Annotated in this window: 120 protein-coding genes, 1 tRNA gene and 1 pseudogene (2 of these 122 only partly in view); 29 read left to right on the top strand and 93 right to left on the bottom strand. The window is 69.2% G+C overall.

The window, feature by feature from the left end; translation table 11 throughout:
• Positions 1–1,302, bottom strand: the 5' portion of a protein-coding gene (locus Q9R19_RS12430) for a sugar ABC transporter permease (protein WP_311256712.1). 39 nt of this gene lie to the left of the window's left edge; the window shows 1,302 of its 1,341 coding nt (coding positions 1–1,302); it begins with the start codon at positions 1,300–1,302; its stop codon lies beyond the left edge, outside the window.
• Between the two features lie 146 nt (positions 1,303–1,448).
• On the bottom strand, positions 1,449–2,780 hold the full coding sequence (locus tag Q9R19_RS12425) for an extracellular solute-binding protein (RefSeq protein ID WP_311256711.1): 1,332 nt from the start codon (positions 2,778–2,780) through the stop codon (positions 1,449–1,451).
• A 273-nt stretch (positions 2,781–3,053) separates the two neighbouring features.
• Between Q9R19_RS12425 and Q9R19_RS12420 the strand changes: the two genes are divergently transcribed.
• A complete protein-coding gene (locus Q9R19_RS12420) occupies positions 3,054–4,058 on the top strand; it encodes a LacI family DNA-binding transcriptional regulator (protein WP_311256710.1) in 1,005 nt (334 codons plus the stop codon).
• A gap of 117 nt (positions 4,059–4,175) precedes the next feature.
• On the opposite strand, the gene rplL is transcribed toward Q9R19_RS12420, so the two are convergent.
• Together rplL and rplJ are read right to left on the bottom strand one after the other, a co-directional pair.
• Complete coding sequence (rplL, locus tag Q9R19_RS12415) at positions 4,176–4,559, bottom strand: 50S ribosomal protein L7/L12 (RefSeq protein ID WP_311256709.1); 384 nt, start codon at positions 4,557–4,559, stop codon at positions 4,176–4,178.
• 48 nt (positions 4,560–4,607) lie between these two features.
• A complete protein-coding gene (rplJ, locus tag Q9R19_RS12410; RefSeq protein WP_311256708.1) occupies positions 4,608–5,096 on the bottom strand; it encodes a 50S ribosomal protein L10 in 489 nt (162 codons plus the stop codon).
• 289 nt (positions 5,097–5,385) lie between these two features.
• On the opposite strand from rplJ, the gene Q9R19_RS12405 reads away from it, so the two are divergent.
• The gene (locus Q9R19_RS12405; protein WP_311256707.1) at positions 5,386–6,063 is read left to right on the top strand and encodes a YqaJ viral recombinase family protein; all 678 of its coding nucleotides are present in this window, start codon (positions 5,386–5,388) and stop codon (positions 6,061–6,063) included.
• A 24-nt stretch (positions 6,064–6,087) separates the two neighbouring features.
• Here Q9R19_RS12405 and Q9R19_RS12400 read toward each other — a convergent pair whose 3' ends face one another.
• Positions 6,088–6,975 (bottom strand): LysR family transcriptional regulator ArgP, encoded by an 888-nt coding sequence (locus Q9R19_RS12400; RefSeq protein ID WP_311256706.1) that lies wholly within the window; start codon positions 6,973–6,975, stop codon positions 6,088–6,090.
• A gap of 70 nt (positions 6,976–7,045) precedes the next feature.
• Between Q9R19_RS12400 and Q9R19_RS12395 the strand changes: the two genes are divergently transcribed.
• The gene (locus Q9R19_RS12395; protein ID WP_311256705.1) at positions 7,046–7,729 is read left to right on the top strand and encodes a LysE/ArgO family amino acid transporter; all 684 of its coding nucleotides are present in this window, start codon (positions 7,046–7,048) and stop codon (positions 7,727–7,729) included.
• 114 nt (positions 7,730–7,843) lie between these two features.
• Here the strand turns inward: Q9R19_RS12395 and rplA are convergent, their stop codons facing one another.
• From rplA to Q9R19_RS12370, 5 genes are all read right to left on the bottom strand, one after another.
• A complete protein-coding gene (rplA, locus tag Q9R19_RS12390; protein WP_311256704.1) occupies positions 7,844–8,533 on the bottom strand; it encodes a 50S ribosomal protein L1 in 690 nt (229 codons plus the stop codon).
• A gap of 11 nt (positions 8,534–8,544) precedes the next feature.
• Positions 8,545–8,976, bottom strand: a complete 432-nt coding sequence (rplK, locus tag Q9R19_RS12385) for a 50S ribosomal protein L11 (protein WP_311256703.1) — start codon at positions 8,974–8,976, stop codon at positions 8,545–8,547.
• A gap of 123 nt (positions 8,977–9,099) precedes the next feature.
• Positions 9,100–10,095 carry a transcription termination/antitermination protein NusG gene (nusG, locus tag Q9R19_RS12380; protein ID WP_311256702.1) on the bottom strand — a complete coding sequence of 332 codons (996 nt, stop codon included), beginning with the start codon at positions 10,093–10,095 and terminating at the stop codon, positions 9,100–9,102.
• Between the two features lie 14 nt (positions 10,096–10,109).
• Positions 10,110–10,397 carry a preprotein translocase subunit SecE gene (gene secE, locus Q9R19_RS12375; RefSeq protein ID WP_311256701.1) on the bottom strand — a complete coding sequence of 96 codons (288 nt, stop codon included), beginning with the start codon at positions 10,395–10,397 and terminating at the stop codon, positions 10,110–10,112.
• Between the two features lie 41 nt (positions 10,398–10,438).
• Positions 10,439–10,511: transfer RNA gene (locus tag Q9R19_RS12370), tRNA-Trp, on the bottom strand.
• A 144-nt stretch (positions 10,512–10,655) separates the two neighbouring features.
• On the opposite strand from Q9R19_RS12370, the gene Q9R19_RS12365 reads away from it, so the two are divergent.
• Complete coding sequence (locus Q9R19_RS12365; RefSeq protein WP_311256700.1) at positions 10,656–11,897, top strand: mechanosensitive ion channel family protein; 1,242 nt, start codon at positions 10,656–10,658, stop codon at positions 11,895–11,897.
• Here the strand turns inward: Q9R19_RS12365 and poxB are convergent.
• The 4 genes from poxB to gabT form a co-directional block, all read right to left on the bottom strand.
• Positions 11,885–13,609, bottom strand: a complete 1,725-nt coding sequence (gene poxB, locus Q9R19_RS12360; RefSeq protein WP_311256699.1) for a ubiquinone-dependent pyruvate dehydrogenase — start codon at positions 13,607–13,609, stop codon at positions 11,885–11,887. The two genes, Q9R19_RS12365 and poxB, sit on opposite strands and share 13 nt — an antisense overlap.
• A 167-nt stretch (positions 13,610–13,776) precedes the next feature.
• A complete protein-coding gene (locus Q9R19_RS12355; RefSeq protein WP_311256698.1) occupies positions 13,777–15,138 on the bottom strand; it encodes an NAD-dependent succinate-semialdehyde dehydrogenase in 1,362 nt (453 codons plus the stop codon).
• 55 nt (positions 15,139–15,193) lie between these two features.
• The gene (locus Q9R19_RS12350; protein WP_311256697.1) at positions 15,194–16,666 is read right to left on the bottom strand and encodes an NAD-dependent succinate-semialdehyde dehydrogenase; all 1,473 of its coding nucleotides are present in this window, start codon (positions 16,664–16,666) and stop codon (positions 15,194–15,196) included.
• Between the two features lie 103 nt (positions 16,667–16,769).
• Positions 16,770–18,137 (bottom strand): 4-aminobutyrate--2-oxoglutarate transaminase, encoded by a 1,368-nt coding sequence (gene gabT, locus Q9R19_RS12345; protein ID WP_311256696.1) that lies wholly within the window; start codon positions 18,135–18,137, stop codon positions 16,770–16,772.
• A gap of 95 nt (positions 18,138–18,232) precedes the next feature.
• Between gabT and Q9R19_RS12340 the strand changes: the two genes are divergently transcribed.
• Positions 18,233–19,756 (top strand): PucR family transcriptional regulator, encoded by a 1,524-nt coding sequence (locus Q9R19_RS12340; protein ID WP_311256695.1) that lies wholly within the window; start codon positions 18,233–18,235, stop codon positions 19,754–19,756.
• Positions 19,757–19,940: 184 nt separating this feature from the next.
• Here the strand turns inward: Q9R19_RS12340 and Q9R19_RS12335 are convergent, their stop codons facing one another.
• Positions 19,941–21,383, bottom strand: a complete 1,443-nt coding sequence (locus tag Q9R19_RS12335; RefSeq protein ID WP_311256694.1) for a helix-turn-helix domain-containing protein — start codon at positions 21,381–21,383, stop codon at positions 19,941–19,943.
• A 139-nt stretch (positions 21,384–21,522) separates the two neighbouring features.
• Here Q9R19_RS12335 and aceB point away from each other — a divergent pair, with 139 nt between their 5' ends.
• The 5 genes and pseudogenes from aceB (at position 21,523) to Q9R19_RS12310 (ending at position 26,897) form a co-directional block, all read left to right on the top strand.
• Positions 21,523–23,229: a malate synthase A gene (aceB, locus tag Q9R19_RS12330; RefSeq protein WP_311256693.1), complete on the top strand. Its 1,707-nt coding sequence runs from the start codon at positions 21,523–21,525 to the stop codon at positions 23,227–23,229.
• 26 nt (positions 23,230–23,255) lie between these two features.
• Positions 23,256–24,851, top strand: coding sequence for an isocitrate lyase (locus Q9R19_RS12325; protein WP_311256692.1), 1,596 nt, complete (start codon positions 23,256–23,258; stop codon positions 24,849–24,851).
• 120 nt (positions 24,852–24,971) lie between these two features.
• Positions 24,972–25,437, top strand: a pseudogene (gene rraA, locus Q9R19_RS12320) (ribonuclease E activity regulator RraA).
• On the top strand, positions 25,409–25,618 hold the full coding sequence (locus tag Q9R19_RS12315; protein ID WP_311256691.1) for a hypothetical protein: 210 nt from the start codon (positions 25,409–25,411) through the stop codon (positions 25,616–25,618). Before rraA ends, Q9R19_RS12315 begins: the two are co-directional and overlap by 29 nt.
• Before the next feature lie 61 nt (positions 25,619–25,679).
• Positions 25,680–26,897 (top strand): pyridoxal phosphate-dependent aminotransferase, encoded by a 1,218-nt coding sequence (locus Q9R19_RS12310; RefSeq protein ID WP_311256690.1) that lies wholly within the window; start codon positions 25,680–25,682, stop codon positions 26,895–26,897.
• A gap of 59 nt (positions 26,898–26,956) precedes the next feature.
• On the opposite strand, the gene Q9R19_RS12305 is transcribed toward Q9R19_RS12310, so the two are convergent.
• From Q9R19_RS12305 to Q9R19_RS12270, 8 genes are all read right to left on the bottom strand, one after another.
• Positions 26,957–27,355, bottom strand: a complete 399-nt coding sequence (locus tag Q9R19_RS12305; protein WP_311256689.1) for a VOC family protein — start codon at positions 27,353–27,355, stop codon at positions 26,957–26,959.
• Positions 27,356–27,393: 38 nt separating this feature from the next.
• A complete protein-coding gene (locus Q9R19_RS12300) occupies positions 27,394–28,536 on the bottom strand; it encodes a UDP-N-acetylmuramate dehydrogenase (protein WP_311256688.1) in 1,143 nt (380 codons plus the stop codon).
• Position 28,537: 1 nt separating this feature from the next.
• Positions 28,538–28,939 (bottom strand): MaoC/PaaZ C-terminal domain-containing protein, encoded by a 402-nt coding sequence (locus Q9R19_RS12295; protein WP_311256687.1) that lies wholly within the window; start codon positions 28,937–28,939, stop codon positions 28,538–28,540.
• Entirely contained in the window at positions 28,939–29,397 is a 459-nt protein-coding gene (locus tag Q9R19_RS12290) for a MaoC family dehydratase N-terminal domain-containing protein (protein WP_311256686.1), read from the bottom strand. The genes Q9R19_RS12295 and Q9R19_RS12290 overlap by 1 nt, the downstream gene beginning before the upstream one ends.
• 35 nt (positions 29,398–29,432) lie before the next feature.
• Positions 29,433–30,221, bottom strand: a complete 789-nt coding sequence (locus Q9R19_RS12285) for a sulfite exporter TauE/SafE family protein (RefSeq protein WP_311256685.1) — start codon at positions 30,219–30,221, stop codon at positions 29,433–29,435.
• Positions 30,222–30,295: 74 nt separating this feature from the next.
• The gene (locus tag Q9R19_RS12280) at positions 30,296–31,843 is read right to left on the bottom strand and encodes a tripartite tricarboxylate transporter permease (RefSeq protein ID WP_311256684.1); all 1,548 of its coding nucleotides are present in this window, start codon (positions 31,841–31,843) and stop codon (positions 30,296–30,298) included.
• Positions 31,843–32,388: a tripartite tricarboxylate transporter TctB family protein gene (locus Q9R19_RS12275; protein WP_311256683.1), complete on the bottom strand. Its 546-nt coding sequence runs from the start codon at positions 32,386–32,388 to the stop codon at positions 31,843–31,845. The genes Q9R19_RS12280 and Q9R19_RS12275 overlap by 1 nt, the downstream gene beginning before the upstream one ends.
• A 1-nt stretch (position 32,389) precedes the next feature.
• Positions 32,390–33,409, bottom strand: a complete 1,020-nt coding sequence (locus tag Q9R19_RS12270; protein WP_311256682.1) for a tripartite tricarboxylate transporter substrate binding protein — start codon at positions 33,407–33,409, stop codon at positions 32,390–32,392.
• Positions 33,410–33,563: 154 nt separating this feature from the next.
• Between Q9R19_RS12270 and Q9R19_RS12265 the strand changes: the two genes are divergently transcribed.
• Positions 33,564–34,856, top strand: coding sequence for a PAS domain-containing protein (locus tag Q9R19_RS12265; protein ID WP_311256681.1), 1,293 nt, complete (start codon positions 33,564–33,566; stop codon positions 34,854–34,856).
• Between the two features lie 52 nt (positions 34,857–34,908).
• Positions 34,909–36,486 carry an AMP-binding protein gene (locus tag Q9R19_RS12260; protein WP_311256680.1) on the top strand — a complete coding sequence of 526 codons (1,578 nt, stop codon included), beginning with the start codon at positions 34,909–34,911 and terminating at the stop codon, positions 36,484–36,486.
• Between the two features lie 145 nt (positions 36,487–36,631).
• Here Q9R19_RS12260 and rplQ read toward each other — a convergent pair whose 3' ends face one another.
• From rplQ to Q9R19_RS12015, 49 genes are all read right to left on the bottom strand, one after another.
• Entirely contained in the window at positions 36,632–37,318 is a 687-nt protein-coding gene (rplQ, locus tag Q9R19_RS12255; protein WP_311256679.1) for a 50S ribosomal protein L17, read from the bottom strand.
• 35 nt (positions 37,319–37,353) lie between these two features.
• Complete coding sequence (locus Q9R19_RS12250; RefSeq protein ID WP_311256678.1) at positions 37,354–38,343, bottom strand: DNA-directed RNA polymerase subunit alpha; 990 nt, start codon at positions 38,341–38,343, stop codon at positions 37,354–37,356.
• 130 nt (positions 38,344–38,473) lie between these two features.
• The gene (gene rpsK, locus Q9R19_RS12245; RefSeq protein ID WP_307371760.1) at positions 38,474–38,872 is read right to left on the bottom strand and encodes a 30S ribosomal protein S11; all 399 of its coding nucleotides are present in this window, start codon (positions 38,870–38,872) and stop codon (positions 38,474–38,476) included.
• Between the two features lie 27 nt (positions 38,873–38,899).
• Positions 38,900–39,274, bottom strand: a complete 375-nt coding sequence (rpsM, locus tag Q9R19_RS12240) for a 30S ribosomal protein S13 (RefSeq protein ID WP_311256677.1) — start codon at positions 39,272–39,274, stop codon at positions 38,900–38,902.
• A gap of 256 nt (positions 39,275–39,530) precedes the next feature.
• The gene (rpmJ, locus tag Q9R19_RS12235; protein WP_071644008.1) at positions 39,531–39,647 is read right to left on the bottom strand and encodes a 50S ribosomal protein L36; all 117 of its coding nucleotides are present in this window, start codon (positions 39,645–39,647) and stop codon (positions 39,531–39,533) included.
• Between the two features lie 67 nt (positions 39,648–39,714).
• Positions 39,715–39,936 (bottom strand): translation initiation factor IF-1, encoded by a 222-nt coding sequence (gene infA, locus Q9R19_RS12230; RefSeq protein WP_017201569.1) that lies wholly within the window; start codon positions 39,934–39,936, stop codon positions 39,715–39,717.
• Positions 39,937–40,078: 142 nt separating this feature from the next.
• Complete coding sequence (locus Q9R19_RS12225; protein ID WP_311256676.1) at positions 40,079–40,747, bottom strand: thioredoxin domain-containing protein; 669 nt, start codon at positions 40,745–40,747, stop codon at positions 40,079–40,081.
• Positions 40,748–40,841: 94 nt separating this feature from the next.
• The gene (map, locus tag Q9R19_RS12220) at positions 40,842–41,690 is read right to left on the bottom strand and encodes a type I methionyl aminopeptidase (protein WP_311256845.1); all 849 of its coding nucleotides are present in this window, start codon (positions 41,688–41,690) and stop codon (positions 40,842–40,844) included.
• Positions 41,691–41,707: 17 nt separating this feature from the next.
• Positions 41,708–42,328 carry an adenylate kinase gene (locus Q9R19_RS12215; RefSeq protein ID WP_311256675.1) on the bottom strand — a complete coding sequence of 207 codons (621 nt, stop codon included), beginning with the start codon at positions 42,326–42,328 and terminating at the stop codon, positions 41,708–41,710.
• Positions 42,325–43,647, bottom strand: coding sequence for a preprotein translocase subunit SecY (gene secY, locus Q9R19_RS12210; protein WP_311256674.1), 1,323 nt, complete (start codon positions 43,645–43,647; stop codon positions 42,325–42,327). The genes Q9R19_RS12215 and secY overlap by 4 nt, the downstream gene beginning before the upstream one ends.
• Before the next feature lie 113 nt (positions 43,648–43,760).
• Complete coding sequence (gene rplO / locus Q9R19_RS12205; protein ID WP_311256673.1) at positions 43,761–44,345, bottom strand: 50S ribosomal protein L15; 585 nt, start codon at positions 44,343–44,345, stop codon at positions 43,761–43,763.
• Positions 44,345–44,530: a 50S ribosomal protein L30 gene (rpmD, locus tag Q9R19_RS12200; protein ID WP_311256672.1), complete on the bottom strand. Its 186-nt coding sequence runs from the start codon at positions 44,528–44,530 to the stop codon at positions 44,345–44,347. Before rpmD ends, rplO begins: the two co-directional genes overlap by 1 nt.
• Positions 44,530–45,216 (bottom strand): 30S ribosomal protein S5, encoded by a 687-nt coding sequence (rpsE, locus tag Q9R19_RS12195; RefSeq protein WP_311256671.1) that lies wholly within the window; start codon positions 45,214–45,216, stop codon positions 44,530–44,532. Before rpsE ends, rpmD begins: the two co-directional genes overlap by 1 nt.
• A complete protein-coding gene (gene rplR / locus Q9R19_RS12190) occupies positions 45,213–45,572 on the bottom strand; it encodes a 50S ribosomal protein L18 (RefSeq protein ID WP_311256670.1) in 360 nt (119 codons plus the stop codon). The genes rpsE and rplR overlap by 4 nt, the downstream gene beginning before the upstream one ends.
• 2 nt (positions 45,573–45,574) lie before the next feature.
• The gene (gene rplF, locus Q9R19_RS12185) at positions 45,575–46,111 is read right to left on the bottom strand and encodes a 50S ribosomal protein L6 (protein ID WP_311256669.1); all 537 of its coding nucleotides are present in this window, start codon (positions 46,109–46,111) and stop codon (positions 45,575–45,577) included.
• A gap of 6 nt (positions 46,112–46,117) precedes the next feature.
• The gene (rpsH, locus tag Q9R19_RS12180) at positions 46,118–46,516 is read right to left on the bottom strand and encodes a 30S ribosomal protein S8 (protein WP_311256668.1); all 399 of its coding nucleotides are present in this window, start codon (positions 46,514–46,516) and stop codon (positions 46,118–46,120) included.
• 146 nt (positions 46,517–46,662) lie between these two features.
• Positions 46,663–47,253 carry a 50S ribosomal protein L5 gene (gene rplE, locus Q9R19_RS12175; protein WP_311256667.1) on the bottom strand — a complete coding sequence of 197 codons (591 nt, stop codon included), beginning with the start codon at positions 47,251–47,253 and terminating at the stop codon, positions 46,663–46,665.
• The gene (gene rplX / locus Q9R19_RS12170; protein ID WP_286301176.1) at positions 47,253–47,612 is read right to left on the bottom strand and encodes a 50S ribosomal protein L24; all 360 of its coding nucleotides are present in this window, start codon (positions 47,610–47,612) and stop codon (positions 47,253–47,255) included. Before rplX ends, rplE begins: the two co-directional genes overlap by 1 nt.
• A gap of 2 nt (positions 47,613–47,614) precedes the next feature.
• Positions 47,615–47,983: a 50S ribosomal protein L14 gene (gene rplN, locus Q9R19_RS12165; protein WP_311256666.1), complete on the bottom strand. Its 369-nt coding sequence runs from the start codon at positions 47,981–47,983 to the stop codon at positions 47,615–47,617.
• Entirely contained in the window at positions 47,980–48,294 is a 315-nt protein-coding gene (rpsQ, locus tag Q9R19_RS12160) for a 30S ribosomal protein S17 (protein ID WP_311256665.1), read from the bottom strand. The genes rplN and rpsQ overlap by 4 nt, the downstream gene beginning before the upstream one ends.
• Positions 48,294–48,611, bottom strand: coding sequence for a 50S ribosomal protein L29 (rpmC, locus tag Q9R19_RS12155; RefSeq protein WP_311256664.1), 318 nt, complete (start codon positions 48,609–48,611; stop codon positions 48,294–48,296). Before rpmC ends, rpsQ begins: the two co-directional genes overlap by 1 nt.
• Positions 48,611–49,030, bottom strand: a complete 420-nt coding sequence (gene rplP, locus Q9R19_RS12150) for a 50S ribosomal protein L16 (protein WP_179410064.1) — start codon at positions 49,028–49,030, stop codon at positions 48,611–48,613. The genes rpmC and rplP overlap by 1 nt, the downstream gene beginning before the upstream one ends.
• The gene (rpsC, locus tag Q9R19_RS12145; RefSeq protein ID WP_193596808.1) at positions 49,030–49,776 is read right to left on the bottom strand and encodes a 30S ribosomal protein S3; all 747 of its coding nucleotides are present in this window, start codon (positions 49,774–49,776) and stop codon (positions 49,030–49,032) included. The genes rplP and rpsC overlap by 1 nt, the downstream gene beginning before the upstream one ends.
• Positions 49,776–50,192 carry a 50S ribosomal protein L22 gene (gene rplV, locus Q9R19_RS12140; RefSeq protein ID WP_311256663.1) on the bottom strand — a complete coding sequence of 139 codons (417 nt, stop codon included), beginning with the start codon at positions 50,190–50,192 and terminating at the stop codon, positions 49,776–49,778. The genes rpsC and rplV overlap by 1 nt, the downstream gene beginning before the upstream one ends.
• 38 nt (positions 50,193–50,230) lie before the next feature.
• A complete protein-coding gene (gene rpsS, locus Q9R19_RS12135; RefSeq protein WP_197220002.1) occupies positions 50,231–50,512 on the bottom strand; it encodes a 30S ribosomal protein S19 in 282 nt (93 codons plus the stop codon).
• 12 nt (positions 50,513–50,524) lie between these two features.
• Positions 50,525–51,364 (bottom strand): 50S ribosomal protein L2, encoded by an 840-nt coding sequence (gene rplB / locus Q9R19_RS12130; protein ID WP_071640282.1) that lies wholly within the window; start codon positions 51,362–51,364, stop codon positions 50,525–50,527.
• A 20-nt stretch (positions 51,365–51,384) separates the two neighbouring features.
• The gene (gene rplW, locus Q9R19_RS12125) at positions 51,385–51,705 is read right to left on the bottom strand and encodes a 50S ribosomal protein L23 (RefSeq protein WP_182254259.1); all 321 of its coding nucleotides are present in this window, start codon (positions 51,703–51,705) and stop codon (positions 51,385–51,387) included.
• Complete coding sequence (rplD, locus tag Q9R19_RS12120; RefSeq protein WP_311256662.1) at positions 51,702–52,364, bottom strand: 50S ribosomal protein L4; 663 nt, start codon at positions 52,362–52,364, stop codon at positions 51,702–51,704. The genes rplW and rplD overlap by 4 nt, the downstream gene beginning before the upstream one ends.
• Before the next feature lie 2 nt (positions 52,365–52,366).
• Positions 52,367–53,026 carry a 50S ribosomal protein L3 gene (gene rplC / locus Q9R19_RS12115; protein ID WP_311256661.1) on the bottom strand — a complete coding sequence of 220 codons (660 nt, stop codon included), beginning with the start codon at positions 53,024–53,026 and terminating at the stop codon, positions 52,367–52,369.
• A 10-nt stretch (positions 53,027–53,036) separates the two neighbouring features.
• The gene (gene rpsJ / locus Q9R19_RS12110) at positions 53,037–53,345 is read right to left on the bottom strand and encodes a 30S ribosomal protein S10 (protein WP_193596815.1); all 309 of its coding nucleotides are present in this window, start codon (positions 53,343–53,345) and stop codon (positions 53,037–53,039) included.
• A 678-nt stretch (positions 53,346–54,023) separates the two neighbouring features.
• Entirely contained in the window at positions 54,024–54,236 is a 213-nt protein-coding gene (locus Q9R19_RS12105; protein WP_311256660.1) for an Rv0909 family putative TA system antitoxin, read from the bottom strand.
• Positions 54,237–54,373: 137 nt separating this feature from the next.
• On the bottom strand, positions 54,374–55,567 hold the full coding sequence (gene tuf, locus Q9R19_RS12100; RefSeq protein WP_311256659.1) for an elongation factor Tu: 1,194 nt from the start codon (positions 55,565–55,567) through the stop codon (positions 54,374–54,376).
• Positions 55,568–55,717: 150 nt separating this feature from the next.
• Complete coding sequence (gene fusA / locus Q9R19_RS12095) at positions 55,718–57,832, bottom strand: elongation factor G (protein WP_311256658.1); 2,115 nt, start codon at positions 57,830–57,832, stop codon at positions 55,718–55,720.
• Positions 57,833–57,942: 110 nt separating this feature from the next.
• Positions 57,943–58,413, bottom strand: coding sequence for a 30S ribosomal protein S7 (gene rpsG, locus Q9R19_RS12090; protein WP_017201608.1), 471 nt, complete (start codon positions 58,411–58,413; stop codon positions 57,943–57,945).
• 5 nt (positions 58,414–58,418) lie between these two features.
• Positions 58,419–58,787 (bottom strand): 30S ribosomal protein S12, encoded by a 369-nt coding sequence (rpsL, locus tag Q9R19_RS12085; RefSeq protein ID WP_013584051.1) that lies wholly within the window; start codon positions 58,785–58,787, stop codon positions 58,419–58,421.
• Positions 58,788–59,014: 227 nt separating this feature from the next.
• Entirely contained in the window at positions 59,015–62,803 is a 3,789-nt protein-coding gene (locus tag Q9R19_RS12080) for an SCO7613 C-terminal domain-containing membrane protein (protein WP_311256657.1), read from the bottom strand.
• Complete coding sequence (locus tag Q9R19_RS12075) at positions 62,800–63,042, bottom strand: helix-turn-helix transcriptional regulator (RefSeq protein WP_311256656.1); 243 nt, start codon at positions 63,040–63,042, stop codon at positions 62,800–62,802. The genes Q9R19_RS12080 and Q9R19_RS12075 overlap by 4 nt, the downstream gene beginning before the upstream one ends.
• Complete coding sequence (locus Q9R19_RS12070; RefSeq protein WP_311256655.1) at positions 63,042–63,518, bottom strand: DUF2975 domain-containing protein; 477 nt, start codon at positions 63,516–63,518, stop codon at positions 63,042–63,044. Before Q9R19_RS12070 ends, Q9R19_RS12075 begins: the two co-directional genes overlap by 1 nt.
• A gap of 132 nt (positions 63,519–63,650) precedes the next feature.
• On the bottom strand, positions 63,651–64,298 hold the full coding sequence (locus Q9R19_RS12065) for a spermidine/putrescine ABC transporter substrate-binding protein (protein WP_311256654.1): 648 nt from the start codon (positions 64,296–64,298) through the stop codon (positions 63,651–63,653).
• Positions 64,299–64,339: 41 nt separating this feature from the next.
• A complete protein-coding gene (locus Q9R19_RS12060) occupies positions 64,340–64,834 on the bottom strand; it encodes a hypothetical protein (RefSeq protein WP_311256653.1) in 495 nt (164 codons plus the stop codon).
• Between the two features lie 38 nt (positions 64,835–64,872).
• Entirely contained in the window at positions 64,873–65,952 is a 1,080-nt protein-coding gene (locus tag Q9R19_RS12055) for an ABC transporter (protein WP_311256652.1), read from the bottom strand.
• Between the two features lie 135 nt (positions 65,953–66,087).
• Entirely contained in the window at positions 66,088–66,744 is a 657-nt protein-coding gene (locus Q9R19_RS12050) for an HAAS signaling domain-containing protein (protein WP_311256651.1), read from the bottom strand.
• Complete coding sequence (locus Q9R19_RS12045; protein WP_311256650.1) at positions 66,741–67,073, bottom strand: PadR family transcriptional regulator; 333 nt, start codon at positions 67,071–67,073, stop codon at positions 66,741–66,743. Before Q9R19_RS12045 ends, Q9R19_RS12050 begins: the two co-directional genes overlap by 4 nt.
• Positions 67,074–67,116: 43 nt before the next feature.
• Entirely contained in the window at positions 67,117–67,746 is a 630-nt protein-coding gene (locus Q9R19_RS12040; protein ID WP_311256649.1) for a DUF4232 domain-containing protein, read from the bottom strand.
• Between the two features lie 19 nt (positions 67,747–67,765).
• Positions 67,766–67,960 (bottom strand): hypothetical protein, encoded by a 195-nt coding sequence (locus Q9R19_RS12035; protein WP_311256648.1) that lies wholly within the window; start codon positions 67,958–67,960, stop codon positions 67,766–67,768.
• Positions 67,926–68,234: a hypothetical protein gene (locus tag Q9R19_RS12030; RefSeq protein ID WP_311256647.1), complete on the bottom strand. Its 309-nt coding sequence runs from the start codon at positions 68,232–68,234 to the stop codon at positions 67,926–67,928. Before Q9R19_RS12030 ends, Q9R19_RS12035 begins: the two co-directional genes overlap by 35 nt.
• Positions 68,235–68,281: 47 nt before the next feature.
• The gene (locus tag Q9R19_RS12025; protein ID WP_311256646.1) at positions 68,282–69,178 is read right to left on the bottom strand and encodes a sugar ABC transporter permease; all 897 of its coding nucleotides are present in this window, start codon (positions 69,176–69,178) and stop codon (positions 68,282–68,284) included.
• A gap of 1 nt (position 69,179) precedes the next feature.
• Entirely contained in the window at positions 69,180–70,796 is a 1,617-nt protein-coding gene (locus tag Q9R19_RS12020) for an ABC transporter permease subunit (RefSeq protein ID WP_311256645.1), read from the bottom strand.
• Between the two features lie 104 nt (positions 70,797–70,900).
• On the bottom strand, positions 70,901–72,142 hold the full coding sequence (locus Q9R19_RS12015) for a maltose ABC transporter substrate-binding protein (protein ID WP_292704251.1): 1,242 nt from the start codon (positions 72,140–72,142) through the stop codon (positions 70,901–70,903).
• 190 nt (positions 72,143–72,332) lie between these two features.
• On the opposite strand from Q9R19_RS12015, the gene Q9R19_RS12010 reads away from it, so the two are divergent.
• Positions 72,333–72,821: a YajQ family cyclic di-GMP-binding protein gene (locus Q9R19_RS12010; RefSeq protein WP_311256644.1), complete on the top strand. Its 489-nt coding sequence runs from the start codon at positions 72,333–72,335 to the stop codon at positions 72,819–72,821.
• A gap of 123 nt (positions 72,822–72,944) precedes the next feature.
• Positions 72,945–73,595: a GntR family transcriptional regulator gene (locus Q9R19_RS12005; RefSeq protein WP_311256643.1), complete on the top strand. Its 651-nt coding sequence runs from the start codon at positions 72,945–72,947 to the stop codon at positions 73,593–73,595.
• An 18-nt stretch (positions 73,596–73,613) separates the two neighbouring features.
• Here the strand turns inward: Q9R19_RS12005 and Q9R19_RS12000 are convergent, their stop codons facing one another.
• The 5 genes from Q9R19_RS12000 to Q9R19_RS11980 are packed head-to-tail and all read right to left on the bottom strand — an operon-like array spanning position 73,614 to position 79,053.
• Positions 73,614–74,600 (bottom strand): alpha/beta hydrolase, encoded by a 987-nt coding sequence (locus Q9R19_RS12000; protein WP_311256642.1) that lies wholly within the window; start codon positions 74,598–74,600, stop codon positions 73,614–73,616.
• 59 nt (positions 74,601–74,659) lie between these two features.
• Positions 74,660–76,039: an FAD-dependent oxidoreductase gene (locus tag Q9R19_RS11995; protein ID WP_311256641.1), complete on the bottom strand. Its 1,380-nt coding sequence runs from the start codon at positions 76,037–76,039 to the stop codon at positions 74,660–74,662.
• 14 nt (positions 76,040–76,053) lie between these two features.
• Positions 76,054–77,115 (bottom strand): polyprenyl synthetase family protein, encoded by a 1,062-nt coding sequence (locus Q9R19_RS11990; protein WP_311256640.1) that lies wholly within the window; start codon positions 77,113–77,115, stop codon positions 76,054–76,056.
• 56 nt (positions 77,116–77,171) lie between these two features.
• Positions 77,172–78,437, bottom strand: coding sequence for an isochorismate synthase (locus Q9R19_RS11985; protein ID WP_311256639.1), 1,266 nt, complete (start codon positions 78,435–78,437; stop codon positions 77,172–77,174).
• Between the two features lie 22 nt (positions 78,438–78,459).
• Positions 78,460–79,053 carry a hypothetical protein gene (locus Q9R19_RS11980; protein ID WP_311256638.1) on the bottom strand — a complete coding sequence of 198 codons (594 nt, stop codon included), beginning with the start codon at positions 79,051–79,053 and terminating at the stop codon, positions 78,460–78,462.
• Between the two features lie 206 nt (positions 79,054–79,259).
• On the opposite strand from Q9R19_RS11980, the gene Q9R19_RS11975 reads away from it, so the two are divergent.
• The gene (locus tag Q9R19_RS11975; RefSeq protein WP_311256637.1) at positions 79,260–79,970 is read left to right on the top strand and encodes a class I SAM-dependent methyltransferase; all 711 of its coding nucleotides are present in this window, start codon (positions 79,260–79,262) and stop codon (positions 79,968–79,970) included.
• A gap of 15 nt (positions 79,971–79,985) precedes the next feature.
• On the opposite strand, the gene Q9R19_RS11970 is transcribed toward Q9R19_RS11975, so the two are convergent.
• Positions 79,986–80,840 carry a polyphosphate kinase 2 family protein gene (locus Q9R19_RS11970; protein ID WP_311256636.1) on the bottom strand — a complete coding sequence of 285 codons (855 nt, stop codon included), beginning with the start codon at positions 80,838–80,840 and terminating at the stop codon, positions 79,986–79,988.
• Positions 80,841–80,927: 87 nt separating this feature from the next.
• Between Q9R19_RS11970 and rmuC the strand changes: the two genes are divergently transcribed.
• The gene (gene rmuC / locus Q9R19_RS11965; protein WP_311256635.1) at positions 80,928–82,499 is read left to right on the top strand and encodes a DNA recombination protein RmuC; all 1,572 of its coding nucleotides are present in this window, start codon (positions 80,928–80,930) and stop codon (positions 82,497–82,499) included.
• A gap of 371 nt (positions 82,500–82,870) precedes the next feature.
• Here the strand turns inward: rmuC and menD are convergent, their stop codons facing one another.
• The gene (gene menD, locus Q9R19_RS11960) at positions 82,871–84,556 is read right to left on the bottom strand and encodes a 2-succinyl-5-enolpyruvyl-6-hydroxy-3-cyclohexene-1-carboxylic-acid synthase (RefSeq protein WP_311256634.1); all 1,686 of its coding nucleotides are present in this window, start codon (positions 84,554–84,556) and stop codon (positions 82,871–82,873) included.
• Positions 84,553–84,894 (bottom strand): PLD nuclease N-terminal domain-containing protein, encoded by a 342-nt coding sequence (locus tag Q9R19_RS11955; protein WP_311256633.1) that lies wholly within the window; start codon positions 84,892–84,894, stop codon positions 84,553–84,555. The genes menD and Q9R19_RS11955 overlap by 4 nt, the downstream gene beginning before the upstream one ends.
• Before the next feature lie 102 nt (positions 84,895–84,996).
• On the opposite strand from Q9R19_RS11955, the gene Q9R19_RS11950 reads away from it, so the two are divergent.
• Positions 84,997–85,257 carry a DUF4229 domain-containing protein gene (locus tag Q9R19_RS11950; RefSeq protein WP_311256632.1) on the top strand — a complete coding sequence of 87 codons (261 nt, stop codon included), beginning with the start codon at positions 84,997–84,999 and terminating at the stop codon, positions 85,255–85,257.
• A 53-nt stretch (positions 85,258–85,310) separates the two neighbouring features.
• On the opposite strand, the gene Q9R19_RS11945 is transcribed toward Q9R19_RS11950, so the two are convergent.
• Positions 85,311–85,604, bottom strand: a complete 294-nt coding sequence (locus tag Q9R19_RS11945) for a DUF4287 domain-containing protein (protein ID WP_311256631.1) — start codon at positions 85,602–85,604, stop codon at positions 85,311–85,313.
• 25 nt (positions 85,605–85,629) lie between these two features.
• The gene (locus Q9R19_RS11940; RefSeq protein ID WP_311256630.1) at positions 85,630–85,764 is read right to left on the bottom strand and encodes a hypothetical protein; all 135 of its coding nucleotides are present in this window, start codon (positions 85,762–85,764) and stop codon (positions 85,630–85,632) included.
• Between the two features lie 37 nt (positions 85,765–85,801).
• Here Q9R19_RS11940 and Q9R19_RS11935 point away from each other — a divergent pair, with 37 nt between their 5' ends.
• Positions 85,802–86,839 carry a DUF5937 family protein gene (locus tag Q9R19_RS11935; RefSeq protein WP_311256629.1) on the top strand — a complete coding sequence of 346 codons (1,038 nt, stop codon included), beginning with the start codon at positions 85,802–85,804 and terminating at the stop codon, positions 86,837–86,839.
• A 10-nt stretch (positions 86,840–86,849) separates the two neighbouring features.
• Here the strand turns inward: Q9R19_RS11935 and Q9R19_RS11930 are convergent, their stop codons facing one another.
• Together Q9R19_RS11930 and Q9R19_RS11925 are read right to left on the bottom strand one after the other, a co-directional pair.
• Positions 86,850–87,812: a 1,4-dihydroxy-2-naphthoate polyprenyltransferase gene (locus Q9R19_RS11930; RefSeq protein ID WP_311256628.1), complete on the bottom strand. Its 963-nt coding sequence runs from the start codon at positions 87,810–87,812 to the stop codon at positions 86,850–86,852.
• A 23-nt stretch (positions 87,813–87,835) separates the two neighbouring features.
• Positions 87,836–88,291, bottom strand: coding sequence for an Lrp/AsnC family transcriptional regulator (locus tag Q9R19_RS11925; protein WP_311256627.1), 456 nt, complete (start codon positions 88,289–88,291; stop codon positions 87,836–87,838).
• Between the two features lie 71 nt (positions 88,292–88,362).
• On the opposite strand from Q9R19_RS11925, the gene Q9R19_RS11920 reads away from it, so the two are divergent.
• Positions 88,363–89,811: a DUF6421 family protein gene (locus Q9R19_RS11920; protein WP_311256626.1), complete on the top strand. Its 1,449-nt coding sequence runs from the start codon at positions 88,363–88,365 to the stop codon at positions 89,809–89,811.
• A 146-nt stretch (positions 89,812–89,957) separates the two neighbouring features.
• Entirely contained in the window at positions 89,958–90,629 is a 672-nt protein-coding gene (locus tag Q9R19_RS11915) for an SDR family NAD(P)-dependent oxidoreductase (RefSeq protein ID WP_311256625.1), read from the top strand.
• Here Q9R19_RS11915 and Q9R19_RS11910 read toward each other — a convergent pair.
• Genes Q9R19_RS11910 through Q9R19_RS11895 form a run of 4 tightly spaced genes read right to left on the bottom strand, consistent with a single transcriptional unit; the run spans position 90,598 to position 93,999 of the window.
• On the bottom strand, positions 90,598–91,350 hold the full coding sequence (locus Q9R19_RS11910) for an ABC transporter permease (protein WP_311256624.1): 753 nt from the start codon (positions 91,348–91,350) through the stop codon (positions 90,598–90,600). The two genes, Q9R19_RS11915 and Q9R19_RS11910, sit on opposite strands and share 32 nt — an antisense overlap.
• Entirely contained in the window at positions 91,347–92,093 is a 747-nt protein-coding gene (locus tag Q9R19_RS11905; protein ID WP_311256623.1) for an ABC transporter ATP-binding protein, read from the bottom strand. The genes Q9R19_RS11910 and Q9R19_RS11905 overlap by 4 nt, the downstream gene beginning before the upstream one ends.
• On the bottom strand, positions 92,086–92,631 hold the full coding sequence (locus Q9R19_RS11900) for a helix-turn-helix domain-containing protein (RefSeq protein WP_311256622.1): 546 nt from the start codon (positions 92,629–92,631) through the stop codon (positions 92,086–92,088). The genes Q9R19_RS11905 and Q9R19_RS11900 overlap by 8 nt, the downstream gene beginning before the upstream one ends.
• Positions 92,632–92,676: 45 nt before the next feature.
• A complete protein-coding gene (locus Q9R19_RS11895; RefSeq protein WP_311256621.1) occupies positions 92,677–93,999 on the bottom strand; it encodes an MFS transporter in 1,323 nt (440 codons plus the stop codon).
• Between the two features lie 81 nt (positions 94,000–94,080).
• On the opposite strand from Q9R19_RS11895, the gene Q9R19_RS11890 reads away from it, so the two are divergent.
• On the top strand, positions 94,081–95,148 hold the full coding sequence (locus Q9R19_RS11890) for a low specificity L-threonine aldolase (RefSeq protein WP_311256620.1): 1,068 nt from the start codon (positions 94,081–94,083) through the stop codon (positions 95,146–95,148).
• Positions 95,149–95,170: 22 nt separating this feature from the next.
• Here Q9R19_RS11890 and Q9R19_RS11885 read toward each other — a convergent pair whose 3' ends face one another.
• Both Q9R19_RS11885 and Q9R19_RS11880 read right to left on the bottom strand, forming a co-directional pair.
• Positions 95,171–97,084, bottom strand: a complete 1,914-nt coding sequence (locus tag Q9R19_RS11885) for a M3 family metallopeptidase (RefSeq protein WP_311256619.1) — start codon at positions 97,082–97,084, stop codon at positions 95,171–95,173.
• A 42-nt stretch (positions 97,085–97,126) separates the two neighbouring features.
• Entirely contained in the window at positions 97,127–97,714 is a 588-nt protein-coding gene (locus tag Q9R19_RS11880) for an NUDIX hydrolase family protein (RefSeq protein ID WP_311256618.1), read from the bottom strand.
• A gap of 67 nt (positions 97,715–97,781) precedes the next feature.
• Here Q9R19_RS11880 and Q9R19_RS11875 point away from each other — a divergent pair, with 67 nt between their 5' ends.
• Positions 97,782–98,426: an alpha/beta fold hydrolase gene (locus tag Q9R19_RS11875; protein WP_311256617.1), complete on the top strand. Its 645-nt coding sequence runs from the start codon at positions 97,782–97,784 to the stop codon at positions 98,424–98,426.
• A gap of 3 nt (positions 98,427–98,429) precedes the next feature.
• On the opposite strand, the gene Q9R19_RS11870 is transcribed toward Q9R19_RS11875, so the two are convergent.
• Positions 98,430–98,723, bottom strand: coding sequence for a hypothetical protein (locus tag Q9R19_RS11870; RefSeq protein WP_311256616.1), 294 nt, complete (start codon positions 98,721–98,723; stop codon positions 98,430–98,432).
• Between the two features lie 400 nt (positions 98,724–99,123).
• Between Q9R19_RS11870 and Q9R19_RS11865 the strand changes: the two genes are divergently transcribed.
• On the top strand, positions 99,124–100,785 hold the full coding sequence (locus tag Q9R19_RS11865; protein WP_311256615.1) for an ABC-F family ATP-binding cassette domain-containing protein: 1,662 nt from the start codon (positions 99,124–99,126) through the stop codon (positions 100,783–100,785).
• A 32-nt stretch (positions 100,786–100,817) separates the two neighbouring features.
• On the top strand, positions 100,818–101,000 hold the full coding sequence (locus Q9R19_RS11860) for a PspC domain-containing protein (protein WP_311256614.1): 183 nt from the start codon (positions 100,818–100,820) through the stop codon (positions 100,998–101,000).
• A 3-nt stretch (positions 101,001–101,003) separates the two neighbouring features.
• Here the strand turns inward: Q9R19_RS11860 and Q9R19_RS11855 are convergent, their stop codons facing one another.
• The gene (locus Q9R19_RS11855; protein ID WP_311256613.1) at positions 101,004–101,414 is read right to left on the bottom strand and encodes a DUF6157 family protein; all 411 of its coding nucleotides are present in this window, start codon (positions 101,412–101,414) and stop codon (positions 101,004–101,006) included.
• Between the two features lie 38 nt (positions 101,415–101,452).
• Entirely contained in the window at positions 101,453–102,067 is a 615-nt protein-coding gene (locus tag Q9R19_RS11850) for a hypothetical protein (protein WP_311256612.1), read from the bottom strand.
• A 100-nt stretch (positions 102,068–102,167) separates the two neighbouring features.
• Here Q9R19_RS11850 and Q9R19_RS11845 point away from each other — a divergent pair, with 100 nt between their 5' ends.
• The 5 genes from Q9R19_RS11845 to Q9R19_RS11825 form a co-directional block, all read left to right on the top strand.
• A complete protein-coding gene (locus Q9R19_RS11845) occupies positions 102,168–106,760 on the top strand; it encodes an ATP-dependent helicase (protein WP_311256611.1) in 4,593 nt (1,530 codons plus the stop codon).
• A 12-nt stretch (positions 106,761–106,772) separates the two neighbouring features.
• The gene (locus Q9R19_RS11840; protein WP_311256610.1) at positions 106,773–107,093 is read left to right on the top strand and encodes a hypothetical protein; all 321 of its coding nucleotides are present in this window, start codon (positions 106,773–106,775) and stop codon (positions 107,091–107,093) included.
• A 191-nt stretch (positions 107,094–107,284) separates the two neighbouring features.
• Positions 107,285–108,496, top strand: a complete 1,212-nt coding sequence (gene tyrS, locus Q9R19_RS11835) for a tyrosine--tRNA ligase (RefSeq protein ID WP_311256609.1) — start codon at positions 107,285–107,287, stop codon at positions 108,494–108,496.
• A gap of 10 nt (positions 108,497–108,506) precedes the next feature.
• Positions 108,507–109,256 carry an EI24 domain-containing protein gene (locus Q9R19_RS11830; RefSeq protein WP_311256608.1) on the top strand — a complete coding sequence of 250 codons (750 nt, stop codon included), beginning with the start codon at positions 108,507–108,509 and terminating at the stop codon, positions 109,254–109,256.
• Positions 109,249–109,607 carry the 5' end (the start) of a DNA-formamidopyrimidine glycosylase family protein gene (locus Q9R19_RS11825; protein WP_311256607.1) on the top strand. 415 nt of this gene lie beyond the right edge of the window, so only the first 359 of its 774 coding nucleotides appear in the window; its start codon is at positions 109,249–109,251; its stop codon lies beyond the right edge, outside the window. The genes Q9R19_RS11830 and Q9R19_RS11825 overlap by 8 nt, the downstream gene beginning before the upstream one ends.

Here is a 109,607-nt window from a genome sequence, read left to right as displayed (position 1 = left end):
GTAGATGATCAGCGGCAGCACGAAGATGAACAGCACCACGGCCAGCGCCGAGGAGTGTCCGTAGCTCTGGAAGCGCTGCTGCTGGTTGACCATCTCGAAGCCGAGGACCGTGGTGTCGTCACGCCCGCCGGTCATCACGGCCACGATGTCGTACACCTTCAGCGACATGATCGTGATGGTCGTGAGGACCACGATCAGCGACGAGCGGATGCCGGGGACGGTCACGTTCGTGAACCGCTGCCAGGCGTTCGTGCCGTCGAGCTCGGCGGCCTCGAGCTGCTCCACCGGAACGGCCTTGATGGCGGCCGAGAGGATGACCATCGCGAATCCGGTCTGCGTCCAGATGAAGACGATCAGCAGCATGAATGTATTGACCAGCGGCTGCACGGCGAGCCAGTTGACCGGGTCTCCGCCGAACATCGTCACCAGGGCGTTCAGCAGTCCGAGCTGGTCGCCCTGACGGTAGTCGTACATGAACTTCCAGATGATGCCGGCGCCGACGAACGAGATCGCGACGGGCATGAAGACGAGCACCTTCAGCACCTTCTCACCGCGCGCCTTGTCGATGAAGACGGCGTAGGCGAGACCGAAGGCGACCGAGATGGTCGGTGCCAGCAGCGCCCAGATGAGCGTGTTGATCACGGATGCCGTGCCGACCGGGTTCGTGAACACCCAGAAGTAGTTCTCCAGCCCCACGAAGTCGGTGCCGGTCTTGTCGAAGAACGACTTCACGAAGGTCGCGACGGCCGGGTAGATCAGGCCGAGCAGCAGCATGATCGCGGCGGGCGCCATGAACAGGATGAGCTGGAAGAGGTAGCCGGCGCCCTGGCGGGAGCGGTAGTCGGCGAAGAACAGCAGTGCGCCGGAGAGCAGTGCGATCCCCACCACGTAGAGCACCGCGTTGGAGTACGGGCGCAGCAGCATGAAGGCGAGCACCGGGACCACCAGGCAGGCGACCAGGCGCATGATGAAGTAGCCCCTGCCCGGGCGCGGTGCGAACTCGATGAGCACGAGCACGATCGCGACCACCAGGCCGAAGGCCAGCAGCACCACGGGGATCTGCAGCAGCGGATGCATGTTGCCGAGCCACATGAAGAATGTGTTGAGCGAGACGGGGCCCAGGGCGATGCGGGCCGGGTCCTCGACGGGCGCTGAGAAGATCAGCAGGAAGATCAGGGCCGCGATGAGCACGAAGCCCACGACCACGAGGATGCGCGTGAGCGCTCGTCCCTTCGGGTCGGCGCCGTGCGTGGTCTGCGGCAGTTCAGTCGTCTCGGCTTCCTCGACGATCACTTGCGACATGGGTTCCCCTTCTGGGTACGGCACCGGTCACGCCCGGTGCAGCTGGGCCGCCGAGTTCACGGCCCGGGAGGTGATGCGGGTGCGGGGTCGGGCCGTGGCCCGACCCCGCACCTGTCAGCAGGTTGCGCTCAGACTAGCGCCACCGGTCAGTTCTCGTAACCGGCCTGGATGTTGCTCAGCACCTCATCGGTGGACTTGCCGTCGACCCAGTCGACCATGCCCTTCCAGAACGAGCCGGAGCCCACCGTCGACGGCATCAGGTCGGATGCGTCGAAGCGGAAGGTCGTCGAGTCGTCCTGCATGATGTCCATGGCCTCCTTGAGGAACTCGCTGGAGGCGAGGCTCGAGTCGGCCTTCTTGTTGGCGGAGAGCACGCCACCGAGCTTGACGCGGGCGTCGGCGAACTCGGGCGATGCCATGAACTCGAGCACCTTGACCGTGGACGGGTCGTCGTTGAATCCGGCGACGAACTCCCCGCCACCCTCGACCTGCAGCTCACCCTCGGTCTCGCCGGGCATGAGGAACGCGTACACGTCACCGTCGGGGCCGACCTCAGGGGTCTTGCCGTCGGCGTTCTTCACGTCGAGGAAGTTGGCCGACAGGAAGGACGCCTGGTGGGTCAGGGCGCAGCTGCCGTCGGCGACCTTCGCCGCGACGTCGCCGAAGGCGGTGGAGTTGATGCTCTTCACGTCGCCGAAGCCGGCATTGACGTAGTCCGGGTTGAGCAGAATCGAGCCGACAGCGTCGAACGCCTTCTTGATCTCGGGGTCGGTGAACTTGACGTCGCCGTCGATCCACTTGTCGTAGACCTCAGGACCCGACTGGCGAAGGACGAGGTCCTCGATCCAGTCCGTGCCCGGCCAGCCCGAGGCGGCCTCCGAAGAGAAGCCGGCGCACCAGGGCGCCTTGCCCGTCTTCTCCCGGATGGTATCGGTGAGCGTGATCATCTCGTCCCAGGTCTTGGGAACCTCGACGCCCCACTCCTTGAAGCTGGACGGCGAGTACCAGATGTAGCCCTTGAGGTTGGCGAGCATCGGAGCCGCGTAGAAGGTGTCGTCGAACGTGCCGTACTTCTTCCAGTCCGCGGACCAGTTCTCGTCCACGGCCTTCGACACGCTGTCGGGCGCGGCCTGGACCTTGCCGGTCTCGACGAGCGTCTTCAGCAGACCCGGCTGGGGGACGATCGCGATGTCGGGGGCGTCGCCACCGGTCACCTTGGTGACGATGTTGCCCTCGAAGCCCTTGTCGCCGGTGTACTCCACCTTGATGCCGGTGTCCTTCTCGAAGGACTCGAACGACTTGTTGAGGTCATCGGCCTCGATGCCGGTGATGCCGCCGGAGATGCGGACGGTCGACTTGCCGTCAGAATCGCCGCTTCCGCCGCCCGGTGCTGCCTCCGCGCAACCGGTCAGGGCGATTGCAGCCACACTGACCAGGGCGAGGGGAGCAAGCAGGCGGTATCGCTGTGACAGAGCCATGTGTTTTCTCCTCTTCGGGTGGATCCCGGATCCCCGTGAGCTGCGATATCTGCAGCCGGTGAGGAACCGATTCCAGGACAACCTACTTGCCCCAGGCGCCCTTGCACAATGGCACGCTCGCGGTTCCGCACAACCGTTGTGCAGACGTGATCCGCGCGGTGGGAGCGCTCCCATAGCCTAACCTGTGGAACCGGTTCCGTGAGACATCGGTTCCGGATACTCTGTCGAGAGCGCCCGACGTCGAGAGCGCCCGACCCGACCTGCGGAGGAACCATGAGCACCATCGCCGACGTCGCCGCGCGCGCCGGCGTCTCCAAGGCGACTGCCAGTCGCGCGCTCAGCGGCGGCGGGTACGTGTCGGCGCCGACGCGCGAGAAGGTGCGGGCCGCCGCATCCGAGCTCTCCTACGTCGCGCACTCCTCGGCGACCAGCCTCGCCACCGGCAGATCGCTGTCGGTCGGCGTGATCATGCCCGCCCTGGACCGCTGGTTCTTCGCCGAGCTGCTGGCCGGCATCCAGGCAGGGCTGCTCGCCTCGGGCCAGGATCTGGTGCTCTACGGCATCCGCGAGCGCACCGCCGAGCGCGCGCAGCTGTTCGAGGAGGTGCTCCCCCGGCGCCGGCTGGACGGCATCATCGCCGTCGGCATCCAGCCCAGCGCCCGTGAGCTCGAACGTCTCATCCGGGTGGAGTCGCCGCTGGTGAGCATCGGCGCCTACAGCGAGGGGACGAGCGCCGTCTCGATCGACGACGCCGGCGCGGCGCGCATCGCGACGGAGCATCTCATCGACCTCGGCCATCGCGACATCGCCTTCCTCGGCGGAACGGCGGATGCCGCCACCCACGCCTTCGGCGACGAGCGGCGACTCGCGGGGTACCGCCAGGCCATGATGGCGGCGGGACTGGCGGCGTTCGTCAGGCACGCCGACGGGGAACCCACCATGCCGGGCGGCTACGAGGCGGCCGTGCGCATGCTGGGAGATCGGCAGAGCCGGCCGACCGCGCTCGTCGCCGTCTGCGACGAAGCCGCGATCGGAGCGGTGGTCGGCGCACGCCGGCTCGGCCTGTCGGTGCCCGCCGAACTGAGCATCGTCGGCATCGACGATCATGAGCACGCTGAGATGTTCGCGCTCACGACCGTGCGACAGCAGCCTCGCGCGCAGGGGCTGGCCGCCGTCGAGGTGCTGCGCCGGAGAATGGATGCCCCGGATGCCGCGCCCGAGCGTCAGGTGCTGCCCTCGGAGCTGGTGGTGCGCGCTTCCACGGCGGCCCCGCGCTGAGCCCGTCGAAGCGTCGCCGCAGGGTCGCTGAGCCCGTCGAAGCGCCGCCGCGGCAGCAGAAAGGCCCCGGGGACAACCCGGGGCCTTTCGAAGAAGTCTGCGCTCTCGCGCCGCGACTTACTTGAGGGTGACCGTGGCGCCGGCGGCCTCCAGGGCCTCCTTCGCCTTGTCGGCGGTCTCCTTGTTGGCGCCCTCGAGGACAGCCTTCGGAGCACCGTCGACGACAGCCTTGGCCTCGCCGAGGCCCAGCGAGGTGAGCTCGCGGACCGTCTTGATGACCTGGATCTTCTTGTCGCCGGCAGCCTCGAGGATGACGTCGAACGAGTCCTTCTCCTCCTCGGCAGCGGCCTCGCCTGCACCACCGGCGGCACCGGCGACGGCGACGGGGGCGGCAGCGGTGACGTCGAACTTCTCCTCGAACGCCTTCACGAACTCGCTGAGCTCGACAAGGGTCAGACCAGCGAACTGCTCCAGCAGCTCCTCAGTGGAAAGCTTCGCCATGATATTTCTCCTAATAGATGGGGGTTGTGTCGGGAAGACGCCGGTCGCTCACGCGGCCTCGGCGGTCTCCAGCTTTTCGCGAAGCGCGTCGATGGTGGCGGCAGCCTTGCCCATCGTCGCCTTCATCATGCCCGCCGCCTTCGCCAGCAGAACCTCACGGCTCTCGAGCGAGGCGTACTTGTTGACCTCGTCGGCGTCGAGGGTCTTGCCCTCGAAGACGCCGCCCTTGATCACGAGAAGCGGGTTGGCCTTGGCGAAGTCACGCAGAGCCTTGGCAGTGGCGACGAAGTCACCGTGCACGAACGCCACGGCCGACGGACCCTTGAGGTCGTCGTCCAGCGTCGTGATCCCCGCGTTGTTCGCGGCGATCTTGGTCAGCGTGTTCTTCACCACGGCGTACTCCGCGTTCTGACGGATGTCGTTGCGCAGCTGCTTGAGCTGGGCAACCGTCAGACCGCGGTACTCGGTCAGCAGGACGGCGTTCGAGTCCTCGAAGTTCTTCGTGAGCTCGGCAACCGTTGCATCCTTCTGCGCCATGGTCACTCCTTACGTGTACGGATGCCGCGCGGCTGCGTGACATCGACCTCGACCGCCCGCAGCCAAACAAAAACGCTCCGGCGCAAGCGCACGGAGCGTGAAAACCCTCTATGACACCTGCGCGGGCCCCTGCAGAGCAGTGCTTCGATTCATCGTGCTCGCACACGCTGAATGACCGGCGGTCTTCGGTTGAGTCCACTCTACGGCATCCCCTCCCCTCCCCCAAATCCTCGGCGAGCGAGCGGCGTGGAAGGCGTGGAGAGAGGCGCTTCGGGCGTAGGGTCGAAGGGTGACCCCGGAACTCGAAGCGCGCATCATCGCGGACTCGCGGGATCGGGTCGCATGGTTGCGCGCACGCGCCAGAGGGATCACCGCGACCGATGTCGCCGGTCTGTCCGGTGAGGCGTCGATCTCCCGGGCAGCGGATGCCAAGCTCGGGCACGGCCCGCGGTTCGGCGGCAACGCGTACACCGACCACGGCCGGCGGCGCGAGCCCGAGATCGCAGCGTGGGTGGCCGCGACCCACGGCATCCTCCCCTCCTCCGCACTGTTCCGCGCCGAGGTCGAGAAGCGCCACCTCGCCACTCCGGACGGCGTGTGCGTCGACGGCGGGGGACACGTGCTGCTCGCGGAGATCAAGACCACCAACAAGTCCTGGGCCACCATCCCGCGCACCTACCTGCGCCAGGTCTGGTGGCAGCAGTATGTGCTCGGCGCGGAGCGGACGCTGTTCGTCTGGGAGGAGCACGTCGACTTCCAGCCGGTCCACGACGAGCCCAGGAGCGTGTGGATCGACCGCGACGACAAGCAGATCGGTCGCCTGGTCGGCCTCGCCAACCGCCTGATCGACGAGCTCTACCACCGCACGACGGGCCAGGCGCCTCCCGATCGCGGTCCGCTCACCGCCAACCGCCGTGAATCCCTCCGCGAACGCGACCTGTTCCGCGCGCTCGCCCTCTCCGACTGACGAGTTGCAGACGTCGCTGCGGCCTCAGAGCGGCGCAAGCGCCCGGCCTGCTTCGGCGACGACCTCGTCGGCGAGGGCGTCGAGCAGCGGAGAGCGCAGATTCCACTGCTGCCAGTACAGCGGAACGCGGGTGGGCGGACCGCCCAGCTCGACGAGGTCGTCTCCTGCCTGCGGCGAGGGGATCAGCCCCCAGCCCAAGCCGAGTCGCACGGCCCGGGAGAAGTCGTGGGATGCCGGCACGTAGTGCCGCGGCACCGACCACGGGTCCACTCCCCCGGCGCGCAGCCAATCCTGCTGCAGGGCATCCCGCCGGTCGAAGTCCACGAACGGCGCGACCCGCAGCGCGGCGACGGAGACGCCATCCGGAAACCAGCGGGCAAAGTACTCGGCGGTCGCCATCGGGCGGTACTCCAGTACGCCCAGCGGCGTCACGGCGCTGCCGCCGACCGGCCGCGCCTCGCTGGTGACGGCCGCCATCACCTCACCTGACTCCAGCAGGCGGGCGGTGTAGTCCTGATCGTCGCGGTGCAGGTCGACGTCGATCGGATGCCGCTGCGCGACACGCGCGATGGGTGCCAGGAACCAGGTCGCCATCGAGTCGGCGTTCACCGCCAGAGGCACCCGGATGCGCGGGGACGGCGCCTGTTCGGCGACGCCCAGGCCGAAGGCCGCGAGCGCGTCGTGCTCCAGCAGCTGCACCTGCCGCGCCAGGCGGATCAGCGCCTCTCCTGCTTCGGTGGCACGCACGGGGCGCGCGCGGACGACCACCACGCGGCCGAGCTGCTGCTCCACCGCCTTGATGCGCTGGCTCACCGCCGACGGGGTGATGTGCAGACGCCGCGCCGCGGCGTCGAAGCTGCCCTCGTCGATGACCGCGGCGACTGTGGCGGCCAGTTGGGCGTCGATTCTCACATAAGGGATGCTAATGCAGATTCAGTTCTCTTCGCTGGCATTCATGCAGTGTTGGATCTAGCGTGGGCATGTGCTCACCGTTCTCTCGGGCCTCGGCCTCATGTTCTCGCTCATCATCGCCGTCGGCGCGCAGAACGTCTTCGTGCTGCGCCAGGGTCTGCGCCGCGAGTACGTGCTGCCGGTGGTGCTGATCTGCGCAGCATCCGACGCCGTGCTGGTGCTGGCGGGAACCGCCGGGCTGGGCTTCCTGATCGGCCGGCTGCCCTGGCTGCTGATCGCGGCGCGCTGGCTGGGCGGCCTCTCACTGATCCTCTACGGGATCTTCGCCGCGCGGCGTGCATGGCGGGCGAGCGGCGAATCACTCGTCGCGGACGCTTCACCCGCGGATGTCGACAGCGCGCCGCACACCGGCGGCACGGTCGCCGTCACCACCGGCACCGCCACATCCACCCGATTGCGCCTGGCGACAGTGATCATCGCGACCCTGGCCTTCACCTATCTGAACCCGAACGTCTACCTCGACACGGTGCTGCTCATCGGCTCGGTCGCCGCGACGCACGGCGACCTGCGCTGGCTGTTCGCGGCCGGAGCGATCCTGGGCAGCGTCACCTGGTTCTTCGCTCTGGGCTTCGGCGCCCGGCACCTCGGACGCTGGCTGCGCACGCCGCGCGCCTGGCGCATCCTCGACACCGGCATCGCCGCGCTGCTCGTGCTCATGGGCGTGCTGCTCGTGCTTCCCGTGTTCGCCGGCTGATCAGCATCCGTCCTCCTCCTCCGCGCCTTCGTGGGCGGACGAGCAAGGCCCCCACCGGCGAACCGGTGAGGGCCTTGCGCCGACAGGCCCGGAGCGGGCCCATCGTGATCACGCTCAGATGGCGTTGACGTCCAGCGGGATGCCGGGGCCGAACGTGGTCGACACGGCGCCCTTCTGGATGTAGCGGCCCTTCGAGCTCGACGGCTTCAGACGCACGATCTCCTCGAGCGCGGCCGAGATGTTCTCGTTCAGCTGGTCGGCCGAGAACGACGCCTTGCCCACGATGAAGTGCACGTTGGCGTGCTTGTCGACGCGGAACTCGATCTTGCCGCCCTTGATCTCCTCCACGGCCTTGGCCGGGTTGGGGGTCACGGTGCCGGTCTTCGGGTTCGGCATCAGGCCGCGGGGGCCCAGCACCTTGCCGAGACGACCGACCTGGCCCATGAGCTCGGGGGTCGAGACGGCGGCGTCGAAGTCGGTCCAGCCGCCGGCGACCTTCTCGATCAGCTCGGCGCCACCGACCTCATCGGCGCCGGCGGCGATGGCGGCCTCAGCAGCCGGGCCGTTGGCGAACACGATGACGCGAGCGGTCTTGCCGGTGCCGTGCGGGAGCATGACGGTGCCGCGCACCATCTGGTCGGCCTTGCGCGGGTCGACCGAGAGCTTGAGCGCGACCTCGACGGTGGAGTCGAACTTCGCCGAGCCGGTCTCCTTGGCCAGGGCCACGGCCTCGGTCGGAGTGTAGAAGCGGTCTGCGTCGATCTTGGCGAGCGCAGCCTGGTAAGCCTTGGACTTGGTAGCCATGATTATCTCCCTCAGCCCTCGACCGTGATGCCCATGGAGCGGGCGGTTCCGGCGATGATCTTCGACGCGGCGTCGATGTCGTTCGCGTTCAGGTCGGCCTGCTTCTGCTCGGCGATCTGACGCACCTGCTCGGCGGTGATCTTGCCGACCTTCACGGTGTGCGGGGTGGCCGAGGCCTTCTGCACGCCCGCGGCCTTCTTGATCAGCTCGGCTGCCGGCGGGGTCTTCAGGACGAACGTGAAGCTGCGGTCCTCGTAGACGGTGATCTCCACGGGGATGACGTTGCCGCGCTGCGACTCGGTCGCGGCGTTGTACGCCTTGCAGAACTCCATGATGTTGACGCCATGCTGACCGAGCGCGGGGCCGATCGGCGGCGCCGGGTTGGCTGCACCGGCGTTGATCTGAAGCTTGATCAGGCCGGTCACCTTCTTCTTCGGTGCCATTCTCTTTCCTTTCATCGAGTGGATGCCAGGGGCATCCCTCTCCCGCGACTCCGGCATCTCCGGACCGCGGTGCTATCCGTGCGCGTGACGCGCAAACCTCTTGATCTTACCCGAGAACGGGAATCAGAGCATCTTGGTGACCTGCTCGAAGGACAGCTCCACCGGAGTCTCGCGCTCGAAGAGCGAGACGAGCACGGTGAGCTTGCCTGCGGCGGCGTTGATCTCGCTGATCGTTCCGGGAAGGCCGGCGAACGAGCCCTCCTTGATCGTGATCGTCTCGCCGACCTCGAAGTCGATCTCGGCCGCGACCGGACGGGGCACGGCCACGCCGCCCTTGGCGGCGATGGACTTCGCGGTCGGGACGTCCTTCACCTCGACGAGGGACTTCAGCATGTTGAAGGCCTCTTCGAAGCGCAGCGGCGTCGGGTTGTGGGCGTTGCCCACGAAGCCGGTCACTCCCGGCGTGTGGCGCACGACGGACCAGGTGTCCTCGTTCAGCTCCATGCGCACGAGCACGTAGCCCGGGATGCGCACGCGGGTGACCATCTTGCGCTGGCCGTTCTTGATCTCGACGACGTCCTCCATCGGGACCTCGATCTGGTAGATGTCGTCCTCGACCTCGAGCGTCGACTTGCGCTGCTCGATGTTGGCCTTCACCTTGCGCTCGAACCCGGCGTAGGAGTGGATGACGTACCACTTGCCCGGCAGCATCCGCAGATCCATCTTGAAGGCCTCGTACGGGTCCTCCTCGACGGCGTCCTGCTCCTCGACGTAGGGGGTCACCTCGTCGGCGGCGGCGGCCGCCTCCTCGGCGGTCTCCTCAGCCACGGCGTCGTTGAGGACGTCGGCGGCCGCTTCGGACTCAGCCGCCTCGTCCAGGTTCAGGGCGTCGTTCACGATCGCGTCCGCCTCCGGGTCTCGGATCTCGATGTCGTCGGTGTCACTGCGGTACTCCTCGCCGGAGTCGTCGTCGCCCTCCACGTGAAGGGCGACGGTCTCCGCGGACGTCACCGACTTCTCCTGCTCGGCGAGGATGCTGCCCTCCTGGGCCTCGTCCTCTTCACTGGACTGCTCGGCCGCGGGGGCCCAGTCGGCGTCATCGGAATATCGTTCAGACACGTTGCTTCTCTCCGTTACTGCGTCGCAGGTGCGTCGGCGCCGGGCACTCCGAAGACGATGTGGGTGATGTAGCCGAACAGCGAGTCGAATCCGTACACCAGGCCCATCACGATCAGCACGAAGACGAGCACGACCACCGTGTACTTGATGAGCTCCTTGCGGGTCGGCGTGACCACCTTGCGCAGTTCGCTGATCACCTGACGGAAGAACAGCGCGATGCGACCGAAGAAGCCGAGCTGCTTGTCCCGCAGGGAGTACGGGCCTGCGGCGACGGACTCGCCGCCCACGTCGTCCTGATCCATCCTGCAAGTACCTTTCGTGAGTCAGCGTATGCGCTGACGCGCAGGGCGGACAGGAATCGAACCTGCAACCTGCGGTTTTGGAGACCGCTGCTCTGCCAATTGAGCTACCGCCCTAGAGACCGGACGGTCCCTGGGTCCGCATCCGTCGTGCACCGGTGAGGGCACGGCGAAGGATGCAGACAACTGCCCCTCAAGTGTACGGCATCCGCCGGGCCGGGCCGAACCGAGCCGAGCACGACCCCGGGTAGGCTGAGGCGAATGGTCTCGTTCTGGAACCTCCCGCCCGCTCTGAACGCCCTCATCCTGCTGGCCGCGGCCGCGGTGCTCGTCATCCTCGCCACCCGGCTGTTCACCGCGCTGATCGGCCTGATCGGCCGCGGCAGGGACTGGACCGACGTGCTGCGCCGGCGCACGCGGGTGCCGTTCGCCGTGCTCAGCGCCGTGGTGCTGTCCTGGGTGGCGCTGGGGCTCACGCTGCCCGTCGGGGCGACCACGTCGGGGTGGTTCCATCATCTGTTCCTCGTGCTGCTGATCCTGTCCGCCACCTGGGCGCTCGGCTCGGCGCTGATCTTCGTCACGGATCTGGGGCTCGCACAGTACGCCGTCGACGGCTCGGACGGGTGGCAGGCGCGGCGCGCGCGCACGCAGGTGGCGGTGGTGCGCCGGCTGATCGGCGCTGCCACCGTGATCGTCGGCATCGCCGCCGCTCTGCTCACCATCCCGGGCATCGCCGCGGTCGGCGGCACACTGCTCGCGTCGGCGGGCTTCCTCTCGGTCGTGGCGGGGCTCGCCGCGCAGTCGACGCTCAGCAACGTTTTCGCCGGGATGCAGCTGGCCTTCAGCGGTGCGATCCGCCTGCAGGACATCGTCGTGGTCAACGGCGAATGGGGGTACATCGACGAGATCACCCTCACCTACGTGGTCGTGAAGGTGTGGGACGAGCGGCGCCTGGTACTGCCCTCGACCTACTTCACGCAGCAGCCGTACGAGAACTGGACGCGGGAGTCGACCGCGGTGCTCGGCACGGTGTTCTTCGACCTGGACTGGGGTGTGGACATCCTGCGGATGCGCGCCCAGCTGGACCGCATCCTGGCCGAGAGCGGGATGTGGGACGGCGCGGCCTCGTCGCTGCGCATCACCGATACGGTCGGCGGCTACGTGCAGGTGCGCGCGCTGATCAGCGCCGCCGACGCGTTCACGATGTTCGACCTGTCGCGCACGGTGCGCGAGGAGATGCTGCTGTGGCTGCAGCGCGAGAATCCCGAGGGCCTGCCGCGCACCCGCATCCAGGCCGTCGAGCGCGACGGCGAGGCGTTTCCGAAGCCGCGGCAGCGCAGGGCTTCGCATCCTGCTTCGTCGCAGCCTGCTCCTGCGACGAATGCTGCCGCGGATGCTGCGGACGAACCCTCGCGCGGAGACGAGACCCGCCCGATCTCTACCGTGCCCGACCCCGAGCCGGAGGCTGTTGCCGAGGACGGGGCGCCGGATCAGAACAGCTGACGCCAGTTGGCCTTAGCCAGGTCCAGCAGCTCGTCGCCCCGCCCCGACATGACGGTGCGGATCGCGTAGAGCGCGAAGCCCTTCACCTGTTCGGCTGTGACGGCCGGCGGCATGGACAGCTCCTGCCGCTCGGTGACCACGTCCAGCAGCGCAGGCCCGTCATGAGCGAGCACCTCGGCCACGGCATCCAGCAGATCCTCCGAGCGCTCCACGCGGCGCGCGAAGATGCCGAGCGCCTGCGCGACGGCGGCGAAGTCGGGGTTGTGCAGGTCGGTGCCGTAGGTGACGAAGCCCGCGGCCTTCATCTCCAGTTCGACGAAGTTGAGCGAGGAGTTGTTCACGACGATGGTCTTGACCGGGAGCCTGTTCTGCGTGAGCGTGATGAGCTCGCCGAGCATCATCGCCAGCCCGCCGTCCCCGGCCAGCGCGATCACCTGCTGGTCGGGACGGGCGACCTGAGCGCCGATCGCGTGCATGATCGCGTTGGCCATCGACCCGTGGGTGAACGACCCGATCAGGCGGCGCTGCTCGGTCATCGTGAAGTAGCGTGCCGCCCACACCGTGGGCGAGCCGACATCGGCGGTGAGGATGGCATCCGAGGCCGCCGCCTCGTCGATCAGCCGGGCGAGGTACTGCGGGTGGATCGGCGCCTTGCCGCGTGCGGGGACGGCCAGGTCGTCGAGCTTGGTCCGGGTCTTGCGGTAGTGCGCGGTGGCGTCGTCCAGGTGGGCGCGGTCGCTCTTCGTCTTCAGCCGCGGCAGCAGCGCATCGATCGTCGCCTTGACGTCTCCGACCAGGCCGAGATCGAGCGGATGCCGCTTGCCCAGCTGCTCGCCGCGGATGTCCACCTGGATGGTCTTGGCGCCCTCGGGATAGAACTGCGTGTACGGGAAGTCGGAGCCGAGGATCAGCAGCGTCTCGGCATCCTCCATCGCGCGGAATCCGGAGGCGAAGCCGAGCAGGCCGGTCATGCCGACGTCGAAGGGGTTGTCGTACTCGATGTGCTCCTTGCCGCGCAGCGCGTGCACGATCGGTGCGGCGAGGGCATCGGCGAGCGCGATCACCTCGTCATGGGCGCCCTCCACGCCCGCTCCGGCGAGGATCGTGACCCGGCTGCAGCCGTTCAGCAGGGTGGCGGCCTGCTCGAGCTCGGCCGGGCTCGGGGTGACCACCGCGCTCGTGCGCGGGATGACGATCGCGCGGTCATCGGCGATCTCGGCGAGCGCCACGTCGCCGGGGATGACGAGCACGGCGACGCCCCGCTGCTCGATCGCGGCGCGCATCGCGATCTCCATCAGCCGCGGCATCTGCGAGGCATCCGCGACGTACTCGACGTAGACGCTGCATTCGCGGAACAGCTCCTGCGGGTGCGTCTCCTGGAAGTAGCCGGTGCCGATCTCGACGGTCGGGATGTGCGCGGCGATGGCGAGCACAGGCACGCGGGAGCGGTTCGCGTCGTAGAGCCCGTTGATCAGGTGCAGGTTGCCGGGTCCGCACGAGCCCGCGACGACCGCGAGCTCGCCGGTGAGCGCAGCATCCGCCGCCGCCGCGAACGCCGCCGACTCCTCGTGCCGCACGTGCACCCAGCGGATCGTGCCGTCCTTGCGCAGGGCATCCGTGAACCCGTTCAGCGAATCGCCCGGGATCCCGTAGACCCGGTCGATGCCGTTGGCATGGAGTGTGCGGACCATGTTCTCAGCGACGGTCGTCATGAGAACGAGCGTACGCCGGTGCGCCGGTGATCGGCTCGGCCGGTTGCGCCCCGGCCCAGAAGAGGAGAACCTCCCAGAAAAGGACGAATCCTGCATCAATCGTCCTTCTCTCGGCCGTTTTCCTCTTCTCGACGACGGATCCGGACCTGCGCAGCCACTGCGGGCGCTCAGCCCTTGCGGATCAGCTTCTTGTTGACGAACTCGTCAGCGGCGAGCAGACCCAGCTCGCGCGAGGTGCCGCTGCGCTTGACGCCGCCGAAGGGCAGTTCAGGGCTGTCTGCCAGCACGAGGTTGACGTAGACCATGCCGGCCTCGATCCCGTTGGCCACGCGCTCGGCCTGCTCGGCATCCGTCGTGAACACGTAGGAGCCCAGACCGAACGACGTGTCGTTGGCGAGCGCCACAGCAGCATCCTCGTCGGCGACCCGGTACACGACCGCGGCGGGCCCGAACAGCTCTTCGCGGTACACGTCCATCTCGGGTGTCACATCGGCCAGCACGGTCGGAGCGAAGAAGGTCCCCTCGCGAGTGCCGCCGGTCACCAGCGTCGCGCCCTGCTCCAGCGCACGGTCGATCTGCTCCTGCAGCCGCTCCGCCGCGGCCAGCGAAGAGAGCGGTCCCAGCACGGTGTCCTCCCGCGTGGGGTCCTCTGCCGAGACCGCCGACAGCGCCGCCGCGAATTTCGACGTGAACTCCTCGTACAGGTCGTCGATCACGATGAAGCGCTTCGCCCCGTTGCAGGACTGGCCGTTGTTGTCCAGGCGGGCATCCACGGCGTTCTGCACGACCGCATCCAGATCATCCGTGGAGAGCACGATGAACGGATCAGAGCCGCCCAACTCGAGCGCGACCTTCTTCAGGTTGCGTCCGGCGACCTCGGCCACGGCGGCGCCCGCGCGCTCGGAGCCGGTGACGGACACGCCGTGCACGCGCGGGTCGGCGATGATGGTCGCCGCCTGCTCGTTCGTGGCGTACACGTTCACGTACCCGCCGTCGGGCAGGCCCCCGTCACGGTAGATCGCCTCGATCGCGGCGGCCGATTCGGGGCACTGCGGGGCGTGCTTGAGGATGATCGTGTTGCCGATCGCGAGGTTCGGGGCCGCGAAGCGCGCCACCTGGTACGTCGGGAAGTTCCACGGCATGATGCCCAGCAGCGCGCCCAGCGGCGCACGACGCACCACGGCGGTGCCGTCGCCCAGGATCTCCAGCGGCTGGTCGGCCGTGATCTTGTCGATGTTGTCGGCGTAGAACTCGATGATGTCGGCGGCGAATTCCACCTCGCCGACCGCAGCGGCGATGGGCTTGCCCATCTCGCGCACGATGATCGCGCCGAGCTCGTCCTTGCGTTCGCGGTGCAGCTCGGCGATGCGGCGGATGACGGTCGCGCGCTCGGCCGGCGCAGTCGCCGCCCACGTCCTGGCTGCTGATGCCGCGCGGACGATGGCGTCCTCGATCTGCGCATCGGTGAACGTGTCGTATGTGGCGACGGTCTCGCCCGTGGCCGGGTTGACGACGGCGTAGTCGGTCATGTCGGTCCTCTCATTCGGTGGTGGCCCTTCGACGGGTTCGGGAGCCGACCACGTGTCAGCTGCTCGGAAGCAGTGTGTACTTGGTGGACAGGTACTCGTGGATGCCCTCGACACCGCCCTCACGGCCGATGCCGGACTGCTTGACACCCCCGAAGGGGGCCGCGGCGTTGGAGATCACGCCGACGTTCAGCCCCATCATGCCGGTCTCGAGCGCATCGATCATGCGGTGCCCGCGGGCGAGATCCTCGGTGAACACGTAGCCGACCAGCCCGTACTCGGTGTCGTTGGCCAGCCGCACCGCCTCAGCCTCGTCCGAGAACCGGGCGATCGCGAGCACGGGACCGAAGATCTCCTCGCGCAGGATGTCGCTGCCCGCAGCGACGTCGGTGAGCACGGTGGGCTGATAGAACGTCCCCTCGCCCTCGATCGCCTCGCCGCCGGCGAGCAGCCGCGCGCCGCGCTGGACGGCATCCCCCACCAGCTCCTGCGCCTTGGCGACGGCATCCGCGTCGATCAGCGGGCCGATCACGACGCCGTCCTCGGTTCCGCGGCCGATCTTCATGGCCTTCACGCGCTCGGCGACGCGGCGCGCGAACTCGTCGGCGACGTCCTCATGCACGATGAAGCGGTTCGCGGCCGTGCAGGCCTGGCCGATATTGCGGAACTTCGCCGCGATCGCACCGTCCACAGCCTTGTCGAGATCGGCGTCCTCGAACACGACGAAGGGCGCGTTGCCGCCGAGCTCCATCGACACACGCAGCACGCCCTGCGCGGCCTGCGCAATGAGCTTCTGTCCCACCGGGGTCGACCCGGTGAACGACAGCTTGCGCAGGCGCGGGTCGGCGATGATCGGGGCCGACAGCGCGCTCGACCGCGAGGTCTGCACGATGTTGACCACGCCGGCGGGCAGCCCCGCCTCTTCCAGCAGCTTCGTGAAGAAGATCGTGGTCAGCGGCGTGAGGGCCGCGGGCTTGACGACCACGGTGCAGCCTGCGGCGAGCGCCGGGGCGATCTTGCGCGTGGCCATCGCGAAGGGGAAGTTCCACGGGGTGATGAAGAACGACGGTCCGACCGGCCGCTGCGACACGATCATGCGACCCGTGCCCTCGGGGTTGCTGCCGTAGCGGCCGCTGATGCGCACGGCCTCCTCGCTGAACCAGCGCAGGAACTCCCCGCCGTACACGACCTCGCCGCGGGATTCGGCCAGCGGCTTGCCCATCTCGAGGGTCATCAGCAGCGCGAGATCCTCCTTGTGCTCCTGCACAAGCTCCCAGGCACGGCGCAGGATGTCGCTGCGGGTGCGCGGGGCGGTTGCGGCCCACGCGTCCTGCGCGGCCACGGCCGCGTCGAGGGCACGGATGCCGTCGGCGGGCGACGCGTCGGCGATCGAGGCGATCACCTGGTTGTTGGAGGGGTCGCGCACGTCGAAGGTGCGCCCCTCGTCGGCATCCGTCCACTGGCCGCCGATGAAGAGGCCGCCGGGCACGCGGGCGAGGAGTTCCTGTTCGTTCGCTGCGAGAGTGCTCATGTTCCGTCTCGATTCTGTGCGTTGAGGCTTGAGTGAAGATTCTGTGCGGGGAGGTGGTCGGCCGCGATCGGTGATCCCCCGACCGGGATCGCGGCCGACGGTCTCAGCTGCTCTGCGCCGTCGCGATGGCGGCTGCGACGACGTCGAGCCCGTCGTTCAGCAGCTCGTCGCCGATCGACAGCGGCGGCAGGAAGCGGATGACGTTGCCGAACGTGCCGCAGGTGAGCACGATCACGCCCTCTGCGATGCACGCCCTGGCCACCGCTGCGGTGAGAGCAGCATCCGGCTCCCCGGTCTCGGGATGCACGAACTCGGCGGCGACCATCGCGCCGTGGCCGCGCACGTCGCCGATGCGCGGGTCGGCCGAGGCGATCGCGTGCAGTCGCTCCAGCAGGATGCCGCCGATCCGCTGCGCGCGCTCGACCAGCCCCTCGTGCACGAACGCGTCGATCGCGGCCAGCGCCGCGGCGCAGGCGACCGGGTTGCCGCCATAGGTTCCGCCCAGGCCGCCGGCGTGCGCGGCATCCATGATCGAGGCTCTGCCGGTGACGCCGGCCAGCGGAAGACCCGCAGCGATGCCCTTGGCGGTGGTGATCAGGTCGGGCTCGATGCCGAAGATCTCACTGGCGAACATGACCCCGGTGCGGGCGAAGCCGGTCTGCACCTCGTCGGCGATGAAGACCACGCCGTTGGCGCGGCTCCACTCGACGATCGCCTGCAGGAAGCCATCGGCCGGCACGATGAAGCCGCCCTCGCCCTGGATCGGCTCGATGATGACGGCCGCCAGGTTCTCGGCGCCGACCTGCTTCTCGATCAGCGTGATGGCGCGCGCGGCGGCCTCGGCCCCGGTCAGTCCGTCGCGGTACGGGTAGGAACCGGGCACACGGTAGACCTCCGGGGCGAACGGGCCGAAACCGGACTTGTACGGCATCGACTTGGCGGTGAGCGCCATCGTGAGGTTGGTGCGCCCGTGGTAGCCGTGATCGAAAGCGACGACGGCCTGGCGGCCGGTGTGCTTGCGGGCGATCTTGATCGCGTTCTCGACGGCCTCGGCCCCCGAGTTGAACAGCGCGGTCTTCTTGGCGAAGTCGCCCGGGGTCAGGCGGTTCAGCGCCTCGGCCACCTCGATGTACGACTCATAGGGCGAGACCATGAAGCAGGTGTGCGTGAACTGTGCGGCCTGTGCCGCCACAGCGGCGGTGACCTTGGGGTGCGCATTGCCGACGCTGGTCACCGCGATTCCCGAGCCCAGGTCGATGAGCGAGTTGCCGTCCGCGTCGACGACCACGCCGCCGCCTGCGGCGACGACGGCGACGGGCATGGAATGCGCGACGCCCGCGGCCACGGCATCCGACTTGCGTGCCAGGATCGCCGCCGAGCGGGGGCCGGGCAGTGCGGTGACAAGTCGACGGAGCTGCTCGAGGGCGGGCCCGCCAGCGGGGATCGTAGAGGTCTCGTCGATCAGTGTCATGAGGCGAGACTATGTCCGTCCGACCAGGAAAGCACTCGCCCGAACGTATAATCAACCGAAGCGATTCACCGATCCGTACAAAGGTGGAGGACGCCGTGGAGCCGATAAGCCCGCCGACGCTGCGCACGCTGCTGGAGCGCGGTGATCTGCGGCTGCACCTGATCCCGCCCGAAGCCTCACTGCCCGCCGGCGCGCTGGATCGGCCCGTGCGGTGGGTGCACAGCTCCGACCTCGCCGATCCGACGCCGTTCCTCGCCGAGGAGCTGGTGCTGCTGACCACCGGCACTCAACTGGAAGAGGCGGATGCCGCCGGTGCGACCGCCTACGTCGCCCGGCTGGTGCAGCGCGGAGTGCTGGCCCTCGGTTTCGGCTCGGGCGTGCATCGCGCGGGCGCGCCGGCCGAGCTGGTCGACGCCTGCGCGGACGCCGGACTGGTGCTGTTCGAGGTGCCGTACGACACACCTTTCCTGGCCATAGCGCGCGCCCATGCGCAGGCGATCGCCGCCGAGGCGTACGCCCGCCGCACCTGGGCGCTCGAGGCGCAGCGGGCCCTCGCGATCGCCGCCCTCCGCCCGCATGCGCTGGAGTCGACGCTCGCGGAGCTGTCCCGGCGACTCGGATGCTGGGTGGGCATGTTCGATGCGACAGGTGCGGCCGCGCACCAGCATCCGTCGCCCCTCGGCCCAGGAGCGGAAGCGGATGCCGTCGCCGACGCCGTCGCAGAACTGCTGTCCCGCGGCGGCGCCGCCAGCCGCACGATCGAGGACGGCGAGAGCGCGTTCACGCTGTTCACCCTGGGACGCACCGGCCAGCTGCGCGGCGTGATCGCGATCGCCGCCGCGACCCTCGACCCGGAGACCCGGGCGGTGATCACCTCCGTCATCGCGATGGCGGGGCTCGCCCTGGAGCAGAACGAGCAGCTGTCCCGCGGTCGCCGACGCCTGCACGCTCAGCTGCTGTCCTCACTCATGCAGGACGACCCTGCCCTCGCCCGGCGCGTGCTCGGCTCACTGCCCGTCGCTCCGTTCGTGATCGCCGTCACGGACGGCGCGCGCATCGGCGCGCTGCTGGAGTGGCGGGATCGACGACGAGCGGATGCCGGTGCGGCGGCCTTCGTCGCCGAGAGCGACGACGACTGCGTGGTGTGCATTCCGGCGAGCCAGGCCCGGCAGCTGGCTCCGCTCGCGAGACAGCTCGGCATCCGCTTCGGCCTCTCGGATGCCGCCGACTACACCGGCTTCGCGCAGGCCGCCTCGCAGGCGCGGACGGCACTGCGGCGGGCACCGGCGGGCGCGGCGACGACGAGGTACGCCGACACGGTCTCGGGCGGGATGCTGGATGCGCTCGCGGGCGAGGAGACCCGCCTGCTGGCCAGGACCAGACTCGCGCCGCTGCGCCGCCACGATGCCGAGACGAACGGCGAGCTGGAGCGCACCGTGCGGGTGTGGCTGGAGCACGACACGCACAGCGAGCGCAGCGCGACAGCGCTCGGCATCCACCGCCACACCCTGCGCACCCGGATCGCCCAGGCGGCGATGCTGCTGGAGGCAGATCTCTCCTCGTTCCCCGCTCGCGCCGAGCTGTGGGCCGCGCTGCACGCGGCGGGGCCGGCATCCTGAGCATCCGCTTCGCGGGTCCTGTCTGGCTGCATCCGGCCCGCTGAGGCGACCAGAAGGGACCCGCGAGCACCCCGGGACGCAGGAGGACGTCAGACCGTGAGCGCGTCGAGGAGCTGCGCCACGGTGCCGACGAAGCGGAAACCGGCACTCAGCGGAGACTGACGACTCAGCGTAGGCTGACACCTCAGCGCGGCGCGTGGGCCTCGAGGAACTCGTACACGTCGGTGGTGTCCACCCCGGGGAACGAACCGGTCGGCAGCGTGGCCAGCAGCGTACGCGGAGTGCGCACGTTCGGCCAGGCCTGCTCGCGCCAGCGCTCCTCGAGCTCGGCCGGCGCGCGCCGGCAGCACACCTCGACGGAATGCTTGGACACGCCGCGGTTGGGAGTGTCGCGGCCGACGAACCACTTGGTGTCGTCGAAGCGCACACCCACGCTCACCGAGTGCAGGCCCTCGCTGGACGGCTCCACACGGGCCGTGCACCAATAAGTGCCGTTGCCCGTGTCGGTGTACTGGTAGTACGGGTTGAACCGGTCCTCCACCTCGAACACCTCGCGGCTGGTCCAGCGGCGGCAGCACATCTGCCCCTCGATGGAGCCCAGCCGGTCGGTCGGGAAGTTCACGTCGTCGTTCTCGTACGCCTTGGTGATGGTGCCTGATTCGTGCACCTTCAGGAAGTGCACCGGGATCTCGAGGTGCCGGGTAGCGAGGTTCGTGAACCGGTGCGCGGCGGTCTCGTACGAGACCGAGTACGCGTCGCGGATGTCCTCGATCGAGATCGCGCGGCGCGACTTGGCCTCCTTCAGCACAGGCGCGACGTGCGATTCGGGTACCAGGATCGCACCGGTGAGGTAGTTGGTCTCCACCCGCTGGCGCAGGAACTCGGCATAGCTGCGCGGTTCACCGTGACCCAGGATGCGACTGGACAGCGCCTGCAGCACGGCCGTGCGGGCATCGCCCTTGGCCTGCACGCTGCCGGAGAGATACAGCCGCCCGTGGGCGAGGTCAGCGACGCTGCGGGTGGTCTGCGGCAGGTCGTTTGTGTAGTGCAGCGTGAATCCGAGGTGAGCGGCGATCTCGGATGCCGTGCGCTGGGTGACCGGCCCTCCCGGATGCCCGACGGCGGCCAGGATGTCGCGGGCCTGCGCCTCCAGGTCGGCGAAGTAGTTGTCCTGACTGCGCATGAGATGACGCAGCTCGACGTTCGCCCGCCGTGCCTCCTCGGGCGTCGCCGCGCGTTCATCGCGGAGACGCTCGATCTCGTCGTGCAGAGCGAGCAGAGCCGCGAGCACGTGGTCCGGCGTCGATCTGGCGATGCGGAAGGACGGGATGCCGAGGGCCTGGAAGGTCTGCCCCTTCATGGCGCGCTCGAGGGCGATCTCCATGGTGCTGCGCTCGTCGAGCGGCTCTCCCTCGAGCAGCGCGTCGATCGTGGTGCCGAGCGCCCTGGCGATCGCCTGCAGCAGGGTGAGCTTCGGCTCGCGCTTGCCCGTCTCGAACATGGAGACCTGACTGGGCGCGCGATCGATGCGCCGCGCGAGCTCTTCGAGCGTCATGCCCTGCCCGGTGCGCAGCTGCCGGATACGCCGCCCGATCGTGAGCGCGTCGGAGGTCTCCTCGGTGGTCATCGCAGCAGTGTGTCACAGAAACAGAATTTTCAGCAAACTTCTCCTGCGATCTGGTCGCACAGCATCCGAATCTTCACCCAGAGTGGATGCCAAGCCACCCGGCCGCACAGAACCAGGCCACACAGAGAGGACCACGGTCATGAGCACTCCCACCATCCCGACCACCACGCCCATCCCCACCGACCAGCCCGTCCCCACCGATCCGCCCATCCCCACCGACCGGCAGGGTCCCGCCCTGCACGTCACCGGCACCCTGCGGGACCGCTTCGACGAGATCCTCACGCCCGAGGCGATCGCGTTCCTCACCGAGCTGCACCACCGCTTCGCCGGACGCCGCCACGACCGCCTCGCCGATCGCCAGCGGACGCGTTTCGAGATCGGCAAGGGCCACGACCTGCGCTTCCGCGAGGACACCGCGCACATCCGCGAGGACGCGGACTGGCGCGTGGCCGGAGCAGGGCCCGGCCTGGAGGACCGCCGCGTGGAGATCACCGGCCCGACCGACCCGAAGATGACCATCAACGCTCTCAACTCCGGCGCCCGCGTGTGGCTGGCCGACCAGGAGGACGCGACCAGCCCCACCTGGGACAACGTCATCGGCGGACAGCTGTCGCTGCGCGATGCGATCCGTGGCGAGCTGACGCACACCAGCGCCGACGGCCGCGAGTACCGCGTCACCGCCGAGCAGACGCCCACGATCGTGATGCGTCCCCGCGGCTGGCACCTCGGCGAGAAGCACATCCAGTTCACCGACCGCACGGGGCGCACGCTGCCGGCATCCGGCTCGCTGATCGACTTCGGCCTGTACTTCTTCCACAACGCGCAGGCGCTGATCGACAGCGGCCGCGGCCCGTACTTCTACATCGCCAAGCTGGAATCCAGCGAGGAGGCGCGGCTGTGGAACGATGTCTTCACGTTCAGCCAGGAGTACCTCGGCATCCCCTACGGCACGATCCGCGCGACCGTGCTGATCGAGACCCTGCCCGCCGCCTTCGAGATGGACGAGATCCTCTACCAGCTGCGCGACCACTGCGCCGGGCTGAACGCCGGCCGCTGGGACTACATCTTCTCGATCATCAAGAACTACCGCGGCCGCGGCGCCCGATTCGTGCTGCCCGACCGCAGCGAGGTCACGATGACGGTGCCCTTCATGCGGGCCTACACCGAGTTGCTCGTGAAGACCTGCCACAAGCGCGGGGCGTACGCGATCGGCGGCATGAGCGCCTTCATCCCGAACCGCCGCGACCCCGCCGTCACCGAGCGCGCACTGGAGAAGGTGGCCGCCGACAAGCGTCGCGAGGCCGGCGACGGCTTCGACGGCACCTGGGTCGCTCACCCCGACCTGATCCCCGCCGCCCAGGCGGAGTTCGACGCCGTGCTGGGTGATCGCCCGCACCAGCTGGATCGTCAGCGCGACGACGTCGACGTGACGGCCGAGCAGCTGCTGGATCTGCGCATCGGGCGGCCGATCACGGAGAAGGGCGTGCGCGACAACGTCTCCGTCGCGATCCGCTACCTCGAGGCATGGCTGCGCGGACAGGGCGCTGTGGCGATCGACGACCTGATGGAGGATGCCGCGACGGCCGAGATCAGCCGTTCGCAGGTGTGGCAATGGATCCACCAGGACCGCCGCACCGAGGAGGGCGATCTGATCACCGCAGAGTACGTCGAGCGGCTGATCACGGAGATGCTCGCGCAGGCGCCGCGCCCGCAGGGCGGAGCGGGGCAGGCATCCGACCGCTTCGACGACGCCGCCGAGCTGTTCCGCGAGGTGGCGCTGCGGCCCGAGTTCCCGGCGTTCCTCACGCTGCCGGCGTACTCGCGCTTCCTCGTCGAGACCGACTGACCATCCCCCTCACCGAAGGACACGACATGACTGACTACCAGGACGACATCGCCGCCATCCAGGAGCTCAAGCACGCGAACGGCGCGGGCTGGGCCGCCATCGACCCCGAGTCGGCCGCCCGGATGCGGGCGCAGAACCGCTTCCGCACCGGGCTGGAGATCGCCCGGTACACCGCCGACATCATGAGGGCGGACATGGCCGCGTACGACATCGACCCCTCGGCGTACACCCAGTCGCTCGGGGTCTGGCACGGCTTCATCGGGCAGCAGAAGCTCATCTCGATCAAGAAGCATCTGAAGTCGACGAGCAAGCGGTACCTCTACCTGTCGGGCTGGATGGTCGCGGCGCTCCGTTCGGAGTTCGGTCCGCTCCCGGACCAGTCGATGCACGAGAAGACCGTGGTGCCCGCGCTGATCCAGGAGCTGTACACGTTCCTGCGCCAGGCGGATGCCCGTGAGCTCGACCTGCTGTTCACCCAGCTGGATGCCGCGCGGGCGGCCGGCGACGAGACCGGCGCCGAGTTCATCCAGTCCCGGATCGACGGCTTCGAGACGCACGTCGTGCCGATCATCGCCGACATCGACGCCGGCTTCGGCAACCCGGAGGCCACCTACCTGCTGGCCAAGAAGATGATCGAGGCGGGCGCGTGCGCCATCCAGATCGAGAACCAGGTGTCCGACGAGAAGCAGTGCGGCCACCAGGACGGCAAGGTCACCGTGCCGCACGAGGACTTCATCGCCAAGCTCAATGCGGTGCGCTACGCCTTCCTCGAGCTCGGCGTCGACAACGGCATCATCGTCGCGCGCACCGACTCGCTGGGGGCAGGCCTCACCCAGAAGCTGGCGGTTTCGCGCGAGCCCGGCGACCTTGGCGACCAGTACAACTCCTTCCTCGACGTGGAGGAGGTCTCGGAGGCCGAGCTGGGGAACGGCGACGTCGTCATCAAGAGAGACGGGCGGATGCTGCGCCCGAAGCGCCTCGCGAGCAACCTCTACCAGTTCCGCGCCGGGACCGGTGAGGACCGGGTCGTGCTGGATTGCATCACCGCGTTGCGCAACGGCGCCGACCTGCTGTGGATCGAGACCGAGAAGCCGCACGTCGAGCAGATCGCCGGCATGGTCGACCGAATCCGCGAGGTCGTCCCGAACGCGAAGCTGGTCTACAACAACAGCCCGTCGTTCAACTGGACGCTGAACTTCCGCCAGCAGGCGTACGACCAGCTGGTCGCGCAGGGTCAGGACGTCTCAGCCTACGACCGCGACAAGCTGATGAGCGCCGACTACGACGACACCGAGCTCGCCCGCATCGCCGACGAGAAGATCCGCACCTTCCAGCGCGACGGGTCGGCCCGAGCCGGCATCTTCCACCACCTGATCACCCTTCCCACGTACCACACGGCCGCGCTGTCGACCGATGACCTGGCCAAGGGCTACTTCGGCGAGGAGGGGATGCTGACCTACGTCCGCGACGTGCAGCGCCGGGAGATCCGCCAGGGCATCGCCACCGTGAAGCACCAGAACATGGCCGGCAGCGACCTCGGCGACAACCACAAGGAGTACTTCGCCGGTGAGGCGGCCCTGAAGGCCGGCGGCCAGCACAACACGATGAACCAGTTCAGCTGACCCGTCTGTCGGCTCAACCCCTCGACCCTTCGACCCTTCGACCCTTCGACAGGCTCAGGGACCCAGAGATGGGTCGCTGAGCCTGTCGAAGCGTCGCTGTCTGACCGACAAAGGAGCATCATGACCGCCACCGCCGACCTCTACGACCTGCACGGCGAAGACCTGCAGTCCCTCCCCCTGCAGCTGCGCTGCTTCGGTGGCCTGCGACGCTTCGAAGGCCCCATCCGCACCGTGCGGTGCTTTCAGGACAACGCCCTGCTCAAGCGGATCCTCGCCGCTCCGGGAGACGGAGCGGTGATGGTCGTCGACGGTGCGGGTTCGCTGGAGACCGCATTGATGGGCGACATGATCGCGCAGAGTGCGGTGGACTCCGGGTGGGCGGGGGTGGTGATCCACGGGTGCGTGCGCGACAGCGTCGCGCTGCTCGAGATGCCCCTCGGCGTGAAGGCCCTGGGCACGAACCCCGCGCAAGAGCGGCAAGCAGGGCACAGGCGAGGCCGACGTCGTCGTGCAGTTCGGCGGGGTGTCCTTCCGTCCCGGCGCCCGCCTCTACGCCGATGAGGACGGCATCCTGGTCGAACGCTGAGCTGGAGGTCGGTCGCCGAGTCGCGGGCGGTCCGGAGCTGCTGGACGGCACTCACCGCGGCCTGTGGCACTTCAGCATCTGGCTGATGGCCAGCGCGCACGGCGTGCACACGGCGCCGAACGTGCTCGTGGACCTCACCGATCCGCAGCATCCGATCCGTCGCTACGCGGATTCCTGCTGAGCACGCCTACTCCGCCCGCGGGCCCTCGAAGAGCCGCTCACGGCCGGGTAGCATCTGAGGTGTGACCGAACGTGCCACTCTCTCCCGCAAGCTGTCCGCGATCGCCGAGTCCGCCACCCTCAAAGTGGATGCCAAGGCCAAGGCCCTCAAGGCGGAGGGCAAGCCCGTCATCTCCTACGCCGCCGGTGAGCCCGACTTCGCCACGCCTCAGTTCATCGTGGATGCCGCGGCCGAGGCCCTCGCCGACCCTGCGAGCTACCGCTACACCCCCGCCGCGGGGCTTCCCGCGCTGCGCGAGGCGATCGTCGCGAAGACGCTGCGCGACTCGGGGCTGGAGGTCTCGCCCAGCCAGATCATCGTGACCAACGGCGGCAAGCAGTCGGTGTACCAGGCTTTCCAGACGGTGGTGAACCCGGGTGATGAGGTGCTGCTCCCGGCTCCGTACTGGACCACGTACCCCGAGGCGATCCGGCTGGCCGACGGCACGCCCGTCGAGGTGTTCGCCGGCGCCGACCAGGAGTACAAGGTCACCGTCGAACAGCTCGAAGCGGCCCGCACCGACCGCACCACGGCGCTGGTGTTCGTCTCGCCGTCGAACCCGACCGGATCGGTGTACACCGCCGAGGAGACGAAGGCGATCGCCGAGTGGGCCCTCGAACACGGCATCTGGATCATCTCCGACGAGATCTATCAGAACCTGACCTACGACGGCGTGAAGGCCACCTCGGTGGTGCAGGCGCTGCCCGAGATCGCGAGCCAGACGATCCTCGTCAACGGCGTGGCCAAGACCTACGCGATGACGGGCTGGCGCGTGGGCTGGATGGTCGGACCCGCGGATGCCATCAAGATCGCCGGCAACCTGCAGTCGCACCTGTCCAGCAACGTGAACAACGTCGCGCAGCGCGGCGCGATCGCCGCCCTGAACGGACCGCAGGACGAGGCCGAGCAGATGCGCCAGGCCTTCGACCGCCGTCGCCGTCTGATCGTCTCCGAGCTGTCGAAGATCGAGGGTCTCGTCGTCCCGACCCCCACCGGCGCCTTCTACGTGTACCCCGACGTGCAGGGCCTGCTGAACCGCACGTGGACCCGCCGCGACGGCAGCACGGTGACGCCCACCACCTCGCTCGAGCTCGCGGACTTCATCCTCGACGAGGCCGAGGTCGCGGTCGTCCCAGGCGAGGCGTTCGGCCCCTCCGGCTACATCCGCATGTCGTACGCGCTGGGCGACGACCAGCTGCTGGAGGGCGTGCAGCGCCTGCAGAAGCTGTTCGCGTCCTGAGCCGCCCCGATCCTTCCTGCACCCCTGGCATGGACATCCGTGCCGGGGGTGCCGTGTCTTCAGCCCTGGTGGCCGATCAGCCAGCGCACCCCGTGCCGGTCGACCAGCGTGCCGTCGGAATCACCCCAGGGGCGCTTCTGCAGCGGGTCGATGATCTCCCCGCCTGCGGCGAGCGCGTCGAACCAGCCGGCGAGCCTGTCCGGGTCGGCGGTGCCGAGGAGGGAGAGGAACATGCCGCTCATCGCCACCGCGTCCTCGCCGGTCGCGGCATCCGCTCCCGCCAGCTCGACCGGGCCGTTCACCAGCATCCCGTGCGCGATCGCGTCCTCGGGACCGTCGGTGCGCCCGGCCTGCGCGTAGGTGAACATCTGCAGTTCGCCGCCGAAGATCGCGGCGTACTGCTGCAGCGCCTCGGCTGCGTCTCCGGGGAACAGCAGGTAGGGGATCAATCCGCTCATCCGGCGAGCCTACGCAGGATGGGTCGCGATCACCAGACCTACAGCTCCACCCCCACGAGCACGGGTTCGGGCTGCAGCAGCAGTCCGAATTCCGAGTGCACACGGCTCTGGATGAACCGGGCCAGCTCACTCAGCTCCGCGGCGGTCGCACCACCGCGATTGGTCAGTGCGAGGGCGTGCTTGGTCGAGATCGACGCACGCGAGCGCGGCAGCTTGAACCCCTTGCCGATACCGGATTGCTCGATCAGCCACGCGGAGCTGACCTTGACCAGCCCTTCCGGGCTCTCGGCGCGCGGAGTGAGTCCGTAGTACTCCTCCAGCGGGATGACCGTGATGGTGTCCAGGTCGGGTTCGACAGGCCAGCGCGGGCACTCCGCAGGCAGAGTGCGGGCGATGTGCTCGGGGACGATCGCGTTCTGGAAGAACGATCCCGCGCTGTGCGTGTCGGGATCGTGCTCGTCGAGCAGCATCCCCTTCGCGGCGCGCGTGGCCAGGATGCGGGAGCGCACCCACTCCAGCGGCACCGGCTCGAAGTCGTCCAGCCCCAGCGCCCGGCGCAGCTGCTCGCCGCGGATGACCCGTCCGGCGTCGCCCGTGGCGGCCAGGTCGAGCGTGACCGAGCTGATCACCGCACGTCGCTGCGGCACGCCGCCATGATGATGCTTGAGCACCGAGGTGCGGAACCCCAGCCCCAGTTCGGCGGCCGGGACGGCGACCGGCGCGTCCGCGCCCTCGTCGATCAGCTCGACCTCGACCAGGGTCTCCTGGATCTCCTGCCCGTACGCGCCGACGTTCTGCACCGGCGCGGCCCCGACGGTGCCGGGGATGCCGCTCATCGCCTCGATGCCGGCGTAGCCGCGCTCGACGGCATACGCCACCAGCGCGTCCCAGCTGTGGCCTGCCTGCACGCGCAACCGGATGCGGCCGGGATGCGGGGACGGCAGCTCCTCGATGCCGGTGGTGAGGATGCGGATCACCGCGCCCTCGAACGGCTCGTCCCCCGCGAACAGATTCGACCCGCCGCCCAGCACGAACCACTCGTCGCCGTCGGCCCAGACCTCGCGCAGCGCCTGCACGAGGTCATCCGTGGTCACGGCATCCAGCATCCGTTCGGGAGCGACTCCCGTGCGCAGCGTCGTCAGCTGCCGCAGCGGGATCGGAGTGACCTCGAGGGACGCCATGTCAGAGCGCGACCCGCAGCTGCGCCTTGACGAGCACGGTCGTCTCGGCCGCCTTCACGGTCAGGTCGATGCGCGCCGAGGTCTCGTCCACGGCGCCGATCTTCGCGAGCACGTGCACCTCGGCGCCGGTCTCGGGATCGACGACCACGGGCTTGGTGAAGCGCACGCCGTAGTCGACCAGCCGGGCATCCGCCGGCAGGGCGGCGACGACGACCGACGAGGCGATGCCCATGGTCAGCATCCCGTGCGCGAGCACGCCGGGCAGCCCCACGGCGGCGGCGACGTCGTCACGGTAGTGGATCGGGTTGAAGTCGCCGGACGCTCCGGCGTAGCGCACCAGCGACTCGCGGGTCAGGTGCACGGTGCGCTCTGCGATCACGTCGCCCACGGTGAACTCGGCCATCACTTCGCCTCCTCGGGGTCCTGCCCGACCAGCAGCACGCTGGTCGCGGTCACCACGTGCGCGCCCGCGGCGTCGGTGATGGTCGCGTCGCTCGTGATCATCGCATTGCCGCCGAGGGTGCGGATGCCGGTGACCGAGAGCTGCGCGGTCAGCTCATCGCCCGCGACGATCGGACGCGAATACGCGAAGCGCTGCTCGGCGTGGATGGTGCGCGCCAGCACGATGCCGGAGTCCGGCTCCGCCAGCAACTGCTGCAGCGTGAGGTCCTGGATGACCATGGCGAAGGTCGGCGGCGCCACCACGTCGGCGTAGCCGGCAGCCTGCGCCGCGTCCACGTCGGTGTGCTGCGGGGCATCGGCGAACACCGCGCGGGCGAACTCGCGCACCTTCTCACGTCCGACCAGGTAGGGGGCCGTCGGCGGGAACTCCCGGCCGACCAGTTCGTTGTTCACGGGCACCCCTCGATCCTATCCGGGGTGCGCGTGCGGCGATCTCAGCGGGTGCGGATCGCCTTGATCGTCATCTGGGCGGCGATGGCCACGATGTACGCCGCGAACAGCACATTGCCGGTGGTCGGGTCGATCAGTGTCGCCAGCCAGGCGCCGAGCGCAGTCATGGTGCACGCCGACACCCCGATGATCGCCGCTCCGAGCAGCTCCACGTTGCGGTGCCGCAGGTTGCCGATCGTGCCGGACACCGCGGTCGGGATCATCATCATCAGCGAGGTGCCCTTGGCGACCAGGTCGCTGGTGCCGAACACGATCATCAGGGCGGGGACCACGATCACCCCTCCCCCGACGCCGATCAGGCCCGCCACCACGCCGGTGACGACGCCGACCAGCAGCATCCCGATCCCGTTCGCCCAGCCCAGCTCGAACGTCGATTCCCGCGAGGGGATGATCACGAACAGGCTGACGAGCACGATCAGCAGGAACACGACGAAGCCCCAGCGCAGCGCGCGCTGCGAGACCCTCGGCATCAGGCGGGAGCCGATCTGCGCTCCCGCCACCGCCCCGGCCGCCAGGATGAGCGCGGCGACCCACGCGACCGAGCCCGACAGCGCATAGCTGATCACTCCGACGGCTGCCGTCGGCACGATCGCGGCCAGCGACGTACCGGCTGCGCGACGCTGGTCGAAACGCAGCAGCAGCACCAGCAGGGGAACGATGACGGTGCCCCCGCCCACCCCGAACAGGCCGGAGAGAAGACCGGCTGCCAGACCGATCAGCACGAAGCCGACGTACGCGCGAGGCCCCCGGGTGATCGCCTGTTCCTCGTGCACGGAACCAGACTATCCCGGGAGCCTCGCGCGCCGTCGGCGATGACGCCGTCGGCGGCGCCCCCAGCGGACGCGGTTCACACCTCCTGATCAGCTTGGATCGGCACGGCGATCGACTCGGTGAGCTGCCGCTCGTAGCGGTTCTGCCGCCGACGCAGCCACAGCGCCCCGAGGATCAGCACGACCAGCACCGCGTACGCGCAGGCGGCGAACGGGCTGGCGATCAGCGTCATCGGGTCGCCCTGGCTCAGCTGCAGCGCCTTGCGCAGCTCGGCCTCGCCCATCGGCCCCAGGATCATCCCGACCACCAGCGGCGCCACGGGTATCCCGTACCGGCGCATGAAGTACCCGAGAACGCCGATGATCACCAGAATGATGATGTCGGAGATGTTGAACTTGATCGCGAACGCGCCGAACGCCGCGAACATGAGGATGCCGGCGTACAGGTACGGTCGCGGGATCTGCAGCAGCTTGACCCACATGCCCACCAGCGGCAGATTCAGCACGATCAGGATCAGGTTGCCCAGGTACAGGCTGGCCACCAGCGCCCACACCAGCTGCGGCTGGTTGGTGAACAGCAGCGGTCCGGGCTGGATGCCGTAGGACTGGAACGCGAACAGGATGATCGCCGCGGTCGCGGTGGTCGGCAGCCCGAGTGTCAGCAGCGGCACGAGCACGCCGGCGGCCGCGGCGTTGTTGGCGGCCTCGGGGCCGGCGACGCCCTCGATGGCGCCACGGCCGAACTGCTCCTTGTGCGTGGAGAGCTTCTGCTCGGTCGCGTAGGAGAGGAAGGTCGCGACGTCGGCGCCTCCGGCGGGGATCGTCCCGATCGGGAAGCCGATGGCCGTGCCGCGCAGCCACGGCTTCCACGAACGACGCCAGTCGTCCCTGGTCATCCAGCTGCGCCACCCCTTGGTGACCGGGATGATGTCGACGCCGCCCCGGCGCATGCGCGAGGCGACGTAGAGCGTCTCGCCGACGGCGAAGAGACCGACCGCGACGAGCACCACGCTGATGCCCTGGCCCAGCTCGGGGATGCCGAGCGTGTAGCGCTGCTGACCCGAGAGCGCGTCGGTGCCGACCAGACCGATGAACAGGCCGATCGCCAGGGAGAGCACCCCGCGCGAGACCGATCTGCCCATCAGCGCGCCGACGGTGATGAACGCCACGACGATGAGCGCGAGCTTGTCCGGGTTGCCGAGCGAGACGGCGAAGTCGGCCAGGATCGGCGCGAGCAGGGTGAGGCCCACCGTGGCGATGGTGCCGGCGATGAACGATCCGATGGCCGCCGTGGCGAGCGCTGCCGCGCCGCGCCCCAGCTTGGCCATCTTGTTGCCTTCTATGGCGGTGACGATCGACGCGGATTCGCCGGGGGTGTTCAGCAGGATGCTGGTGGTCGATCCGCCGTACATGCCGCCGTAGTAGATGCCGGCGAAGGTGATGATCGCCGCCGTCGCATCGAGCGAGTACGTCAGCGGCAGCAGCAGCGCCACCGTCATGGCGGGCCCGATGCCGGGCAGCACGCCCACCGCGGTGCCGATGAAGACGCCGATGAACGCCCACATCAGGTACTGCGGCTGCAGCGCGGTCGCGAAGCCCTCCAGGAGCAGGGTCCAGCTGTCCATCAGAACATCCCTCCCAGCCAGCCGAACGCGGGACCCCAGGGCAGCGAGAGGCCGAGCAGCCCGCCGAAGACGATCTGCACCGCCAGCGCGACGACGAGGCCGACCACGAATCCCAGCCACCACCGCTTCGCACCGAGCGCCCAGGCGACGATGCCGAACAGGACGGCGGCGGCGGGCGCCCAGCCGGTGAACCGGATCAGCACCAGGTGCACCACGATGGCGCCGACGATCTTCGCGAGAGTGACCCAGTCGGTCCTCGCGTCGGGGTCGATGTCCTCGCCGTCCTCCAGCTCGGCGCGGTCACCGCGCAGCACGCCGACGACCACGGCGGCCGCGGACCCGATCAGCAGGATCGACACGACGATCGGGAACACCCTGGGCCCGACCTGGATGCCGACGGGGACGTGGATGGTGAAGGCGCCGATCAGGGCGAGGACGCCGAGGATGAACAGGAGCAGGGCGAACACGAGCTCTCCGATGGGAACCCGCGGGGCGGGCCGAGTCGTCTCGGCCCGCCCGTCCGCCCCGGCGATCGGGGCGCTCATGTCAGATCAGCCCGATGTTCTTCAGCGTGCCGGTGACGTCGGTGATGTTCTGCTCGATGAAGGTGTCCAGCTCGGAGCCGGTCAGGAAGGCATCCGCCCAGCCCTTGGTCTCCAGCTCCTTCTTCCAGGCGTCGGTGTCATGCATCTCGGTGACGATGCGCTCCAGCTCGGCGCGCTCCGCGTCGCTGATGTCACCCGGCGCGATCACGCCGCGCCAGTTGGTGAGCTCCACGTCGTAGCCGGCGTCGGTGATGGTGGGCACGTCGGGCAGCTGGGCGACCGGCTCGGCACCGGAGACCGCCAGCGCGCGCATCTTGCCCGATTCGATGTGCTGCTGGAACTCGGCGACGCCGGAGATGCCGGCATCCACCTTGCCGCCCAGGATCAGCGACACGGCCTCGCCGCCGCCGGCGTTGGGCGTGTAGTTCAGCTTCTGCGGGATCTCCGCGCTGTCCAGCCCCGCGGCCTCCAGCAGGAGGCCGGCGAGGATGTGGTCGGCACCGCCGGCGGAGCCGCCGGTGACGGTGACGGCCTGGCCGTTGTCGACGATGTCCTCGACGAGGTCCTTCAGCGTCTCGTACTTCGAGTCGGCCGGCACGACCACGACCAGCGCCTCGTCGGTGAGGCGGGCGATCGGCGTGGTGTCCTCCAGGCGCACCTGCGACGCGTTCGTCTCGATGGCCCCCACCATCACCAGGCCGTTGACCATGAGCGTGGCGGGATCCTTCTCGGTGGCCAGCTGCGCCAGTCCGATCGTGCCGCCGGCGCCGCCGACGTTCGTCACCGGAGCGGTCTTCACGATCTTGTCCTCGGTGAGCACCTTGGCCATCGTGCGGCCGGTCTGGTCCCATCCGCCGCCGGGATCGGCGGGGACGATGATCGAGACGTCGGAGAAGCTCGCATCCGCGTCTCCACCGGCATCCGTCTTCCCGCCTGGACTGCTCTGGGCCGAGCATCCGGCCAGGGCGAGGGCGGCGATCGCCGCGATCGCGACGACGGCACTTCTTCGTGACTTCTTCATGTGCTCCTCCTCGAGCGCTGGAATGACCACACGCTATGCATCGCGGCAGGCCCGCCCTCGCTTCGGAAAGCATTGGTCGCGTTTCGAAACTATTGGTCTCGGATGCCGGCTCCGCCCGGTTCCCGGGCGCCGGACGCGCGGGGAGAATGGAGCGGTGGCCTCGAAGATGATGCACGCGCCCGCGGACGCGCACGGCGGCAGGATGACGCTGCGCGTGCAGCTGCTGCTCTTGCAGGCCCTCATCGTCGCGGTCGTCACCCTGATCGCCGGGGCCACCGCCGGAGTGATCCAGGCGCACACCGTGCGCGACGCGTACGAGGACCGGATGCTGGCGGTGGCGCAGTCGGTCGCGTCGATGCCCGTGATCCGCGCGGCCTTCGACGATGCGGACCCGTCTGCGACCATCCAGCCGCTGGCCGAGGCCATCCGCACCGCGTCGGACCTGACCTACGTCGTGGTCGCCAACGCCGACGGCATCCGCTACTCGCACCCCAACCCGGCGAACCTCGGCAAGCACGTGTCCACCGATGCGTCCATTCCGCTCTCGGGAAAGGTCTACATGGGCACCCAGACCGGAACGCTGGGACCATCGTGGCGAGTGAAGGTGCCCATCTTCGCCGACGACTCGCAGGTGATCGGCACCGTGTCGGTGGGCATCCTCGAGACGGAGGGCGTGGGTGAGTTCACCGGCTACCTGGCCTGGATCATCGGCGCCATGCTCGCCGCGGTGGTGCTGGGCATGTTCGGCTCCGCCTGGGTGACGGCCGTGATCCGCCGCCGCATCCACCGGCTGGAGCCGTACGAGATCACGGCGCTGGTGCGCAACCAGGAGACCACGCTGCACGGGCTCAGCGAGGGTGTCATCACCGTCGACGCGCAGGGCGTGATCACGCTCGCCAACGACGCGGCCGCGCGGCTGCTGGGAGCGGATGCGAACTCGCTGACCGGCTCGCCCGCGGCCGAGGTGCTCGGCGAGGAGCTGATGGGCGTGCTGCGCGACGGGGAGGACGCCGGGCGACCGGTGATCGTCGGCAGCTGCGTGCTCGTCGCCCGCAGCACCGGCGCTCGGGTGGACGACGCGGCCGTCGAGGCGACGCTGCTGCTGCGCGACCACACCGAGCTGCACGACGTCGTGCGCCGCGTGGATGCCGCGGATGCCATCATCGCGTTCCGGCAGCGCGCGGGCCTTCCCAAGGGGCTCAGCGCCGAGACGCTGAGCAGAGTCGCGGCCGCGCTGGCCCGGCATCCGGACTGCTCCGCCGCCGAGCTGGGCGAGGTGCTGTCGATGTCGCGGGTGAGCGCGCGGCGCTATCTGGAGCATCTGGCCAGCACGGGCCGGGCCCTGCGCGCGCTGGACTACTCCACGAAGGGCCGGCCGGGCACGCGCTACCGCGCGAACGAGCCGGCGGGAGCACTGGGGACCGCGTCCCCGTCTGTGCGAGACTGACTCCCACACCGCCCGGTGCGCCTGACACCCGGCGTCGATCGAAGGAGATCACATGTTCCGCAGCGCCTACCCCGAGGTCGAGATCCCGGCCCTCTCCATCTACGACTACCTGTTCGGCGACCTGGACGAGGCCGCCCTCGACCGCGTCGCCATCGTCGACGGCTCCTCCGGGGCGGAGACCAGCTACCGGCAGCTCGTCGCGCAGATCGACCTGTTCGCCGGCGCCCTGGCGGCCCGCGGTGCCGGAGTCGGCACGAAGGTCGGCGTGCTCTGCCCGAACGTGCCCGCGTTCGCGACCGTGTTCCACGGCATCCTGCGCGCGGGGGCGACCGCGACCACCATCAACTCGCTCTACACGGCCGACGAGATCGAGAACCAGCTGCGCGATGCCGAGGCCGAATGGCTCATCACCGTCTCCCCGCTGCTGGCGGGCGCCAAGGAGGCCGCGGCCCGGATGGGGTTCGATGACGACCACCTCATCGTCCTGGACGGCGCGGACGGGCATCCGAACCTGCGCGACCTGCTCGGCGAAGGGCATCCCGCACCGGAGGTCTCCTTCGATCCCGCCACGCACCTGGCCGTGCTCCCCTACTCCTCCGGCACCACCGGGCGCCCGAAGGGCGTGATGCTCACGCACCGCAACCTGGTCGCCAACGTCGCCCAGTGCGTGCCCATGCTGAGCGTCGACGAGACCGATCGCGTGCTGGCGGTGCTGCCGTTCTTCCACATCTACGGCATGACCGTGCTGCTGAACTTCGCGATCCGCAAGCGCGCGGGGCTGGTGACCATGCCCCGCTTCGACCTGACGGAGTTCCTGCGCATCGTCTCCGAGCACCGCACCAGCTGGGTGTTCATCGCCCCGCCCATCGCGGTGGCGCTGGCCAAGCATCCGCTCGTGGACCAGTACGACCTGTCGGGCGTGAAGGTGATCTTCTCGGGCGCCGCCCCGCTGGACGGCTCACTGGCAGCCGCCGTCGCGGGCCGGCTGGACTGCGAGGTCGTGCAGGGGTACGGCATGACCGAGACCAGCCCCGCCGTGAACCTCATCCCCGCCGAGCGCACTGATGTGGACAAGTCCTCGATCGGACCGCTGGTCCCGAACACCGAGGCCCGGCTGGTCGATCCCGACACCGGCGCCGACGTCGAGCCGCCCGCCGAGGGCGCCAGCGCGCCGGGCGAGCTGTGGGTGCGCGGCCCGCAGGTGATGGTCGGCTACCTGAACCGTCCGGATGCGACGGCGGACATGCTGGATGCCGATGGCTGGCTGCACACCGGCGACATCGCCACCGTCACCGTCGACGGGATCTTCCGGATCGTGGACCGTTTGAAGGAGCTGATCAAGTACAAGGGGTATCAGGTGGCGCCCGCCGTCCTCGAGGCCGTGCTGCTCGAGCATCCGCAGATCGCGGATGCCGCGGTGATCGGCGCGCGCGACGCTGACGGGCAGGAGGTGCCGAAGGCGTTCGTGGTGCCGCAGGCCGGCGCGCAGCTGACGGCGGAGGAGGTGATGGCGTTCGTCGCCGAGCACGTCGCGCCGCACGAGAAGGTGCGCCTGGTCGAGTTCATCGACGTCATCCCCAAGTCGAGCTCGGGCAAGATCCTGCGCAAGGATCTGCGGGCGCGCGCCTGAACGGTCGAGCCCTGGGTCGCTGAGCCGGTCGCTTGTACTGAGCGAGCGAAGCGAGTCGAAGTGAAGCGTCGCAGGACCGGACATCCGGATGCGAAAGAGCCCGCCACCTCGGAAGGTGACGGGCTCTTTCAGCGTGCGCTGCGGCTTACTTGCCGGCCTCGACGAAGCCTGCGGCCTCGGCGGCCTCAGCGGTGCGGAACCACACCTCTGCGACGGTCGCGTCGTACCACTGGCCACCGGGCTGGTGGAACTTCATGGAGTCCTTGTTGCCCTTGATGTCGAAGCCCTCGGGCGCGGAGCCGTCCTCGAGCGGGGCGGCGGAGTCCTCGCCGAAGCCGCCGTCGACGAGAGCTGCCGGAGCGGCGGTCTCCTCGGCGGGAGCCTGCTCAGCCTTCTCGGCCTTGGGCGCCTTCTCGGGCTTGGCAGCCTTGGGTGCAGCGGCCTTGGCGGCCTTCTTCGCCTTCGGCGCGACCGGCTCGAGGACGAGCTCGATCACGGCCATGGGCGCGTTGTCGCCCTTGCGGTTGCCGACCTTGGTGATGCGGGTGTAGCCGCCCTCACGCTCGGCGACGAGCGGCGCGATCTCGTTGAAGAGGATGTGCGCGGCGTCCTTGTTGGAACGCAGCACGGTCAGCGCACGACGGCGGGCGTGCAGGTCGCCGCGCTTGCCGAGCGTGATGAGGCGCTCCGCCAGCGGACGCAGGCGCTTCGCCTTGGTCTCGGTCGTCTTGATCGACTTGTGGGTGAAGAGCGCTGCCGCGAGGTTCGCGAGAAGAAGGCGCTCGTGTGCGGGGCCGCCTCCGAGGCGGGGACCCTTGGTGGGCTTGGGCATAATCGTCTATCTCCTGGTCGGAAAGAGGTCGGGTGTCAGAAGGACTCGTCTTCGCCTGCGCCGTAGAAGTGGGCGCCGTCGAAACCGGGCACCGAGTCCTTCAGCGACAGACCGAGCGAGATGAGCTTGTCGCGCACCTCGTCGACCGACTTCTGACCGAAATTGCGGATGTTCATCAGCTGCGTCTCCGAGAGGGCGACCAGCTCCGAGACGGTGTTGATGCCCTCGCGCTTGAGGCAGTTGTACGAGCGCACCGACAGGTCGAGGTCCTCGATCGGCATGGAGAGCTCGCTGGAGAGGACGGCCTCGACCGGCGCGGGGCCGATCTCGATGCCCTCGGCCTCGACGTTCAGCTCGCGGGCGAGACCGAACAGCTCGGTGAGGGTCTTGGCCGCCGAGGCGACCGCGTCGCGCGGGCTGATCGCCGACTTCGTCTCCACGTCCAGGACGAGCTTGTCGAAGTCGGTGCGCTCACCGGCACGCGTGGCGTCCACGCGGTAGGCGACCTTCAGCACCGGCGAGTAGATCGAGTCCACCGGGATCTGACCGGCCTCGGCGTACTCGTTGCGGTTCTGCGCGGCGGAGACGTAGCCGCGACCGCGCTCGATGGTCAGCTCGAGCTCGAACCGAGCGGTGTCGTTGAGCGTCGCGATGACCAGGTCGGGGTTGTGCACCTCGACCCCCGCCGGAGCGGAGATGTCCGCGGCAGTGACCTCGCCGGCACCCGTCTTGCGCAGGTAGGCGGTGATGGGCTCGTCGCGCTCGCTGGAGACGACCAGCTGCTTGATGTTGAGGATGATCTCGGTGACGTCCTCCTTCACACCGGGGATCGTGCTGAACTCGTGCAGCACGCCGTCGATGCGAATGGTGGTGACCGATGCGCCGGGGATCGAGGAGAGCAGGCTGCGACGCAGCGCGTTGCCGATCGTGTAGCCGAATCCGGGCTCGAGCGGCTCGATGACGAACCGGCTGCGGTTCTCGGAGATCTTTTCCTCGGTGAGAGTGGGACGCTGTGCGATGAGCACTATGTGTTCCTTTCGATCGCGTGCCCGCTATATGACACGCGTTTTGGTGAGGTCTTGAGTTGTGGAGTTCTGCGGGCGACTGTGCCCTGCCGGGCCCCGGAGGGCCCCAGCAGGGCAGCAATCAGCGAGATCAGACGCGGCGGCGCTTGGGCGGGCGGCAGCCGTTGTGCGCCTGCGGGGTGACGTCCTGGATGGACCCCACCTCGAGGCCGGCGGCCTGCAGCGAGCGGATCGCGGTCTCGCGGCCCGAACCCGGACCCTTCACGAAGACGTCGACCTTCTTCACGCCGTGCTCCGACGCCTGGCGGGCGGCGGACTCGGCCGCCATGCCGGCGGCGTACGGGGTGGACTTGCGCGAGCCCTTGAAGCCCACGCCACCCGACGAGGCCCAGCTGATGACAGCGCCGGACGGGTCGGTGATCGAGACGATCGTGTTGTTGAACGTCGACTTGATGTGGGCCTGGCCCAGCGCGATGTTCTTCTTCTCCTTGCGGCGCGGCTTGCGCGCGGCGGCCTTGGGTGCAGCCATGAAAGTGTTCTCCTATTCCCTGGCCGCTTAGCGGGCCTTCTTCTTGCCGGCGACGGTGCGCTTCGGGCCCTTGCGGGTACGGGCGTTGGTCTTGGTGCGCTGACCGCGGACCGGGAGGCCGCGACGGTGGCGGATGCCCTCGTAGGAGCCGATCTCGACCTTGCGGCGGATGTCTGCGGCGACCTCGCGGCGAAGGTCACCCTCCACCTTGTAGTTGCCTTCGATGTGGTCGCGCAGGGCGACCAGCTGCTCGTCGCTGAGGTCCTTGACGCGGATCGACTCGTCGATCTCTGTCGCCTGCAGGATCTCGGCGGAGCGGGTGCGGCCGATGCCGTAGATGTAGGTGAGGGCGATCACCACGCGCTTGTCGCGCGGGATGTCAACGCCGGCAAGACGTGCCATGCGGTTCTCCTGGAGTGTTGTGGAGGTGTGGAGCAGCATCCGTTCCCGGGCCTCCGCCCCGAGGTGTCCGCTTCGTCGAGAAGCATCCGATGCTGCCTGTTGTGATGACCGGTCGTTGAGCGAGCGAAGCGAGACGAAACGCTCGCGCTGACCGTGTTTCGATATTGAGTTGTGGCCCAGGTCTCGGCTCGCTTGCGCTCGCTCAACCTTGACGTTCGCGTGTCAACGCGGCTTCGCCGCATTGACACGACTCACGTCAGCCCTGGCGCTGCTTGTGGCGCGGGTTGCTCTTGCAGATCACCATGACGCGACCGTGACGACGGATCACGCGGCAGTGGTCGCAGATGGGCTTGACGCTGGGGTTGACCTTCATGATGTTTCCTGTTCGCTGTCTTCACCGAGCGGGCGCGCAAGCGCCCGAGGTGTTACTTCTCGACCGATCAGCGGTAGCGGTAGACGATGCGGCCGCGGGTGAGGTCGTAGGGCGAGAGCTCCACGACCACGCGGTCCTCGGGGATGATGCGGATGTAGTTCTGCCGCATCTTTCCGGAGATCGTCGCCAGGACCTTGTGACCGTTGCTCAGCTCGACGCGGAACATCGCGTTGGGAAGAGCCTCGGAGATCACGCCCTCGATCTCGATGACACCGTCTTTCTTAGCCATAGCCTCGCTGACGCTTCTGCAGACCGGTCGATCTGCGGTGGATGGGTGATGATTGGCGCCACCTCATCCGGACACGCCGGAACGAGGCGCAGAGCACCAAGGGTCTATGCTAGTCCGTTCGGGCCGGACGGGCAACTCGACGTCAGCTGATGAGCTTGACGAGCTTCTGCAGATCAGCCTGGTCCTGCAGGTTCAGGCGCGTGCCGTTGAGGTCCACCGTCGGCGTCGCTGCGATCTCGTGCTTCTTCGCCTGGGCGACGCCGAACTTCTTGTACGTCTCGTCGGTGATGCAGGACGCCGCCTCGTCGGCGCCGGCCTGCTCGGCGAGCTCGGCGAGCTTGCTCGTCTCCAGCCCGGTCGTGTTCTCCTCGGGCTGGTTGTCGAACAGCAGCTGCGCGAAGTCGAGGTACTCGTCGGGATCGGACTCCGCGACGCACACCGCGGCGCTCGCGGAGCGGGACGAGTACTCCGTGCCCTGCGAATAGCGGTCCAGGATGGCGATCGGGTGGTAGTTCAGGGTGATCTTGTCGTCGTCGGCGGCCTTCATCAGCTGCGCACCGAACTGCTCCTCGAAGCTTTTGCACACCGGGCACTGGAAGTCGACGAAGACATCCACGACGTCATCGCCGTCTCCGAAGGCGATGGCCCCGGTCTCGGCGTCGAACGACTTCGAGCTCGACGGCGCGGGCCCGGCATCCGTCGCCCTGTTGTTCATCCACACGACCACGAGGCCGAGTGCGACGAGCACCACCACGACCGCGGCCGAGATGCCGATGACGAACCAGTTGGGCTTGCTCTGTGCCTGGGCCATGACAGTCCGATCTGTTTCTGCAGAGAGTTGACACCCCATTGTGCCGTGTTCCGGCTATGCCTCGCCTGTGACCACGCTCTGGCGGACGAGGCGGCTACGGAATCGGGACCGGGGTCACGCCGAAGGGGGCGAGACCGGCGGCGCCGCCGTCCGGGGCCGTCAGCACCCAGATGCCGTCCGCGTGGCGTGCGACGCTGTGCTCCCAGTGCGATCCGTCGGAGCCGTCGATCGTGGAGACGGTCCAGTCGTCATCCTCCACGAACGTGGCCTCTCCCCCGGCCGTCACCATCGGCTCGATGGCGAGCACGAGCCCCGCGCGGATCTCGGGTCCGGCATCCGGAGTGCGGTAGTTGAACACGCTCGGCGGCTCGTGCATTCGCCGGCCGATCCCGTGGCCGACGTACTCGCGCAGGATGCCGTAGGTCTGCCCGGACACCGCAGAAGGCCCCTGCGCCTCGATGTGGTCCTGGATCGCCGTGCCGATCTCGCCGATGTGCGAGGCGGATGCCATGGCGGCGATGCCGGCCCACATCGATCCCTCGGTGACGCGGGAGAGCTCCTCACGACGGGCGACCAGCTCCGGTCTCGCCGGGTCGGGCACCACGAAGGTGACGGCGCTGTCGCCGTTCCAGCCCTCGAACTGCGCACCGCAGTCCACCGAGACGATGTCGCCCGGCTGCAGCACGAGGTCCCCCGGGATGCCGTGCACGACCTGCTCGTTGACCGAGATGCAGGTGGTGTGACGGTAGCCGCGGACGAGCTTGAAGTTCGACTCCGCGCCGCGCTCCGCGATCAGCCGGTCGGCGACGGCATCCAGTTCCCGAGTCGTGACTCCGGGGCGCACCAGCGGCCGGACCGCGTCCAGCGCGGCCGCGGTGATCAGACCGGGCTGCACCATCGCGCGCAGCTGCGCGGGCGTCTTGTAGATCGACTTGCGGAACATCGACATGCGGACGCGGCTCAGACGAGCTGGCCGATTCCGCGGGCGCCGAGCGCCGCGGAGATCCGCGCGGTGATCTCGTCCAGCGAGCCGACGCCGTCGATGCGGTCGACGATGCCGCGCTCGGCGTACACCGAGATGATCGGGGCCGTCTCGTGCTCGTAGATGTCCAGCCGATGCGCGATGGCCTCGTCGGTGTCGTCCGAACGACCCTGCTCGACCGCGCGCAGGTGCAGCCGCGACAGGCTCTCCTCGCGCGGCACGTCGAGCAGGATCACGGCATCCAGCGCGGCATCCGACTCGGCGAGGAACGCGTCCAGGTGACCGACCTGCGCGGTGTTGCGCGGGTAGCCGTCCAGCAGGAAGCCGTTCGCGGCATCCTCCTGCGACAGCCGGTCGCGCACGATCTCGCTGGTCAGCTCGTCCGGCACCAGGTCGCCCGCATCGAGGATCGCCGTGACCTTCTGTCCGAGCTCGGTGCCCGCCTTGATGTTGGCACGGAAGATGTCTCCGGTGGAGACGACCGGGATCGCGAGGGCATCCGCGACCCGCACGCCCTGCGTGCCCTTGCCGGAGCCCTGCGGGCCGACGATCAGGAGCCGAGCGGATGTCGCGGTGTGCTGAGCCTGTCGAAGTGTCATCTCAGGAGCCCTTCGTAATGGCGCTGCTGCAGCTGCGCATCGATCTGCTTCACGGTCTCGAGCCCGACGCCGACGATGATCAGGATCGACGCGCCGCCGAACGGGAAGTTCTGGTTCGCCTGCACCGTTGCCAGCGCGATCAGCGGGATCAGCGCCACGATGCCCAGGTACAGCGAACCGGGGAACGTGATGCGGGTGATCACGTAGTCCAGGTACTCGGCCGTGGGGCGTCCGGCGCGGATGCCGGGGATGAACCCGCCGTACTTCTTCATGTTGTCGGCGACCTCGACCGGGTTGAAGGTGATCGCGACGTAGAAGTAGGTGAAGGCGATGTTCAGCAGGAAGTAGATCAGCATGTACAGCGGCTGATCACCCGAGACCAGGTACGTGGAGACCCATGCCACCCACGCCGGCGGCTCGCTGCCGTCGGTCGGGGTGTTGAACTGCGCCACCAGCATCGGCAGGTACAGCAGCGACGAGGCGAAGATGATCGGGATCACACCCGCCATGTTCACCTTGATCGGGATGTAGGTGTTGGTGCCGCCGTAGGTGCGCCGGCCCACCATGCGCTTGGCGTACTGCACGGGCACGCGGCGCTGCGACTGCTCGACGTACACGATGAGCGTCATCACGACCAGGCCGATCAGCAGCACGAGCAGGAAGACGTCGAAGCCCTTGGCCTCCTGGATGCCCCACAGCGCGCTCGGGAAGGTCGCGGCGATCGAGGTGAAGATCAGCACGGACATGCCGTTGCCGATGCCCCGCTCCGTGACCAGCTCGGCCATCCACATGATCAGGCCGGTGCCGGCCGTCAACGCGATGATGATCAGCGCCTGCGCCCACCACACGTCATTGGTCAGCAGGTTCTGGCAGGCGGCGACGCTGGTCTGCCCGAACAGCTGTCCGCTGCGGGCGACGGTGACCAGGGTGGCCGACTGCAGCAGCGCGAGCGCGATCGTCAGGTAGCGCGTGTACTGGGTGAGCTTGGTCTGGCCCGCCTGACCCTCCTGGTGCAGGGTCTCGAAGTGCGGGATGACCACGCGCAGCAGCTGCACGATGATCGTCGCCGTGATGTACGGCATGACGCCGAGCGCGAAGATCGACAGCTGCAGCAGCGCGCCGCCGGAGAACAGGTTGACCAGGCCCAGGAGCCCGTCCGTTCCGGTGTTCTCCGCGAGGCACTGCTCGACGTTCGGGAAGTGCACGAACGGAGCCGGCACGTTGGAGCCCAGGCGGTACAGAGCGATGATGCCGATGGTGAAAAGGATCTTCGCACGCAGATCGGGCGTGCGGAAGATTCGCGCGATGGCGCTAAACAAGGGCGGTCCTCCTGAAGGGATTGCCGAACGTCGAAGAACGGCCGAAAGTCCAGGGTAACGCACAGGAGGGGCCGGAGAATCTCCGACCCCTCCCAGCGTTCACAGCTGATGGTTCAGTTGACCGAACCGCCGGCGGCGACGATCTTCTGCTCGGCGCTGCCCGAGACCTTGTCGACCGACACGGTGAGCTTGACCGAGATGTCGCCGTCGCCGAGGACCTTGACCTTCTCGTTCTTGCGCACGGCGCCCTTGGCGACCAGGTCGCTGACGGTGACGTCGCCGCCCTTCGGGTACAGCTCGGCGAGCTTGGCCAGGTTCACGACCTGGTACTCGACGCGGAACGGGTTCTTGAACCCGCGCAGCTTCGGGGTGCGCATGTGCAGCGGCATCTGCCCACCCTCGAAGCCGACCCGAACGGTGTTGCGGGCCTTGGTGCCCTTGGTGCCGCGGCCTGCGGTCTTGCCCTTGGAGCCCTCACCGCGACCCACGCGGGTCTTGGCGGTGTTGGCGCCGGGGACCGGACGCAGGTGGTGCACCTTCAGCACGGCGGGACGCGAGGCCTCGGCCTCGGCATCCTTCTTCGCCGGTGCCTTCTTGGCTGCGGCCTTGGCCGGGGCGGCCTTGGCTGCGGGCTTGCTGGCGGTCTTCTTGGGAGCGGCTGCCGCCTTCTCCTCGACGACCTCGTTCTTCTCAGCCATTAGTCGATCTCCTCAACCTGGACGAGGTGAGCGACGGCGCGGACGTAACCGCGCGTCTGCGCGTCGTCCGGACGGACGACCGAGTCGCCGATCCGCTTGAGTCCGAGCGAACGCAGCGTGTCGCGCTGGTTCTGCTTCTCACTCACCTTGGACTTGATCTGCGTGACCTTGAGGCGCTCGGCCATCAGGCACCTACCTTCTGCGCGGCGGCGGCAGCGGCCTTCGCCTCGTTGCGGATGATGATCTCCGGCACGACGGCGTCGTAGTCGAGACCACGGCGGGCAGCGACGGCGCGCGGCTCCTCCAGGCCCTGCAGAGCCTCGACGGTCGCGTGCACGATGTTGATCGTGTTCGACGAACCGAGCGACTTCGACAGGACGTCGTGGATGCCGGCGCACTCGAGTACGGCGCGAACCGGACCACCGGCGATCACACCGGTACCGGCGGCAGCCGGACGCAGCAGCACCACACCGGCAGCGGCCTCGCCCTGCACCGGGTGCGGGATGGTCGAGCCGACGCGGGGCACGCGGAAGAAGTTGCGCTTGGCCTCCTCGACGCCCTTCGAGATCGCCAGGGGGACCTCGCGCGCCTTGCCGTAGCCGACGCCCACCAGGCCGTTGCCGTCGCCGACGACCACGAGAGCGGTGAAGCTGAAGCGACGACCACCCTTCACGACCTTCGACACGCGGTTGATGGTGACGACACGCTCCAGGAACTGGTTGTCGCCACGGTCGCGCGAGTTGCGGTCGCGGCTCTGGCCGCGGTCACGTCCGCCACGACGGCCGTCACGCTGCTCGCGCTGCGGCTCGGCCTGAGCCGCAGCCTCGGCAGGAGCGGTTTCGGTCACTTCGTTCTCCTTGTTGTCACTCACAGTGCCAGCCCCCCTTCACGGGCGCCATCGGCGATGGCCGCGACACGACCGGCGTAGCGGTTGCCGCCGCGGTCGAACACCGCCTCGGAAAAACCGGCCGCCTTGGCGCGCTCGGCGAGCAGCTCGCCCACCTTGCGGGCCTTGGCGGTCTTGTCACCGTCGAAGGAGCGCAGGTCGGTCTCGAGCGTGGAAGCGGATGCCACGGTGTGGCCCTTGCTGTCGTCGACGAGCTGCACGAACACGTGGCGTGCGGAGCGGTTGACGACCAGACGCGGGCGGACGTCGGTGCCGACGATCTTCTTGCGAAGACGTGCGTGCCGACGTGCGCGGGCGGCGGACTTGGACTTGACAGCCATGGTTACTTACCAGCCTTTCCGGCCTTGCGACGCACGACCTCGCCGGCGTAGCGCACGCCCTTGCCCTTGTACGGCTCGGGCTTGCGGATCTTGCGGATGTTCGCAGCTGCCTCGCCGACAGCCTGCTTGCTGATCCCGCTGACGGTGAGCTTGTTCGTGCCCTCGACCGTCAGGGTGATGCCGGCGGGCGGGTCGACCAGCACGGGGTGCGAGAAGCCGAGGGCGAACTCGACCGAGCTGCCCTTCTGCTGCACGCGGTAACCGGTGCCGACGACCTCGAGGCCCTTGGAGTAGCCCTGGGTCACGCCGATGATGTCGTTGTTGATGAGCGTGCGGGTCAGTCCGTGCAGGGACCGCGACTCGCGCTCGTCGTCGGGGCGGGTGACCAGAACCTGGCCCTCCTGAACCTCGACCTGGATGGGGGCGGCCACCGACAGGGTGAGCTCACCCTTGGGGCCGGACACCTTGACCTCGCGGCCGTCGACCGAGACGGTCACGCCCGCAGGGATCTCGATGGGAAGTCGTCCGATGCGCGACATGTCAGATCACCACACGTAGGCGAGAACTTCTCCGCCCACGCCCTTCTGCTCTGCCTGCCGGTCGGTGAGGAGACCGGAGGAGGTGGACAGGATGGCAACACCCAGGCCGCCGAGGACCTTGGGCAGCTCGGTCGACTTCGCGTACACGCGGAGACCGGGCTTGGACACGCGCTTGATGCCCGCGATGGAGCGCTCACGGTTGGGACCGTACTTCAGCGACAGCGTGAGGCTGCTGCCGACGCGGGCGTCGGTCACCTCGAAGCCGGCGATGTAGCCCTCGCTCTGGAGGATCTCGGCGATGTTCGTCTTGAGCTTGCTCGACGGCATGGTCACGGATTCGTGGTGCGCCGAGTTCGCGTTGCGCAGACGGGTCAGCATGTCTGCGACCGGGTCTGTCATTGTCATTGTGTTCTTCTTTCGATCATGAGGTTCCGGCTGCCGTTACACGACAGACGGCCTGCGATGAGCACGGCGTCCGTGCGGACGCACAATCTTCAATTGTACGGGACGCGGGGAGGGATGCCGTTCAGCACCCCTCCCCGCCTCTCCGCTTACGCCGCGGCGTCGGCGGACTTGAACGGGAAGCCGAGCGCCTTCAGCAGCGCACGACCCTCGTCATCCGTCTTCGCCGTGGTCACCACGGTGATGTCGAAGCCGCGGACGCGGTCGATCTTGTCCTGGTCGATCTCGTGGAACACGCTCTGCTCCTGAAGACCGAAGGTGTAGTTGCCGTTGCCGTCGAACTGGTCGCCCGACAGACCGCGGAAGTCGCGGATGCGGGGCAGGGCCAGGTTCACCAGGCGGTCCAGGAACTCCCACGCGCGGTCGCCGCGGAGGGTGACGTGCGCGCCGATGGCCTGTCCCTCGCGCAGCTTGAACTGCGCGATCGACTTGCGTGCCTTCGTGACGATCGGCTTCTGGCCGGTGATCTTGGTGAGGTCCTCGACCGCGCCATCGATCACCTTGCTGTCGCGAGCCGCCTCGCCGACACCGGTGTTGACGACCACCTTGACCACGCCGGGGATCTGCATGACGTTGGCGTAGCCGAACTGCTCCTGCAGAGCCTTCTTGATCTCAGTGTTGTACTTGGCCTTCAGGCGGGGCTGCACCTTGACAGCCTCCGCAGCCTCAGTCGCTGCCATCAGAGGTCCTTACCTGACTTCTTCGCGTAGCGCACGCGGACCGTGCGCTTCACGCCGTCCTTGACCTGCTCCTCGACCCGGTGGCCGACGCGGGTCGGCTTCTTGGTCGAGGGGTCGACGACGGCGACGTTGGAGATGTGGATCGGGGCCTCGACGGTCTCGATCCCACCCGTCTTGGTGCCGCGCTGGGTCTGGCCGACGCGGGTGTGCTTGGTGACGTAGTTCACGCCCTCCACCACCACGCGGTTCTGCTCGACGAGGACCTCGAGGACCTTGCCCTGCTTGCCGCGGTCGCCGCCCTTGTCCTGCTTGCGGCCGGTGATGACCTGAACCAGGTCGCCCTTCTTGATGTTCGCCATGATCAGATGACCTCCGGGGCGAGCGAGACGATCTTCATGAACTTCTTGTCGCGAAGCTCACGACCGACCGGTCCGAAGATGCGGGTGCCGCGGGGCTCCCCGTCGTTCTTCAGGATCACGGCGGCGTTCTCGTCGAACTTGATGTACGAGCCGTCAGCGCGGCGCGTGGACTTGACGGTGCGGACGATGACGGCCTTGACCACATCGCCCTTCTTGACGTTTCCACCGGGGATCGCGTCCTTGACGGTCGCGACGATGGTGTCGCCCAGGCCCGCGTAGCGGCGGCTGGAGCCACCGAGCACACGGATGGTGAGCAGCTCCTTCGCGCCGGTGTTGTCGGCGACCTTCAGGCGGGACTCGTTCTGAATCACTTTGCCTTCTCCAGGATCTCCACCAGACGCCAGCGCTTGGTGGCGCTCAGCGGGCGGGTCTCGTTGATGAGGACGAGGTCGCCGATGCCGGCGGTGTTGTCCTCATCGTGGGCCTTGACCTTCGAGGTCTGGCGGATGACCTTGCCGTAAAGCGGGTGCTTCACGCGGTCCTCGACCTCGACCACGATGGTCTTGTCCATCTTGTCGCTGACCACGTAGCCACGGCGGGCCTTGCGGTAACCACGAGCACCGGCCTCGCGCACGTCGTGCGCGGCGTGCTCGACGGCCTCAGCAGCCTTCTTCTCAGCCATTACTCGGCCTCCTCCTTCGGAGCGGCCTCGTCAGCGGCATCCGCCTTCTTGGCCCTGCTCTTCTTCGCCTTCGCCGGAGCCTCGACCGGAGCGGGCGTCGCACGGATGCCCAGCTCGCGCTCGCGGATCACGGTGTACAGGCGCGCGATGTCGCGCTTGACGGCGCGGATGCGGCCGTGGCTCTCCAGCTGGCCGGTGGCCGACTGGAAGCGGAGGTTGAACAGCTCCTCCTTGGCCTTGCGCAGCTCCTCGACGAGGCGCTGGTCTTCGAACGTGTCGAGCTCGGCGGGTGCGAGCTCCTTGGTGCCGATCGCCATTACGCGTCGCCCTCCTCGCGCTTGATGATGCGTGCCTTGAGCGGCAGCTTGTGAATGGCCCGGGTGAGGGCCTCGCGTGCGAGCTCCTCGTTCACGCCCGCGACCTCGAAGAGGACACGGCCCGGCTTGACGTTGGCGACCCACCACTCGGGGGAGCCCTTACCGGAACCCATGCGGGTCTCGGCGGGCTTCTTGGTGAGCGGACGGTCGGGGTAGATGTTGATCCACACCTTTCCGCCGCGCTTGATGTGACGCGTCATCGCGATTCGAGCGGACTCGATCTGACGGTTGGTCACGTAAGCGGGCGTCAGAGCCTGGATGCCGAACTCGCCGAAGGAGACCTTCGTGCCGCCGGTCGCCTGGCCCGAACGCTTCGGGTGGTGCTGCTTGCGGTACTTGACCTTGCGAGGGATGAGCATTATGCCGACGCTCCTTCTGCGACAGGCGCCTCGTTGCGGGGCGCGCGACGACGGTCGCCACGCTCGCGCTGCGGCTTCATGTTGGCCTGCTCGCGTGCGAGTTCCTTGTTGGTGAGGTCGCCCTTGTAGATCCAGACCTTCACGCCGATGCGGCCGAAGGTGGTCTTGGCCTCGTAGAAGCCGTAGTCGATGTTCGCGCGCAGCGTGTGCAGCGGCACACGACCCTCGCGGTAGAACTCGGAGCGGCTCATCTCCGCGCCGCCGAGGCGGCCGGAGACCTGGATGCGGATGCCCTTGGCACCGGCGCGCTGAGCGCCCTGCAGGCCCTTGCGCATCGCGCGGCGGAACGCCACGCGCGCGGAGAGCTGCTCGGCGATGCCCTGCGCGACCAGCTGAGCGTCGGCCTCGGGGTTCTTCACCTCGAGGATGTTCAGCTGGATCTGCTTGCCGGTGAGCTTCTCGAGATCACCGCGGATGCGCTCGGCCTCGGCGCCGCGGCGGCCGATGACGATGCCCGGGCGCGCGGTGTGGATGTCCACACGCACGCGGTCGCGAGTGCGCTCGATCTCGATGCCCGAGACGCCGGCGCGGTCGAGCTGCGTCTGCAGCAGGCGACGGATCTTGATGTCCTCGGCGACGTAGTCGGCGTAACGCTGGCCGGGCTTCGTCGAGTCCGAGAACCAGCGAGACACGTGGTCCGTGGTGATGCCGAGGCGGAAGCCGTACGGGTTGACCTTCTGGCCCATTACTTGCTCGCCTTCTTCTTGTCGGTCGCTGATCCTGTCGAAGCGCCGGCGGCCGCGTCAGCGACCTCGGGGGTGGCCAGCACGACCGTGATGTGGCTCGTGCGCTTCTTGATCTGGAACGCGCGACCCTGGGCGCGGGGCTGGAAGCGCTTGAGCGTCGTGCCCTCGTCGACGTACGCGTTCTTCACGTACAGGTCCTGCTCGTCCAGGTACTCGCCGTCGCGATCCGCCTTGACCTGAGCGTTCGCGATCGCAGCGTGCACGAGCTTGTAGATCGGCTCGCTGGCGCCCTGCGGGGCGAACTTCAGAATGGCCAGTGCTTCCTGCGCCTGCTTGCCCTTGATGAGGGCGACGACACGACGAGCCTTCTGAGGGGTCACGCGGATGTGCTTGACGCGTGCGATGGAATCCACCATTGTTCTCCTCCTCTGTTTCTCTCCAGAGCGTCACCGCGTCAGCGGCGACGGCCCTTCTTGTCGTCCTTCTCGTGGCCGCGGAAGGTGCGGGTGGGCGCGAACTCGCCCAGTTTGTGTCCGACCATAGTCTCGGTCACGAACACGGGGATGTGCTTGCGACCGTCGTGGACGGCGATCGTGTGGCCCAGCATCGCCGGGATGATCATCGATCGGCGCGACCAGGTCTTGATGACGTTCTTGGAACCGGCCTCGTTCTGACCGACCACCTTGCGAAGCAGGTGCTCGTCGACGAAGGGGCCCTTCTTAAGACTGCGTGGCATCTTCCTCTACTCCTACTTGCGCTTCTTGCCGGCGTTACGGCGACGCACGATGTACTTGTCGGATTCCTTGTTGGCGTGACGGGTACGACCCTCGGCCTGGCCCCAGGGGGAGACGGGGTGGCGTCCACCGGACGTCTTGCCCTCACCACCACCGTGGGGGTGATCGACCGGGTTCATCGCGACACCGCGCACGGTCGGGCGGACGCCCTTCCAGCGCTTGCGACCGGCCTTGCCCCAGTTGATGTTCGACTGCTCGGCGTTGCCGACCTCGCCGATGGTCGCGCGGCAGCGCGCATCGACGTTGCGGATCTCGCCGGAGGGCAGACGCAGCTGGGCGTAGGGGCCGTCCTTCGCGACCAGACGCACCGAGGCGCCGGCCGAACGGGCCATCTTCGCTCCGCCGCCGGGACGCAGCTCGATCGCGTGGATCACGGTACCGGTGGGGATGTTCTTCAGCGGCAGGTTGTTGCCCGGCTTGATGTCCGCGCCGGCACCCGACTCGACCACGTCGCCCTGCTTCAGCTTGTTCGGCGCGAGGATGTAGCGCTTCTCGCCGTCGAAGTAGTGCAGCAGCGCGATGCGTGCGGTGCGGTTGGGGTCGTACTCGATGTGAGCGACCTTGGCGTTGATGCCGTCCTTGTCATTGCGACGGAAGTCGATGACGCGGTACTGGCGCTTGTGGCCACCACCGATGTGACGGGTCGTGATGCGGCCCTGGTTGTTGCGACCACCGGTCTTCGAGAGCGGACGCAGCAGCGACTTCTCCGGCGTCGATCGGGTGATCTCGGCGAAGTCGGCCACCGACGAACCGCGGCGACCCGGGGTCGTGGGCTTGTACTTGCGAATAGCCATTATCTGTCCTTGTCCCCCGGTCAGCCGACTGCCGTGAAGATGTCGATGGAGCCCGACTTCAGTGCGACGATGGCGCGCTTGGTGTCCTTGCGCTTGCCGGTGCCGAAGCGGGTGCGGCGGGCCTTGCCGACGCGGTTGATCGTGTTGACCGAAGCGACCTTGACGCCGAAGATCTTCTCGATGGCGAGCTTGATCTCGGTCTTCGAGGCGCGCGGGTCGACCAGGAAGGTGTACTTGCCCTCGTCGATCAGGCCGTAGCTCTTCTCGGAGACGACCGGGCCCAGGATGATGTCGCGCGGGTCCTTGTTCAGGGCCGTTGCGAGGACGTTCTGCTCAGTCATGCCGAGACCTCCTCGGTTGCGCCGGTCTTCGAGGCGATGAAGCCCTCGAGGGCGGCCTTGGTGAAGACGATGTCGTCGGAGACGACCACGTCGTAGGCGTTCAGCTGGTCGAAGCTGAGCACGTGCACGTTCGGAAGGTTCCGGACGCTCTTCACGGTCAGCTCGTCGTTGCGCTCGGTGACGACGAGCACGTTCTTCGGACCGGCGACGGCGGCGAGCAGGCCCGCAGCGGTCTTGGTCGAAGGCGTGGTGTCGGCGACGAACGCCTCGACGACGTGCAGACGCTCACCGCGGAAGCGGTCGCTCAGCGCGCCCAGCAGGGCGGCGGCGATCATCTTCTTGGGCGTGCGCTGCGAGTAGTCGCGCGGCTTCGGTCCGTGGACGATGCCACCGCCGGTCATGTGCGGTGCACGGATGGAGCCCTGACGGGCGTTACCCGTGCCCTTCTGCTTGAACGGCTTGCGGCCGGCACCGGAGACCTCACCACGACGCTTGGTCGAGTGGGTGCCCTGGCGTGCGGCAGCGAGCTGCGCGACGACGACCTGGTGGATCAGCGGGACGTTGGTCTTGACGTCGAAGAGCGCGGCGGGCAGCTCGATGGAGCCGGCCTTCTTGCCGTCGACCTTGATGACGTCGAGCGCGAGAGTCGAGTCAGCCATGATCAGGCACCCTTCACTGCGTTGCGGACGAAGACGATGCGGCCGCGCGCGCCGGGGACGGCGCCCTTGACGAGCAGAAGTCCCTTCTCGACGTCGACGGCGTGCACCGTGAGGTTGAGGACGGTCACGCGCTCGCCGCCCATACGGCCGGCCATGCGCATGCCCTTGAACACGCGGCTCGGAGTCGACGAGGCGCCGATCGAACCGGGCTTGCGGTGGTTGCGGTGCGCACCGTGCGATGCCGAGACGCCCTTGAAGTTGTGACGCTTCATGACACCCGCGGTGCCCTTGCCCTTGCTGGTGCCGACCACGTCGACCAGCTGGCCGGCCTCGAAGGTGCCCTCGACGGTCAGCTCCTGGCCGAGCGAGTAGTCAGCGGCATCCGCGGTGCGGATCTCGGTGACGTGGCGACGCGGCGTGACGCCGGCTGCCTCGAAGTGAGCGGTCAGCGGCTTGTTCACCTTGCGGGGGTCGATCTGGCCGTACGCGATCTGCACGGCGTTGTAGCCGTCCTTCTCGGGCGTGCGGACCTGGGTGACCACGTTGGGCGCCAGCTCGATGACGGTGACGGGAACGAGCTTGCCGTTCTCGTCCCACACCTGGGTCATGCCGAGCTTGGTGCCGAGCATGCCCTTGGAGATCTTGGAGTTGATGTCAACCATGCGAGGCCCCTTACAGCTTGATCTCGATGTTGACGTCGGCCGGGAGGTCGAGGCGCATCAGCGAGTCGACGGCCTTCGGCGTCGGGTCGACGATGTCGATCAGACGCTTGTGGGTGCGCATCTCGAAGTGCTCGCGGCTGTCCTTGTACTTGTGGGGCGAACGGATCACGGCGATCACGTTCTTCTCCGTCGGAAGCGGCACCGGGCCGACGACAGTCGCGCCCGCACGGGTCACGGTGTCGACGATCTTGCGCGCCGACGTGTCGATGACCTCGTGGTCATACGACTTCAGGCGAATGCGGATCTTCTGTCCCGCCATTGTCTGCTCTCTCTCTATAGGCGTCTTACCGTCCGGGGCCGGGTGACCCTGGGGCATTGGACGCACGTCGGCGCTGTGCGCGCCCGGCGCTTGCGCACCACTGTTCTCTTTTCACTCCGAAGGCGCCGGCACTGCGTGCCCGCGTCATCGAATGGAGGAGGTTCTGCTGCCCGCGGCCTAGAACCCTGCGCCTGCGCGCCGTCTATGCACTCTCGTGACAGTGATCCCGCGCATCACGAAGAGCACAGGAATGTGGAACCTGTCTATTCTGCCATGCCGGATTCGCCCACTGCAAACCCGGGCGTGTCGCGCGTGCCGCGCGGCGGGATCAAGGCGCTGGGCGGAGCATCCCCATGCTCCGCCCAGCGCTGTGGGAGACCCGGTGTGAGGGGATGCACCGGGTGGGAGGAGCCGACGAATAGGGGCGCCGGCCGCCTCGTTCAGGAGCGCGGCCGACCGGCCGCGCAGACACGACGATGCATCCGTGGTCGAGCCACGTGCCGAGCACAGTGTTCCCCATGATGATCCCCAGTCGCGTGGATGCCGTGCCCCCACGGCATCCGATGCCGCACAGAACCCCAGGCGGCGGTCCCAGTCTAGGACAGATTCCGCTCCGGCACACATCGAAGGGCGATGCGCTGCGCTGCGCATCGCCCTTCGGGAAGACGGCGGAAGAGGTTACTCGTCGCCGACAGCGCCGTCGACGCTGTCGCGAACGCCGTCGATCTGCTCGGCGGCACCCGGCGCGACCTTCTTCACGAAGTCGGCCGCCCCGTCGAGGAGCCGGTCGCTGATCTGCTCCGCCTGCTCGCTGTGCACCGCCTCGTCGATCCTGTCCTTGTTCTGCTCGAACAGCTCCTTGCCCTGGTTCACCAGATCCTCGATGCCCATGGGGTCTCCTCCCCTGTCGTTTCGCGCAGTTCTCTGCGCCACGTCCCTTTCTACGCGATCCGGGCGGGATGCGGAAGTGCGCGGAGACGACAGAGGGGCCGGGCCCGAAGGCCCGACCCCTCTGCATGAAGCAGTGCTTACTCGACGACCTTGGTCACCGTGCCGGCGCCGACGGTGCGGCCACCCTCACGGATCGCGAAGCCGAGGCCCTCCTCCATGGCGATCGGCTGGATCAGCTCGACGGCCATGTCGGTGGTGTCGCCGGGCATGACCATCTCGGTGCCCTCGGGCAGCGTGATGACGCCGGTGACGTCGGTGGTGCGGAAGTAGAACTGCGGACGGTAGTTCGTGTAGAAGGGGTTGTGGCGGCCACCCTCGTCCTTGGACAGGATGTACGCGGTTCCCTCGAACTTCGTGTGCGGGGTGATCGACCCCGGCTTCACGACGACCTGGCCGCGCTCGACGTCCTCGCGCTTGGTGCCGCGGAGCAGCAGACCGCAGTTCTCGCCGGCCCATGCCTCGTCGAGCTGCTTGTGGAACATCTCGATACCCGTGACCGTGGTCTTCTGCGTCGGGCGGATGCCGACGATCTCGACCTCGGAGTTGATCGCCAGGGTGCCGCGCTCGGCGCGACCGGTGACGACCGTGCCACGACCGGTGATCGTGAAGACGTCCTCGATCGGCATCAGGAAGGGCTTGTCGCGGTCGCGCTCCGGGTCGGGAACGCTGTTGTCGACGGCCTCCATGAGCTCGAGGATCGAGTCGACCCACTTCTGCTCGCCGTTGAGGGCGCCCAGAGCCGAGACCTTGATGACCGGAGCGTCGTCGCCGGGGAAGCCCTGCGACGAGAGCAGCTCGCGGACCTCGAGCTCGACGAGCTCCAGGATCTCCTCGTCGTCGACCATGTCGCTCTTGTTCAGGGCGACCAGCAGGTACGGCACGCCGACCTGCTTGGCCAGCAGCACGTGCTCGCGGGTCTGCGCCATCGGGCCGTCGGTGGCGGCGACCACGAGGATCGCACCGTCCATCTGAGCAGCACCGGTGATCATGTTCTTGACGTAGTCGGCGTGGCCGGGGGCGTCGACGTGCGCGTAGTGACGCTTCGGGGTCTCGTACTCGATGTGCGAGATGTTGATGGTGATGCCGCGCTGACGCTCCTCGGGAGCCGAGTCGATCGAGGCGAAGTCACGCTGGACGTTGGTGTCCGACGGGTACTTGTCGGCGAGCACCTTCGAGATCGCGGCAGACAGCGTGGTCTTGCCGTGGTCGACGTGACCGATCGTTCCGATGTTGACGTGCGGCTTGGTCCGCTCGAACTTGGCCTTGGCCACTGGGTCCTCCTCAGGACGTTCGTGTAGAGATGGCCGGGCACTGGATTGTGACCGGCTCCCTACGGATTTCGGTTTCTCAGTTTAGTAGAGAGGGAATGTGAAGTTGTAGGGAGTCCGGGATGCCGCTGGCACGGCATCCCGGACAAGGGCTCACTCGCCCTTGGTCTTCTGGATGATCTCGTCGGCGACCACGCGAGGAACCTCGGCGTAGCTGTCGAACTCCATCGAGTACACCGCACGGCCCGAGGTCTTCGAGCGCAGGTCGCCGATGTAGCCGAACATCTCGGACAGCGGGACCGACGCGCGCACGACCTTGACGCCCTGGGCGTCCTCCATCGACTGGATCTGGCCACGACGCGAGTTCAGGTCGCCGATGACGTCGCCCATGTACTCCTCGGGAGTGCGGACCTCGACGGCCATCAGCGGCTCGAGCAGCACCGGGTTGGCGCGGCGGACGGCCTCCTTGAAGCCCATCGAGCCCGCGATCTTGAACGCCATCTCCGAGGAGTCGACGTCGTGGGATGCGCCGTCGAGCAGGATCGCCTTGACGCCCACCATGGGGTAGCCCGCGAGCGCACCCGTGGCCATGGCGTCCTGGAAGCCCTGGTTCGTCGGCTCGATGTACTCGCGCGGGATGCGGCCACCGGTGACCTTGTTCTCGAACTCGTACGTCTTGTCGGCCGTGACCTCGAGGGGCTCGATCGTGAACTGGATCTTCGCGAACTGGCCCGACCCACCGGTCTGCTTCTTGTGCGTGTAGTCGTGCTTCTCGACGGCCTTCTTGATCGTCTCGCGGTACGCCACCTGCGGCTTGCCGACGTTCGCCTCGACGCGGAACTCGCGCTTCATGCGGTCGACGAGGATGTCCAGGTGCAGCTCGCCCATGCCCTTGATGGTCGTCTGACCGGTCTCGGGGTTCAGCTCGGTGCGGAAGGTCGGGTCCTCTTCGGCCAGCTTCTGGATGGCGAGACCGAGCTTCTCCTGGTCGGCCTTGGTCTTCGGCTCGATCGCGACCTCGATCACCGGCTCCGGGAAGGTCATCGACTCGAGGACCACAGGGTTGGCCGGGTCGGCCAGGGTGTCACCGGTGGTGGTGTCCTTCAGGCCGATGACGGCGTAGATGTTGCCCGCGGTGAGCGAGTCGACCGGGTTCTCCTTGTTGGCGTGCATCTGGAAGATCTTCCCGATGCGCTCCTTCTTGCCCTTGGTCGAGTTGACGACCGCAGAGCCGGAGTCCAGGTGGCCCGAGTACACGCGCACGTAGGTGAGGCGGCCGAAGAACGGGTGCACCGCGACCTTGAAGGCCAGGGCGGAGAACGGGTCGTTCGCGTCGGGGTGACGCTCGATGACCTTCTCCTCGTCCTTCGGGTCGTGAGCCTCGATGGCGCCCACGTCGAGCGGGTTCGGCAGGTAGTCGACCACCGCGTCCAGCATCGGCTGCACACCGCGGTTCTTGAACGCCGAGCCGCAGAGCACCGGGTAGATCTCGTTGCCGACCACGAGCTTGCGGATCGCGCCCTTGATCTCGGCGGTGGTGAGCTCCTCGCCGCCGAAGAACTTCTCGAGCAGCGCGTCGTCGGTCTCGGCGACGGTCTCGAGCAGCTGCTGACGGTACTCCTCGGCCTTGGCCTGGAGGTCGGCGGGGATCTCCTGCACCTCGTAGGAGGCGCCCATGGTCACGTCACCCTTCGAGTCGCCTGGCCACACCAGTGCGCGCATCTCGATCAGGTCGACGACGCCGACGAAGTCGCTCTCCGCGCCGATCGGCAGCTGGAGCACGAGCGGCTTGGCGCCGAGGCGGTTCACGATGGTGTCGACCGTGTAGTAGAAGTCGGCGCCCAGCTTGTCCATCTTGTTGACGAAGCAGATGCGGGGCACGTTGTACTTGTCGGCCTGACGCCACACGGTCTCGGACTGGGGCTCGACGCCCTCCTTGCCGTCGAAGACGGCGACGGCACCGTCGAGGACGCGCAGCGAGCGCTCCACCTCGACCGTGAAGTCCACGTGACCGGGGGTGTCGATGATGTTGATCTGGTTCTTGTTCCAGAAGCAGGTCACGGCGGCGGACGTGATCGTGATGCCGCGCTCCTTCTCCTGCTCCATCCAGTCCGTCGTCGAAGCGCCGTCGTGGGTCTCGCCGAGCTTGTGGTTCACACCCGTGTAGAACAGGATGCGCTCGGTGGTGGTGGTCTTGCCGGCATCGATGTGCGCCATGATGCCGATGTTGCGGACCTTGCTCAGGTCGGTGAGCACTTCTTGTGCCACGGGGGTTCCTCCGGGATGGTTCAGGAACGAACAGAAGGTGGGAGCGGATGCCGCGTCAGCGGCCGCGAGGCCGAGGACTGACCAGTATCGTGCGGCATCCGCTCAGCCCATTACCAGCGGTAGTGAGCGAAGGCGCGGTTCGACTCGGCCATCTTGTGGGTGTCCTCGCGGCGCTTGACCGCGGCACCCAGGCCGTTCGACGCGTCGAGGATCTCGTTCTGCAGACGCTCGGTCATCGTCTTCTCACGACGACCCTTCGCGTAGCTGACCAGCCAGCGCAGCGCGAGGGTGTTCGCGCGGTGCGGCTTGACCTCGACGGGAACCTGGTAGGTCGAGCCGCCGACGCGGCGGCTGCGGACCTCGAGGGTGGGGCGCACGTTGTCGAGCGCCTTCTTGAGCGTGGCGACGGCGTCCTGGCCGTTCTTCGCCTCGACGCCGCGAAGGGCGCCGTAGACGATCGACTCGGCGAGGGACTTCTTGCCGTCGACGAGGATCTTGTTCACCAGCGAGGTGACGATCGGAGCACCGTAGACCGGGTCGTTGACGACCGGGCGCTTGGGAGCGGGTCCCTTACGAGGCATCTATCTCAACCCTTCTTCGCGCCGTAGCGGGAACGAGCCTGCTTACGGTTCTTGACGGCCTGCGTGTCGAGCGCACCGCGGACGATCTTGTAGCGGACACCGGGGAGGTCCTTCACACGACCACCGCGGACGAGCACCAGCGAGTGCTCCTGCAGGTTGTGGCCCTCACCGGGGATGTAGGCGGTCACCTCGGTGCCGTTGCGGAGCTTGACACGAGCGACCTTGCGCATCGCCGAGTTCGGCTTCTTCGGGGTGGTGGTGTACACGCGGGTGCACACGCCGGCCTGCTGCGGGTTCGACTTCAGGGCGGGCGCCTTGGTCTTCGAGACCTTGGGCGAACGTCCCTTGCGAACCAACTGCTGAATAGTTGGCACGTTCTCTCCTCGTTGTGCTGCACGGTGACAGCGTGATGGGTTTCACATCATGACCCACCGGCAGTGCGGAACCGCGCTGCTTTTGGTGTGATGGGTATGCCGTGGGGGCGAATCGGCGTCTGCCTGCGCCCTGCATGCGCGCACGGCCGTGCGCACACTCGATCAAGTGTAATGGCGCGTGAGCCCGACGGTCAAATGTCGGCACCCGGGCCGCGGCATCGGGCCGCTCAGCGCAGATCCCGCATGCGCGCGACCACGCCCGGCCCGCTCCCCTCGCGTCGCTCGCCCGCGACGGCGATCGCCAGCAGCACCGCGCCCACCGTGGCGAGGGTGATCCACCACGGCATCGAATCGATGCCGCGACCCAGCTGCACGGCGAACACGAAGACGTTCTCGACCGGCAGCACGACGAGCCCGATCACGAACGGGGCCGCCAGGCGCCGCGCGGCTCCGACCAGGATCGCCGCGAGCGCCAGGCCCATCACCAGGATCGCGCGCCAGGTGAGCGGGTCGGTGAAGGTGGAGACGACGGATGCCGACATCAGCACGATCAGTCCCGGCGCCAGCTGCAGCCACGAGCTCCGCCTGCCGTGCGGCCAGTCCGCCCACCGCCCCGTGACGGCGGCATCCCCGGCATCCGCCGAGCCGCGCCGCGCGATCACGCCGGCCGCGAGCAGGAACAGGCCGAGCGGCAGCGAGAACATCTCCACCCGCAGCTCCCGAGGGCTCCAGGCGACGACGGCGGTGATGAAGGCGATGCCGAACAGCACCGGCACCGGCGGCACCAATGGCGACGGGCGCCGGGCGGCGAGCACCATGACCGCCAGCCATCCGAGCATCAGCGTCCACATGCCCCAGATCGTGAACCAGTCCTCGGCGATCGCAGGCCACGTCCCCACTGCGAATGCGAGCGCGGCGGCGACGCTGAGCCCGCGCGCCGCAGCGGAGCGCAGCATCCGTGCGGCGACGAGCAGCGCGAGCGCGGCGAGCGCGCTGAGCCCGACGCAGAGCAGGAAGAGCCCGGCGCCACCGCCCAGCACCGGGGAGCTGTCCACTCCGCTCCCCCACCGCACCGCCTGGACCGTGCCGCCGAGCGCGGCGACGGATGCCGCCAGCACTGTCGGCATGCGCAGCGTCCGCAGCCGGCGCGCCCGAGCACCCGAGGCTCTTCCGGCGAGCCCCGCCGCGCCGAGCAGCATCCACGCCGACGCGAGCAGCGCATGCGCGCGCCAGGGCACGGCATCCGATCCCGCCCCCGCGATCAGCAGCGCGAGCACCGGCACGATCGCACCCGCGAGCCCCGCCGCGAGCAGCGGCACCGCGCGTGCGCCACGCAGCGCGAGCAGCACCGCGATCAGCACGGCGGCCAGCGACGGCGGCAGCAGGTACGCCTCGGCAAGGGTCACCCCGTTCAGCGCCCACAACGACCACAGCGCACCGGTGAAGGCGACAGCGGCCAGCCACCAGCCGTACCTGCGCCCGGCCAGCAGCGAGGTGAGCGCACCGCCGACCCCGAGCAGGATCAGCACGAGGCAGGCGGTTCCGAAGCCGGCCGCCTCCCGCACCAGCGCGAGCAGCACGGCGATGGCGCCGGTGAGCAGTGCGGAGATCTCGATCGCCGCGCGCGCCGCCCTGGCAGTCGCGGCCAGGCGTCCGCGCGCCATGAGCGCGTCGCGGATCATCGCTCCGCTCGGGAGCACGAGCGCGATCACCGCGGCGATGACCGGTAGCACCACGGGCGAGCCGCTCTGCACGAGCAGCTGCGCGCCCAGGCACAGGATGAGCACCGCCAGGGTGGGCACCACGAGCCCGGCAGCGAGAGTGCGGATCACGACCGTCAGGCCGTCTCGGCGCGTGAGCAGCAGAGACAGCGCGAGCACGAGCATCAGGCCCGTCGACAGCGCGGTCCAGCCGCTGCGCTCGAAGATCACCTGCACGACGCCGATCACGAAGGGCACCGTCGCGACGACCAGCACGGTCTGCCAGTCGCGCGAGTGCACGGCGGGGGCGAAGGTGGCGACGACGGCGACGAGCAGGCCGGCGGATGCCGTGAGGCTGAGCAGCGCGACCCCGCCGACGCCCGCCAGCGACAGCGCCGTGCCGATGATGATCAGCGCGTACGCGCAGCCGGCACCCACGTGCAGGAAGCGGCTGGAAGCGGGCATCGCGCGTGCCACGAGAGCGAGCACGGCCAGCGTCGCCGCTCCGGCGTAAGGCACGAGCGCCCGGTCCTGCCAGGCCAGCAGCACCGAGACCGGCAGCGCGACGTGACACGCGAGCAGGACGAGGGCGCGCAGCGCCGACCAGGCGGGCGCGCTGCGCGGCGCGGCGACCGCGTCGGAGCCGGATGCTGCGGACGATCGCCGTCCGGCCGCGAGCGCGGTGGCCGCGGCGGCGATCAGCACCGCGGCGATGCCGACCGGAAGCGGCAGCACGCGCGACGAGCCCAGGCACAGCACCGCCGCGGTCGAGTACAGCACCACGACGACCAGCGCAGGCACGCGCAGCGCACGCAGCCGGGCGTCGCGACGCGTGCGCAGCGCGAACGCTCCGAAGCCGGCGGCGATGAGCGCGAGGGACGCGATCATCGCCCAGGTGCTCGCCCCCATCGCCGGGCCCGCCATCACCGGGCCCGCTCCGCTCGCGCCGGTGCCGGCGATGCGCAGCACCTCGGCCCCGATCAGCGCACCGCCGATGACGGCCGGCGCACTCGTGACGCCCGCGGTCAGGCCCGCCCCGACGGCGAGCGGCACGCGCGGCGTGCCGCCGGGCAGCGGCACCAGGGCGCAGACCAGCAGCACGGCGACTGCGCCGGCGGTGACGACGGCAGCCGTCCACTCGACGCGGATGACGCCCTCGCCCACCAGTGCCCAGCCGGCGAACGCGCCGCTCGCCGTGACCAGCGCGCCCGCCGCGAAGGCCCACATTCTCGGCACCGTCCGGGTCGCCGCGAGCACGGCGTGCACCGCGAGCACGCCCAGCACTGCCGCGACCCACAGCGGCTGAGCGCCGCCGAGCACCACCCTGCCCACCGCCAATGCGGTGACGACGATCTGCAGCACGGTCAGCGCTGCGTGCTCGGCGCTCAGCGCACGACGCGAGGCCGGGGCATCCGGGATCCCCGGGACGTTGCGGGCGGCGGCTGCGAGATTCTCAGCATCCGCCCGGGCGTCCGAGCGTCGCCGCGGGAACCACGCCGCGAGTCGCGGCAGCAGCAGCATCAGACCGCTGGCCGCGAATCCCGATGCGGCCAGCCAGAGCGCCGCGGGAACGGCGGCCGACGCGGCGAAGCCCAGCATCGCGGGGACCGCGGCCAGTGCGAGCAGCGATGTCCAGAGCCAGCTGCGGATGCGCGCCCGCAGGGCGGCCGCCAGCATGAGCGCGCCGGCCGCAGCCGTGGCGGCCGCCGCCGCCGTCCACGACGATCCGTCGTCCCCGAACGAGCCGGCCACGGCCTGCACGTTCAGGCTGACGAACACCAGCCCGAGTGCGCCGACGGCCTCGGCGGACGACTGCAGCCGGCGCCGGGCGAGCAGCCAGGCGCCGGCCAGGAACGCGAGCGTCACGCCGGCGATGATCCCGCTGCGCACGCCGCGGTCGGCGAGCTCCGGATTGAAGAAGGTGAACACGATCGCCGCCACGGCGAACAGTCCCGCGCCGGCCGTGGCGAGCACGGATTGCAGGCTGGTGCCGGCGGTCGCGGGCGGCCGCACGCGCGAGACAGCACTCGCCGGGACCGCACTCGCGGGGGCAGCACTCGCGGATGCGGTTCCGTACCGGGACACGACGCCGCCGGCCGCGACGGGCGCGCGGCGCGGGATGCCCATGCGCAGCGATTCGCGCATCATCAGCGCCTGAGTGGCGGCCTCCGACGCGCGCCACAGTGCCGCACCGGGCTCGCCGGTGAGATCGGCGCCGCAGTGAGCGCAGTGGCCGGCCGCCAGGGGCGCGCGCTCGCACACCGGGCAGAGCCGCGCGTCGCGCAGGCGCTCGATCGCCAGCTGGGACCAGGTCATGAGTCCTCCCGGGGTTCGTCGGACCCGTCGGATTCTTCGGGTTCGTACCGCAGCACATCGCCGGGCTGGCAGTCCAGTACCCGGCAGATCGCGTCGAGAGTGGTGAAGCGCACGGCCTTGGCACGCCCGTTCTTGAGCACGGCGACGTTGGCCGGCGTGATGCCGATGGCGTCGGCGAACTCCTGCACGCTCAGCTTGCGGCGGGCGAGCATCACGTCGATGTCGATGACGATCGGCATCAGACCACCTCGGAGAGGTCCTGCTCGAGCTGCAGCGCCTTGCGCAGCAGTCCGCGCATCACTCCCACCAGCAGAGCCAGCGACACACTGACCGTCGTGCCGAGCAGTGCCAGGATCAGGATGCCCGGATTGGCTGCCTGCGCGATGAAGAGGATGACGTACGAGGCCACGATCACGACGGCCGCCGCCAGCATGGTCCCGATGATGATGTCGACCCACCGGAAGGCGTGCGGGCTGAAGATGCGATCGGCGCGCACCAGCGAGAGCAGGCCGAACACGCAGATCAGCACGATCTCGATGAGCAGCAGGAACAGCACGGCGCCGATGATCCCCGGCACCTCGAGGTAGGCGAGCTCGGGGTTGCGCCGGGCCGTCGCCGCGGCGACCGCGGGGATCATGAGCACCTGCGCGATGACCAGCAGTCCCAGCATGACGACGATCATCGCCTTGAGTGCGCAGGTGGCGAGGGGCTGCATGATGCTCCTATCGAAAGGCGACAGCTATCTATCGAAAAACGATAGCACCCGATGTGTCGGATGGATCCCTGAGCCTGTCGAAGGGTCGGGTGATTCCCAGCATCCGCGTGGCGCCGCACCGCGGCCGAGACGCTACGGGGTATCGGGATCGAACGGGGAGTCCAGCGCCTCGCTCAGCTCGGCGAGCATCGCCTCGATCTGCGGCTCGACGTACTGCGAGATCGCCGCCTGCACGCTCAGCCTGTGCCCCAGCAGCAGCCCGCAGACCTCCCGGCCGATCATGTTCGCGTACTCGTCCGCCAGCGCCACCTCCTGCCGCAGGGCCGACTTCGCGTCCTCGCTCAGCGGCGGCAGCGGCGGCAGCTCGGCGGACGCCTCATCCGCCATCCCCGCGACGGTGAACAGGAACGGTGCACCCGGCACCGGATCGGGGTCCAGCGGCATCCCCTCGAACTCCGGGTCGAGCCCCTCGGACGGCCGGTAGGCGCGCGAGCGGTTGCGGTCGGCCTGGTGATCGAGCTCGGCCTGCAGCATGGGCAGGTTGAGCGCGGTGTACTCGGCCACGGCGCGATCGACGATCGCCTTGATGCGGGTGGAGAGCCCGTGCTGCACCCCGTGCGGCACGTTGGAGCCGATGCCGGCCGCCGAGAGGATCGGCGAGCCCAGGCAGCGACGGCACGGGGCCACACGACCCCGGTGCGTGGCGGGCGCCCATCTCGGCACCCAGCGCAGCCAGGCCTCGACAGCCTGACTCACCTGGGTTTCCAGTGACCTCTCCACGGTTACAGGGTACGGCCCGCCGGCCCGCCGCGGCGGGCGCGTCACTGCGCGTCGTCGTCCTCCCACGGCCAGCGGGGCGCACCGACCCGGGTGCGCCGCAGTGCGATCGCGACCCACGCGCCGATCGCTGCCGCCGCGAGCACCACCGTGCTCGAGCCCCGCACGATCAGCTGCGCGGCCGCGGCGAAGGCGGATGCCGTGCCGGCACCGATCAGGAGCGCGGTCAGCCACACGGCGAGCAGATGCGCGGCGGCGGCACCGAGGGCGACCGGGAACGCCGTCAGGAACGACGGATCGCCGCGCCGCAGCGACGGGCGCAGCGCCCCGCAGAACACGCCGATCGCAACGAGCATCCCGACCACGCCGGGCCGCCAGCCCAGCCCCGGCGCCGACAGGATGTCGATGTCGGCGAAGTAGCTCAGCATCCCGAGCCCCAGGATGCCGAGCGCGGCGAACCCGACGAACCCGACCACCAGCGCCAGAGACGCGGAGACCCCCGACGGCGTGCCGCCGCGGGGATCTCCGGTGGTGGTCATGAGCTCACCCTACGCGCAGCGCAGGGGTGCCCGGCCGGTCAGCGCGCGGCTGCCGGGCCGGCTTCGAGCGTGCGCTCGTACTCCGCCTGCGCCTCTGCGTTCAGCGCCTTCTTCTTGGCACCGCTGCGCGCTACCCAGGCACCGAACCAGATGGTCAGCTCGCGCGCGAACACGAAGGCCGCGATCGCGAGCGGGGCCAGCAGCTGCTCGTTCACCAGCTCGGCGGCGTCGCTGGGCGCGATGCTCCAGAACGGCGCCTGGAACAGCTGTCCGAGGATGTGTCCGCCGTAGGCGGCGAGGGCCACCAGCAGGCCGAGCGTGACCCACTTGCCCCAGCGCGCGCGGTTCACGAACGCGCCCAGCAGCCAGAAGGCCAGGTAGAAGACGACCACGGGCACCCAGAAGGCCCAGGTGCTCAGCGGCGCGAGCGCGGAGGTCCCGATGTTCTCGGCCGTGACCTCGCCGGCCAAGGCGCCGAGACCGAGGATCGCGCCCAGGTAGAGGATCGCGAAGGCGATGGCCGCCAGCAGGCCGATGCCGCCGGCGGTGGCGCGGTTTCCCAGCTCGCGCGGCGGCTCCGGCGCCTGCACGAAGATCGGCTGGGGTGCGGCGGGCGGCGCCACCGGTTCAGCCGGCATCACCTGCGTCTCGGCGACGGATGCCCCGGCGCCGGCCCCGTACGCGGACTCCGCGACCGAGTGGGTGTCGGCGACGTGGGTGTCGGCGACGTGCGTGTCGGCGACGTGCGTGTCGGCGACGTCGCCGGTGCCGGAGACCGTCGAGTAGTGCGGCACCTCGTCTGCCGACTGTGCGACGGTGTCGTCGGCGTCGGCGTCATCCTGGGACCGCTCCGTCTCGTCGGCGCCCGCGCCGAAGGTGCCGGGGTAGTCGCGCTCGGCGGCGGCGAACGCCTCCATGTCGGCATCGGCGGAAGCGTCGGCGGGTCGGTCCGCGGCCCCTGCTGCCGCGTCGGCGGCCGGGACGTCGGGCTCGATCGTAGCGTCGGCGGGTCGGTCCGCTCGGGCCGCAGCCGCGGCGTCGAGACCCTCGTTGGCGCTGCCGACGACGTCGTCGATGTCGTCCGGCTTGTCGTTCTGGGGAACCTCGGGGTCGCTCATGGCCTCGCCTCTCCTGGATAAGGTGCACAGTGAGGGTAACGCGCGCGCATTCCGCGGCACCGCAGGCGTGCCGACGTGTCGGCGCTTCGCCGTCGGCGGAGCGAGAAGTGCAGCGCGACTGACGTCGAGAAGGGCTCAGGATGCCGGTCGGCCGCGCATCCGCCACAGCAGCCACAGGCCGGACGCCGGGACCGCGAGCAGGAGGAGCAGCAGGAGCGAAGTCCAGGAGATGTCGTACCCGGACGGGACCAGCGGGTTCGCGGCCTCGGGCGGCGCGAAGGTGCCGGTCTCCTCGTGGACCTCTACCGGGCCGGACACGACATACGCGGGCAGGGTCACAACGAGGATCAGCGCGAACAGGGCGAACGGCACCACGATCGCGACGACCTTCTCCCAGGTGCGCCATATCGAGCTCGTCAGCACGAGCACGGCGCCCACGAACCAGCCGATGACGGGGACCACGAACCCGCCGAAGCTCAGGGTGAGGGCAGCGGCGATCGCGAATCCGCGACTGCGGCTGACCTGCCCGGATGCCGGCGGGGCGACCACCACCACGGGCGGAGCCGATGCCGCGGGCACCGGAGCCGTCGATGCTGCGTGCTCACCGGCATCCAGAGCCTCGCGCGCGATCTGTGCGGGGTCGCCCAGCTGCGCGATGCGCGCCTGCGCGGCATCCGGCTCCAGGCTCTGCAGCTCTTCGGCGATCCCGGCTCGGATCTCGGCCGCGACCCCGTGCGGCACGTCCCGCAGCGCGAGATCGAGCCTGTGCAGGTAATCGGAGGTGAGCGTCATGGTGATTCCTCTCCCACGAGATACGAGACAGTGCGCGCGAACGGCTGCCACTGGGTGCGGAACAGCGCGAGCTGGGCGATGCCGGCATCCGTCAGCAGGTAGTAACGGCGCACCGGACCGGCCTCGGACGGTCGATCGAACGTCGAGACCCACCCCTTGTCGCGCAACCGGCCCAGCAGCGGGTAGAGCGTGCCGATGCTGGCGATCAGTCCGGGGCCGGTCAGCGCGTCGGCGAGCTGCCAGCCGTACATCGGCTCGCGGTCGAGCAGCCCGAGCACGCAGTACTCGACCACGCCCTTGCGCAGCTGCGCCCCGACATCCGCTGTCATGCCTCACAAGCTAGCATGCGTGGCAAGACAGCGCGACTCCGCTTCAGGTGCCGGACTGGCGCAGATGCCAGGCGGTGACCTTCACGGTCGCGCCGGGCACGATGTCCAATCGCATGTCCCACGTCAGACGGTCATCGCCCGGCCTGGTGGCGACCCACAGAGTGCTGGCCACGAGCTGACCGTGCATCGAGTTGGCGTCCCAGCCGATCTCGGCGAAAGCGCTCTCGCCCGGCTGCAGTGTGATCGGCACGGCGCCCCCGTCCTGTGCCATGAACGAGCTCCCGTGCTCGACGGTCACATCCAGCAGGTGCCCGTTCTGGTCGCCGTAGGCCACGTCGAGGTATCCCTCGAGCGTGCACGGCGTATCCGCGGCGTTGACCAGCTGGATCTCCTGTCCGCGGTGGCCGGTCGCGCCGTCCGGTGCCGGCGCCATCAGCGTGCTGTTCGCCGTGGTGCACGCGTCGTCCGGGATCGGGTCCGCGCGGGGAGCCTCAGTCGGCACCGGTTCGCCCGGCGCATCCGGATCGACGGGCGCCGCGCCGTCGGGGTCGGGGGTCGCGCTCGCCTGCGCGGCGGCGCGGTCGTCGCGGAGCTGCTGCTGAGTGGCGTCGCGTCCTGCCTGCGCCGCAACGGGAAGGACGATCAGAGACGCGACGGCGATCGCGGCGAGCACGACGCGACGTGTTCTCCGGTCATCGGCTCCCGGCCACCCGCCGCCGCGGGAGTCGCGCGATCAGCGCGGGGATCCAGCCGGCGATCAGCGCCCACCACGTGGTCACGTGCGTGACGCCCATGGTGCGCAGCGCACCGCGGATGCCGAACTGGCTCGCCCAGGAGAGGAAGCTGCCGACATCAAGGGCTGCCCCGACGGCGAAACCGACGAGCACGGCCGAGATCCATCCCGCCGCGAACGTCCGCCGCCCGTGGCGCGAACCAGGAGCAGAGCGCCGCGAACCCGGTGGCCACCGCCACCACGGTCAGGGCCTGCACCAGCATCGCCCATCCCAGCGGCGACCCGAAGACGCCCCTCGCCATCGGCGATGGCACCAGCTCGCCCAGCGTCGCAATGCTCCCGCCTGCGCGTAGCATCCAGAACGACAGCCACCCGCTCAACAGCCACAGCGCCGCGAGCACTCCCCCGCCGATCAGACCTCGTCGCATCCCGCCCTCCGGCGCGAGTCTCTCACGTCACGGGCGAGGCCGCGAAATCACTTCACGGCGCCGGCGGTGAGGCCGCCGACGATGTACTTCTGCAGCAGCAGGAACAGCACCATCACCGGCACGGCCGCCATGACAGCCCCGGCCGAGAACGCCGACCAGTCCGCGTAGCGCGGGTTCGCGACCAGCTTGGTCAGGCCCACCACCAGGGTCTGCTTGTCGGGGTCGATCAGCATCACGCTGGCGATCACGTACTCGTTGACCGTGCCGATGAACGACAGCAGCGCGACGACGGCGAGGATCGGCGCCACCAGCGGCAGGATCATCGTGAAGAAGATGCGCGCGTGCCCGGCGCCGTCGATGCGCGCGGCCTCGTCGAGCTCCATCGGCAGCGTGTTGAAGAACCCGTACATGAGGTAGGTGTTCACGCCCAGCGCGCCGCCGAGGTAGATCAGGATCAGGCCTGTGTGCGTGTTCAGCCCGATCGCGGGGAACCAGTCCCCCAGCGTCGACATGAGCAGGAAGATCGCGACCACGGCCAGCAGCTGCGGGAACATCTGCACCACCACGATGGTGACGAGGCCCACGCGGCGTCCGGTGAACCGCATCCGCGAGAACGCGTACGCGGCCAGTGCGCCCAAGAAGACCGTCACGAATCCGGTCACCGTCGCGATCACGAGGGTGTTCCAGAACCACATCGGGTACGGGTTCTTCGGGTCGGTGAGGATGCGCACGTAGCTGTCGATGCCGATGGCGGAGAACAGCTGGTTCGACCCCGTGAGCGTGCCCTTGGGATTCAGCGAGGCGGAGACCACGTACAGCAGGGGGAACACCGCGAACGCGCTGACGACGATCGCGACGACGTGGCGCCAGCCGGTGTCGCCGAACCACTTGCCGAACGAGCGGCGGGCGGGGCGCAGGTCGCGGACGGAGGAAGCGGTGCTCATGTCAGTTCAGCTCCTCGAGGGCCTTGGTCTTGCGGAAGCTGATGATCGAGATCGCCGCGACGACGATGAAGATCAGGATCGTGAACGCCGATGCCAGACCGTAGTCGCGGGTCTGACCGGTGAACGCCACCTTGTAGACCATGGAGATCAGGATGTCGGTGTGCCCGACGGGGATCGACACGTCATCGAAGCGGGGACCGCCGTTGGTGAGCATGTAGATCAGGTTGAAGTTGTTGAAGTTGAAGGCGAACGACGAGATCAGCAGCGGCGCCACGGTGACCAGCAGCAGGGGCAGCTTGATGCTGCGGAAGATCTGCCAGGGGTTCGCGCCGTCCATCTCGGCCGCCTCGTTGACGTCGGACGGGATGCCCTGCAGCGCGCCCATGCACACCAGGAACATGTACGGGAAGCCCAGCCACAGGTTCACGATCAGCACCGACACCTTCGCCAGCGTCGGGTCGGTCAGCCAGGGGATGGATGCTCCGCCGAAGAAGACCTGGTTGAGGAAGCCGAAGCTCTCGTTCATCATGCCCGCCCACACCAGCGCCGACAGGAACGCCGGGAACGCGTAGGGCAGGATCAGCAGGATGCGGTAGCCGTTGCGGAACCGCATCCGGGTGTTGTTGAACACCAGGGCGAGCAGCAGCCCCAGGAAGAACGTGGACGCCACCGAGATCAGCGCGAACACGAACGTCCAGATCGTCACCGAGATCAGCGGCCCGCGGATCGAGGCATCCGTCACCGCCCGCAGGAAGTTGTCGAAGCCCACCGTGATCTGCCAGCCGGGAAGCAGCTGCTCGCCGTTCTCGGCGGTGAACGCGCCGACGCCGGCGTCGCGGTAGACGGTGCCGGTCTTGGTGTCGGTCATGGTCCCGGCCGCGGTGTCGTACTCGAGCGTCGACACGTACCGGTAACCGCTGCGTCCGTCGGGCGTGCGGATCGTGCCGTCGTTGGGGTCGTCGCTGAACGGGATCGACAGCTTCTCCACCTCGTCGGAACGGGAGATCACGTCGGCGAAGGACAGGCTCGTCCATCCGTCGACGGAGACCGCCCTGTCGCCGTCCATGCCTGCGCCCTGCACCTTCTGCAGCGGCTGCTCATCGGTGCCGACCCAGACGTCGCCGTCCTCGGGATCGGTGACCAGCAGGCCCAGTGCGCCGAGCTTCTCCACGACGGTCACGCCGTAGGTGGGCGAGTCCGCCACCCGCTCCTGGGCGGAGCGCATCAGCGATGCGACGGCCTGGTCCTTGCTGCCGTTGTGCCCGGTGCCGTAGTTGGTGAACCCGATGTACCCGGTGTACAGGAGCGTGAACACCTGGAACAGGATCAGGAAGATGACGCCGGGCGTCAGATACTTCGCCGGGACGTGTCGCCGGGAGAAGTAGATCCAGTTGACCAGGATCGCCACGACCACGACGACACCCAGCACGACCCATTCGGATGCCGTGTAGAGCACGAACGCCGCATACAGGGCGATCGCGTCGACGATCGCCAGAAGGCCGATCTTGAGCAGCATCCAGCCGACGTGCCCCGACGCCGCCTCGGCGATCGCGGCAGCCTGACGCTGCTTCCTCGTGCGAGGCGCCTGCGGCGCCTCCAGCTCAGTGGCCTGGCTCATCCTCACCCCTTTGTGCACGGCTGCCAGGACGGGGCACGTGCCCCGTCCTGGCAGCCGTGGACTGCTTCACTCGACCTCGGCCGGTCGGCCGCGGTCGGTCGCGATCACTTCTTGATCGCGCCTGCGACGTCGTCGGCCAGCTTGGTCCAGGTGGCCTGCGGGTCCGCGCCCTTGATGATCGCGGCCTCGGCGACGCCCCAGAACTGCCAGACCGAACCCATGGCCGGGATCGCGGGCATCGGCACGGCATCTGCACCGACGGCCTGGAAGCCAGCGATAATGGGGTCGGATGCCGCCTTGTCGGCTGCCGCGGTGAGTGCGGGCAGCACGTTGCCGGCCTTGAACAGCTCGAGCTGGACATCGGACGTACCGATGTAGTTCACGAGGAAGTCGTTCGCGGCGACCTTGTTCTTGGACTCGGAGCTGATGAAGAAGCCCTTCACGCCGGCGAACGGCGAAGCGGCCTTGTCGGTGGGGCTGGGGATCTTGTCGATGGCGACCTTGATGCCCGCGTCCGTGGCGGCTCCGACGTTCCAGGGGCCGGTCAGCCAGAAGGCGGCCTTGCCGTCGAGGAACTGCTGCTTGGCGATGTCACCGTCGATGTCGGTGTTCAGAGTGCCGGCCTTGCCCTGCGCTGCCAGCCAGTTCGCGAAGGCGATGCCGCCGTCGTTGCCCAGCTGCAGGTTGGTCGGGTCGTAGGAGCCCTGGGCGTCGGTGCCGAAGACCGGAGCGCCGAACGCGGTCTGGAACGGGTACAGGTGGTAGGGGTTGCCCTCGGCGCCCTGCTCGACCACGAACGGCTGGTCGAGGCCGGCCGCCTTGCCCTTCGCGATCATGTCGTCGAAGCTCGTGGCGGCCTCGGGAACGATGGCGGTGTTGCGCAGCACGGCGATGTTCTCGACCGCGTAGGGAAGCATGTAGACCTTGCCCTCGTAGGTCGAGGCCTGCAGTGCGACGGGCAGGTAGTCCTTGGACGTGTCGCCGAGCTCGAGCGGAGCCACGACGCCGTTGGTGGACAGCTCGCCGAGCCAGTCGTGCGCACCCATGGTGATGTCGGGGCCCTTGCCGGTCGGCACCTGCTGGATGAAGTCGTCCTTGATGTTGTCGACGTTCTTGCCGACGATCTGGACCTTCACGCCGGTCTTCTTCTCGTACGCCTCTGCGGCGCCCTTGACGGCGTCGACGCGCTCCGAGTCGACCCAGACGACCAGCTTGCCGGCCTTCGCGGAATCGCCGCTGTCCGAGCCCTTGTCGCCCGTGTTCGCGGACGAGCAGCCCGCGAGCGCCAGGGAGGTCAGGACGGTGATCGCAGCGAACGCCGCGATGCTCCTCTTGGTCACCTTCATTGGTGGGTGCCTCTCTCGATGTAATGGGGCCTGCACGATTGCAAGCGCTTACAGTATGCATGAGCGAGGCACGGTAACGCAATGGAAGCAGTCGTCGATATCAACCTGTTATCCGGGAAATCTGGTGTTGCAAGACCTTGAAAGCGCTTCCAGACGGACAGTGAAACGGCATCCTCGATAGACTTCCGGCATGGCTGACAGCTCATTCGACATCGTGTCCAAGGTGGATCACCAGGAGGCGGAGAACGCACTCAACCAGGCGCGCAAGGAGATCGAGCAGCGCTACGACTTCAAGGGCACCGATGCCTCCGTGGCATGGAGCGGCGAGCAGATCCTCATCAAGGCGAATTCCGAGGAGCGCGCGAAGGCCGCGCTGGACGTCTTCCAGTCCAAGCTCATCAAGCGCGGCATCTCCCTGAAGAGCCTGGAGTCGGGCGAGCCGTTCGCCAGCGGCAAGGAGTTCCGCATCGTCTCCACGCTCAAGGACGGCATCTCCAGCGAGAACGCGAAGAAGATCAGCAAGATCATCCGCGATGAGGGTCCCAAGGGCGTCAAGTCCCAGATCCAGGGCGACGAGCTGCGCGTGCAGTCCAAGAGCCGCGACGATCTGCAGTCCGTGATCGCCCTGCTGAAGGGCAGCGACCTCGACGTCGACCTGCAGTTCGTCAACTACCGGTAGATCGATCGTCCGCGCGGACCCCGCCTGCGGAGTGTCCGGGCCTCTCGCTAGTGTGATCACGGAACCCCGTCGTGATGTGAGGGACATCCCGACGAAATCGCTAGGGAGAGCTGGGGAGACATCGTGGTGTTCGTCGACGAAGAACAGCAGGCCGCTCCGACGACCGTGACGAGCAAGCGGCTGCTCGCCGAAGGGGTGTTCCACCTGGTCGGCGAACGCATCGTGACCGGCGAGTTCGCGCCCGGATCTCGCATCCGCGACTCCGAGCTGGCTCGCGAACTGGCCGTCTCCCGCACCCCTGTGCGGGAGGCCCTGCAGCGACTGGAGCGCATCGGGCTCGTGGTGATGTATCCGAACAGATACACCGAGATCAGCCGCATCACGCCCGAATCGATCCGGATCGCGCACGACTTCGCGGGACTGCAGGCCGGCATCATCGTGCGGCTCGCATGCCCTCGACTGACCGCTGACGACCTCGACGCCGTCTCCGCACTGATCACCAGGATCACCGAGACGGTCGACGATCCGGCCGCGTGCTCTCGGGCGCGGCGCGACACGATCGGATACCTCGCCGCCCGCAGCGGGAACACCCTGCAGCAGGCTCTGGTCGACGAGGCCAGCATGGCCCTCGCCCGCGCGCTGCGTGGTCTGGAGATCACTCCCGCTCATCGGGCACGACTGATCGCGGCATGTCCCGAACTCGAGCGTGCGCTCCGCGCCGGGGATGCGGATGCCGCCGAGCAGGCCTGCCGCGCGATCTACGACGTGGCGTGAGCACGGGCATCCGCTCGGTCAGCGCGACGCCACCCAGCCGGTGACCCAGCGCTCCAGCCGGGCATAGGCGTCCTCGCGCGCCTCGTGGCGCGACAGGAACACGTCGTGCAGCGCGCCGTCGATGCGCTCGACCGTCACCGACGAGCCCAGCCGCAGGGCGGCGCGGGCGATGTCGTCGACGACCAGCACGCTGTCCGCCCGCGTGAGCTCGTCCGACCAGCGCCGCGGCACGGCCGTGCGCGCCGACAGCAGCACGCAGATCGGGGCGTCGATGTGAAGGCCGGCCGAGACCATCCGATGCCCCTGCAGGATCGCGTGCAGCCACGCGGCGTGCACGGTCATGGTCTGCTCCGGGCGCCAGGCCAGATCGACCTCCATGGGATCCTCGGGATCGGCCACGTCGTTCTGCGCCCGCGTGTAGAACCCCAGGTCCACCTGAGGCGCGGCATCCTTCGGCCACCACCGCGCCTGCAGCTCGACCATCGGCGCGATCGCCGGGCGCGCTGCACCGAGCTGGAACTCCAGCCAGGGCGAGTTGAGGATGACGGCGTCGACCTCGTCCGGATGCCGGGACGCCCACAGGCTGAGCGTCAGCCCACCTGTGGAGTGCCCGAGCAGCACGAGGCGGCGCCCCGCTGCATCCCCTCGCGCCGCGAGCGCGGCCTCGATGTCGGCGTCGTACTCGGTGAGGTCCGTGATGAACCCCGGCGTCTGACCGGGACGCAGGCTGCGGCCGTACTTCCGCAGGTCGAGGGCGAAGAAGCGCGCGCCCCGCGAGGTCCAGAACCGGGCCAGGCGCTTCTGGAAGAAGTAGTCCGACCATCCGTGCACGTAGAGCACGTCGACGTCCGCGAGCGGACGCCGGTCGCGGAGGCGCCACCACGGTCGCGGCTCGGGCAGTGCGCGCACGACCGTCGCGACCACGTCGCCCTCGGCATCCGGCTCCAGCGGCAGCGTCAGCTGCTGGAACTCGTCGCCGAGGACATCAGGAACCCACTCGCCCATGAGGTCAACCTATCGGTCGGCTCGACGGCGCCTCGAACCCACGGCTCCGAAGCGACGACTCACTCCCCGCGCGAGACGCGGACCATCTCGTCGCGCGGCACGAGCTTGACGCGCTCGCGCGCGCTCTCGTGGGCCTCGCCCAGGGCGATCTCGTGCGCGTCCAGGCGGTGCCACCCGTCCAGGTCGGTCCACTGGACGCCGCGCTCGGCGAGCAGCGCGGGGATCGCCTCGTCGGACGGGTCCTCGGGGTGCCACCACGAGCCCTGGTCGTTGATCAGGTGCTGCACGGTCTCCATGGCATCCGACTTGGTGTGGCCGATCAGGCCGACCGGACCGCGCTTGATCCAGCCGGTCGTGTAGATGCCGGGCACCCGCTGGTTCGACTTGGCCTCCAGCACCTGCCCTTCGCGGTTCGGGATGACGCCGTGCTTCTTGTCGAACGGCACATCCGCCAGCGGCGAGCCGAAGTAGCCGATCGCGCGGTAGAGCGCCTGCATGGGGATCTCCCGCATCTCGCCGGTGCCGATCGCGCCGCCGGCGCCGTCGGACTTCGTGCGCTCGTACACGAGCGCGGCGACGCGGCCGTTCTCGTCCTTCTTGACCTCGACCGGGCGCGCCCAGAAGTGCAGGTGCAGACGACGGGATGCCGTGCCTCCCGCGTTGTTCACGGAGTCGAGCTTGCGCCAGGACTGCATGATCCGGTCCATGACCATGACCTGCTTGTTGCTGGCGACGGCCTGCTGGGAGGCCTCGTCGTACTGGAAGTCCTCGTCGTATACGACCATGTCGACATCGCGCAGCTCGCCGAGCTCGCGCAGCTCGAGCGGGGTGAACTTCACCTGCGCCGGGCCGCGACGGCCGAAGACGTGCACGTCGGTGATCCGGCTGGCCTTCAGCCCCTGGTAGACGTTGTCGGGGATCTCGGTCACGAGCAGGTCGTCGGCGTGCTTGGCGAGCATGCGCGCCACGTCCAGCGCGACGTTGCCGTTGCCGATGACGCCGACCGACTCGGCATCCAGCGTCCACTCCGGTGAGACGTCCGGATGCCCGTCGAACCAGCTGACGTACTCGGCCGCGCCGAAGGAGTGCGCCGCGTCGATGCCCGGGATGTCCAGCGACGAGTCGCGCACGGCGCCCGTGGCGAAGATCACGGCGTTGTAGTGCCGCTTGAGGTCGTCGAGCGTGATGTCGGTGCCGAAGTGCACGTTGCCGAACAGGCGCATGTCGCCGTGGTCGATCACGTTGCGCAGGGCGTTGATGATGCCCTTGATGCGGGGGTGGTCCGGGGCCACGCCGTAGCGGACCAGGCCGTACGGGGCGGGCAGCTGCTCGAACAGGTCGATCGAGACGTCGAACTTGCGCTCCGCCTTGAGCAGGATGTCAGCGGCGTAGATGCCTGCCGGTCCCGCCCCGACGATGGCCAGCTTGAGCTTGGTCAATGGGGTTCCTTCCGTCAGCTGCTGCGATCGGCGAGGGTCTCGGCGAATCGCGTCAGCGATTCGCGCACCGTTCCCTTCGGCAGCGGTGCCAGCGCGGCGACCGCGTCGGCCGTCCACGTGCGGGCGAGTTCCATCGTGCGCCGGGTGGCGTCGTGATCGCGCAGTTCGGCCAGCGGGCCGTCGAGGATCGCGGGGTCCGCGCCCTCGGCGATGAGTGCGACACCATCGTCGATGCGCTGCGCCAGGTCGATGTCGGATGCGTCTGCGCCGGTCTTCAGCAGCAGTGACGGCATGGTGGGCACGCCCGCACGCAGGTCGGTGCCGGGGACCTTGCCGGTCTGCTCGGCATCCGCCGACAGGTCGATCACGTCATCGAGCAACTGGAACGCGACACCGACCTTCTCGCCGTACAGCCGCATCGGCTCCTCGAACTCGGCGGGGGCGTCGGAGAAGATCACGCCGCCCTGCGTCGCCGCGGCGATCAGCGAGCCGGTCTTGTCGGCGAGCACCTGGATGTAGAAGTCGATCGGATCGTCGTTCGGCTGCGCGCCGACGGTCTCGTGCATCTGACCGAGGACGAGCCGCTCGAACGTGTCCGCCTGCAGCCGCATCGCACGCTCGCCGTGCCGCGACATGATCTGGCTGGCGCGGGAGAACAGGATGTCGCCGGTGAGGATGGCGACGTTGTTGCCCCACACCCCGTGCGCAGCGGGCACGCCACGGCGGGTGTCCGCCCCGTCCATGACGTCGTCGTGGTACAGCGAACCGAGGTGGGTGAGCTCGAGTGCCTTGGCGATGTCGATCACGGCGGGACTGTTCCCGTCGCCGAGCTGCGCGGTGAGCAGCGTGAGCACCGGGCGGATGCGCTTGCCTCCGGCCTCGTACAGGTAGCGTGCGGCGGCATCCGCCACCGGGTCGGCGATCTTCAGCTCTTCGGCGAGCCCCTCCTCGACCAGATCGAGGCCGTCCTCGATGCGCGAGGCGATGCGCCGGGCTGCCGGGCCGAGGAAGACGCGGTCGCTGAAGCCCAGACGGCTCGCAAGTCGCGTGCCCGGGGAAGCGGGGCGTGAAGTCACGCCCTCCAGCCTACCTGCGCGCACCGGTGTCGAAGTCCGCAGGGTGCGTGCGGATGCTACGCCAGCGCATCCACGAGAGGGCGGAACTTCACGCGGGTCTCCAGCAGCTCCGCCTCGGGGTCGCTGCCGGCCACGATGCCCGCGCCGGCGTACGCCGTCACCGCTCGGGCGCCGGACTCGTGCTCCGGGGCATCCGCGAACTGCGCGCAGCGCAGCGCGATCGCCCACTCCCCGTCGCCTGCGGCGTCGATCCAGCCGACCGGGCCGGCATAGCGCCCGCGGTCGAAGGGCTCGATGCGCCGGATCGCGGCGATGGCGGCATCCGTCGGCGTCCCCGCGACGGCCGCCGTGGGATGCATGGCGCCGACCAGGTCGAGCGAGGAGGCGCCGTCGTCGAGGTCGCCGGAGACGTCGGTGGCGAGGTGGAACAGGTTGGGCAGCTCGAGGACGAACGGGTGCTCGCTGGCGGTCAGGTCGCGGGCGTGCGGGCGGAGGGTGGCCAGCACGCTCTGCACCGCGTAGCGGTGCTCGTCGAGGTCCTTGGTGCTCGCGGCGAGCGCGGCGGAGGCCGTCGCGTCTTCCTCGGGGTCGGCGCCGCGCGCCGTGGTGCCGGCGAGCACCCGGGCCGTGACCGCGCGGGCGTGCGCGGTGACGAGGGTCTCCGGGCTCGCGCCGATGAGGCCGTGCACAGCGAACGTCCACGTGTCGGGATATCCCGTCGACAGCGCTCGCGCGAGGCGGCGCAGGTCGGCGTCGCCGGGCACCGTTCCGGTGAGGTCGCGGGCCAGCACGACCTTGCTGTACGCGCCGTCCGCGATCTCGGAGAGGGCCAGGCGCACGGCATCCTGATACCCCTGCGGTGTCTGGGCGCCCGGCCCGACGCGGCCGGCCCAGTGCGGCGCGTAGGGGGCCGGTTCGGGGATCGGCGCGAAGTCCTTCTCGGCGGTGCGGATGCGGGTGATCCAGCTGCGACCTCCGCGCCGGCCGATCACCGTGTCGGGGACGACCAGGATGCTGTCGGCGGCGGAGTCCTCGTCGAAGGTCAGCGCGCCGAACGCGACGAGCCCGGTGCCGGGGAGGCCGATCGGGTCATCGATCTCGGCCGCTGCGGCGATCTCGCGCCAGCTGTCCGCGATGAGCTGCGAGCGGCGCGGTCCGCGGCCCGCGGGAACGCTGACGGATGCCGCGATGCCGCCGCCCGCTGCCACGATCCCGTCGCCGCGGCGCAGCCACGCGAGCGGCTGCGAGGCGGAGGTGTGCGACAGCAGATCATCGACGGGTGGGATCTCGCGGGTCTGCGCGACCAGTCGGATGCTGCTCACCTCTTCAGCCTACTTGCGCGGATCACCGGTCCAGCCCCAGCGCCTCGAGTCGATCGAGCCAGGCATCCGCCGTCGCGTCGTCGAAGGGCGGAACCTGCGCGCGGACGCGCGTCTCGAGATCCAGGGCGAGGGCCTCCAGGTGCGCCATGACATCCGCCGGGTACCCATAGCGGATGCTGTGCTCGGCCCACTCGTCGCGGTCGTCGACCCAGGTGCCGCGCTGCCCCGCCACACGCACGACGTCGAGGTCCATGTCGATGCCGGTGGCGAGGATCGGCCAGCCCGTCGTGGGGTCGGTGCCACCGGCATCCGTCCACTGAACCTCCCACGCGAGGTCGATGTAGATGCGCATGGCCTTCGCATGCCGGCGATGCACGGTCACCGCGTGGTCGGCGCCATGCCCAGCATCCGATCTCGGGATCAGGGTCACGTCCACGGAGTTCGCGATGAACTCGCGGCCGGGGCGGCTGCTGCGCCAGCCGGCCGGCTGACCGATCCAGTCGCCCCACTCGTCGGAGCCGAGGTAGACCTCCTCGTTGGCCCAGTGCGGTGAGCCGTCCCATTTGCGCCACTGGTAGATCATCAGGGTGCCCGGTTCGGGACGGCTCGCGCTCACCCGGCGAGTCTATGCCCGGGCTCGCGAGCACTCCGGCCCGGGGCGCGGGCGCTTCGCGCGGGAAAGCGCAGTTCCCGCGGAGAAATTCCCGGCATCCGTCCGCGCGAAGCGCACAAGTCCGCGGGAAGCGCACGGCATCCGCTCTGCGGCATCCGCTCTGCAGTCGCGCGAAGCACACCGCATCCGCCCGCTTTAGGATCGAAGGCATGGAGCCGAACCGCGCCGACCTCGGCAAAGACCCCTCGCACGTCAGCGGCATGTTCGACCAGGTCGCCGCCGGGTACGACCGCACCAACACCGTGATGACCTTCGGCAACGACGCGCTGTGGCGGGCCGCGACGACCCGCGCGGTGGCGCCGAAGCGCGGAGAGCGCATCCTCGACCTCGCCGCAGGCACGGCATCCTCCTCGGCATCCCTCGCCGGCAGCGGAGCGCAGATCGTCGCCGCCGACTTCTCCCCCGGGATGCTGGCGGAGGGCCGCCGCCGGCACGGCCACCTGCCCAACATCACCTTCGTCGAGGCGGATGCCACGAACCTGCCGTTCGGTGACGACGAGTTCGATGCCGTCACGATGTCGTACGGTCTGCGCAACGTGCAGCAGCCGAAGAAGGCCCTCGCGGAGCTGTTCCGGGTGACCAAGCCGGGCGGGCGCATCGTCATCAACGAGTTCTCCACCCCTCCCGGCAAGCTGTTCCGCAGCCTGTACCGGTTCTACAACGCGCAGGTGCTCCCGCGGGTCGCCCGGCTGGCGGGCACCAACGGCGACGCGTACGACTACCTGAACGAGTCGATCCGCGACTGGCCGGACCAGCGCACGCTCGCCGGCTGGATCCGCGAGGCGGGCTGGACCGATGTCGAGTACCGCAATCTCACGTTCGGGATCGTCGCGTTGCACCGGGCGCGCAAGCCGCTCTGACCGGATTCCGCCCGCTCAGGTCGCGGCGAGCCTCATCTTCTCGACCTGGATGTCGAAGTCGGCGCCTGGCCACTGCGGATCGATGTCCTCCAGCACCGCGATCAGCAGCTCCTGCACGGCCAGTCGCGCGTACCACTTGTGGTCCGCGGGAACGACGTACCATGGCGCCTCCGGCGTGGACGTGCGCTCGAACACGGCCTGGTAGGCGTCCATGTACTCGTCCCAGCGCAGTCGCTCGTCGATGTCGCCAGGGTTGTACTTCCAGTACTTGTCGGGACGATCAAGGCGTTCGGCCAGACGCTCCTTCTGCTCATCGCTCGAGATGTGCAGCATGACCTTGACGATGCGGATGCCGGATGCCGCGACCCGCCGTTCGAAGTCGACGATCGCACCGTAGCGGCGTTCGATCTCCTCCGCCGGCGCCAGCTGACGCACCCGTCCGACCAGCACGTCCTCGTAGTGCGAGCGGTCGAAGACGCCGATGAAGCCCGGCTGGGGCAAGCGCTTCTGGACGCGCCAGAGGAAGTCGTGCTCGAGCTCTTCGGGTGTCGGCGCCTTGAACGCGGCGAGCTCGACACCCTGCGGATCGACTTCGCCGACGACGTGACGGACGATGCCGCCTTTGCCTGCGGTGTCCATGGCCTGCAGCACGAGCAGCACGGCATGCTTCGCCTCGCCCGCGCGCGAGCCCGCGAACAGTCGCTCCTGCAGGTCGCTGAGCACGTCGCTGCGTGCCGCCAGCTCCCTCTCGCCCGCGCGCTTGTCGCCGCGGAAACCTGGCGTGCTGTCCGGATCGGACTCCTCCAGCCGGAACCCGTCGCCGACTCGCAGGAAGTCGCTCGGCCGTGCTGACCAGACATGGTTGCTCATGCAGACATCATGCCCCTTGGGTACGACGCGATGTGCTGAGCGGGCGCCGGCGAATGGGATGTCGGATGCCCTGGGCACAATCGACTCATGGACACTTCGCTTCTCGTCATCACCGTCGCGGTGATCGCCGCGGGCCTCGCCGGCGGTCTCGGGTTCGTGCTCGGGATGCTGCGCGGTCGCTCATCGGATGCCGCTGCCCAGGCCGAGACGCAGTCGGCCCGACTGCGCGCGGAGTCGCTCGAGCGCGAGGCCGAGTCGCTGCGCGCCGAGCTCGCCGCGCGCGTGCAGGACGAGCGCGCACTGGGCGAGCGCCGCCTCGCGGAGGCGCGGGCTGCGGGAGACGCCGCCGTCGCGCAGGCGAAGAGCGACGCCGAAGCGCGACTGAGCGAGGTGCGCGCCGAGCACGTGCGCCGGCTCGCGGAGGTGCGTGAGGAGGCGGAGGCGGATGTCGCAGCCGAGCGCACTCGCGCGGCCGAGCGGCTGGAGGAGCTGAAGACCGACCAGAAGCGTCTGTCCGACGAGTTCGATGCGCTGAGCAGGCGCGCACTGGAGGCGAATTCGAAGGTGTTCCTCGAGCAGGCCGAGGAACGCCTCAAGCGCAGTCAGGGCGAGGGCGCCGCCGAGCTGCAGAAGCGTCAGGATGCCGTGCAGCAGCTGATCGAGCCGATCCAGAAGACCCTCGAGGGCGTCAAGACCGAGATGACCACGGCCGAGAAGGCCCGTCTCGAGGCGCACGCGGCCCTGAGCGAGCAGGTGCAGTTCATGCGGCAGTCGTCCGAGACGCTCGGCGCCGAGACCCGCAACCTGGTGAACGCGCTGCGGGCACCGCAGGTGCGCGGACGGTGGGGCGAGCTGCAGCTGCGGCGGGTGGTGGAGGCGTCGGGCATGGTCAACCACGTCGACTTCGACGAGCAGCTGCACCACGTCACCGACGAGGGGGCTCTGCGCCCCGACATGGTCGTGCACCTGGCCGGTGACAAGCGCGTCGTGGTGGACTCGAAGGTCGCGTTCAACGGGTATCTGGAGGCCATAGAGGCCGCGGACGACACCGTGCGCGCCCAGCGCCTGGCGGCGCACGCGCGGCACCTGAAGAAGCACATCGACGACCTCGGCACCAAGGAGTACTGGGACGTCGTGGCCGGCTCCCCCGAGTTCGTGGTGATGTTCGTGCCGGCCGAGCCCTTCCTCGCGGCTGCGCTGGATCAGGACTCCACGCTGTACGAGTACGCGTTCGAGCGGAACGTGGTGATCGCGACGCCGTCCACGCTGATCGCGCTGCTGCGCACGGTCGGGCACGCGTGGCGGCAGGACCAGCTCGCGCAGGAGGCGCAGCAGATCTTCACGGTCGGCAAGGAGCTGCACAAGCGGCTGGGCACGCTCGGCCAGCACCTGGCCAAGCTGGGCAAGAGCCTGAACTCGACAGTGGACGCCTACAACCGGTTCGCCGGCTCGCTGGACCGAAATGTGGTGACACAGGCCCGCCGGTTCAGCGCGCTCCAGGGTCTGGAGGAAGTGCTCACCGACACCTCGCCCGTCGAGGCGCTCGCGATCGCTCCCTCGAAGGCAGATCTGTACGACGACGCCGAGGACCCCGGCCCCGCACCCGCGGAGCGCTACGCCAGTGCCGACCTCGGAGAGATCACCCAGCGCCTGGAGTGAGGGGCGCGTGCCTGCGCACGGGCGGGGCAGGCGTCGCACACTTCGCGGGTCCGACATCGCGGCCTCAACCCCGCGGACTCCGCAGAACGGGACCCGCGAAGAACCGGGCTCCGCGCCCCGGGCGTGTCGCGGGTCCCGAACGGCTGCCTCACCGGCGTGGAGGGCGCAATCCGGGACCCGCGAAGAAACGGGCCGAGCACCCTGGGACGTGTCCGACACGTCGCGGGGCCCGAATCGCGGCCTCACCCACGTGCAGACCGCAGAACGGGACCCGCGAACACCCACGCGCACCGACACACGCGCGCACCGACACCCACGTGCAGACCGCAGAACGGGACCCGCGAACACCCGCGCGCACCGCCCCACGCGGGTCAGCGCTCCAGGGGCACCTCGATGAGCTGCGGACCGGACACCGGTGAGGTGAGTGCCTGGTCGAGCGCGGAGCGCGTCGCGACCTGCGCGAACTCCCACCCGTAGGCGGCGGCGAGTTCGCGCAGGTCCACCGCCTGCGGCGTGTAGAACGCACGGTCCAGATCGGCGGCAGTCGCGGATGCCGCCACCTCGAGTCCGTCGAAGATCGTGCCGCCGCCGTCGTTGCCGACGATCACCTGGATGCGCGGACGCTGCTCGCCTGCCGGCAGCAGCAGCGCCCCGACATCGTGCAGGAAGGCGAGGTCTCCGAGCAGCACGCGCGTGACGCCCACCGCTCCGTCGGCCTGACTGGCCAGCGCGATCCCGATGGCCGTGGCGACGGTGCCGTCGATGCCGGCGAGCCCGCGATTGGCGTGCACGGGCACCTTCTTGCCGCCGAGCACCTGGTCGGCCACGCGCACCAGGCGCGACGACCCGAACACCAGCCGATCATGCGGCCAGGTGGCCCGCCACACGGCATCCGCGAGGATCTCGCGATCCGCCTTACGGCGCACGGCATCCAGCTCGGCGCGTACGGCGCTCAGCCTCGCCGCCTTGTCCTCCGACGACAGTCCGTCCTGATCCGGTGCCGGAGCACTCAGGTCGATGATCCGTCCCGCCGAGGCGTTCATCCACGCCCCGAGCCACTGCCGATCACTCGGGCCGTTCTCGACCGCCACCGCCGCCACCGCCGCCGTGCGCCCGTTGAAGTTCAGCTCCTCGCCACCGCCGCGCACCGCGATCACATCGACGTCACGGCGGGCGAGCAGCGCGGCGACTTCGCGACTGAGGGTCGGATGCCCGAACACGATCGCCCGTTCGACCCGTCCGCCGAGCGCGTCGTCGCGGAGCAGATCGCGATAGCCGTGCACGATCAGCCGGCCGAAGCGCGCACCGCTGACGATCTCGGCGATCAGCGGCCAGCCGCCGAGATGCGACAGCTCCTCGGCATCCGGACCGGCATCCGCGCCGGCGATCACCACCGTGCGAGGCCCGCGCTCGAGCACCACCGGCTCGAACGCCGGCGACGTCGGCGCCGCACCCGGTCGCACCTCGACGCGGTTCACGGCCGACAGCGGCTCGCGAACCGGAAGATTCAGGTGCACCGGGCCGGCGACGCCGGGAACACCGTCGCCCGCGATGCCGAGTGCCGCCGCCACTGCGGTGCGGGCGAGCGCGGTCCAGCCCGCTGCCGGCGCGGCAGGCGGCACCGCAGCGTCCGTCGCCATCCGGACGAAAGCGCCGAACAGGCCCGGCTGAACCGTCGCCTGATTCGCACCGACACCCCGCAGCTCGGGCGGGCGGTCGGCCGTCAGCAGCAGCAGCGGGATGCCGGCGTGAAACGCCTCCATGGTGGCCGGCAGCAGATTGCCTGCGGCCGTTCCCGAGGTGCAGACCACAGGCACGGGCAGACCGGTCTCGCGGGCCAGGCCCAGGGCGGTGAATCCGGCCACCCGCTCGTCGACGCGCACGTGCACGCGCAGCAGCCCCGCGCGGGAGAGCTCCATCGCGGCGAGCGCGAGCGCCTGCGATCGCGACCCCGGCGAGAGCACCAGATCGCGCACCCCGTTGCCGATCAGTCCGGCCAGCAGCGCGGCCGCCGCATCGGATGCCGGTGACGCCGATGCGGGCGAAGCCGATGTCACGAGCGCGGATCCGCGCCGTCGGAGTCGTCGTCCAGGCGCGCCAGCTCCGCCTCGAGTTCGCGGATCCGGGCATCCTGCTCGGCATTGCGCATACGACGCAGCACCTGCGGATCATCGTCCGGCGGCACGACGTATCCCGCGTCGGCCGCGCCGGGGCGGAGCCTGCCCAGGGTGAACCAGAGGATGCCACCGATCACGGGCAGCAGCAGCACGATCAGCACCCACGTGAACTTGGACACGCCCCTGTGCCGCGTCGCCGGCTGCGCCGCGCAGTCGACGATGCTGAACACCCAGAACACCACGGCGAGAAAACCGCCGATGATCAGGACGCGAGCCATGCCTCCAGTCTAGTCGCCCCGGCGCGCCACGGCCCGCGGGGCCGACGCGGTCCCGGCGGAACCGCACAGCACACGCCTAGTGACCGCTCCTAGACTGGTCGCGTGAAGAAGCTGCCGCCCCTCCTCGTCTACACCGTGCTGCGGTTGCTGGCATTCATCGTGCCGTTGGCGATCATGTGGGTCTTCTTCCCGATCTTCCAGGAGTTCTGGTGGCTGGCGGTGCTGTTCGCGACGCTGATCGGCCTGAGCATCTCGCTGCTGTTCCTGCGCGCTCCGCTGTCCGACACCTCGCGCGAGATCTACGCGCGCCGCCACCGCGTCGACCCTGATGAGGATGCCGAGGACCGCGCGATCGACGAGTGACGCGCACGCAGGCGCGCGTACAGGGGACGCGCACGCAGGCGCGCGTGCAGCCGTCAGGCGCGGTCGGGATTGGTGGCCTTGCCGTCCAGCCACAGCATGTCGGACGCATCACCGTGCGAACCGGCGCTGCCGACGTGCTTGCCGCTGATCTGCGCGCCCTTGGTGATCACGTGCACGAGCGCCATCCCATAGCCGCGGGACAGGCCGTGATCCTCTTTCAGCCACTCGAGGATCGGCGTCGCCTTCGTGGTGGAGTCGAAGCCGCGTTCGGCGGCGAGCTCGATGAACTGGCGCGGGGTGAGCCCCGTCCTGGTCTCGATGTTGTCGAGGTAGGCCTGGAAGGACATGCGTCTCCTTGCGTCGGAGGGTCGGTCAGTCGAGATTCGTCTGGATGATGACAGCGGAGGCGTGGATGCCGATCAGGCGCATCGTGCCCGTGCCGGTGTTCGTGAAGCGGTGCGGCACGAACGCCGGCCCCGTGATCGTGTCGTTTCGGTGCGCTCCCACTCTTCCGCCCGGCCTCAGGACACCCTAGACATTCGATGTGGATCGAATCTCTCCGGCCCCTGCGTGGCCCGCAGAGGGTCTGGACCATCCCGATCATCGCGTCGACTTCCTGCTCAGCCCCGGCGACATCCAGGCCGTCCGCTTCGGCCTCTCGCCGGGTCATGAACTCGCGCACGCCGTGCGGATCCTGCGGCGCCCGCAGCAGCATCCGCTGCAGTGGGGCTGGCTGCGCCAGGTGCGCGACCGGGTGCCGCCGGAACCGCTGGCGCTGCCGGCGCAGGTGATCAGCGTGGACGGCTACATGCCCGACTTCCTCACCGCCGACGCACGATGGGACATGACCCCCGCCGACGAACTCGCCGCCCTGCGCGAGGCTGCCGTCTCGGATGTCCGCCTCGATCTCGGCAAGATGGTCATCCGCTCATCGGGCGCACGCCAGGCGGCGCTCATCCGGATGCAGGCCGATCCGCGTCGCGCTCGGATGCTGATCGCCGAGGCATGGGAGCGGGTATGGGATGCCGTGCTCGCCCCCGTCTGGCCGCAGCCGGAGAGGCTGGTGCGCGCCGACATCGCGGTGCGGGGGCGCACCATCACGACCGACGGCCTGTCCGCCATGGCCGGCGCTCTGCACTCGACCGTGCAGTGGAGCGACGGCGCCGTGCGCGTGCGGGTGCGACGGCACAGCGAGGACGTCGACTGCCGGGGGTCGGGTCTCGTGCTCGTGCCGTCGGTCATGTCGTCCTGGGGATGCATGGTGATCACCAAGCCCTCGGCGCAGCCGACGCTGTTCTACCCGGCGCGCGGAGTGACCGCGGCGTGGGCCCGGGATGCGACCGAGCTCGCCGACGCGCTGGGCGCGCTGCTGGAGCCGGTGCGCGCCGGCATCCTGCTGCGGGCGCACATCGCGCGGACCACCTCGGAGGTCGCCGGGGATGCCGGGATCGCCGCGTCCACGGCATCCCACCACCTGACGGTGCTCCGCGACGCCGGACTGATCGCCAGTTCACGCCAGGGCAATCGGATGCTGCACCTGCGCACCCCGCTCGCCGAGGCGCTGGTGGGCGCCACGCTGTGAGGTTCCGGACTCAGGCCGCGAGTGCCCAGTACATCAGCGCCGCGTACCCGACCGACGACAGCGAGGTCAGGCTCAGCGCGATGATCAGCTCGCGCGGAGTCCGATACGTCCACACGATCAGGACCGCCGGGATGATCGCCAGCAGCACCAGCAGCGACAGCCACGCCACCGGATACAGCAGCGCGAAGAACGCCGCGATCAGGAAGGGCACGATCACGAACAGCGTGTACACCACCTGGGTGGCCCGCTTGCCGATCAGCACCGTCAGGGTGCGCTTGCCCGCAGCGCGATCCTCGTCGATGTCGCGCAGGTTGTTGGCGAGCAGCACCGCGCAGGCGAACAGGCCCGCGGCGACAGCGGCGAGCCACGCCTCCACAGGCAGGGCGAACGACTGCACCCAGGTGGTGCCGAGCACGGCCACCAGCCCGAAGAAGACGAACACGAACAGCTCGCCCATCGCGTTGTACCCGTAGGGGCGCTTGCCGCCGGTGTAGAACCACGCGGCAACGATGCACGCGGCACCGACGATCAGCATCCACCACTGCTGCGTGCGGATCACGATCGCGAGTCCCGCCACGGCGGCGAGCGCGAAGAACACCAGCGCCGTGATCAGCACCCGCTTCGCGGGAACGCGACCGGAGGCCGTGAGCCGGGCAGGGCCCACCCGATGCCTGTCGGTGCCGCGGATGCCGTCGCTGTAGTCGTTCGCGAAGTTCACGCCGACCTGCAGCAGCACGGCCACCGCCAGGCAGGCCAGGGCGAGCACCCAGTGCAGCGAGCGATCGGTCACCTGCGCCGCCGCGGTGCCGAGGATGACCGGCGCGACGGCGAGAGGCAGCGTGCGCAGCCGCGCGGCGCCGATCCAGTCGGCCAGGACGACCGGGCCGGCCTCGACGACCGGGCGCTTGGCCGGGTTGCCGCTGGTGCGTCGGGACGCCGATCGGGAACGCTTCTTCTTGGTACGGGATGCCACGGTCGGAATCCTACTTGCCGACGTCAGTCGGAAGGGCCGGTCACCATCGGGCGGCGCTCGTAGTAAGTCTGCAGCACGATCGTCGTCTGCGTGCGCACGTTGGCGATGGCCCGGATGTCGTTGACCAGCGCCTCCAGCGCACGCGGGCTCGCCACCCGCACGAACAGCATGTAGCTGGCGTCGCCCGCGATCGAATGGCACGCCTCGATCTCGGCCAGTCGTTCGAGCAGTTCCGGAGCGGTGTCGGGCTGCGCGGGATCGATCGGCGTGATCTCGATGAACGCCGACAGCGGCTTGCCGACCTGCTCGGCATCCAGCACGGCCTGATACCCCGTGATCGCACCACGAGTCTCGAGCCGCTTCAGGCGGGACTGCACGGCCGAGGTCGACAGGCCGACGCGTTCCGACAGCTGAGCGAGCGTCACCCGACCGTCGCGGCACACCTCGGCGAGGATCACGTGGTCGACAGCATCATCCATGAGTGGAATAATAGCGGTCATAACAGTCTCAGACCGGAAAATTTCCGGCATGTCTCCGATCGGAGGTTCCGATGACCACTCTCAGCCCCAGCACCGCCGCCCGGTTCCCACTCTCGTCGACGGCCGGCGAGCCGGAGGTCGTCACAGCCGCCTCCGCCGCGGAGAGCAGTGCGGCGTGGAAGCTGCTGAAGGAGTCGGCGGTCGCGCTGCAGGCGCTGCAGATCAAGGACGGCTCCGTCCCGGAGACGAGCGACCACGAGGCCGCCGCGCAGCACGTGGCGGGGATCGTCGCCGGCATCCGGGCCCTGGCCCCCGCCTTCCCGCACGACGCCGACTACCTCGGCGCTCTCGTGCTGGACTTCCAGCGCTGGGTCGACGGCGGCTTCGCCGAGCCCGACTTCCTCGACTCGCTGATGGCGTTCCAGCCCCAGCAGCACCGCGTCGACGGCATCCGCCACCTCGTCGTGTTCCCGATGTACACCCAGAACGGCTCCAGCGACCGCCTCGTCGAGGCCCTCATCGTCGAGACCATCTGGCCGGAGTTCATCGCCGAGCTCGAGGCCGGCGACTACAGCAACAAGCTGTTCGTCTCGCTGCGCCTGGTCGACTTCACCCCCGGCTACGACACGAACTCGGCCGTGCTCTTCCCCGAGACCGTCGCGATGCGCGAGATCCCGAGCTTCACCTGGGGCGCGATCTTCCAGGACCGCGAGGCCGCCCGCTACCGCCGCGTGGTGCGCGCGGCATCCGAGATCACCAACCTCGAACTGCCCGAGCGCGCGGCGAAGATGCTCGACGATCAGAAGGTCACCGAGAAGACGTTCGTGATGTGGGACATCATCCACGACCGCACCCACATGCGCGGCGACCTGCCGTTCGACCCGTTCATGATCAAGCAGCGGATGCCGTTCTTCCTCTACTCACTGGAGGAGATGCGCTGCGACATGACGGCGTTCCGCGAGTCGGTGAAGATCGAGCGCGCGTTCGACGCCCGCATCGCCGCCGGCGAGCAGCTCACCGAGATCGAGCAGGAGATGCACGAGTACGCGCACCTGGTGCAGTACGCGGTGATCTTCGATCGCATCTTCCGCTTCGCGATCACCGGCACCCGCACACGCAACTACGACGCGGTCGGCGGCCAGCTGCTGTTCGCGTGGCTGCACCAGCGCGGGGTGCTGCACTGGACCGACACGGCACTGGCGTTCGACTGGGACAACGTGCCCGATGCGGTCGTGGCGCTGGGAGACGCGATCGACGACCTGTACTGGCACTCCATCGACCGCCCGAAGATCGCGCACTGGCTGGCCGCCTACGAGCTGGTCAGGGGCACGCTCACCCCGCATCCGGCCTCGCAGTGGGCCCGTGGCCTGTCCGACGAGATCCTCGCCGGCGCGCCGAAGGGCTACACCGACGCCGTGATGGACGACGAGTTCCCGCTGTCGATGTTCTTCGAGACACTGAACAAGAAGATGAAGCCGGTGATCGAGTCGACCGTCGGCATCCGCGGCACCGATCTGTGAGTGACAGCTGACGGCATCCGCCCACCGAGTCCGCACGGATGTCAGCCGATTTCACGGATGTCGGCCCAGATCCGCCGGATCGTCCGACATCCGTGATCTGAGCCGACATCTGTGTCGGAGAACAGACGCATCAGAAGGAGTCCGCCATGACCGCCACCGACCGCACTGTCCTTCTCGCCGGCGCGACGAGCGCGGCCGGCCTGGCCGTCGCCCGCGCTCTGATCGGGGCGGGCGCGCGCGTGATCGCGACGGGCCGCTCCGCCGAGCGCCTCGCGCCCCTCGCCGAGGCAGGGGCTGAGGTCGAGGTGGCGGATGCCACGCAGCTGGCCGACACGCAGGCCCTGGCCGGGCGGGTGGGCGCCGTCGACGGCGTGCTCCCGCTGGTCGGCGGCTGGCGCGGCGGTGGCGGGCTGGCCGGTCAGAGCGACGAGGACTTCGAGGCGCTGCTGCCCGCTCTGCAGGCGGTGCGCGCGACCAGCCGCGCCTTCGACGAGAGCATCAGGGCCTCGGATGCCGGTCGCTTCGCCGTCGTGTCATCCACGGTCGTGACCAAGCCGCTCGCCGGCGGCGCCAACTACGCCACGGTCAAGGCGGCCGCCGAGACCTGGGCACGAGCGGTCGCGCACGGCTATGCGAAGGCTGCGCGGGATGCGGGAACCGCCCCCCGCGCAGCATCCGTCGTCTTCCGCGCCGTCGGCGCGCTGGACCCGGACGAGCTCGCCCGCGCCGTGGTCGGCCTGTGGGACGCGGATGCCGCAGGCCTGAACGGGCGCGTCGTCGACCTCGTCAGCGGTGCAGCTGCAGGCGCGACCAGCTGACCGCGACGACCGCCGCGAAGAGTGCCGCCACGGCGACGGTGAGACTCAGCTGCCCCGCCGAGACCGCCGTGCCGCCGCTGATCGCCCACAGCGCGGGCGCGGCGGGCGGCATCCAGCCGCCCGCGCCGGCGAGCGCACCCACCTGCGCGAGCACGACCAGCGCGATCGCGGACGCGACACCGGCGAGCAGCGAGCGCGTCGCCGTCGCCACCCACGCGACGGGGATCGCGGATACTGCGGTGAGCGCCCCGAGCGCCAGCTGACGTCCCAGTGCCACCCAGGCATCGGGCCCCGGTGCTCCGTAACGGAGCAGCAGTCCGAGCGCCAGCAGACCGAGCGTCGACGCCACCGCCACGGCGACCGCCCAGCACAGGAACACGACCAGCTTGGCGAGCGCGATCCGACCGCGCCCCACTGGCAGCGCGAACAGCGCGGTGATGGTGCCGTCGGTGAACTCCCGTCCGAACATCCACGACAGCACCACGCCGAAGCCGAGCAGTCCGCCGGCCGACATGATCTGCGCCGCCGCCGAGAGCAGACCGCCCCAATCGGCCGAGGCGGCCGGGCCGAGCTTGACGACCAGCTCCGGCTGCCCGCCGGCGACCGCGGCGGAGATGCCTCCGAGCAGTGCCAGCAGGCCCAGGACGATGGCCAGGCCTGCCACGATGCCCACCGGTGACCTCGTCAGTTTGAGGGCCTCCACCCTGATCGCCCGCTTCATCGCAGACCTCCCGCTGCCGTGGCCGCACGCTCCGGCTCGCGGCGCTCGTCGTCCTGACGAATGCTCTCGAAGAACACTCGCTCGAGGTCGGCGCCGCTGGTGTCGAGCTCGCCGATCAACCGTCCGGCGTTCATCAGGACGATGCGGTCGGCGATGCGCGCCATCTCGTCGAGATGATGACTGCTCACCAGCACCGCCGCACCCGAAGCCGCGCGCGCCAGCAGGTGCTCGCGAAGGGCGATGATCGAAGTCGGATCCAGCGCGTTGCCGGGCTCGTCGAGCACGATCAGGTCGGGGTCGTGCTGCAGCGCGGCCGCCAATCCGGTGCGCTGGCGGTTGCCCAGCGAGAGGCGGCGGAACCGGCGGTCGGCCACAGCGTCGAGGTTCCAGCGCTTGAGCGTGTGCTCGACGAGGCGTTCGTCGACGCCGCGGAGGATCGCGGTCATGCGCAGGTTCTCGCGAACGGTCAGCTCAGGGTAGGCCGGCGGCGTCTCGATGAAGGAGCCGACGCGCGCCCATACCGACGGCGCGATCCGTGCGACGTCCTGTCCCAGCACGCGCACGGTCCCGCCGTGCGGACGCAGCATGCCCAGCGCGAGGCGCATCAGCGTCGTCTTGCCTGCGCCGTTCAACCCGACGAGGGCGACGATCTCGCCGGCATCCAGGCGCAGGTCGAGCCCGCTCACCCCCGCCCCGGCGCGGAAGGTGCGGGAGACATCATCGAACACGAGCGCCTCAGTCACCGGAGAGCACGTCCAGAGCGTCACCGATCGCCTGCGCGATGGACGTGTCGTCGTATTCCGCCCAGTGCACCAGCGCTGCCGAGAGCGCCGCGATCACTGCGGCCGCGGTGACGCGGGCCCGCCGGTGCGAGATTCCTCTGGCGCCCAGCGCCGAGACGATAGCCTCGCTGCTGCGGGCGCTGTTGCGCTCGACCGCTCCGCGCAGGACGGGCGTGGCGGCGACGATGCGCAGTCGGTCACGCAGCCCGTTCAGCGTCGCCTCGTCGAACTGCGTCCAGGTGTCGCGCACGGCCGCGACCACCGCGGCGACGGGCCCCTCATCGGACGGCCTGCTCGCCACGGCATCCGCGATGAGAGGGTCGAACGGATCATCCAGCAGCAGCGCCTCCTTCGATGCGAAGTGGCGGAACAGGGTCATCTCGCTCACGCCCGCCCGATCGGCGATCTGGGCGGTGGATGTCCGGTCGTACCCGTTCGCGGCGAACAGCTCGAGCGCTGCGCGCTGCAGGTTCTCGTGCGTGCCATCCCAACGACTCATGACCTGAATGTTAGTCACTAACATTCAGGTCGTGCAAGCGAGCAGTCAGGGGCCGCCCGCGGCGATCTGCGGAACCGAGGCCGCCAGGTACGAGGAGCTGAGCCTTCGGTACGACCGGGTGGTGAAGGCGATCAGGGCGAGGGCGATGATCACCAGGCCGGAGAAGAAGAAGATCAGCGCGATGCCTCGCGCCTGCCCCTCGCCGAGCAGCCACCCCCACGTCGCGCGCCCATCGGCGGACTCCGTGAAGGGGATGATCGCGTACTGCGCGATCGGCGCGATCAGGAACGCCGTGATAGGGGCAGCGGAGGCCTCCATCGCCGAGGCGAAGCCGAACACGCGGCCCTGTCTGTGGAAGGGCACCACTTTCTGGATGACCGTCTGCTCCGCGGCTTCGATCGCCGGCACCAGTGCCATGTACAGCCAGCATCCGGCGACGAAAAGCGGCCACCAGTCGCGGATCGCGAACAGCGCGCCGATGACCCCCGTCACCACCACCAGCGTCAGCAGGGTGCGGATCGGGTTCTTCCCCAGCCCGACCGACGACACCACGATGCCGCCGACCAGGAAGCCCGTGGAAGCCACGCCCAGCGCGATGCCCCACAGCTGCACCGACATCAGCTCCAGGCCGTACGGATCCATCAGCGCCATGTGCACGCCGCCGACCAGGTTGTTCAGCATCGAGAAGAACAGCAGCGCGAACAGCGCGGGCACGGCCCGGATCGCGCGGATGCTGCCCCGCAGGTCCATGGCGGAGGGCGCATCGGGGTCGGGTTGCGGCTGCTCCTCGGGAATGCGGATGAACAGGATGTGCACGAGCGAGACGACCGTGAGCCCGACGGCGATCACGAGCGTTCCGCCCATGCCGAGGAAGCCGACCGAGAGCCCGCTGAACACGCTGGTCACGATGAACGCCAGCCCCTGCACCGTGCCGACCATGCCGTTCGCATTCGCATGCCGTTCGACGGGCACCAGCAGCGTCACGGTGGTGGACAGCGCGATATTGCGCATCTGCTCGACCACCGCACCGAGCAGGATGATCGCCGCGAACAGCCAGAACCACGGCCCGCCGAAATCGAGCAGCATCGACTCGGGCTGCCACAGGAAGATCAGCCACGCCACGACGAAGAGAGCGGCCGTGACCGCGCTGGAGAACACGAACACAGAGCGTTTTCGATGCCGGTCGACGATCGTGCCGAACAGGATCGAGAAGATCGCGATGAGCAGCATGTATGCGCCGCCGATGATCCCGGTGGCCATCACGTTGCGCGTCTGCAGATACACCCAGAACGTGAGCGCGAACCACAGGAAGCTGGTGGTGACATTGGCCACCATCGTGTTGAGCAGCACCTGCAGGAATGTGCGCATGGGAAGAGAGTAGGCGGGGTCACCGACATCCGACAGGGGCGCCGCAGGACGGGGATGGATGCCACGCCCTAGGCTTGTCCGGTGAGCACTCTGCATGACACCGCCGTCCGCGGCTTCGCATCCGACAACTACTCCGGCATCCACCCCGAGGTCCTCGCAGCGATCGCCGCTGCGAACGACGGCCACCAGATCGCCTACGGCGAGGACGTCTACACGACCCGCCTGCAGGAGGTCTTCGCGCAGCACTTCGGCGAAGGCGTGCAGGCCTTCCCGGTGTTCAACGGCACCGGTGCGAACGTCACCGGGCTGCAGTCGATGCTCCCGCGCTGGGGCGCCGTGATCTCGGCATCCACCGCCCACATCCACGTCGACGAGGGCGGCGCGCCCGAGCGCATCGGCGGCTTCAAGCTGCTCACCGTGCCCACCGACGACGGCAAGCTCACCCCCGAGCTCGTCGATCGCGAGGCCTGGGGCTGGGGCGACGAGCACCGCGCGCAGCCCCTGGTCGTCTCGATCACGCAGTCCACCGAGCTCGGCACTCTCTACACGGTCGATGAGATCAGGGCGCTGGCAGACCACGCCCACGAGCGGGGCATGAAGCTGCACCTGGACGGCGCGCGCATCTCGAACGCGGCAGCCGCGCTGGACGTGCCGCTGCGCGCGTTCACGACGGATGCCGGCGTCGACGTGCTCAGCTTCGGCGGCACCAAGAACGGCGCCATGCTCGGCGAGGCCGTGGTCGTGCTCAACCCCGAGGCGTCAGACGGCCTGGTCTACAGCCGCAAGTACAACATGCAGCTCTCCTCGAAGATGCGCTTCGTGTCGGCCCAGCTCATCGCCCTGCTGGAGGGCGACCTGTGGCTGCGCAGCGCGCGGCACTCCAACGCGATGGCGCAGCGCCTGCGCGGCGCGGTCGAGCAGGGGCTGGCCGACGGCAGCATCCGCGGAGTGTCGTTCTCCCAGCCCACGCAGTCCAACGGGGTGTTCGCGGTGCTGCCCGACGGCGTCGCGGACCAGCTGCGCGAGAAGTTCCGCTTCTACGACTGGGACGCATCGCGCAACGAGGTGCGCTGGATGTGCAGCTTCGACACCCAGGAGTCCGACGTCGACGCGTTCGTCGCCGAGCTCGGGCGCCTCTCCACCGCCTGACGCGCCCTCGCCTTCGCCGGGATCAGGCCGCCGGCGCGCCCATCCATGCGCGGTACGCGTCGACGGTGAAGGGACGCCCGAGGAACGCCTCGACCAGGTCGGCGGCATCCCTGCTCCCGCCGGGCTCGAGGATCTCACGGCGGTAGCGGGTGGCGGATGCCAGATCCATCAGCCCCGCGAAACCGGTGAGCAGATCGCGGGCGATCACCAGGCTCCACTGGTACGTGTAGTAGCACGACCCGTAGCCGGTGAGGTGCCCGAACGCCGCGTAGGAGTGCGACCCCGGCAGCTGGAGCACCGGGCTCGACACGTCGTACCAGTGCTCGGTGGCCGCGGCGAGATCGGCGGGGCGGTCCATGTGCAGGTGGTACGAGACGCGTGCGTGCCCGAGCTGGGTGCGCACCAGCAGCGCCCGGCCGAAGGCATCCGCCTCCCGCATCCTCGCGACCAGCTCGGCGGGGATGGGCGCACCGGTCTCGTCGCGAGCGAAGGACGCCAGCACGTCGGCATCCCACACCCACTCCTCCAGCATCTGGCTGGGCGCCTCGACGAAGTCCCACTCGGTGGCCACACCCGAGAACGGCGCCCACTCCTGGTCGCCGCCGAGGATGTCGTGCACCAGGTGCCCGAACTCGTGGAAGAAGGTCTGCACCTGCCGGTGCTCCATCAGGCCGGTCGGGAAGTTGCACACCAGAGCCGCCTCCGGCACCACCCGGTCGCGCACGCCCGGAGCGACCGGGAAGCACGCGGCGTGGTTGTACTTGCCCTCGCGCGGGTGCAGATCGAGGTGGATGCGGCCGAGCAGCGACCCGGCGCGCACGACGTCGTAGGAGCGCACGTCGTCATGCCACGCGGACGCGTCGACCGGGCGGTACTCGACGTCGAACAGCCGGCCGGTCGTCGTCAGCAGCCCCTCCAGCACGCGCGAGAAGTCCAGGTGGCGGCGCACCTGCTGCGCGTCGACGGCGAACCGCTCCTCGTGCAGGCGGTCGAGCAGGTACTGCACGTCGGCGCTGGTGACGCCCTCGGCATCCGGCACATCCTGACGCAGCCGCTCCAGCAGCAGCTCGTACTCCGCCTCGGAGGCCACCTTCGTCGCCCCGTCGACCTCCTCCAGGAACGAGGCCACGCGCGCCGCGGACCCTGCCATGCGATCCTCGGTCTCGTAGTCGGCCCAGCTGGCGTAGCCGAGCAGCTCGGCGTGCTGCTGTCGCAGCTCGAGCAGCTCGGCGAGCACGGCGTCGTTCTCGGGCCAGGCGAGATCGGCGCGCGCGCGGCGCAGCGCCATGCGCGTCTCGCGGTCGTGCGCGTAGCTCATCACCACGGTCACGTCCAGGTTGTCGGTCGAGACCGCGACGAGTCCGTCGTCTCCCACCGGATGCTGCGCGAGGAAGTCCTCCGGCACGCCGGCGAGGCTGTCGGGTGCCACGCGGATCTCCCGGCGTCCCTCGCGGATGCTGCGGCCGAACGCGATGCCGAGGTCCGCCTCGCGGGCGGCGAACTCCCGCAGGCGCTCCCGGGTCTCGGCGTCGCGGTCCGCGCCGCCGCGGCGGAAGTCGCGCCGGATGCGCTCCAGCAGCCGGGCGGCGTCCGCGTCGAGGCCAGCGGCATCCGACGCCACGAAGACCGCCGCGAGCTCGGCATCCGTCATCAACTCGGCATCCTTCGCCTGGGCGGCGGCGGTGCGCGACTCGGCCGCCTCGCGCACGGCGCGGTCGGGATGCACCTCGCTGAGCAGTTCGGACTCGCTGTGCGCGCTGCGCAGGGCGATCTGCAGATCGTTCCACAGCTGCAGCGCCTCGAGCGCGGTACGGGCGGTGCCGTCCTTCAGCCGCGCGGCGAGCTCGTCGACGCGCGCGAGGCGCTCGTCGGTGCGGGTGGTCGCGAAGGCGAGCCAGTCGGCGGATGCTGCGGGGAAGACGATCGGTTCAGTCACCCGACCGAGCCTACGCGGGGTGGCCCCGGCGGGGAGAACCGCTCAGCGCAGCAGGCCGAGGTGGGCGAGGGCCTGGCGCAGCAGAGTGCCGCGGCCGCCCTCCATCTCGGCGGAGATCCCGTCGGACGCCGCGTCCTCGGGTGAGAACCAGGTGACCTCGAGCGCATCCTGGCGGGGTTCGCACGTGCCGGTCACGGGCACGACGAACGCGAGCGAGACGGCGTGCTGCCGATCGTCGTGGAAGGCGCTGACACCCGGGATCGGGAAGTACTCCGCCACGGCGAACGGCGTCGGCGACACCGGCAGCAGCGGGAACGCCATCGGCCCGAGGTCGTTCTCGATGTGACGGAACAGCGCATCGCGCACCGTCTCGCCGTAGCGCACGCGGCCCGAGACGAGGGTGCGCGTGATCTCGCCGAGCGGCGTCGAGCGCAGCAGCACGCCGATGGAGGTGACCTGCCCCGACCCATCGGTGACCACGGGCACCGCCTCGACGTAGAGCATCGGCAGCCGGCGCCGAGCTTCTTCGAGCTCGATGTCGCTCAGCCAGCCCGGATTGTCATCCGGCGAGCGCACGTCGTCGAACCCGAAGCCGTCGTCGGGATCGGGATCAGGTGTGCGCACCGCCATGTGACCTTTCTACCAGCACCGCTCCTCGACACGACCGCGTGTCGGGCTCCCCTGGCAGGATGAGGGGATGACCGAGATCGACGACGGCCTGACGCGCTGGTCGCCCGACGAACGCGCCGGGCGGGCGCTGCTCGTGCTGCTGCACGGCTACGGCGCCGACGAGAACGACCTGTTCAGCCTGGTCCCCTATCTGCCGGACGGCATCGCCGTGGCCTCCGTCGCCGCGCCGCTGACGCCGCCCTGGCCGACACCAGGACGCTCCTGGTACGCGATCGAGTCCCTGAACACGCGGGATGCCGCAGGGATCACGCTCGCGGCGGAGGGGCTGCTGCGGTGGCTGGATGCCGTCTCCGCGGACGCGTCGTCGATCGCCCTGCTGGGTTTCTCGCAGGGAGCGGCCGTGGCTCTTCAGGCGCTGCGGCTCGCGCCCGAGCGGATCGACGCGGTCGTGGCGCTCAGCGGCTACGCGGCGCCCGGCGACCTGCCGAACGATGCGGCGCTGCAGGAGCAGAGGCCGCCGGTGTTCTGGGGACGGGGAAGCCGCGACGACGTGATCCCGACCGAGTTGATCGATCACACCTCGCAGTGGCTGCCCTCCCACGCCGAGCTGTCCGGCCGCGTGTACCCCGGCCTCACGCACTCGATCTCGGAGCAGGAGCTGACCGACGTGAACGTGTTCCTGTCGCAGTGGAAGGACGGGATCGGCTCCTGAGCCTCAGCGCGTGGGCGGGGTGGTCTGCGGCCCATCGTCCTCCGGCCCGTCGCCTTCCGGCCCGTCGTCTTCCGAGCCGTCCTCCTCGTCGCCGTGAGTGCCCTCGGCCGACCGCCTGCCTGCCGCATTCGATGCGCTGACCAGAGCGATGCCGATCGCCATCCCGATGGCGATGCCCAGGCCCATGTTGTGCAGCGCCGCACCGAAGGCCACGCCGGCGCCCATGCCGATCGCGATCCCCGCGCCCCAGCTCATCCGCGCGCGCATCTCGTGTGAACTCGGCTGCTTGTCGTCCATGCCCCGACACTACGGCCGGGCGTTCGCGTCGGGCATCCCCCGCGCGGCGGATATCGGCGCGTGGGCTCGAGACCTGACGGACCGCGACACGCCCGGGTTGCACGATTCTCGACGCAGGCGCTAGAGTCGCAGAGCCCTGTCCGCCGTGTCTGGAAGTCCTTTGATCTGAATCGTCGTCCCTCCGCGTACATCATCCACGCGCAGATCCGACGATCCTCACGGCCCGCGGTCCCACCGTTCCCGGTGGCCACTTCGACAGGCTCAGTGACCCAAGCGAGGGCACAGCCCCAGCAGCTCAGGCGAGGGCACAGGCTCAGTGGCTCAGGCGAGGGCACAGGCCCAGCCGACTGCAGGGTCCATCCGTCGGCATCCGCGCACCCGCACACTTCGGGAGCCGCTCATGTCAACACCGACCACTTTCACCTCCGCTGTCACCCTCGACCGGGTCACGTTCGCCTGGGCCGACGGGTCCGTCGCGCTCGACGCCGTGTCGGGCTCGTTCGGCTCCGGCCGCACCGGCCTCGTCGGACGCAACGGCGCCGGCAAGTCCACGCTGCTGCGGCTGGTCGCCGGTGAGCTCGTCCCCACCTCGGGGCAGATCATCCGCACGGCCGAGGTCGCCTACCTGCCGCAGCGCCTCACGCTCGACACCGAACGGCGCGTCGCCGACCTGCTCGGCGTTGCCGCGCCGCTCGACGCCGTACGCGCGATCACCGCGGGCGATGTCGATCCGGCGCACTTCGACGCGGTCGGCGACGATTGGGACATCGAGGCCCGGGCCGAGGCATCCCTCGCCGAGGCGGGACTCGACCCGTCGTTCCTCGACCGCACCGTCGGCGAGCTGTCCGGCGGCGAATCCGTGCTGGTCGCGATCGCCGGCATCCGGCTGCGTCGCGCGCCGATCACCCTGCTCGATGAGCCGACCAACAACCTCGACCGGGTGGCTCGGGGTCGGCTCGCGGAGATGGTCCGCAGCTGGAAGGGCACGCTGATCGTGGTCAGCCACGACATCGCCCTGCTCGAGCTGATGGACGACACCGCCGAGCTCTACGGCAACCAGCTGAGCGTCTTCGGCGGGCCGTACTCGCAGTGGCGGGCCTGGCTGGATGCCGAGCAGGAGGCCGCCAGGCAGGATGAGCGCGATGCGACGCAGGCGTTCAAGAAGGAGAAGCGGCAGCGCATCGAGGCCGAATTGAAGCTGGCCACGCGCACACAGATGGGTCGCAAGGCCTTCCTCGAGAAGCGGGTGCCGAAGATCGTCGCCAACGGCCGCAAGATGGCGGCCGAGGTGTCGGCCGGAAAGCTGCGCACCGAGGTCGCCGGCAAGGAAGAGGCCGCGCGCGCAGCTCGGGAAGCGGCCGGCCGCCGGGTGAGGGATGACGCCTCGATGAAGATCGAGCTGCCCGATCCCGGGATCTCGAACTCGCGGCGCATCGCGACGCTCGGCGACGGGACGCGGAGCTGGGTGGTGCAGGGGCCCGAGCGAGTGGCGCTGATCGGCCGCAACGGGGTCGGCAAGACCACGCTGCTGCGGCGGCTGGTGGCGGATGCCGGCCACAACTCCGGAGAACTGGACGGTTCTGCGCCGGAATCCGCCGTTCCGGAGGCTCTGCAGCAGATTCTCCGGAGTTGTGAAGCCCACACCGACCGGATCGGCTACCTGTCCCAGCGGGTCGACGGGCTCGACGAGACGGCGTCCGTGGTGGAGAACATCGCCGCGGCGGCTCCGCACGTGCCCGACAAGGAGCTGCGCAACCGGCTCGCCCGCTTCCTGATCCGCGGGGGCACGATGGACCGTCCGGTCAGTGCGCTGTCCGGCGGCGAACGGTTCCGGGTGGCGCTGGCGAAGCTGCTGCTCGCCGATCCTCCGCCGCACCTCGTGGTGCTCGACGAGCCGACCAACAATCTCGACCTCGACACGGTCGATCAGCTCGTCGAGGCGCTGCGCGCCTACCGCGGAGCGGTGCTCGTCGTCAGCCACGACGACGTGTTCCTGCAGCGGCTGCAGCTGGATCTGACGCTGGAGCTGGATGCCGATGGGGAATTCAGGCAGATCGGGTGACGGAGCGCGGTCCTGGCGGGCAGGATGGACGTATGAACCCTCTCGTCCGACCCCGCCAGGACCGTCTCATCGCCGGCGTCTGCTCGGCCGTGGCGCGGCGCTTCGGCATCAGCTCGACGACCGTCCGCATCATCACGGTGCTCGCGGTGCTGTTCGCCGGACTCTCGCTCTGGGCCTACGTGCTGCTCTGGATCGTCATCCCGAACGAGTTCTGATCCTCATCGGGCCCGGCTGGACCGCATGGCCCTGGTGTGCGCAAGCCCCGGGTCCGATGCCAGCCGGGCGTACTCCTCGGAATCGCGTGGGATCAGGGCCACGCGCCCCTCGGCATCGTGGTGCGTGCCCCAGCCGTAGCGCTTGCCCAGCGGCGACGCGCGCAGACAGGCCTGACCCTTCGAGAAGAAGTCCTCGCGAGCTGCGACGTCCCGCGGATCGATGCCCTTGCGCAGTGCGTGCGTCTCGAAGATCACGTCGTCAGAGGTGCGCGTGTACGGCTCCTCGATGAGCAGTCGGTAGTGCAGCGCGGCGATCGAGAGGTTCTCCGCGATCGGCGGCTCCTCGCCGTGCTCGGCACGGCAGTCCTCCGAGACCTCGATGAACGTGTTCGTGTAGTTCGTCGTGTGCGCCATGCCGCCAGCATCCCCCACCCCGCCGACGTTGTCGAGACTCAGGCCAGGGTCGCGAGCCACGGATGCCCGGGCAGCGTCCGCTCCAGAGCATCCGCCAGCCAGGCACGCCGCCGCTCGTCCAGGAACGGCAGCGTCGCGTCGAAGTCAGCGCGGTCCTTCTCGCGCAGGCCCTTCGCCTTGTAGAGCAGCTGGATCTCGGGCTGCAGGTAAGTGATGCCGTCGCGCTCCCAGAGCGCATCGGCCATCGGCATCCGGATGCTCTCGTCGCGCTTGTACCGCCACTCCTCCGGCGTCCCGGGCCCGAGCAGGATGTCGTACTCCCACGGTTCGGTCGCGCTGCGGCGCGTCCACAGCTGCCCGCATCCGTCGAGCAGGTCGGTGGGGTCGTCGGATGCCACGGGCTTGAGCGCGCCCGAGGACGCACCCCACAGATCCAGCCGTCCGCGCGCGTGCTCGCGGATCACCGGCAGCTCGACACGCAGGATGCCGGGGTCGATGTCCTCGTGCTCCCGCTCGACGCCCGTGAACGCCTGCAGCGCCCAGCCGCCGGCGATCCACCAGATGCCCGGGTAGCCGGCGAAGAAGGCACGGACGTCGGCCGGCGTGCGCGCGACCCAGGGGCCGTACAGGCGGGTGAATTCGGCGTCGTCCATCCGTCCACGCTATCCGGCGTTCGAGCCGCATCCGCCGCGCGGTCGCAGATATGCGGAGGCGGCGGGGCGCGGTGTCGGTGCCCTGACGCATGATGGAGGGATGAGCGATGTGCTCGACCGCTTCACCCCTGCGACCCAGGACTGGTTCCGCGGGGCGTTCGACGCGCCCACGGCAGCTCAGGCGGGTGCGTGGGAGGCGATCTCGAAGGGGCGCAACGCGCTCGTCGTCGCGCCGACCGGGTCGGGCAAGACCCTCTCCGCCTTTCTGTGGGCGATCGACAGCGTGTTCCGGGAGCGTTCCGCAGGGGGCGAAGCGGATGCCGATGGCACGCCGCGCACCCGCATCCTCTACATCTCCCCGCTGAAGGCCCTGGGCGTCGACGTCGAGCGCAACCTGCGCTCGCCCCTGATCGGCATCGGCCAGTCCGCCCGGCGCCTCGGGCTGCGGGTACCCGAGATCACGGTCGGCGTGCGCTCGGGCGACACGACCTCGAGTGACCGCCGCAAGCTGGTCAGCGCCCCGCCCGACATCCTCATCACCACGCCCGAGTCGCTGTACCTGATGCTCACCAGCCGCGCCGGCGAGACGCTGCGCGGCGTGCACACGGTGATCATCGACGAGGTGCACGCGGTCGCCGCCACCAAGCGCGGCGCGCATCTGGCGGTGAGCCTGGAGCGGCTGGATGCCCTGCGTGCAGCCCGCGGGATCGAGCAGCCGGCGCAGCGCATCGGCCTGTCTGCCACCGTCCGCCCGATCGACGAGGTCGCGCGGTTCCTCGGCGGTTCGGCGCCCGTCGACATCGTCGCGCCCCGGGCGGTCAAGACGTTCGAACTCGGCGTGGTGGTGCCGATCGAGGACATGCGCAATCCTCCCCCGCCGCCCGGCGCGCCGTCGCCGACGGATGCCGCGGATGCGGAGTACCCCGAAGTGACCGGTTCGGTGTGGCCGCACGTCGAGGAGGCGATCGTCGACAAGGTGCTCGAGAACCGGTCGACCATCGTGTTCGCCAACTCGCGGCGGCTGGCGGAGCGGCTCACGGGGCGGCTGAACGAGATCTACGAGTCCCGGTTGTTGAGCGCCCTTCGTCTCGCTCCGCTCGCTCAGGAACCGCGAAGCGAGACGAAACGCCGATCACCCGATGCTGAGGGCGCCGATCCCGTGCTCGCGAAGGCGCACCACGGCTCGGTGTCCAAGGAGCAGCGCGCGATCGTCGAGGAGGAGCTGAAGTCCGGCATCCTGCGCTGCGTCGTCGCGACGAGCAGCCTGGAGCTCGGCATCGACATGGGTGCGGTCGATCTGGTCATCCAGGTGGAGGCGCCGCCGTCCGCGGCATCCGGGCTGCAGCGCGTCGGCCGCGCCGGGCACCAGGTCGGCGAGGTCAGCCGGGCCTCCCTCTTCCCCAAGCACCGCGGCGACGTGCTGCACACCGCGATCGTCACCGAGCGGATGCTGAAGGGGCAGATCGAGGCGATCGCCGTGCCGCGCAATCCGCTCGACATCCTCGCCCAGCAGACCGTCGCGGCCTGCGCGCTCGATGCGATCTCGGTCGAGGAGTGGTTCGAGACCGTGCGGCGCAGCGCGCCGTTCCAGACCCTCCCCCGCTCCGCATACGAAGCCACGCTCGACCTGCTCGCCGGCAAGTACCCGTCCGACGAGTTCGCCGAGCTGCGCCCGCGAGTGGTGTGGGACCGGGATGCCGGAACCCTGACCGGCCGCCCCGGTGCGCAGCGCATCGCCGTGACCAGTGGCGGGACGATCCCCGACCGCGGACTGTTCGGCGTCTTCGTCGCGGGCGAGAGCACGGGCGCTCGGGTCGGAGAGCTCGACGAGGAGATGGTCTACGAGTCGCGCGTCGGCGACGTGTTCACGTTGGGCACGACCAGCTGGCGCATCGCCGAGATCACGCACGACCGTGTCAACGTCATTCCGGCTTACGGCCAGCCCGGCAAGGTGCCGTTCTGGCACGGCGACGGCATCGGGCGTCCCTTCGAGCTCGGCGAGGCCCTCGGCCGCTTCTCCCGCGAGGTCTCCACGGCCGAGCCGTCGAAGGCGCAGCAGCGCCTGATCGACGCGGGCCTGGACGAGATGGCGCGCACCAACCTGATCGGCTACCTGACCGAGCAGCGCGAGGCCACCGGCACCCTGCCGACAGACCGCACCCTCACCGTCGAGCGCGGTCACGACGAGGTCGGCGACTGGCGGGTCATCCTGCATTCCCCGTACGGCATGAAGGTGCACGCGCCGTGGGCGCTTGCCATCAACGCGCGTGTACGGGAGCGGCTCGGGGTGGAGGGATCGGCGGTCGCGAGCGACGACGGCATCATCGTGCGCATCCCTGATGCCGATGCCGAGCCGCCCGGCGCGGACCTCTTCGTGTTCGACGCCGACGAGCTGGAGCAGATCGTCACCGCCGAGGTCGGCGGGTCGGCGCTGTTCGCCTCGCGCTTCCGCGAGTGCGCGGCGCGCGCGCTGCTGATGCCGCGGATGAACCCGAACAAGCGCACCCCGCTGTGGCAGCAGCGTCAGCGCTCGGCGCAGCTGCTGGAGGTCGCCCGCCGCCATCCGACCTTCCCCGTGATCCTGGAGACCCTGCGCGAGGTGCTGCAGGACGTCTACGACCTGCCGTCGCTGCGCCGGCTCATCACCGACATCTCCGAGCGTCGCATCCGCCTGGTCGAGACCGAGCCCGCACAGCCCTCGCCGTACGCACGTGATCTGCTCTTCGGCTACGTCGGCGCGTTCATGTACGAAGGCGACTCCCCTCTGGCCGAGCGGCGCGCGGCCGCACTGTCCGTCGACCCCGCCCTGCTGGGTGAGCTGCTCGGCACGGTGGAGATGCGCGAGCTGCTCGACCCCGACGTGATCGCGCAGTTCGAGCTCGAAGTGCAGCGTCTCGATCCGCAGCGCCGCGCGCGGGGTCTGGAGGGCGTCGCCGACCTGCTGCGGATGCTGGGCCCGATGGATGCCGAGGAGGTCGCCGCACGGCTGGAGGAGGGCAGTACGGCATCCGCTCTTCTCACCGAGCTCGTGACGGCCCGCCGGGCCATCCCGGTCACGATCGCGGGGCACTCCCGCTTCGCTGTGATCGAGGATGCCGGACGGCTGCGCGACGCTCTCGGCGCGGCGCTGCCCACCGGCATCCCGGTCGCGTTCCTGGAACCCGTCGCCGACCCGCTCGGCGACCTCGTGTCGCGGCACGCGCGCACCCACGGCCCGTTCACGACGGATGCCGTCGCCGCGCGCTTCGGGATCGGAGCCGCCGTCGCGCGGCACACCCTGCAGCGGCTGGAATCGGCGGGCCGACTGACCAGCGGCTATTTCCTGCCCGCCGCGGATGCCGATCCGAGCGGCGCGAAGGAATGGTGCGACGCCGAGGTGCTGCGCCGTCTGCGGATGCGCTCGCTCGCGGCGATCCGCGGCAGCGTCGAGCCGGTCAGCCCGCGGGCCTATGCGCGGTTCCTGCCGGACTGGCAGCACCTGACCCGCCCGCTGGAGGGTATCGACGGCGTGCTGAGCGTGATCGAGCAGTTCGCCGGGGTGCCTATCCCCGCCAGCGCCTGGGAGTCGCTGGTGCTGCCGAGCCGCGTGCGGGACTACGCACCGGCGCTCCTCGACGAGCTGACCGCCGCCGGCGAGGTCGTCTGGGCCGGTCACGGATCGCTTCCGGGTCGCGACGGCTGGGTGTCGCTGCATCCGGCAGATCTGGCGCCGTTCACGCTGCCCGTCCCCGACGAGACTCCGGCGTCGGGTTCCCTGGAGGAGAAGGTGCTCGACGTGCTGCGGCTCAGCGGTGCGTCGTTCGCGGGCGCGCTGCGGGCGATGACGGGCGCGGACAATGAGCAGTCCGTGCTCGATGCCCTCTGGACCCTCACGTGGCAGGGGCACATCACGAACGACACGTTCTCGCCGGTGCGGGCGCTGCTCGCGGGCGGATCCCAGGCGCACAAGACCACGCGCCGCGCGCCGCGCACCCGCACCTATCGCGGAATCTCGCTGGCGCGGCCGGCTGCACGTCCGTCGTCGACGGGACTCGGCGGCCGCTGGGCGGTGCTGCCGGAGCCGGAGCTGGATGCCGCGCGACGCGCGACCGTGACGGCCGGGCTGCTGCTCGACCGATACGGGGTCGTGACCCGGGGCTCCGTGCAGGCAGAGGGGGTGCCGGGCGGGTTCGCGCAGGTCTACCGCGTGCTCGCGGGGTTCGAGGAGGCGGGGCACGCGCGACGCGGCTACGTGATCGAAAAGCTGGGAGCGGCGCAGTTCGCGGCATCCACCACGGTCGACCGCCTGCGCACCTTCTCCGGCCTCGCCGACCCGCCACCGCGGCAGGCCGTCACGCTCGCCGCGACCGATCCCGCCAACCCGTACGGCGCGGCGCTCGCGTGGCCGCGACTCGACGAGGTGTCGCACCGCCCGGGCCGCAAGGCCGGCGGGCTCGTGGTGCTCGTGGACGGCGCGCTCGTGCTGTACTTGGAGCGCGGTGGACGCACCGTGCTCGCGTTCGACAACGACCCCGAGGTGCTGCGAGCCGCCGCATCCGATCTCGTCGCGACCTCCCGTGCCCGCCGCCTGGAGACGCTGACGGTCGAGAAGATCAACGGCGCCGGCGTCTACGGCACGCCTTTCGCGCTCGCCCTGCAGGAAGCCGGCTTCGTCGCGACCCCGCGCGGCTACGCCCTGCGCAAGGCCGTGTGATTGGCTGGCCGAATGAAGACCACGGCTGACGACCTGCTCCGCATCGCCGACGGGTACGCTTGCGCGTTTCCGGACGGGGACTCGCCACTGCGCATCCTCGCTCGCCTCACCGAGGAGCTCGGAGAGGTTGCGGCGGAGTTGGCGCACCTCGAAGATCACGGCGCGAAGACCGCCAAGTACGGCCCCGCCGACCCCGCCCGCCTGGCGTCGGAGATCGAGGACCTGCTGCACAACACCTTCGCACTCATCCGGCACTACGACATCGGAGACCTCGTGGATGCCGAGATCGCAGCTACAACGGAACGGCTGTCTCAGCGCGGACTCCTCACCTGAGGAACGCGTGCTAACCTGCTCCCCATGACGGCGCGTCAGCACACCTATCTCCCGGCTCTGGTCAGAGCCGGCGATCTGTAGCGCCCGACAAGGCCAGAGCCCCAGGCAAGGACGATCGTCCTTGCCTTTCGTGTATCCACGGGAGGCTCTGCCCCGGTCATCCTCTCGTGCCCCCTTCGAGAGGAACCACCATGACCCGCGCAGACGACATCCTGCGTCCCATGCTCCGCACCATCGACACGATCGTCGACGAACAGGCGCTGCGCGCCAAGCTCGACAGCGGCCGGCAGCTGCGCATCAAGTACGGCGTCGACCTCACCGCGCCCGACCTGCACCTGGGCCACGCCGTGAATCTGTGGCTCATGCGGCACCTGCAGGACCACGGACATCGCGTCGTCTTCCTGCTCGGCGACCTCACCACCCGCGTCGGCGATCCGACCGGCAAGAGCGAGACGCGCCCCGTGCTCACCACCGACCAGATCGAGCAGAACGCGCAGGCGTTCCTGGACCAGGTCTCGATCGTGCTCGACACCGACCCCGCCGTGTTCGAGGTGCGCCGGAACTCGGAGTGGTTCGACCGGATGCCCGTGGCCGAGCTGCTGAGCCTGTTCAGCATGACCACGCACGCGCAGCTGATGGCGCGCGACATGTTCCGCGAGCGCGTCGCCCAGGGGCGTGAGATCGCCCTGCACGAGCTGACCTACCCGGTGCTGCAGGGCTACGACAGCTTCGCGATGCAGAGCGATCTGACGATCGTCGGGTCCGATCAGCTGTTCAACGAGATGATGGGCCGCCAGTACCAGCAACGGCTCGGTGCGAGCCCGCAGTCGCTGATCACGACCGTCATCACACCGGGGCTGGACGGCGGACTCAAGCAGTCGAAATCGCTCGGCAACTACATCGCGCTCACCGACAGCGCCACCGACAAGTTCGGCAAGGCGATGAGCCTGCCCGACGAACTGGTCGGCATCTGGGCGAGCGCGTACACGACGCTCGACGATGAGGACGTGAGCGCGCTGACCGATCACTCCGCCCGCGGCGGTCGCATCGCCCGCGACGCCAAGCTCACCCTCGCGACGGAGATCGTCGCGCGGTACCACGGAGCGGATGCCGGTGGTCGCGAGCGCTCCGCGTTCCTCGACGTCTTCACGCACGGAGCCCTGCCCGAGCACATGACGGCGGTCGTGGTGCAGCATCCGCTCTCCTCGGCCATCGCCCTGCTCGAACAGGTCCGGCCCGAGCTGAGCCGGTCGGCGCTGCGGCGGCTGATCACGCAGGACGCCGTGCGCATCGACGGCATCCCCCTCACCGACCCGGAGCAGGAGGTGCGCGTGGAGACCGGATGCGTCGTCCGCACCGGCAAGCGCTCCTGGGCCCGGATCGAGGTGGCGCCGATGAAATAGTCTGGCGTTCATGATCAGCGAGTTCCTCACCGGCATCCGGTTCCTGGGGCGCGGCTTCGGATACTGGAAGCGGATGCCGGGACTGATGGCGCTCGGCCTGGTGCCCGCACTGATCGCCCTGCTGGTGCTCGCGGCCGCGCTCATCCCGCTGTGGCTCTCGCTCGGGACGATCACCAGCTGGATCACCCCGTTCGCGGATTCCTGGGACGCCGGCTGGGCGACCGCGCTGCGCTTAGCGATCGGAGCGGTGATCACCATCGGCTCCCTCGTGCTGGCCAGCGTGGTCTTCACCGCACTCGCACTGCTGATCGGCGATCCGTTCTATCAGCGCATCTGGCGCGCGGTCGAGAACGATGTCGGAGGCGATGTCCCCGACGGCGACGGCGGGCTGCGCGTGGCCTTCGGCGAGAGCATCCGCCTGGTGCTGCTCGGCATACTGGTGGCCCTGCTCGCGCTGATCCTCGGCTTCATCCCCGCCGTCGGTGCGGCCGCCGCCGCGGTCGTCAGCGTTGCGCTCACCGGCCGGCTGCTCGCCCGCGAGCTCACCGGGCGCGCACTCAACGCCCGGGACATCCCGAGCGACATCCGCTCCAGGATGCTCGCCACCCGCCGGTCGCGCCTGCTCGGCTTCGGCGTGGCGACGCAGCTGTGCTTCATGGTGCCCCTCGGTGGGGTGTTCATCATGCCGACCGCGGTGGCCGGAGCGACGCTGCTGGCGCGCGACCTGCTCGATCAGCCTGCGGACGCTCGCCGTGCCTGAGGGCGACACCGTCCTCCAGGCCACGCGACGCCTCGACGAGGCACTCCGAGGCCAGCAGGTGACGCGCTTCGACCTGCGCGTACCGGGCGCCGCCACCGTCGACCTCACCGGCGAACTCGTGCACGGAGTCGTGCCCCGCGGCAAGCACATCCTGATGCGCATCGGTGACCGGACGCTGCATTCCCATCTGCGCATGGACGGCGCGTGGCGCCTGTACCGGCCGGGTGAGAAGTGGCGGCATCCGACGTTCAAGGTCCGCGCGATCGTCGGCACGGCGATGCGGGAGGCCGTCGGCATCGACATCGCCGAGGTGCGCGTCATCCCCACCCGCGATGAAGCGCAGCTGGTCGC

The organism is Microbacterium sp. ARD32 (assembly GCF_031844385.1).
Lineage (GTDB): Bacteria > Actinomycetota > Actinomycetes > Actinomycetales > Microbacteriaceae > Microbacterium.
Note: the sequence above shows the minus strand (reverse complement) of the source record. Positions and strands in the feature narration are given on the sequence as shown.

Coding starts and splice junctions, on each gene's coding strand:
- Q9R19_RS12425 (WP_311256711.1), bottom strand. CDS start 2,780: ATGGCTCTGTCACAGCGATACCGCCTGCTTGCTCCCCTCGCCCTGGTC.
- Q9R19_RS12420 (WP_311256710.1), top strand. CDS start 3,054: ATGAGCACCATCGCCGACGTCGCCGCGCGCGCCGGCGTCTCCAAGGCG.
- rplL (WP_311256709.1), bottom strand. CDS start 4,559: ATGGCGAAGCTTTCCACTGAGGAGCTGCTGGAGCAGTTCGCTGGTCTG.
- rplJ (WP_311256708.1), bottom strand. CDS start 5,096: ATGGCGCAGAAGGATGCAACGGTTGCCGAGCTCACGAAGAACTTCGAG.
- rplA (WP_311256704.1), bottom strand. CDS start 8,533: ATGGCTACCAAGTCCAAGGCTTACCAGGCTGCGCTCGCCAAGATCGAC.
- rplK (WP_311256703.1), bottom strand. CDS start 8,976: ATGGCACCGAAGAAGAAGGTGACCGGCCTGATCAAGCTTCAGATCAAC.
- secE (WP_311256701.1), bottom strand. CDS start 10,397: ATGGATCAGGACGACGTGGGCGGCGAGTCCGTCGCCGCAGGCCCGTAC.
- Q9R19_RS12365 (WP_311256700.1), top strand. CDS start 10,656: ATGGTCTCGTTCTGGAACCTCCCGCCCGCTCTGAACGCCCTCATCCTG.
- poxB (WP_311256699.1), bottom strand. CDS start 13,609: ATGACGACCGTCGCTGAGAACATGGTCCGCACACTCCATGCCAACGGC.
- Q9R19_RS12355 (WP_311256698.1), bottom strand. CDS start 15,138: ATGACCGACTACGCCGTCGTCAACCCGGCCACGGGCGAGACCGTCGCC.
- Q9R19_RS12350 (WP_311256697.1), bottom strand. CDS start 16,666: ATGAGCACTCTCGCAGCGAACGAACAGGAACTCCTCGCCCGCGTGCCC.
- gabT (WP_311256696.1), bottom strand. CDS start 18,137: ATGACACTGATCGACGAGACCTCTACGATCCCCGCTGGCGGGCCCGCC.
- Q9R19_RS12335 (WP_311256694.1), bottom strand. CDS start 21,383: ATGACCACCGAGGAGACCTCCGACGCGCTCACGATCGGGCGGCGTATC.
- aceB (WP_311256693.1), top strand. CDS start 21,523: ATGAGCACTCCCACCATCCCGACCACCACGCCCATCCCCACCGACCAG.
- Q9R19_RS12325 (WP_311256692.1), top strand. CDS start 23,256: ATGACTGACTACCAGGACGACATCGCCGCCATCCAGGAGCTCAAGCAC.
- Q9R19_RS12315 (WP_311256691.1), top strand. CDS start 25,409: ATGAGGACGGCATCCTGGTCGAACGCTGAGCTGGAGGTCGGTCGCCGA.
- Q9R19_RS12305 (WP_311256689.1), bottom strand. CDS start 27,355: ATGAGCGGATTGATCCCCTACCTGCTGTTCCCCGGAGACGCAGCCGAG.
- Q9R19_RS12300 (WP_311256688.1), bottom strand. CDS start 28,536: ATGGCGTCCCTCGAGGTCACTCCGATCCCGCTGCGGCAGCTGACGACG.
- Q9R19_RS12295 (WP_311256687.1), bottom strand. CDS start 28,939: ATGGCCGAGTTCACCGTGGGCGACGTGATCGCAGAGCGCACCGTGCAC.
- Q9R19_RS12280 (WP_311256684.1), bottom strand. CDS start 31,843: ATGGACAGCTGGACCCTGCTCCTGGAGGGCTTCGCGACCGCGCTGCAG.
- Q9R19_RS12275 (WP_311256683.1), bottom strand. CDS start 32,388: ATGAGCGCCCCGATCGCCGGGGCGGACGGGCGGGCCGAGACGACTCGG.
- Q9R19_RS12270 (WP_311256682.1), bottom strand. CDS start 33,409: ATGAAGAAGTCACGAAGAAGTGCCGTCGTCGCGATCGCGGCGATCGCC.
- Q9R19_RS12260 (WP_311256680.1), top strand. CDS start 34,909: ATGTTCCGCAGCGCCTACCCCGAGGTCGAGATCCCGGCCCTCTCCATC.
- rplQ (WP_311256679.1), bottom strand. CDS start 37,318: ATGCCCAAGCCCACCAAGGGTCCCCGCCTCGGAGGCGGCCCCGCACAC.
- rpsK (WP_307371760.1), bottom strand. CDS start 38,872: ATGGCTGCACCCAAGGCCGCCGCGCGCAAGCCGCGCCGCAAGGAGAAG.
- rpsM (WP_311256677.1), bottom strand. CDS start 39,274: ATGGCACGTCTTGCCGGCGTTGACATCCCGCGCGACAAGCGCGTGGTG.
- rpmJ (WP_071644008.1), bottom strand. CDS start 39,647: ATGAAGGTCAACCCCAGCGTCAAGCCCATCTGCGACCACTGCCGCGTG.
- infA (WP_017201569.1), bottom strand. CDS start 39,936: ATGGCTAAGAAAGACGGTGTCATCGAGATCGAGGGCGTGATCTCCGAG.
- Q9R19_RS12225 (WP_311256676.1), bottom strand. CDS start 40,747: ATGGCCCAGGCACAGAGCAAGCCCAACTGGTTCGTCATCGGCATCTCG.
- map (WP_311256845.1), bottom strand. CDS start 41,690: ATGTTCCGCAAGTCGATCTACAAGACGCCCGCGCAGCTGCGCGCGATG.
- Q9R19_RS12215 (WP_311256675.1), bottom strand. CDS start 42,328: ATGACACTTCGACAGGCTCAGCACACCGCGACATCCGCTCGGCTCCTG.
- rplO (WP_311256673.1), bottom strand. CDS start 44,345: ATGGCTGAGAAGAACGAGGTCGTCGAGGAGAAGGCGGCAGCCGCTCCC.
- rpmD (WP_311256672.1), bottom strand. CDS start 44,530: ATGGCCGAGCGCCTCAAGGTCACGCAGATCAAGTCCAAGGTGAGTGAG.
- rplR (WP_311256670.1), bottom strand. CDS start 45,572: ATGGCTGTCAAGTCCAAGTCCGCCGCCCGCGCACGTCGGCACGCACGT.
- rplF (WP_311256669.1), bottom strand. CDS start 46,111: ATGTCGCGCATCGGACGACTTCCCATCGAGATCCCTGCGGGCGTGACC.
- rpsH (WP_311256668.1), bottom strand. CDS start 46,516: ATGACAATGACAGACCCGGTCGCAGACATGCTGACCCGTCTGCGCAAC.
- rplE (WP_311256667.1), bottom strand. CDS start 47,253: ATGGCAGCGACTGAGGCTGCGGAGGCTGTCAAGGTGCAGCCCCGCCTG.
- rplX (WP_286301176.1), bottom strand. CDS start 47,612: ATGGCGAACATCAAGAAGGGCGACCTGGTTCAGGTCATCACCGGCCGC.
- rpsQ (WP_311256665.1), bottom strand. CDS start 48,294: ATGGCTGAGAAGAAGGCTGCTGAGGCCGTCGAGCACGCCGCGCACGAC.
- rpmC (WP_311256664.1), bottom strand. CDS start 48,611: ATGGCGATCGGCACCAAGGAGCTCGCACCCGCCGAGCTCGACACGTTC.
- rplP (WP_179410064.1), bottom strand. CDS start 49,030: ATGCTCATCCCTCGCAAGGTCAAGTACCGCAAGCAGCACCACCCGAAG.
- rpsC (WP_193596808.1), bottom strand. CDS start 49,776: ATGGGCCAGAAGGTCAACCCGTACGGCTTCCGCCTCGGCATCACCACG.
- rplV (WP_311256663.1), bottom strand. CDS start 50,192: ATGGTGGATTCCATCGCACGCGTCAAGCACATCCGCGTGACCCCTCAG.
- rpsS (WP_197220002.1), bottom strand. CDS start 50,512: ATGCCACGCAGTCTTAAGAAGGGCCCCTTCGTCGACGAGCACCTGCTT.
- rplB (WP_071640282.1), bottom strand. CDS start 51,364: ATGGCTATTCGCAAGTACAAGCCCACGACCCCGGGTCGCCGCGGTTCG.
- rplW (WP_182254259.1), bottom strand. CDS start 51,705: ATGACTGAGCAGAACGTCCTCGCAACGGCCCTGAACAAGGACCCGCGC.
- rplD (WP_311256662.1), bottom strand. CDS start 52,364: ATGGCTGACTCGACTCTCGCGCTCGACGTCATCAAGGTCGACGGCAAG.
- rplC (WP_311256661.1), bottom strand. CDS start 53,026: ATGGTTGACATCAACTCCAAGATCTCCAAGGGCATGCTCGGCACCAAG.
- rpsJ (WP_193596815.1), bottom strand. CDS start 53,345: ATGGCGGGACAGAAGATCCGCATTCGCCTGAAGTCGTATGACCACGAG.
- Q9R19_RS12105 (WP_311256660.1), bottom strand. CDS start 54,236: ATGGGCATCGAGGATCTGGTGAACCAGGGCAAGGAGCTGTTCGAGCAG.
- rpsG (WP_017201608.1), bottom strand. CDS start 58,413: ATGCCTCGTAAGGGACCCGCTCCCAAGCGCCCGGTCGTCAACGACCCG.
- Q9R19_RS12080 (WP_311256657.1), bottom strand. CDS start 62,803: ATGACCTGGTCCCAGCTGGCGATCGAGCGCCTGCGCGACGCGCGGCTC.
- Q9R19_RS12075 (WP_311256656.1), bottom strand. CDS start 63,042: ATGCCGATCGTCATCGACATCGACGTGATGCTCGCCCGCCGCAAGCTG.
- Q9R19_RS12070 (WP_311256655.1), bottom strand. CDS start 63,518: ATGCAGCCCCTCGCCACCTGCGCACTCAAGGCGATGATCGTCGTCATG.
- Q9R19_RS12060 (WP_311256653.1), bottom strand. CDS start 64,834: ATGACCACCACCGGAGATCCCCGCGGCGGCACGCCGTCGGGGGTCTCC.
- Q9R19_RS12055 (WP_311256652.1), bottom strand. CDS start 65,952: ATGAGCGACCCCGAGGTTCCCCAGAACGACAAGCCGGACGACATCGAC.
- Q9R19_RS12050 (WP_311256651.1), bottom strand. CDS start 66,744: ATGACGCTCACCTCCGATTACCTGCACAGGCTCGATCTCGCGCTGCGG.
- Q9R19_RS12045 (WP_311256650.1), bottom strand. CDS start 67,073: ATGACAGCGGATGTCGGGGCGCAGCTGCGCAAGGGCGTGGTCGAGTAC.
- Q9R19_RS12030 (WP_311256647.1), bottom strand. CDS start 68,234: ATGCGACGAGGTCTGATCGGCGGGGGAGTGCTCGCGGCGCTGTGGCTG.
- Q9R19_RS12025 (WP_311256646.1), bottom strand. CDS start 69,178: ATGAGCACCGCTTCCTCCGTCCGCGACCTGCGCCCCGCCCGCCGCTCG.
- Q9R19_RS12020 (WP_311256645.1), bottom strand. CDS start 70,796: ATGAGCCAGGCCACTGAGCTGGAGGCGCCGCAGGCGCCTCGCACGAGG.
- Q9R19_RS12015 (WP_292704251.1), bottom strand. CDS start 72,142: ATGAAGGTGACCAAGAGGAGCATCGCGGCGTTCGCTGCGATCACCGTC.
- Q9R19_RS12010 (WP_311256644.1), top strand. CDS start 72,333: ATGGCTGACAGCTCATTCGACATCGTGTCCAAGGTGGATCACCAGGAG.
- Q9R19_RS12000 (WP_311256642.1), bottom strand. CDS start 74,600: ATGGGCGAGTGGGTTCCTGATGTCCTCGGCGACGAGTTCCAGCAGCTG.
- Q9R19_RS11975 (WP_311256637.1), top strand. CDS start 79,260: ATGGAGCCGAACCGCGCCGACCTCGGCAAAGACCCCTCGCACGTCAGC.
- Q9R19_RS11970 (WP_311256636.1), bottom strand. CDS start 80,840: ATGAGCAACCATGTCTGGTCAGCACGGCCGAGCGACTTCCTGCGAGTC.
- rmuC (WP_311256635.1), top strand. CDS start 80,928: ATGGACACTTCGCTTCTCGTCATCACCGTCGCGGTGATCGCCGCGGGC.
- Q9R19_RS11955 (WP_311256633.1), bottom strand. CDS start 84,894: ATGGCTCGCGTCCTGATCATCGGCGGTTTTCTCGCCGTGGTGTTCTGG.
- Q9R19_RS11945 (WP_311256631.1), bottom strand. CDS start 85,604: ATGTCCTTCCAGGCCTACCTCGACAACATCGAGACCAGGACGGGGCTC.
- Q9R19_RS11925 (WP_311256627.1), bottom strand. CDS start 88,291: ATGGATGATGCTGTCGACCACGTGATCCTCGCCGAGGTGTGCCGCGAC.
- Q9R19_RS11920 (WP_311256626.1), top strand. CDS start 88,363: ATGACCACTCTCAGCCCCAGCACCGCCGCCCGGTTCCCACTCTCGTCG.
- Q9R19_RS11915 (WP_311256625.1), top strand. CDS start 89,958: ATGACCGCCACCGACCGCACTGTCCTTCTCGCCGGCGCGACGAGCGCG.
- Q9R19_RS11910 (WP_311256624.1), bottom strand. CDS start 91,350: ATGAAGCGGGCGATCAGGGTGGAGGCCCTCAAACTGACGAGGTCACCG.
- Q9R19_RS11900 (WP_311256622.1), bottom strand. CDS start 92,631: ATGAGTCGTTGGGATGGCACGCACGAGAACCTGCAGCGCGCAGCGCTC.
- Q9R19_RS11895 (WP_311256621.1), bottom strand. CDS start 93,999: ATGCGCACATTCCTGCAGGTGCTGCTCAACACGATGGTGGCCAATGTC.
- Q9R19_RS11880 (WP_311256618.1), bottom strand. CDS start 97,714: ATGGCGGTGCGCACACCTGATCCCGATCCCGACGACGGCTTCGGGTTC.
- Q9R19_RS11875 (WP_311256617.1), top strand. CDS start 97,782: ATGACCGAGATCGACGACGGCCTGACGCGCTGGTCGCCCGACGAACGC.
- Q9R19_RS11870 (WP_311256616.1), bottom strand. CDS start 98,723: ATGGACGACAAGCAGCCGAGTTCACACGAGATGCGCGCGCGGATGAGC.
- Q9R19_RS11865 (WP_311256615.1), top strand. CDS start 99,124: ATGTCAACACCGACCACTTTCACCTCCGCTGTCACCCTCGACCGGGTC.
- Q9R19_RS11860 (WP_311256614.1), top strand. CDS start 100,818: ATGAACCCTCTCGTCCGACCCCGCCAGGACCGTCTCATCGCCGGCGTC.
- Q9R19_RS11855 (WP_311256613.1), bottom strand. CDS start 101,414: ATGGCGCACACGACGAACTACACGAACACGTTCATCGAGGTCTCGGAG.
- Q9R19_RS11850 (WP_311256612.1), bottom strand. CDS start 102,067: ATGGACGACGCCGAATTCACCCGCCTGTACGGCCCCTGGGTCGCGCGC.
- Q9R19_RS11845 (WP_311256611.1), top strand. CDS start 102,168: ATGAGCGATGTGCTCGACCGCTTCACCCCTGCGACCCAGGACTGGTTC.
- Q9R19_RS11840 (WP_311256610.1), top strand. CDS start 106,773: ATGAAGACCACGGCTGACGACCTGCTCCGCATCGCCGACGGGTACGCT.
- tyrS (WP_311256609.1), top strand. CDS start 107,285: ATGACCCGCGCAGACGACATCCTGCGTCCCATGCTCCGCACCATCGAC.
- Q9R19_RS11830 (WP_311256608.1), top strand. CDS start 108,507: ATGATCAGCGAGTTCCTCACCGGCATCCGGTTCCTGGGGCGCGGCTTC.